Here is a 115,343-nt window from a genome sequence, read left to right on the forward strand (position 1 = left end):
GACACCTGGGGCACGGGACACGCGAGAGCCAGCGCGGCGGCCTCCGCCTCGAAGGCACGCATCAGCTCGTTGTGCACCTCGATGGCCTTGAGGAATGCCTCGCGCTCGTCGAGACCTTCGCGTTCGGCGAGCACCACGGGCAGGTTCATGTGCCGCCCCGGGGCGGCGAGTTCCTTGGTGTACGAGTACAGGTCGTTGACGATCGTGGTGGCGTTGGAGGCCAGCGCGATGACACGCTGCATGTCCGGCCGGGCGTGCAGATCGGCGGGCAGTTCGTACCCGCCGACGGTGTCGGTGATGGTGGGACACGGACGGAAGTTGTTGAACTGCCGCATCGCCAGGTACTCCCACACCTCGGGCACGTACTCCGTCTGCGCCCACGCCGCCTCCGCGAGATAGCCCAGATGCAAGCGGGCCATGTCGTGCCGGAACCGGTCGGCCCGAGAGGGGCCGGCGAGTCGCAGGAAGTAGTCCATGGCGGAGCGGTACGCCCGCCGCGGGGCGTCCCCGTGCAGCGACTGCGCCCAGGGGCCGTGATATTCCGGCGTGGTGTGCACCGGATCGAGCGCGGTGTGCGCCATGAGGAGGCGTCCGCCCAGGCCCACCGGTGAGCCGCCGTGGTCCTCGCAATAGCAGTCGTCGAGGACGTTCTCCGCGGCCATCAACCGGGTGGCGACCATCAGGTGCTCGATCGAGGGCGCATCGGGATGGCACGCGACCATGTACCTGCCCAACGAGAAACCGTCGAACTGGTCCTCCCACTCGGGCGGGAACAGCGCGACCTCGTCCACCGCCCAGTCCTTGATCCGACGACCGACCTCCGCCACCCGCACCTCGTCCGGCTCGACCACCGGGTGGTAATACAGGCCCGGAATCTCCCGGCACGGCATCGATGGTTGCGCGCGCTGCCCCAAGTGCAGACCCGCGGTCCCCAGGCCCCTCGGGCCGCGCAACGCGCGCTCCCATACGTCGCGGGCCGCGACGTCCCGGGCGCCGGCGTCGGGAGCTTCGGGCTCGGCCGCGGGGTGGTGCAGGGCCGGGCTCTCCCGGGGCGGCTCCGGCGGTCCCGGGTGCCGCGCCGCGTACAGGGCGGACGTACCCAGGCCGCTCGGGCCGCGCAGCACCCGCTCCAGGACCTCGCGAGCCGGATCCGGATCCCCCCGGACGCCGTCCTCGGGCGCGGCGCGGAGTGCGGCGGGCGCCGCCACGGCCCGTGGGCCCGGTGTCGGCACCGGATGGAGCGAGTGATCGGGCATCCGTGACTCCTTGGGTGATCGGATGGAGGGTTTGCCGAAAGTCGGGAATACACGGCCGGTGGTCCGGGAAAACGGCGGAAAGTAAATTCCGTATCCGGTCGATGGGGCCGCCCATAGCGTCGGGGCGATGTGATTGTGCGAGGCGTGTCTCGTCTGCGGCGGGTCGAAATGGACGATGGGCGGAGAGCGTCCTTTTCGCATCCGGGAACAGGTTAGGGCGACTCCCCGATTCGGCGAGGAGGAGGAGTCGATTGTCATTCGATGTAGTGAACTTCCGGTCGCATGTTTGCCGGGCGCACACCGTGGATGACCTGTGCATCACACGCCTGCGATCGGGTGGCATCCCGACCGGCGGGGCTTCGGCGGGCGCACGGGCGGACCCGGACGGCCGCCGGGGATCCGCCGGGTTCGATCCGGTGGAAAACGGGTGATGCATCGCGATCCGGAAGTGCGACGAGCGATTCCGCTTTCCTGCTTCGCACCGGAACGAAACCCGAATCCTTTCCATGAACGGTGTCGTCGTGTTTAATCGGTCGAAATCCCGTTCAATTGCCGCACGTCGGGCGCGCTATTCACTCTTTCGTGTAGTAGCAGATTCACCCTCGTTGTTGTCAGGCTGTTCCCGTCTGCTCCAAGCTCGGGAGGAAGAGGCGCTTCATGTCGGTCGACGCAAATCCGCAGCCATCCGCGGATCGGGATCGGGAACGGGAACAACAGAGTCTTGACACCGCGGCGGCGCGGAATCTGGCCACGACGACCAAGTCCGTCCCGCAGATGCAGGAGATCAGCTCCCGCTGGCTGCTGCGGATGTTGCCGTGGGTGCAGGTGCAGGGCGGTACGTACCGGGTGAACCGGCGGCTGAGCTACGCGGTGGGCGACGGGCGGGTCACCTTCGTGCAGACCGCGGGCCGGGTCGAGGTGATCCCGGCCGAACTGGGTGAGCTGCCGGCGCTGCGGAACTATCCCGACCAGGCCGTGCTGACGGAGCTGGCCCGGCGTTGCGAGCAGCGCGAATACCCGGCGGGCGCGGTGCTGGCCGAGTCCGGGGCGGACGTCGAGCGGGTGTTCCTGCTGGCGCACGGACGCGTCGACCGAGTGGGGTCGGGGCCGTACGGGGGTGTAACGGTTCTGGGTGCGCTGGCGGACGGCGCGTACTTCGGCGACGAGTGTCTGACTGCGGCGGAGCCGACCTGGCCGTGCACGTTCCGGGCGAGCACGCCGTGCACGGTGTTGGAACTGACCCGCGCCGACGTGGACAACCTCGCCGAGCGGGCCGAGTCGCTGCGCGCCCACCTCGACGACGTGGCGCGGATCCCGAAGCAGCGGACCAACAAGTACGGCGAGGCGCCGATCGATCTGATCGCCGGCCATGTCGGTGAGGCGGTCCTCCCGCACACCTTCGTGGACTACGAACTCGCGCCGCGCGAGTACGAACTCTCCGCCGCCCAGACCGTGCTCAAGGTTCACACCCGGGTCGCGGACCTCTACAACGAGCCGATGAACCAGACCGAGCAGCAGTTGCGCCTGACCGTGGAGGCGCTGCGCGAACGCCAGGAGTACGAGCTGGTCAACAACAGCGAGTTCGGGCTGCTCGCCAACTGCGACCACTCGCAGCGCATCCAGCCCCACGACGGCGTCCCCGGTCCCGACGACATGGACGAACTGCTCTCCCGCCGCCGCGGCAACAAGTTCTTCCTCGCGCACCCCAAGGCGATCGCCGCCTTCGGACGCGAGTGCAACGCGCGCGGTCTGGTCCCGGATTCGGTGGACTTCAACGGGCACCGGATTCCGGCCTGGCGCGGTGTTCCCATCTTCCCGTGCGGCAAGATCCCGCTCACCGAGCAGCGCACGACGTCGATCCTGTGCATGCGCACCGGCGAGGACAACCAGGGCGTCGTCGGCCTGCGGCAGGACGGCATCCCCGACGAGATCGAACCCAGCCTGTCGGTGCGCTTCATGGGCATCAACGAGCAGGCGATCATCTCGTACCTGGTCACCGCCTACTACTCGGCCGCGATCCTGGTCCCGGACGCGCTCGGCATCCTGGAGAACGTCGAGGTCGGTCACCGCCGCTGACCGGGGAGGGCGGCGCTATCGTGGTGGGCAAAGTGCTGCCGAGGCGCGGAGGTCCGGATGGCCGGGTTCGAATGCCTGTGTGGTCACGGACGTTCCCGGCACAGCGGGCCGCCCGAACGCCGGGGCGGATGCCGGACCTGCACGTGTGCGGAGTACGTGTACGCGGCCGAAGCCGTCGCCCAGTCACGCCTGCCGGCCGCGACGCCTCCGCAGGAGGAACGCAAGCCGCATCCGAGTTGCCCGCTGCAAGACCCCGACTGCATCGGCTTTCACCCGACGATCGGCTGGTAGCGCCCGCGTGCACGGGTGTACGGACGCGTGTCGAGAGCGGAGGTTGTGATGGGGGCTGCCGCGGACGCGCCGAACCACGCGCGGCGGATGGGCATCGTGCCGGCCATGGTGGTTCGGGAACTGGGCTGGGACGACGACACCGATGACGAAATCCGCGCCGACATCGAGGACACGATCGGCGGCGCGATGGTGGACGACGAAACCGACGAGGTCGTGGACGCCGTCCTGCTGTGGTGGCGAATCGGTGACGGCGACCTGGCCTGCGAACTCATCGATATGGCACGGGCCTTGGCCGACACGGGCGCGATCTGGGTGCTCACCCCCGCGACGGGCAAACCCGGCTGCGTCGACCCGAGCGAGATCGCCGAGGAAGCGCACGCGGCCGGCCTCGTATCCGTGGCTTCCGTCGCCCTCGGGGCATGGTCCGGCAACCACTTCGTCCGACCCGAACCACCCTCCGCATAACGCCGGTTCGTCGCGTCCGGGTGTGCGGCTCGCGCCACGGCCCGGCCGACCGCTCGGGGCGGTCGGCCGGGCCGTTTTCGGGCTTCACGTCCGATGGATCGTCAATCCTTGTGATCGTGCACCGTGTTGGTCTCCTGGATCTTCTTCCAGGACTTCGGCTCCGGTGCCACGTCCGCGGTGGCCCTCGGCGTCAGACTCGGCTTCGCCGTACTCGGCGCCGCCACTCCGGCCGACCCCGCCGCGGGCTTCGACGGCGTGAACAGCCAGGTGGTGAACAGTTCGGCCAGCGGCTTGCCGGAGATCCGCTCCGCGTACGCCTGGAAGTCCTGGACGGTGGCGTTGCCGTACCTGCGCTCGGTCGGCCAGCCCTTCAGGATTTGGAAGAACTTCTCGTCCCCGACGGCGTTGCGCAGCGCCTGCACCGCCACCGCGCCCCGGTCGTAGACCGCGCCGGCGAACTGCTGATCCGGTCCCGGGTCGCCCGGCTTGATGGTCCAGAACGCGTTGTCGGCCGGGTAGAGGTTGTAGACGTAGTCGGCCAACTCCTGGGCCGTGCCCTCGTTTTCGTGCTCGGACCACAACCACTGCGAATACCGGGCGAAGCCCTCGTTGAGCCAGATGTCGCTCCAGCGCCGCACGGACACACTGTCCCCGTACCACTGGTGGGCCAGTTCGTGCACCACAACGGAGGTGTTGGCACCGCGGGCGAACTGCGCCGGGCTGTAGAAGATCTGGCCCTGCGTCTCCAGCGCGTAGCCGGTGGGCACGTTGGGCACATAGCCGCCGACGGTGCCGAACGGGTACGGGCCGAATCGGCCGCTGAGCCAGTCGACCAGCTCGCCGGTCCGCTCGACACTGGCCTGCGCCGCGCCGGCGTTGTCGCCGAGGTCCCTGCTGTACGCGGTGATGACGGGCAGTCCGCCGGGGGTGGTGTCGGTGCGGATGTCGAACTTGCCGATCGCCACCGTGGCCAGGTAGGTGGCCTGCGGCTTGGTCTGCCGGTAGTTGTAGCGGGTCCAACCGGCCCGCGAACTCTGCGTCGAGGTGCCGTTGCTGATCACCTGGGTGCCGTCGGGCACCAGCACGGAGACGTCGAACGTGGCCTTGTCGGTCGGGTGGTCGTTGCTCGGGTACCACCAGGCCGCGCCCTCGGGCTCGTTGGCGGCGATGCCGCCGTCGGGGGTGCGCAACCAGCCCGACACGCCGCCGCGCAGGACCGTACCGGGGCGGTCGGCGTAGCGGACGACGACGGTGATCGGGCTGCCCTTGGTGATCACCCGGGCGGGGGTGATCTCCAACTCGTGTTCACCGGTGGCGGCGAACGTGGCGGGGCGGCCGTTGACCAGCACCTCGTTCACCTTCAGCACGAAGTCGAGGTTGAAGCGGGTGAGGTCCTGGCCCGCGGTGGCCAGGATGGTGGTGGTGCCCTCTAAGTCGTCGGTGGCGGGCTGGTACTTGAGCCGGATGTCGTAGTGCGAGACGTCGTAGCCGCCGTTGCCGGCGGTCGGGTAATAGGGATCGCCGATGCCCGGGGCTCCCGGGCCGGCCTGGGCGGCGGCCGAGGCGGAGGCGGGGACGGACAGGAGCAGGGCGAGCGCGCCTGCGGCGGCAGAGACGGTCAGCCTCGTGCGCACAGTGGTCCTCCACAGGGTCACTGGGAAAACGGGTCGGATCGATCCTTGTCCCGCCGGACCCCGTGCTACGCCCGAACGCTCGGATGTTCACGGGAAGAAAGCAATGCGAAATGCCGGCGCCGGGGCGCACCCGATTCCGGTGGCACGGAACCGGGCCGCCAACATCCTCGACGTTCCTCGGAACGATCACGGCCAACCGACGGGGGCACGACTGACGGATCGGCGGGAGGGTGACGCACTCGTACCGAATCGGCGTGGCACCGAGTTGGCGATGCTCGGCTTCGCGGTGCTCGTGGGCCACGATCCGGAGCGGGACGGGCCGCTCGCGGAGGAGGTCGTACGGGACACCTGGCTCGGGTTCGCGCCGGCGGACGAGGACGAGGACGGCGAATGGTGGGGCCGACTCGGGTGGTCGTCGGCTGCCTCGAAGCACGACTACGCCGCTCCCGGGTACGGGAAGCGGCGCCGCGCGTGACGTCAAAGCCGGTGAGGGGGCCGCCTCACGGCGGAAGGCACACCGTGGCTCCAGCCGAGCGGTATTCCACGGAGGCAATGGTTGGGCCCGGGGGCACACCCTCACCGACGACCATCACAACCGACACCGCCCCGGAATCATTCCCCACCACCGAGCCGGGTCGGCGGCCGTGGCTACTTACGCCAAAACAGGTGGTGCACCACGCCGCTCGGGCTGGGCACGACATCGAGGTGGAACCGGTCGAGCAGCTCGTCGGGGGATTCCCACAGGCGCAGTCCGCCGCCCAGCTTCAGCGGGGAGACCGCCACATGCATCGTGTCGACGAGGTCGGCCTCCAGGAATTCCCGAATGACGGTGACCCCGCCGCCCAGTCGCACGTCCTTGCCCTGCGCCGCCTTGCGCGCCTTGTCGAGAACCGTGGCCGGGTCGCCGTCGACGAAGTGGAACGTGGTATCGGAGAGCGTGAACGAGGGACGCTCGTGGTGGGTCATGACGAACACCGGCGTCCGGAACGGGGGCTCGTCCCCCCACCAGCCCAGCCACTCGTGGTCCCGCCAGGGCCCACGCTGGGGCCCGAACTTGTTGCGGCCCATGATCTCGGCACCGATATTGCGGTCGTAGTCCCGCGTGAAGTAGTCGTCGAGCCCCCGGCTGCCCCCGGGATCGGTACGCATCCGCCAACTGGCGGTCGCCCCCGCCCAGGCGAACAGCCTTTCGGGATGATCATATCCGAACGGGCGTTCGAGACTCTGATCCTCACCGGCACCCACGCCGTCACTCGACACGGCGAAATTCTGAACCCGCAACAGCTGAGCCACGTTTTCCTCCTGTGATGCCTTCAGGCTTGCGCCTCGGTTTCACGGATGGATCGGAGCCCACATCCCGTTCTCGACATCGAGCCACGGATTCTCCGAAAAATCTTCCGAACCCGCCTCACGATCGCATCTACGCGCCTTCGCCGCGCGGGAGGAGTCCGAAGCGCTGGGCAACAACCCGAGTGTCGTCATCGACCGTGAACCCGGGATCATCCATCGCCGCCCGCATCTCGGGGCCGTGCCAGAACTTCTCGTGGTTGGCCCGCCACTGCGCGATCGAGGTATCGCCCTCACCCTCGTCACGAACATGCGACCAGTCGACATCCGCCAGTCGCAACACGCGGACCTCGATGATCTCGATGACACCGACACCGCATCCCCCCGAATCGACGACCGTGTAGCGATCCCCGACCCGCGGAAGTTCCTCACCCGCATGCTCGTAGTCCGCGAGCACACCGGTGGTACTGGTCTTCGTCCCATCGAGCACGGCAGCAACAAGCGCATCACGCAGCGGCCCGGGAAAGGCAAACTCCATGGGCGGATACTCGAACACGTCAACCATGCCCCCACGCTACGGCAGGGGGTTCACGGACGCAGTCCCGCCGCGCGAAGCCGTTGGCACCTTCGCGCCATGCGCCGGCGAAACCAAGCGCAACGGGGTGGCCCGGCCCCGTTCGGGCGGATGTCACACCTGCTGTGCGATCATCCGGTTCGTCGGTTGGGTGGGTGCGCGTGAGGGGGCAACTCGGGTGGGGCGGTTGGCGGATCGTTGGCGGGAGCGTACCGGGGGCGAGGCCGGTGCGTTGTACCGGAGCGGGCTTGGGTTGCTGTTGGATCGCCGGGACACGGAGGCGGAGCCGTTGTTGCGCGAGGCCGTGCGCTTGACGGTCGAGCGCGACGGACCGACGGCGCACACCACGTTCGTGTGCAGATTGGACCTGGGCAGCGCGCTGTCCAAGCTCGGCCGGCACGAGGAGGCCGAGGCACTGATCCGCGAATCGTTGGCATACGCGAAGACGGCGCAACCGTCGGGGGACGAGGAGATGCGTGCCCGCGCGTATCTCGTCCATGCGCTCGTCGTCGCCGGGCGACCCAAGCCGGCGGAGGCCGAGTCCCGCACCGTGATCGGACTGCCGGTCGGGCACCCCTCCCCGTGGTGGTACGTCGCCAACTGGCACCTGCGGGCCCGGACGTTGGCCTCGCTCGGGCGTCCCGGCGAGGCCCTGGAGATCGCCGAGCGCATGATCGCCTACGCCGTTCGGCGTCCCACGGTGCGCTATTGGGAGCGAGGCGCGCGAATTCTGCGTGCGGAACAGTTGGGATACCTGGGTCGCCACTCGGACGCCGAGCGGGAGTGCCGGGCTGCCCTGGGTTCGTTGGACGGCGCCGACGAACGCACGGCGACGCAGACTTCCGTGGAGGTAGGGCACGTTCTGGTTCCGGCGTTGCTCGCCCTGGGGCGTCGGATCGAGGCCGAGGCGTGCGCTCGATCGACGGTCGATCGAGCCGCGTCGCATACCGCGACGTGGCGCGAGTTGGCCGTCGCGCACGCGAACCTGGCCGTGTGCCTGAACGCGGACGCTCGCCACGACGAGGCCTTGGCGCAGATCACCGCGGCCAGAGCGGTGTTCGCACGCACCGGACCGGCCGACCGGGACGGCAGCACGGCGCTGATCGCGAACGCCGCGGCCGGCGTGCTGATCGGCCTGGGCCGATACGCCGACGCGCAGGCCGAATCCGACGCCGCGCTGTCCCTGGGTGCCCGCGAGCTCGGGCCCTTCCACCACCGCACCCTCGAGGCGGGCACCGCCCTGGGCACGGCACTCGCGCGCGAGCCGCGTCGTCACGCCGAAGCCCGGGACCGCCTCCGGATGGCCGAGGCGGCCTGGCGGACCCATTTCGGCCCGGAGCACCCACGAACGGCCGCCACCCGCAACGTACTTGCCGAACTACGGGATATTCCGCCGCAATCCGACCCGGACTGAGCCGCCCGAAGCACCTGCCCGCAGCCGGGCTCGGAGGTTCGCACAACCGCGGCGGCTGGAGGCGGGGCGCTAACGCGTGAGCCAGGTGCGGGCGGCGGATACCAGGGTTTGTACTCCGGTGGCCAGTGTGGGGTCGAGGGTTGGGGCGAAGTGGGGGGAGTGGTTGGTGGGGATGTTTTCCGCGATCCGGCCTGCTGCTTGGGCCTCTGCGTACAGCGCCGGGTCGGTGCCTCGGACGAACCAGTACGCGGAGGGGATGCGGCCGCCGTCGGTCAGCAGGCCGAAGTCCTCGCTCGCCGGGATCAGCGGCGCCGCGATCACGCGCGCCGGGTCGAACTGCGCCCGGAACGCCGCGAGTACCGCCTTGCCGACCCGCTCGTCGTTGACCAACGCCGGGAAGCTGTACAGCAGTTCGACCTCCGGGTCCGGCGCCCCGGACGTGGCCGCCTCGCCCCGCACGATCCGCTCGATCGCCGCCAGTGCCCGGTCGCGGACTGCGGGGTCGAACGAGCGCAGGGTCAAACCCAGTTCGGCCTCGTCGGGAATGATGTTCTCCTTGGTGCCGGCGTGCATCGACCCGACGGTCAGCACCACCGGGTCGGTCGCCGCCACCTCCCGGGACACCACGGTCTGCAGGCGCATCACGGTCGCGGCGGCCAGGACCACCGGGTCCACCGTCGCCTCCGGTCGCGAGCCGTGACCCCCCTTGCCGCGCAGCCGGATCCGGATGGCATCGCCGGCGGCCATGGTGACCCCGTCGCGGTACCCGATCCGGCCGGCCGGTCCGGGACCCACGTGTTGCCCCAACGCGACCGCCGGCGTGCCGAATCGTGCGTACAGGCCGTCGTCGAGCATCGCCCGGGCCCCACGGCCGATCTCCTCCGCGGGCTGGAAGACCAGTAACACCCGGCCCGACCAGTCGGCGAATCGACCGGCCAACTCGGTCGCGGCACCGATCAGCCACGTGGTGTGCAGATCGTGGCCGCAGGCGTGGGCGACCCCGTCCCTCGTCGACGCGTACGGCAGACCGGTCTTCTCGGCGACCGGCAACGCGTCCATGTCGGCGCGAAGCAGCACGGTCGGCCCCTCCCCCCGGGCCAACACGCCCACCACGCCGGTGCCGCCGACTCCTTCGACCGTGTCGCAGCCGAGCGCGCGCAGGTGTGCGGCGACCAGGGACGCGGTGCGGTGCTCCTCGAAGGCCAACTCGGGGTGCCGGTGCAAGTCCCGGTATATCTCGGTGAGTTCGTTCAACAGGTCGGGTGATGTGGAGATCATCGTATTCCTTCCGTCGGGTCGGCGCGGCACGGTTCCGATGCTAGGGCGTGCGGCCTCGTTTGACTGAGTGAGCACTCATTCATTAGCGTCGAGCACGTGACGGACACCACAAGCAGGGCCACTCGGCGGCGGCGCGCGCCCTCCCTCGAACCCGAGGAGCGGCGGGCCGCCATCATCGCCGCCACCCTCCCCCTCCTCCTCGAACGCGGCGTATCGGTGACCACGCAGCAGATCGCCCGAGCCGCCGGCGTCGCCGAAGGCACGATCTTCAGCGTGTTCCCGGACAAACACTCACTCGTCCACGCCGCCGTGCTGAGCGGTTTCGAGCCGACACCCATCGTCGCCGCGATCGCCGCGATCGATCCGAATCCGGACCTGCGCGACCGGCTGAGCGCGGTGATCCGCGTCATCGCCGACCAACTCGTCGCCACCGAACCGCTCGTGGCCGCGTTGCGCACCCAGAGCGTGCCGGCGGAGGTCAGGGAACCGTTCCTGGCGGAGGTGGCGCGCTACCGGCAACGCCTCGTCGCGGCGGTCGCCGAGGTGGTCGAGCCCGACCGTGACACGCTGCGCCGCCCGCCGACCATGGTCGCGCAACTGGTGGTGGCGATGGTATTCGCCACCACCCGCGGCACGTTCGGCCTCGGCGACGCACTCGACACCGACGAGATCGCCACACTGCTCCTCGACGGCCTGCTCGTGCGCGAGCAAGCCCCCGAGCAAGCCCCCGGGCCGGCCCCCGCACCCACCCCGACCCTCGACCCGACGCGCCAACCACCCCGGTCGACCAAGCGGGCGCGACGCTGATGTTATTGCGCCTGTTACGCAACCACCTGCGCCCCTACCGCCGTTCCCTGACCCTGCTCCTGCTTCTACAGGTCGGTCAAGCCGTCGCCGCACTGCAACTGCCCAGCCTCAACGCCGATTTGATCGACAACGGCGTGCTCACCGGCGACAACGGATACATCCTGAGCATCGGCGGCGTGATGGCGGCCGTCGCGCTGGGCCAGATCCTCTGTTCGATCACGGCCGCCTATCTCGCCGCCCGGATCGCCACCGCCCTCGGCTACGACCTGCGAGCGGCGGTCTTCGATCGGGTGTTGTCCTTCTCCGCCCAGGAAGTGAACCGGATCGGCACCGCGTCGCTCTTCAATCGCACCACCAACGACGTGCAACAGGTGCAACTCCTGGCGCTGCTCACCGGCACCCTGCTGGTGCCCGCGCCGATCGTGTGCGTCGGCGGCGTGGTCATGGCGCTGCGCCTGGACGGGCCGCTGTCCGGCCTGTTCGCGGTCGTCATCCCGGTACTGGTCGTCATCGTGGGTGTCCTGGTCGGCCGGATGCTTCCGCTGCACCGGGTGGCCCAGCGCCGGCTCGACCGCACCAACGGCATCCTGCGCGAACAGATCACCGGCGTCCGGGTCATCCGGGCGTTCGTCCGCGACGACCGCGAGCGACGCAGGTATACCGCCGCCAACGAGGAACTCACCGAGGTGTCGCTGCGCGTCAGCCGGCTCACGGCGGTGATGTTCCCGATGCTGATGCTGGTCATCTACGTGTCCAGTGTCGCCGTGTTGTGGTTCGGCGGGCACCGGATCTCCGGCGGGTCGATGCAGATCGGCGCGCTGCCCGCCTACCTGTCGTATCTGATGCAGATCCTGATGTCGATTCTGTCGGCCACCTTCATGTTCACCATGATTCCCCGAGCCGAGGTGAGTGCCGAACGCATCCAGGGCGTCCTCGGCACCGAACCGATGTTGCGGGCGCCGGAACACCCCCTGACCGCGCTGCCCCGCGCCGGTGAAGTCGAGCTGTCCGCCGTGGAGTTCCGCTATCCCGGCGCCGATTCGGCCGTCCTGCAGGGCATCGACCTGGTGGCCCGACCGGGCACCGTCACCGCGATCGTCGGCGGTACGGGCAGCGGGAAGACGACCCTGCTGAACCTGGTGCCGAGGCTGATCGGGGCGAGCGCGGGCACGGTCCGCGTCGGCGGCGCCGACGTACGGGAGTTGGCACCGGCGCTGCTCGCGGCGCAGGTCGGATACGTACCGCAGCGGCCGTTCCTGTTCTCCGGCACCATCGCCGACAACCTCCGGCACGGCCGGCACGATGCCGGCGAGGCCGAGATGTGGCACGCCCTGGAGGTCGCGCAGGCCCGGGAGTTCGTGGAACGGCTCCCGCAGGGACTCGATGCCCCGGTCACCCAGGGCGGCTCGAACCTGTCGGGTGGGCAACGCCAACGGCTGGCCATCGCCCGGGCGCTCATCCGTCGGCCGGCGATCTACCTGTTCGACGACTCGTTCTCCGCCCTCGACCACGCCACCGAGGCGGCGCTGCGTACCGCGCTCGCCGACGAGACCGCCGAGGCGACCGTGCTCGTCGTGGCGCAGCGGGTCGGCACCATCCGCGCCGCGGACCACATCCTCGTGCTGGACGAGGGACGTGTGGTCGGCGCCGGTACGCATGCCGAACTGCTCGAACGCAACCCCACCTACCGGGAGATCGCCCTGTCCCAGACCAACGACCGGGAGGCGGCGTGAGTATCGGGAAGCCCGGCGACCCGGCGCGGCCCACCGTGCCGCGCGCGCCCCTGGCCGGTGCGGTCGGCGCCGGACGGGCGATGGGCGGCGGGATGCCGCCGGCCAAGGTGCTCGACCTGCGCGGATCGATCCGCCGCCTGGCGCGCACCCTGCGTCCGGACCGCCTGCTCATCGCCGCGACCGCCGGCTGCGCGGTGGTCGCCGTCACCCTGGCGGTGCTCGGACCGCTCATGCTCGGCAAGGCCACCGACGTCATCGTCACCGGGCACATCGGCGCCGAATTGCAGCCCGGCGTCGGCAAGGCCGACGCCGTCGCCCACCTGCGGGCGACCGGGCACGACCGGCTCGCGGACCTGGTGTCCCCGCTGCCGGTGTCGCCCGGCCACGGCATCGACTTCACCCGGCTGGGCTGGGTCCTGCTCGCGGCCCTGCTGCTGTACCTCTTCTCCGGGGTGTTCGGCATCGTGCAGGCCCGATGCACCGCCCGGTTGGTGCAGCGCATCGGCTTCCGGCTCCGTGAGGACGTCGAGGCGAAACTCTCCCGGTTGCCGCTGAGTTACTTCGACCGGCAGTCGCGTGGCGACGTGCTCAGCCGCGCGACCAACGACATGGACAATCTCACCCAGACCCTGCAGCAGACGCTGAGCCAGTTGCTCACATCGGTCCTGACCATCGCCGGGGTGGTCGCGGTGATGTTCTGGGTGTCGTGGCTGCTCGCGCTGGTCGCGCTGACCACGGTCCCGCTGTGCCTGATCGGCGCCGCCCGGATCGGCCGCCGGGCACAACCCCACTTCGTCGAGCAGTGGGCCACGACCGGCCGGCTGAACGGACACATCGAGGAGACCTATGCGGGCCACTCGGTGGTTCGGACCTTCGGGCTGCAGGAGGAGGTGCGGCAGGATTTCGACCGGCACAACCGGGAGTTGCGTCGGGTCGGCTTCCGGGCGCAGTTCGTCTCCGGGACGATCCAACCCACCATGCTGTTCCTGGCCAATGCCAACTTCGTCCTGGTCGCGGTGAGCGGCGGGCTGTTCGCCACCGCCGGCATGGTCACCCTGGGCGGCGTCCAGGCATTCGTCCAGTACTCCCGCCAGATGAGCCAGCCGATCACCCAGATGGCGACCATGAGCAATCTGCTCCAGTCCGGCATCGCCTCGGCGGAGCGCATCTTCCAACTCCTCGACGCGGAGGAGCAGTTGCCCGATCCGGCGCAACCGGTGCGACCGGGGGTGCTCCGGGGTCGCATCGTCTTCGAGGACGTCTGCTTCCGGTATACGCCGGACGAACCGCTGATCGAGCACCTGTCGTTCACCGCCGAGCCGGGGCAGACGGTGGCGATCGTGGGCCCCACGGGCGCCGGGAAGACGACCCTGGTCAACCTCCTGATGCGCTTCTACGACCTCACCTCGGGTCGGATCACCATCGACGGCGTGGACATCGCGACGATGACCCGCGAGGACGTACGGCGCAACATCGGGATGGTGTTGCAGGACACCTGGCTGTTCCGGGGAACCGTCGCCGACAACATCGGGTACGGCGCGCACTGCCCGACGGCCGAACACATCGAGGAGGCGGCGCGCGCGGCGCACGTCGACCACTTCGTGCGCGCCATGCCCGACGGCTACCGCACGATGCTGGACGAGGCGGGTACCAATCTCAGTGTCGGCGAGCGGCAACTCGTCACCATCGCACGCGCGTTCCTGGGCGGGTCGGGCATCCTGATCCTGGACGAGGCGACCAGTTCCGTGGACACCCGTACCGAGGTGCTGATCCAGCGGGCGATGAACACGTTGCGCACCGGGCGGACCAGTTTCGTCATCGCGCACCGGTTGTCCACGATCCGCGATGCGGACCTGATCCTGGTGATGGAGGGGGGTCGGCTCGTCGAGCAGGGCACGCACGAGGCCCTGTGCGCGGCCGGCGGCGCCTATGCGCGGCTGCACGCGGCGCAGTTCGCCGGGGCGGATCGGCGGCGCGACTGAGGCTGTCCGAGGCCCTGTTCGGGGACCTGCGCGGGGCCCTGCGTGGGCCCCTGCATGGGGCCCTGCTCAGGGCATCCCACCGGCAGCCGCCACGTGGACGACCTGCCCCGAGGCGATGCCGGCCCCGTCGCCGGCCAGGAACGCCACCGTGGCCGCGAGTTCGGCCGTCGGCGCAGGCCCGCCCGGCGCGGGCGGACCGGGCGCCGGCGGCAGGATCTCCCCCGCCGCCGCCCGCACGCCCCGACCCACGACGACGAGGTGGGCGGTGACGCCGAACGCGTCGGCCTCCAGCGCCAGCGTCCGGGTGAACCCCTCCAGTGCGGCCCGCACGGTGGCGTTCTCCTGCCCGTCGGCGGCGTCCGGCAGGTCGACCACGGTGACGATGCGCCCGCACCCCTCCCGAATCATCGGGTCCAGCACCGCCCGGCTGATCAGGAACGCCTCCCGCAGCGGTCCGCCCACCTGCCCGTCCCAGTCACCCGCCGCGCCCGGCGGCCCGCTCGGCAGCGCCCGGACGACGTGCAACAGCAGGGCAGGCGGCCCCAGGTGCACGTCGACGTGATCCACCGCCCCCTGCACCGAATCGGCCGCGCCCGCGCGTACCTCCACGGCCAGCGCCCGCCGACCCGACCGCCGCGCGCACTCCACGGCCCCGGCACAGGCATCCGCGGACGGACCCAATACCGCGAGATCGAATCCCGCGTCCGCCAGCCGTGCAGCGAGCGGATCGCCGGCCCGGCCCGCCCCGGAAATGATGCCAACTGCGGCCACGGCGGCCTCCCCCCAACAGTTCGGAGGCGGGAGCCTAGCAGGGCAAATGGCGCTGTCCACCGCTGAGTTCTCCGCCGACCGACCCGCCGTGCGCACCGCGACGCCTACGGGTCGCATCGGTCTGGACCCCGTCGCCGACCCTGCCTAGACTCGGCGAATTCCATCGGGATCCCGCAGCGGCACGGTTCCGCTTCCAGCGCCGATCCGACAGTCTCTGCCCTGCTCGCCGCCGCACCCCGGTCCGGCGCCGCGTGCCGGCCCGAAGCCCGGCACCGCGACGGAATACCCACGAATCCCGCAGGCCCGCCGGCGACAACGCGGCGGCGCCGCACCCTGCAGCCGTACATCGGATGGGAGTACGCCATGCCCGGCAACGACCACTACGTCCGACAGATCCTGGAGTCGTTATCCGTCGACGAGGACCGGATCAGCCTGGTCCACGAGGACATCCCGACCCGCGCCGGTGAGTTGGCCGCCGCGGTGCGCTCGGCCGCCGCCGGGTTGCGCGCGCTCGACGTCGGCGTCGGCGACGTGGTCGCGGTGATGACGGTCAACAACACCCCCGCGACGCTCGTTTTGCGCTACGCCGCCGGCCTCGTCGGCGCCCTCGTGGTGCACGTCGGCACGGTGAACGCGGTCGATCCCGGCGATGTACTGCGCGCCGGCGAGCAGTTCGAGATGGTCGCGAGCACCGGGGCGACCGTGTTCGCGATCGACGCGGACAACGCCGCCCGGGCCCGCGAGTTGCGCGCCCGGTTCGAACGACCCGTGCTCCTGGTGGCATTGGGCGACCTCGGTCACGATGTCACCGACCTGAGCCTGTCGTTGCCCGACGCCTTCGATCCGGCCGACGCCGCCCAGGGCGAACTCGCCGTCGTCACCTACACCAGCGGCTCGACGGGTCGACCGAAGGGGGTGTGCTGGTCGTTCGAGGTGCGCAACGACGTCACCGCGCGGATGGCCGCTCTGGGGCACCGGCAGACGATGTTGGTCACCGCGCCGCTGACCCATACGGCCGCGTTCACCTCGGACAACGTCCTGGTGTCCGGCGGCACGGTCGTGCTGCATCAAGGGTTCGACGCGGCGGCGGTGTTGCGCGCGGTGGGCCGGCACCGGATATCCCGGGTGATGTTGTCCGCCCCGCAGGTGTACGCCCTGGCGGACCATCCCGACGTCGGCACCACCGACCTGTCCGGCCTGCGCGACCTCGGCTACACCGGCAGCCCGGCCTCCGCCGACCGACTCGCCGAGGCGGTGAAGGTCTTCGGCCCGGTGCTCGGCCAGATCTACGGCAGCAGCGAGTGCGGCCTGATCTGCCGGCTCACCGGCGACGACCACACCCGTCCGGAGTTGCTGAGCACCGTGGGCCGGCCGGTCGCACCGGTGACGCTGAGCATCCGGGACCCGCTCGACGAGCGTGAACTGCCCATCGGCGAAGTCGGTGAAGTGTGTGTGCATACGCCGCTGGTGATGGCCGGGTATTGGCGGGACCCGGAGGCGACCGCGCGGACCCTGCGCGGCGGTCGGCTGCACACCGGCGACATCGGACACCTGGACGAGCACGGTTATCTGCACCTGCGCGGCCGGCTCGCGGACGTCGTCAAGACCAAGGGCATCAAGGTGTATCCGGCGGCCGTGGAGAAGGCCCTGTCCGGGCACCCCGCGGTGGCGCAGGCCGCGGTGTTCGGGGTCGCCGACGCCGACCGCATGGAGCGTGTGCACGCCGCCGTGGTCGTGCGCGACGGCCGGCACGTCACCGCCGAGGAACTGCGCGAGCACGTCGCCGCGATCCTGTCACCGAACCAGTCCCCCACCGTCGTGACGTTCCGCGCGGAGTTGCCGGTGCTCGGCCTCGGCAAACCCGACCGGATGCGGCTGCGCGCGGAGGCCGAGGCCGCCGGCGCAGCGCCGGCCCACAACGCATCGGAGACGAGATGACCCTGCCCACCACATACGCCGGCGACCTGGACACCCCTCCCGCCGAGCACGCCCGGGGCGGCGCGTACCCGCCCGCACCGACGGAACCGACCCTGCTGGTGCCGGCGCTCGCGGGGGCCGCCGAGACCGGTGCGCCGGCGAGCACCGAGCGGGAGCTGTCCGAGGCGACGAGCGCTCGGCTGACCGCGCATTGCGAGGCCCGGGGCCTGACCCTGGAATCGGTGGTGCGGGCCGCCTGGGGCGCGGTGTCGAGCCTGCTGACCGGCAACGAACACGTGGTCTTCGGCGGGGCGATACGTCCCGTCCACCTGCGGTACCGGCCGGCCGCCTCGCTCGCCGCGACGGCCCGGCAGGCCGAGGGCGAACCGGACCGGGACCACTCGACGGGCGCGTTGTTCGACAGCGCGGTGTACATGGCCGGCACCGACCCCGTGGGCTCGCCCGCCGGCGGGGTGCCGATCCACTGCACCGTGCATCCGGGCCGTCGGGTGCGGCTGTGCGTGCGCGCGGCGGACGGTACGGCCACCGAGTTGCCGGCGAACCTGCTCGTCCGCTTCCTCGACGCGTTCGCCGACGATCCGGATCGCCCGCTCGGCACGATCGCCCTGCTGACCGGCGACGAACACCACCGGATGTTGACCGAGTGGAACGACAACGGCGCGGACCCGCCCGCGATCTCGCTCGCGGAGGTGGTGCGGCGCCAGGCCCGTGTCAACCCGCACCGGACCGCGCTGGTCGGCGACGGGGAAACCCTCACCTACGCCCAACTCGACCGCCGCGCCGACCGCTTGGGCCGACTGATCCGGCGCCGGGTCCGCGGTACCGAGGACATCGTCGCGCTCGTGTTGCCCCGCTCGGTGGCGATGGTCGTCGCGATCGTCGCGGTCGGCCGGGCCGGCGCCGCCTACCTGCCCGTGGATCCCGAATACCCGGCCGAGCGCGTCGCGTTCATGCTCGGCGACGCGCGGCCCGCGCTGCTGGTGACAACCACGGGAGCGGCGCCGCCGTCCGGTGTCGGGCCGGAGCGGATCGTGCTGGACGAGCCCGAGACGGGCACCGCGCTCGACACACTCGACGCCGAAACCGAGACCGAAACCGCCGCCGAGACCAAGACCGAACCCGAGGCCGTGAACGGCCGACCCCCGTACCGGACGGCCGATCCGGCGTACGTCATCTACACCTCCGGAACGACCGGACGCCCCAAGGCAGTCGTGGTCACCCACGCCGGCCTGGCCTCGCTCGCGGCGGCGAAGGTGGCGCGCATGGCCGTCGCGTCGGACAGCCGTGTCCTGCAGTTCGCCTCCCCGAGCTTCGACGCGTCGGTCACCGAACTGCTGGCCGCCTTCACCGCCGGCGCCACCCTCGTCGTCCCGCCCGCCGGGCCGCTGGTCGGCGAGGAGTTGGAACGGGTGCTCGTCGACGAGCGGATCAGCCACGCGGTCCTGCCGCCGGTCGCGGTGGCCGGCCTCGCCGAACCCCGGCTGCCGGGTCTGCGCACCCTGGTGATGGCGGGCGAGGCGTGCCCGGCCGAACTGGCCGCGACCTGGTCGGGCAAGCACCGGACGATCAACGCCTACGGCCCGACCGAGGCCACCGTGTGCGCGACCATGAGCGAGCCGCTGTCGGGTTCGGGACGGCCGTCGGTGGGCGGGCCGGTCGCCGGCCGGTCGGTCTACGTGCTCGCGGACGGGCTGCGCCCGGTGCCGCCGGGTGTGGTCGGCGAGTTGTACATCGCCGGTCCCGGTCTGGCCCGGGGCTACCTGCGGCGGCCGGGCCTGACCGCGGCGCGATTCGTGGCCGACCCGTTCGCGCCCGGGGAGCGCATGTACCGAACCGGGGACCTGATGTCCTGGCGACGGGACGGAAGCCTGACCTTTTACGGTCGGGCCGACGACCAGGTCAAGGTCCGCGGGTATCGCATCGAACCGGGCGAGGTGGCCGCCGCGGTGGCCGAACACCCGGATGTCGCCCGCGCGGTCGCCGTGGTCCGCGACGACACGCCGGCCGGCCCGCGGATCGTGGCCTACGCGGTGCCGGCGGGCGAGGCCGCGCTCGATCCCGCCGCCCTGCGCGAGCACGTCGAGCGGTTCCTGCCGGCGTACATGGTGCCCGCCGCCTTCGTGGAGGTCGCCGAGTTCCCGCTCACGCCCGGCGGCAAGCTCGACCGGGCCGCGCTGCCTGCGCCGCAGGAGGCGCCCGCGACCCCGGGCCGGGCGCCGCGCAACCCGGCCGAGGCCGCCCTCGTCGCGTGCTTCGCGAAGGCGCTCAACCTGTCCGCGGTGGACATCGACGGCGACTTCTTCAAGCTCGGCGGCAACAGCATGCTCACCATCGTGCTGATCCGCGAGGCCCGCCGGGCGGGACTGTCGATCTCACCACGGGACCTGATCGACCACCCCACGATCGAGGCCCTCGCCGCGGTGGCCGAAACCAACCGGCTGAACCGCGCGAACGCGCACCAGAGGAGCCAGGCGTGAACACCCGACCCATGATCTCCCCCGACGACATCGACGACATCGACCTGGCCGACGCGCGGCTGCACGCCGAGTACGACCTGCGTGAGGTGTGGCGCCACCTGCGCGCGCACCGGCCGATCCACTGGCACACCCCGCGCGAGTCACGCCCCGGCTTTTGGGTCGTGAGCCGCTATGCCGACGCGATGACCGTCTATCGCGGCAAGGACCACTTCACCACCGAGGGCGGCAACGCGCTGGCCACGATCCTCACCGGCGGCGACTCGGCGTCGGGCACCATGCTGGCGGTGACCGACGGCAAGCGGCACGCGCAGATCCGCAACATCCTGATGCGGGCCTTCTCTCCCCGGATGTTGGAGGAGATCAAGCAGGCACTGCGGGTGACGGTGGATCAGCTGCTGGTCGAGGCGATCCGCAAGGGCACCTGCGACTTCGCCCACGACGTGTCGGGGAACGTACCGCTGGGCGCCATCTGCGACCTGCTCGCGATTCCCCGGGAGGACCGGCGGCAGTTGCTCGACCTGACCTCGCACGCGTGGAGTTCCGACTACGCCGACGCCCCTTACCAGGACAGTTGGACGGCGAAGAACGAGATCCTGCTGTATTTCTCCGACCTGGCCGAGACCCGCCGGGACAGCAGGCACGACGACGTGGTGAGCCTGCTGGCCGGCAGCCGGATCGACGGGGAACACCTGTCCGACGCCGAGCTGATGGCCAACTGCTACGGCCTGATGATCGGCGGCGACGAGACCGGCCGGCACGCCATCACCGGAGGGCTGCTCGCCCTCGTCGAGAACCCCGACCAGTGGGCGGCCCTGAAGAAGGGCGAAGTGGACATGTCCACGGCGGTGGAGGAGGTGTTGCGCTGGACCCACCCGTCGCTGCACGGCGGCCGTACGGTCACCTCCGACGTGACCGTCGACGGCCATCGTTTCGCCGCCGGCGACGCGGTCAGCGTGTGGATCTCCTCGGCCAACTTCGACGGTGAGGTCTTCGCCGATCCGGACCGCTTCGACCTCAACCGCTCCCCCAACAAACACCTGACCTTCGCGTACGGCTCGCACTTCTGCCTCGGCCACTACCTGGCGCGGCTGGAGGTCGAGGCCGTGCTCGACGGACTGCGGCGCCTGGTGGCCGACATCGAGCCGCTCGGGCCGCCGCAGCCGATCTACTCCAGCATCCTCTCCGGCATGCAGTCCCTGCCGGTACGTCTGATCCCGGAACCGCACGCAATCGCCGCGGCCTGACCCATCTCGAAACGGAGACCAGCCATGAACACAACCGATCGGGAGTCCACGGACGTGGACGTCGTCGTGGTCGGCGGTGGGCCGGGCGGCTCGACCGTCGCCTCGTTCGTCGCGATGCAGGGCGGCCGGGTACTGCTGCTGGAGAAGGAGAGCTTCCCCCGGTATCAGATCGGCGAGTCGCTGCTGCCGTCGACCACGGAGTGGATCTGCGGACTGCTCGGCGTGGCCGACGAGGTGGAGGCGGCCGGCTTCCAGACCAAGACGGGCGGCACCTTCCTGTGGGGCGCCAGTCCCGAGCCGTGGTCGTTCACCTTCGCGACCGACACCCACCGCGGTCGCCACGCGTTCCAAGTCGAGCGGATGAAGTTCGACAAGATTCTGCTGGACAACGCCCGCCGGGTCGGCGTGGACGTGCGCGAGCGGTGTTCCGTGCGCGACGTCCTCGGCGATTCGGAGCGGGTGCGCGGCGTGCGATACACCGACGCCGACGGGGTGGAGCACGAGGTCACCGCGAAGTTCGTCGTCGACGCCTCCGGCAACACCAGCCGGATCCGCCGGCATGTCGGCGGTACCCGCGAACTCGCCGAGTACTTCCGCAACATCGCCGTGTTCGGGTACTTCGAGGGCGGCAAGCGCATGGACCCGCCCCGGCGGGGGAACATCCTGTGCGCGGCGTTCGGCGGCGGCTGGTTCTGGTACATCCCGCTGACCGACGAGCTGACGAGCGTGGGTGCGGTGGTCCCGGCCGAGATGGCCGACAAGATCCAGCAGGACCGCGAGGGCGCGCTCGACCGGTTCATCGCCGAGTCGCCGATGATCAGCGACTTCCTCGGCGACGCGCGCCGGGTGACCGAGGGTCCGTACGGACAGGTGCGGGTGCGCAAGGACTACTCCTACAGCAACACCCGCTTCTGGCGGCCCGGCATGGCACTGGTCGGCGACGCCGCCTGCTTCGTGGACCCGCTGTTCTCCACCGGCGTCTACCTGGCCACCTACAGCGGCCTGCTGGCGGCCCGCTCGATCAACAGCGTGCTCGCGGGCCGGCTCGACGAGCAACGCGCGTTCGCCGAGGCTGAGTTCCGCCACCGCCGCGAATACGAGCTGTACTACGAGTTCCTCAAGGCGGTCTACGACACGCACCAGGACGAGACGTCGTACTTCTGGACCGCGAAGAAGCTGACCGGCGCCGCGGCCTCCGAGGCCGACGCGTTCAGCTACCTCACCGCGGGCCTGGGCGCCGGCGAGTACACGCCGCTGGACGGTGGGTCCGCGACCCCGGCGCCGCGCACGCGGGGGCGCGGGCCCGACGAGGACGCCGGGATGCGGGCGTTCTGGGAGGGTCGGACCCAGGAGTTCACCACCGAGAACCACCCGGATCCCAACCACCTGCGGCTGGAGGGCGACAACCACCGGCGGTTGCTCGACACCATCGCCGCCGGGTGGCGGGACCGACCCGACCGGCTGACCGTGTCGACGGACGGCATGTACTGGGAGGAGCCCGCGCCGGCGCCCGCGCTCAGCGAGCCCGCAGCCGAGGCCGGATGACCTCGGCGAACCGGGCCAGCGGCTCCGGCTGAGTCATCTCCCGGTGCTCGCACCCGATGTCGTGCACCTCGATCGGCCCGGTGACCCAGGGCCGCCAGACCTCTCGGTTCGCCGAGTCGGTCCGGCGGCCCTTCGTCGCGCGAAACAGCAGCAGGTCACCGTCGAACACCGCCGCGGGCGGTCGGCGGATCAGCCGGGCGTTGTTGAGGAAGACGTCCACGACGGCGTGCCGGCTCGCCGCGTCGAGCGCGGACAACGGGCCGCCCTCGACGCCGAGGGCCGCCACCGCCCGGGCCCGGTCCGGCGGCGCGTGCGCCGGGTCCGGAGCGCCGCCGACGAAGTCCACCAGCTCGGCGAGCAGTTCCGGCTCCGACGGCTCCGACGGCACGCGGCCGTTCGCCGGACCGACGCCCGGGAAGCTGTCGAGCACGGCCAACAGCGCGACGGCCTCGCCGCGCGCCTGCAGCATGGTCGCAAGGGTGTGTGCGACGTGCCCGCCGAAGGACCAACCCATCAGGTGGTACGGGCCGTTCGGCTGCACCTTCAGGATCTGTTCCAGGTAGTCGGCGGCCATCTCCGCCACGGTCGCCGGCAGCGCCTCGCGACCGTCCAGGCCGCGTGCCTGGAGGCCGTGCACGGGCTGGTCGTTGCCGAGGCTGTGCAACAATCCGGCGTAGCACCAGCTCAGCCCGATGCCCGGATGCACGCAGAACAGCGGTGCCCGCTCGCCCCGGGTGCGCAGCGGCAGCAGTACGCCCAGCGCGTCGCGCCGGCCGCCCTCGCCGAGCCGCCTGGCCAACGCGGCCACGGTCGGCGCCTCGTACACGTCCCGCACCGACGGCTCGGCGCCCAGGACGTCGCGCACCCGCTCGACGAGGTGCGCCGCGAGGAGCGAGTGGCCGCCGAGATCCAGGAACGAGTCGTCGATGCCCACCGACGGCAGCACCAGCGCCTCGGCGAAGAGCCGGCACAGCACCTCCTCGCGAGGTGTGCGGGGGCCACGGCCGGCCGGGTTCGGCTCGACGCGCGGGGCCGGCAGCGCCCGCCGGTCGGGTTCGCCGTCGGCGGTCCACGGCAGTTCGTCGAGTACGACCACCGCGGTCGGCACGGGCCGCTCGCGCAGGGTTCCGCCCAGATACGCGGCGCCGGCCAGGTACGCCCGCAGCGCTCCCGGATCGATCCGACGGTCCGGCGCCGGGACGGCGTAGCCGACCAGCCGGCCGTCGGTGAACGTGACGGCGGCGCGGGCCACGTCGGGATGCTCGGCCAGGATCGGCCCCAACTCCGCCAGGTCGGCGGGATCGATCGCATCGGGCGGGGTGTCCTCGGCGCCGGCCGGCTCGCCCAGGGCCAACCGGGCCGCCAGGCCGGCCACGGTGGGCGACTCGAACACATGCCGCACCGACAGTTCGACGCCGAGCACCTCACGCACCCGGCCGAGCAGTCGGGTGGCCAGCAACGAGTGGCCGCCGAGGTCGAAGAAGTCGTCGTCGACCCCGACCGCCTCGACCCCCAGCACCTCGGCGACCAGTTCGCACAGGGTCTGCTCGGTCGGCGAGCCGGGCCGCCGTCCGCCGCCCGCGCCGGTGGTCTCGGGCGCCGGCAGTGCGCCGCGGTCGAGCTTGCCGTTGCCGGTCAGCGGCAGCGCGGCGAGCACCACCACGGCCGCCGGCACCATGTGTTGCGGCAGTCGGGCGGCGAGCGAGCGGCGCAGCGCCACCGGTTCGACGGTGCGCCCGGGCTCGGGGACGACGTACGCGACGAGCCTGCGGTCACCGGGCCGGTCCTCGCGCAGGATCACCACCGCGACGCCGACCTCGGGCTGTTCCGCGACGGCCGCCTCCACCTCGGCGGGTTCGACCCGAAACCCCCGCACCTTCACCTGGTCGTCCGCGCGGCCCAGGAACCGCAGGGTGCCGTCGTCGTACCGGCGCGCTAGGTCCCCGGTGCGGTACATGCGCGAGCCGGGCGGCCCGAACGGGTTCGCCACGAACCGCGCGGCGGTCGGCCCCGGCCGGTCCCGGTAGCCGCGGGCGACTCCGGGCCCCGCGAGGTACAGCTCGCCGGGCACCGCGATCGGCGCCGAGGACAGGCCCGGCGAGAGCACATGTGCCTGCGCGCCGCGAATCGGCGTCCCGATCGGCGGTGCCTGGTCGCCGTGCAGCGCGGCGCTCGCGGTGGCGCACACGCTGTACTCGGTGGGCCCGTAGGCGTTGACGAGGGTGCGTCCCGGCGACCACTCGGCCACCAGCGTGCCGGAGACCGCCTCCCCGGCGACGACCACCGTGGTGCCCGGGGGGATCGTGTCGGTGGGGATGCTCGCGAGCACCGCCGGGGTCAACGTCACGTGGGTCACCGGTGGTCGGCCGGCCAGGGCTTCGGCGATGGCGTCGATGCGCGGGCGCCCGGGTTCGGGCAGGACGAGCGCCGCGCCCGAGGTCAGCGCCTGGCACAGTTCCCAGAACATCGCGTCGAAACCCATCGACGCCGCCTGGAGCACCCGACTGCCGGGGCCGACGCCCAACGTCTCGCGCTGCCATCGGGCCAGGCTCGGCACACCGGCGTGGGTGACGAGCACACCCTTGGGCGTGCCGGTCGAGCCCGAGGTGTGGATCAGGTAGGCGGGGTGCGCCGGGCACAGCGGCCGGCTGCGCTCGGTGTCGGCCGGCTCGTGGTCGGGCAGGGCCGCCCAGCGGCGCGCGATGTGCGCGTCGTCGAGCACGAGAGTGGATGCGGCCGAGCCGTCCAAAAGCGCGGCGTGGTGCTCGCGGTCGGTCAGCACCAGGTGCGGCACGGCGTCCGCGAGCAGGAACCGCAGGCGCTCGACCGGGTGTTCGACGTCCAGGGGCACAAAGGCGCCGCCGGCCTTGAGGATCGCGAGCAGTGCCACGATCAGCTCCACCGAGGGTGGCAGGGCCACCGCCACCAGCCGCTCCGGGCCGACCCCGCGGCGCATCAGGTGGCGGGCCAGCCGATTGGCGCGGCCGTGCAACTCCCGGTAGGTGACCGTCTCCGTACCGCAGTGCACGGCCGGGGCGTCGGCGTGCGCCCACGGCGCCAGCAACTCGGGCACCGTGGCGGTCGGGGTGTCGTCGTCCACCGGCCCGGAGGCCAGGGCCCGCAGCCGATCGCGTTCGGCGGGCGTGGTCAACTCCAGTCCCACGACCGGTAGTGCCGGCTCGGCATCGATCACTTGGCGCAACACCCGGAACAGCCGGTCGCCGTGCGCGGCCAACTCCGGGCGCCCGTACAGCGCCGGGTTGGCATCGAAGTTCAGCTCGTATCCCTCGCCGTCGCCGAGATCCTCGGCCGCCACGGCGAAGTCGCCCACGGGCCCGTTGGTCAGGCTGTGTACGCGCCAGGTCCGCCCGCCGGAACGCAGACCGCGCGGGAAGGACGTCACGTTGACCACCAGGCCGAACAACTCCCGGTCACCGGTGCCGCGTTGCAGGGCTCGGCTCAGTTCGCCGCTGCCGTGCCGCTGGTAGCGCAGCGCCTCCAGCAGGCGCTCGGCCGCCTGTGCGCGCAGCTCGGCCACCGTCGTCGCGGGGGTGACCGTCATGCGCAACGGCACCGCCTGGGCCAACATTCCGGGAATCCGCCGCAGGTGCCGACTGTCCCGCCCGCCGACGGCGAGCCCGACCACGACGTCCGACGCGCCGGTGATCCGGTGCAGGTAGGCCGCCGCGGCGGCGACCAGGTGGGCCGGCGCGCCCGACGCCGGCGGCCGGTTCGGCGCCGCGGTGCCGCGCAGCGCGGCGGGCGAGAGCAGCCGGGTCTCGCGCAGGAAGTCGGTGGGCAGCGCGGTGGGGGGTTCGCCGAGTCGGACCGGCTCAGGGGCGTCGCGCATGCGCTCCAGCCAGAAGTCCCGACACCGCCCGAACGCCGCCGAGGCGCGGAACTCCCCTTCGTCGTGGAGCAGTTCGGCGAGGGTGCCGAAGCCGCACGGCGGTATCGGGGCGCCGTCGTGCAGCGCCGGATACACCTCGGCGACACGACGCACCAGCAGCCCGACGCTGTACGCGTCGAGCAGGAGGTGGTGGTTGGCCAGATACCACAGGAACCGGTCGGGACCCTCGCGAAACAGCGCGAACGAGAACAACGGCGCCCGCTCGATCACGCGCGGCTCGCGCAGGTCGGCGCGCATCCGCTCCAGGGCCGTGGCGCGCGGATCGGGCGCGGCGCCGATGTCGAGATACGGCAGCGACCAGTCCGGCTGCGCGCCGACGATCTGGCGCGGCTCGCCGTCGACCTCGACGAACCGCAGCCGCAGCGCGTCGATCTCGTCGACCACGTGCCGCAGCGCGGATTCGAACACCTCGGGCCGGACCGGGCCGAGGATCTCGACGTAGCCGCCGATGGTGTAGACGGGGTTCGCGGGGGCCGACTGTTGTGCGAGCCAGATTTCCCGCTGCGCCGCGGTGAGGGGCAGTGTCGCGGCCGTGGCACCCGGTTCCATCTCGCTCCGTTTCCTGTTCTTTCGGTTCCCTGGGGTTGCGGTCAGATGGTGATTCCGCCGTCGATCTCGAAGACGGACGCGGTGATGTACGCGGCGCGGTCGGAGGCGAGGTAGCCGATGAGGTCCGCGACCTCCTCGGCGCGGCCGAATCGGCCCAGCGGTACCGCGTCGAGCAGCTTCTTGCGCGCGCGTTCGGGCATCGCCCGGATCATGTCGGTGTCGACGAGTCCCGGTGCCACCGTGTTCACCCGGATCCCGAACCGGCCCACCTCCTTGGCCAGCGCCTTGGAGAAGCCGATGATGCCCGCCTTGGACGCGGAGTAGTTCGTCTGCGAGGGATTGCCGTGCACCCCGGCGACCGACGACAGCGTGACCACGCTGCCCCGTCGCCGCTTCATCATCGCGAACACCGCGGCCCGGCAGACCTCGAACACGCCGGTGAGGTTGGTCTCCAGGACGCTGTGCCACTCCTGGTCGGACATCAGCACGAGCGGTTGGTCGCGGGTCACGCCGGCGCACGTGACCGCCACCTCGACCGGCCCGAGGCGCGCCTCGGTCTCGGCCAGCCAGGCCCGGACCGCGTCCCCGTCCGCCACGTCGACCGGTACGGCCAGGCAGCGCGCGCCCGCCTCCTCGACCAGCGACTCGACTTCATGCGCCGCGGCCGCGTCGGAGCGGTAGCAAAAGCTGGTGTCGAAGCCCTCCCGGGCCAGGCGCAGCACGGTGGCGCGGCCGATCCCGCGCGAGCCACCGCTGACCAGCGCCACCCGGCGATCGTCGTCCGGCATCGTCTTTCCCCTCAGGCTCGTGGCCGGCGGGCGGCCGAGTGATGCTCGCCCAGCCGCAGCAGCGCGCAGGCGACGGTGCCGTCGCGGTCGACGGAGCTGACCAGCGCCGCCCGCCCGGCGGCCGCGGGCAGCCGGTCCGATGCGCTGAGCACGGACACGAGTTGGAAGGCGGCGGAGGCCGCGCCGGTGTCGCCGAACGGCAGGCGTGGCAGCCGGTCGAGCGCGTTCGGGGCGAACAGCCGTGTCAGGGCCGCCCATTCCCGCTCGCCCGCGGGCCCCGGCGGCCGGCTCGGCGACACCGCCCAGACCTCGTCCGCGGCCACTCCCGCCGAGGCCAGCACCTCCACCGCCACCTGCCGAATCGTGTCGGCCGGATCGTCACCGCGGTGGACCCGGCTGCGTACCGACAACACTTCGGCGAGCACGGGAGCGCCGGCCGCGCCGTCGCCCAGGATCACCGCGCACCCCTCGCCGAGCGGCATCGGATCGGCGTCGTCCGCCCGGGCGTGGTGTTCCAGCCAGGAGCGGGTCACCGAATACTCCTCCGCCGCGCCGCACACCACGCGCCGCGCCCGACCGCAGGCCAGCAGTCGCCGCTGGTAGCTCAGGGCCAGCAGGCCGGCCGCGCGCCCGCCGGCGATGGTGGCGTTGGGTCCGCGCAGCCCGTAGCGGATCGCGCATTGCCCGGCGGCGCAGTTCATCACGGTGTTGGGAGTGCGTGCGGGGTCGACGTGATATGGGCGCGCGCCCTGGAACGATTCGCGGGTGAAGTCGGTCATGCTCTGCACGCTGCCGGTGGCGGTGCCGAGCACGAGTCCGGTCTGCTCCGGCGCGTCCGGTGCCGGGTCGGGGTCGGCCTTTGCCAGCAGCCGTCCGACGGCGACCGCGGCCAGCGCGGTGACCCGGTCCATGGACCGGGTCTTGCCGCGGAGCGCTTCCCGCGGCGAGAAGTCGGGCACCAGACAGGCCCGCGAGCCCGGTGCCGGCGGGGGTGTGGGGGTCGGCGCGGCGGCGGGCCGGGCACCGGACCACAGGCCCTCGGTGAAGGCGTCCCGACCCACGCCGAACGGTGATACGGCGTCCCACGCCGTGATGGCGATGCCCATGCGACGATTCCTCACTGGTATCTGCCGAGGACCACCACGGCGTTGTTGCCGCCGAAGGCCATCCCGTTGTTCTGTACGATCCGCAGGTCCGCCTCGACCGACGTGTTGGGAACGCAGTCGATCGCGCATTCGGGGTCGGTGCGTTCGTGGTTGATGGTGGGCGGGATGAAGCCGTGGGTGATCGCCAGCGCGCATCCGATGGCGCCCAGCGCGCTGGCCGCGCCCATGGAGTGCCCCAGCATCGACTTCAATGCCACGGTGCGGGGCGGGTGTTCGCCGTACACCTCGCGGATGGCCATGCTCTCGGTGACGTCATTGGGTATCGTGCCGGTGCCGTGCGCCGAGATCAGGTCGACCTGGTCGGGGGTGACGCCGGCGTCGCGCAGCGCCAGGTCGATGCAGCGGGCGACGCCCGCCTGGTTCGGCGCGACCGGGTGGAAGGCGTCGCAGCTGAGCCCGAATCCGAGGATCTCCGCGTAGATCCGGGCCCCGCGACGCAGTGCCGAGCCCAGTTCCTCCAAGACCAGCACCCCGGCGCCCTCGCCGGTGAGGATCCCCTTGCGGTCCACGTCGAACGGTTGGCACCGGTCGGGCGCGATCGTGCCCAGGCGGTAGAAGCCGGCGAACGTCTTGCGGCACATGGCGTCCGCGCCGCCGCACAGGGCCACGTCCACCTCTCCGGAGCGGATCGCGTCCAGGCCGGTTCCGATCGCGTAGTTGCCCGCAGAGCAGGCGGTGGCCACGGTGGACGCCTCCGCGCGGTTGAGGGCGAGTTCCTGGGCGACGGCGGTGGAGAGCCGGATCGCGGACACCCGCCGCACCGTGACCGGGTCGTACTTCTCGGGTCCGTCGGCGAGTTCGCTCTCCACGAGCCGGTCCAGGTCGTACGCCTCGCCGTCGGTGGTACCGATCGCGACCAGGACGGGTTCGTCCCGCAACCGGTCGAGCGGCAGGCCCGCGTCCTCGACGGCCATCCGGGCGGCCGCGACCGAGAACCCGGTCGCCTTGCCCAGCGTGTCGACGTCCAGGTTCCGGATCCATTCGGCCGGGTCGAACCCGACCACCTCGCACCCGTTGCGGTGCTCGAAGCCGTCGGTGTCGAACACGGTGATCGGTCGGACCCCGCTGCGCCCCTCCCGCAGTGCCCGGGCGAATTCGTCGGCGCCGATGCCGATGCTGGACAGCACCCCGACGCCGGTGACGACCACGCGCCGCCGCCCGGCGGGCGGGTGGTCCGCCGCTGCTCCTGTTGCCATGTGCGCCCCCTCGGCCGGCCGGTCGCTACCAGCCCGGCGTCGCGTCGAGTACCTCGTACACACCGCGCAGGTTGACCATGCGCGGTACTTCGGACTGGGCGATCACCACGTCGAATCGCTTCTCCAGTCCGGCGAGGATCTCGATCAGATTCAGCGAGTCGGCCTCGTGGTCGTCGACGAATCTGCTCGTTTCGGTGACCTCGGACCGCTCCAGCTCCAACAGTTCGCAGACGAGGTCCGCGACTTGGCCCCGGCGTTCGTCGTCCATGTGTGCCCCTCTTCCGTCCCGACCCCCGATGCGGGCGGGTTTGCCGTCATCGCGCCGTACCGGTGCCCGGTACGGCGCTCGTCGTGGGTTGCCGCCCCAGGTGTACGGGCAGGTCCACCAGGCCGTGCATGACCACGCTCGGGCGCCGGCGCAGTTCGCCGACGGGGACCGCGAGCGTGATGTCGGGGAAACGTTCGACCAGTCGGCCGAGGGCGACCTGCGCCTCCATGCGGGCCAGCGCGGCTCCCAGGCAGAAGTGCATGCCGTGCCCGAAGCTGAGGTGGCCGGTGATCCGCCGTTCGATGTCGAAGGCGTCCGGGTCCGGGATGCGCTCGTCGTGGTTGGCCGCGCCCAGCGCCAGCAGCACGAGGTCGTTCGTCGCGATCGGGGAGCCGTGGATGCTCATCGGTTCCGCCGCGTATCGCCAGGTGGTGACCGGGGCCGGCGAGTCGTAGCGCAGCGTTTCCTCCACCGCCGCGTCCACCAGTTCCGGCCGCTCGCGCAGTCGCGCGAACTGGTCCGGGTGCTCCAGGAGTGCCAGCAGCGCGCTGCCGAGCAGGTTCACCGTCGTCTCGTGGCCTGCGATCAGCAACAGGCAGGCCATCGACACCAGTTCCAGCGGGGTGAGCCGGTCGCCGGTGTCGCTGGCCTCGACCAGGTCGGAGAGCAGGTCGTCGCCCGGCGCGGAGCGTTTGGCGGCCATCGTCTGCGCGAGGTAGCCGCCCATGGCGGTGGTGGCCCGGCGCAGTTGGTCGCGCGAGGAGGAGCCCACGACGACGGTCGACCAGGCGCGGAAGGAGCGTTGGTCGGCGCGCGGAATGCCGAGCAGTTCGCAGATGACGGTGAGCGGCAGCGGGAAGGCGAAGGCGTCGATGAAGTCGACGCTCCCGTCCGCGGCCCGCACGACCATGGCGTCCAGCAGTTCGTCGGTGAGCTGCCGGACGAGCGGTCGCAAACGTTCGATGCGGCGTGCGCTGAAGCCCTGGGCCACCAGTTTGCGCAGCCTGGTGTGCTCGGGCGGGTCGCTGTTGAGCATGTCGGTGGCGACCATCTCGCCCACATGCGATCCGTCGAGCCCGGGCGGTGTGGCCCGGTCGATGATCGCCCGCAGCCGGGCCGAGTCCTTGCACAGGCGCCGGTCGGCGAGCGCGGCGGAGACCTCCGCGTGGCCCGTGACGACCCACACCAAAATGCCGCTCGGAGTATTCGCGCGATGTATCGGACCCACCCGGCGCAGCTCGGCGAATACGCGGTAGGGATCCTGCATATAACGGTCGCTGAATAGCCCGTGCTCGTGCACCGATTCGATCGTCACGACGCCCTCCTTTCCTCCGGTGCCGTCTTCGGGTTGCCGTCTTCGAGTTGCCGCCGAATTACGCGTCTCATCGCTCGGGTTCGGTTTTCCCCGGGGAGTGAAAACGGCCGGACAATGGCGTGTCCTGCGGTGATGGGGATCGACCGTACGGGACGGTATCGACATTGACAATGTCCACGGTCGGACGGATGCCGACCGGTCGCGGATCCGCTCGAAAGCCCAGGCGTCCCAGCAGCGGTCCGGTCATGAGCGTGGTCACCAGAGCCATGATCACCATGGCGGTGAACATGCGTGTGTCAAGTACGCCCAGCCCGAGACCCACGTTCAGGATGACCAGTTCGGTGAGTCCGCGGGCGTTCAGCAGCACGCCGAACGTGAGCGCCTCGTGCCCCGACGCGCCGGACAGCCGGGCGGCGACGGCCGCTCCCACGAACTTGCCCACGCACGCCACCAAAACGACGGCCACGACCATCACGAGGCCGCGCCGGCCGAGGCTGCCGAGGTCCACCGACAGGCCGGTGACGGCAAAGAAGACCGGCAGCAGGAACAGGCCGGTCTGGTCGATGCGTTCGGCAACCTCGGGAGCCCGCTCCTCGACCTCGCGGCGCGGTACGACCACGCCGAAGGCGAAGGCGCCGAAGACGGCGTGCAGCCCGATCACGTTGCCGGCCCAGGCGGACAGCAGCACGCCGGTGACCAGCACGGCGTGCAGGAGCGCGCCGCCGGCCGAACCGCGCCCGGAGGCCGTCAGCCGGCGCAGTCCGGGGCGCACGATGTAGCCGAGGACCAGCAGGAACAGCGCCGTCTCCAGTGCCATTCGGATCAGCGGCCAGGACCCGCCGGCGGTCGCGATCATGACGATCACGGCCAGCACGCACCACGCGAGGAAGTCCTGGATGGCAGCGCAGGCGAGCGACATCGCGCCGATGCGGCTGTGCTGCATACCCCGTTCCTCGATGATCCTGGCGAGCACGGGGAAGGCGGTGATGGACATCGCCGCGCCGAGGAACAGGGCCGGCGCGAGCATGCCGTCGGTATCGAGCCGGGACTTGTCGTACCAGGGGTAGAGCAACACCGCCAGCCCGGTTCCCAGCAGGAACGGCAGCGTCACGGAGGCGAGCGACACCGCGGTGACCCGGCGTCCGGTCCCGCGCAGGTGCGCGGCATCCAGCCGATGGCCGATGCCGAACATGAAGAGCACCAGGCCCAGTTGCGACAGCGCCTGGAGGAGCGGCCGGGTGTCCGCCGGGAACAGCGCGTCGGTGGGATCGCCCGGGAGCAGGCCCAACACGCTCGGCCCCAGGGCGAGCCCCGCGACGATCTCGCCGACCACCGCCGGTTGTCCGACGCGGCCGGCCAGTCGGCCGAAGACGAAGGCCGCGGCGAGGATCAGGGCGAGCCCCGCGAACATGGTCCCGGTGATCGCGTCGGCGGAACGGGCGGCAAGGAAATGGGGTTCGGACAAGGTCGGCTCTCCCCCGGTTCTGAATCCACTGAACGACAGGAACGACGATTCGCCTCCGACACGGGTTGACTGCGGCCGGGAATGTCCGGCGTGGCGAATCCCGAGGCTCGTACCTCGTACCTCATACCTCGTATCGCGCACTTCTCGACCGGCCATGCGGGAGAAACGCCGTCGATATCGGGTCGTCGAGCGCCACCGCATCAACGTAGAGCGGTCGACGGGCCCTTTCAAGGACCCGGAATTCACCGCGTGACGCGATTTCACCGTCCTGCCGACAGGACAACATCGCACTCGCCCCGACCCGGGCCCTGCGGTAATGGGCCGCGGCGGACCGGTTGACCGTCGACCCAGATCGTTGTACAACTATAATGGTTGTAGACCAGTAACGATTGATGGGGTGGTACATGTCGTCGCCCACCGGGATCGGCCGCCGCGAGAAGCTTCTCGTCCTGTCGACCTGTTGCCTGAGCCTGTTCATCGTCGGGCTCGACAACACCATCCTGAACGTGGCGCTGCCGTCGATCCGGGGCGATCTGCACGCCTCGGTGTCGCAGCTCCAATGGACCATCGACGCCTACACGTTGGTGCTGGCCGCGCTGCTCATGGTGGCCGGCTCGACGGCCGATCGCATCGGCCGGCGTCGGGTGTTCCAGACCGGACTGGTGGTGTTCGCCGTGGGCTCGGCGTTGTGCGCCGTGGCGCCGGGGCTCGGGTGGTTGATCGCGTTCCGCGTGGTGCAGGCGGTCGGCGGGTCGATGCTCAACCCGGTCGCGATGTCGATCATCACCAACACCTTCACCGAACCCCGCGAACGGGCCCGCGCAATCGGCGCGTGGAGCGCGGTGATCGGCGTCGCCATGGCGCTCGGGCCGATCGTGGGCGGTGCGCTGGTCGACTCGGCCGGCTGGCGGTCGGTGTTCTGGATGAACCTGCCGGTCGCGCTCGTCGCCATCGTGCTCACCGCGCTGTACGTGCCCGAGTCCAGGGCCGCGCGTCCTCGGCGGGCGGATCCGGTCGGTCAGGTGCTGGTGTTCGCCTTCCTGCTGTCGCTCACCTACACGATCATCGAGGGCCGCGCCCAGGGGTGGACCTCGCCGCTCATCCTCGGCCTGTTCGCCCTCGCCGCCGGCTGCCTGGCGGGTCTGGTGTACCGCTCACCGCGGCGCGTGGAACCGCTGATCGATCTGCGCTTCTTCCGCAGCGTGCCGTTCGCGGGGGCGACGGTGACGGCCGTGTGCACGTTCGCCGCGATGTCCGGATTCCTGTTCCTGAACACGCTCTACCTCCAGGACGCACGCGGCTGGTCGCCGACCGAGGCGGGTCTGCGTACGCTGCCGATGGCGGTGATGACGGTCGTGTTCGCGCCGATCTCCGGGCGGCTGGTCGCGCGGGTCGGCCCGCGCATACCGCTGGTCGGGGCCGGTGTCGCCATGGCGGCGGGCGCGGCGTTGCTGGTCGGACTGGCCGAGGACACCTCGACCCTGCGCATGGTCGCCGCGTACGCCGTCTTCGGCGTCGGCTTCGGGCTGGTCAACGCGCCGATCACCAATACCGCCGTGTCCGGAATGCCGCGTGCCCAGGCGGGCGTCGCCTCCGCGATCGCCTCGACCAGCCGCCAGTTCGGCCAGTGCCTCGGGGTCGCGGTGGTGGGCACCACGATCGCCTCCGTGCCGGGCACACCCGGCGGCGCCGACCTGGCCGCCGCGACCCACACCGGGTGGTGGATCGTGCTGGGCTGCGCGGGCGCCGTCGCCGTCCTCGGTATGCTCACCACGGGCCGCCGGGCCCTGCGCACGGCCGAGCGTACGGGCGCGGAACTCATGCCCGCGGCGCCGCCCGCCGGCACGCAGGAAACGACGGACGTGAGGCAATGAGCGTATCCCCCGCGCACGACGCGACGAGCGACGCCCCTTCGGATGCCGCCGGGCGAATCTGGCGGGGGATGCGCGTGCTCGTCGTGGAGCGGCACGACCGCCGCCGCGCGGTGACCGAGGCGACCGGGCTGAGCTTCGTCCGGGTCAAGGCGCTGCGGCGGATCGCCGCCGGTCCGATGTCGATGCGCGAACTGGCCGGCCGGCTCGCCACCGACAAGCCGTACACGACGCTGGTCGTCGACGACCTCGAACGGCGCGGCCTGATCGAACGCACCGTGCACCCCACCGACCGCAGGCAACGCATGCTGGCGGCGACCCCGGAGGGCCGACGCCTCGCCCGAATCGCGCGCGACATCCTGGACGAGCCCCCGGCGACGCTGCGCGACCTGCCCGCGGCCGACCTGGCGGTGCTGGACCGGGTGATCACGGCGCTGATCGACGCGGACGAGCCGGCGCGGTAGGGACGCCCCCGCGGCGTGTCGGCCGACTTCCCGAAGCCCAAGTCGTATGCACACACCCGGAGTACCTCCGTTTTCGGCGTGCGGGCGCGTTTCGGTATGGCGGGGCGAAGGGTGGGTAGGAACCCGGGCATTGTCGGGACCGATCGGGGAGAGCGCATGACGGCATTACCGCGCCGAATACGGCGTCCCCTGCCGCGGAGCGGCGGCATCCTCGACGGTCGATACCGCTTGGGGCAACTGCTGGGCGCGGGCGGCACCGCCGATGTCTTCCGGGCCGTCGACCTGCGGCTGCGGCGCGAGGTCGCGGTCAAGATCTTCCGGCCCGGCGTGCCCGCGGTGACGGCGGAACGGTTCTGCCAGGAGGCGGTGTTGCTGGGCCGGTTGACCCATCCGGCCCTGGTCACGGTGCACGACGTCGGTTGGCACGAGAGTTGCACGTATGTGGTGATGCGCCTGATCCGGGGCGTCACCCTGCGGCAGCACATCGTGGACGGTCCCCTGACGGCCGACCGGGTGGCGAGGATCGGCGCGCGGCTGGCCTCGGCGTTGGCGCACGTACACGCGGCCGGCATCGTGCATCGGGACGTGAAGCCGTCCAACGTGCTGATCGGCCCCGGCGACACCCCGTACCTGGCGGACTTCGGCATCTCGCGTCTCGTCGACGAGCCCACTCGCTCCTCACCCGGCACGATCGTCGGCACCGTCTCCTACCTCGCACCCGAGCAGATCCTCGGGCACGGCTCGGGCCCCGCGTGCGACGTCCATGCCCTGGGCCTGGTCCTGTTGGAGGCACTGAAGGGCGAACGCGAATATCCGGGATCCTCGCTCGACGCCGCCCTGGCCCGCTCGCGGCGATCGCCGCACATCCCGTCCCACGTGCCGAGCGAACTGGCCGCCACGATCGAGGCGATGACACGTGTCGACCCGGCCACCAGGCCCGACGCCGCCGAGTGCGCCCGCCTGCTCGACGCGGCCGCGGCATCGTGCGCGCCCGCGTCGGGTCCGCCGGTCGTCGCGACCGGCAATGCGACCCTCACCACGTCGGATACGCGGGTACTGGGCCGGAGACGACGTCACCTGCCGACCGTGGGCCTGGTCGCCGGCATCATCCTGGGCGCATCCGGTGCGACCCTGGCGGTCCTCCACCACCAAGCCGGCCCGGACGCGGACGACAGCCGCCCCGCACCGACCACCGCCCCCCTCCCACCGCTCACCCAGCCCACGACCCCACCCGTCGTACCGCCGTCCACCACGTCCGCCCCACCGCCCTCGGCACCCCCCACACGCGCGACCGCTCCCCCTCCACCGCCGGCCACGACCGTCACCGTCGCCGTTACCGTCGACGCCCAAGTCCCCTCGTCCGCCACCGACGCCCCACCCCAGGACAAGGAGCCGAAAGGCGACACCAAGCCCAAGGGAGAAAAGCGCACCAAACCCACCGACCCCCCCGGCAAACCCCACCGGTAAACCCACCCGACGACCGCCGGCGCAAGTACCATCGGCCGTTCGTGATCTCACCGATGGGAGAAACCGCGTGCGGGCAATCGTGGGCGTGACCGTAGCCACCCTGATCCTGCTGACCGCGTGCAACGACGGCGATTCCCCGAAGAAGCAGACCGCGGACCGGCCGACACCGACGGCTTCGGCACCACCGTCGACCGGCGCGCCCACCACCGGATCGTCGACGTCGCCGGCCTCGGCGACCTCGACACCGGCCGCCGTCGGGTCACAGGTCCCTTCGGCCACCACCGACGCCCGAGCGCCACAGGGTGCGTCGCCCGAGGCGGCGATCCGGCGCTTCGAGGAGTTTCTGCACGGCGTCGGGCGAGAGGACATCGCCACGCTCTGCGAGATCGCCGGGCCGGCCGCGAAGCAGGCGGAGAACGAGGGCGCCGGCCCGTGCGCCACGTCCTTCGCGGGCATGTTCCGGATGATGTCCGCCACCCAAAAGAAGGCTCTGACCACCGCCACCGTGGACCCGAAGCTGGTCTCCGTGCGCGGAACCGACCGAGTCGACATCCCGGCCCACGCGATCAAGGCCACCACCACGTTCACCAGCGGCGACCTGGGCGATTCCACCCTGCGCTTCATCGGCAACGCGTGGTACGTCGTGGACTGACCCCCGGGGCCGGCTACCGGGGAATCCCGATTGCGCGGAGGGGTCGGATGTTGGTTGGTTCGGGTGGGGGAAGATCGGGCGGGTGGATTCCTCGTTGGCGGAGGCCGTCTCCGTCGTACTGCTTCTGGGCGTGCTCGCGTGCGCCGTGGTTCGCCCGTTCGGCATGACCGAGGCGGTTGTCGCCGTGCCGGCCGCCGGGGTGGTGGTCGCCGTCGGGGCGATCTCGCCCGCCCATGCCGGTGACGAGGCGGCGCGGCTCGGGCCGGTGATCGGCTTCCTCGCCGCCGTGCTGGTCCTGGCCCGGCTGTGCGACGACGAGGGCCTGTTTCACGCCTGCGGGGCGTGGATGGCCCGAACCGCGGCAGGACGCCCGCGTCACCTGTTGGTGCAGGTGTTCGTCGCCGCCTCGGCGATCACCGCGGTGCTCAGTCTGGACACCACCGTCGTGCTGCTCACCCCCGTGGTGTTCGTCACCGCCGCCCGGCTCGGCGCCCGCCCCGAACCCCACAGCTACGCCTGCACACACCTGGCGAACACCGCCTCGCTGCTGCTGCCGGTCTCCAACCTCACCAACCTGCTCGCGTTCGCGGCCAGCGGATTGAGCTTCACCCGCTTCGCCGCCTTGATGGTCCTGCCCTGGCTGGTCGCCATCGCCGCCGAGTACCTGGTCTTCCGGCGCTTCTTCGCCGCGGACCTGGACGCCGGCGCGCAGGCGCCGCCCACCGCCGAACCCCGGGAGGTGCCGCTGTTCGCCCTGGTCACCGTGGCCTGCACGCTGGCCGGGTTCGTGCTGACCTCCGCGGTCGGCGTCGACCCCGCGTGGGCGGCCCTCGCCGGCGCCGTCGTCCTGGCCGTGCGAGCCCTGGTCCGGCGGCGCACCACGCCCACCGCGATCGTGCGCGCCGCCGCGATCCCGTTCCTGGCCTTCGTCCTGGCCCTGGGCATCGTGGTCCGCGCCGTCGTGGACAACGGTCTCGCCGACGCCCTGGGCCGGCTGATCCCGGACGGCACCGGCCTCGCAGCCCTGTTCGCCATCGCGGCACTGGCCGCGCTGCTCGCGAACATCGTCAACAACCTGCCCGCCGTACTGGTGCTGCTGCCGCTGACCGCGCCGTCCGGGCCCGGCGCCGTGCTCGCGGTGCTGCTCGGCGTCAACCTCGGACCCAACCTCACCTACGCCGGCTCCCTGGCCACCCTGCTGTGGCGGCGGATCGTGCACGAACACGACGGCGAGGTCGAACTCGGCAGATTCACCCGACTCGGCCTGTGGACCGTGCCCGCCGGCCTGCTGCTGTCGGTGCCGGCGCTGTGGCTCTCCCTCACCGTCATCGGCGTCTGATCCGCTACGGCGTGGCGATGGGTTCCGGAGCGGCCTTCGGGTCCCGGGGCTCGCCCGACCCGGCCGCCGGGCGCGGGCCGTACACCCGGCGCAGCCCGTACGCGGCGAGCACGACGGCGAGGCTGCCCAGGCTGGTGAACAGTTGGGTGCGCTGGTCGTCGATGACCGCCATCGCCACCAGCACGGCGACGAAGCCCGCCATCACGATCCAGGTGAGGTAGGGGAACAACCACATCCGCAGCGTCAGTCGCTCCGGGGCCTCACGCTCCAACCGGCGGCGCATGCGCAGTTGCGAGGCGCCGATCATGACGTACATGAAGATGGCGATCGCGCCGGAGGAGTTGACCAGGTACGTGAACACGGTGTCCGGCGACAGGTAGGCCAACACCACGGAGACCCAGCCGACGACCGTGCCCGCCAGGATCGCCCGCACGGGGACGTTGCGCCTGCTGGTCCGGACCGACCACTTGGGTGCGTCGCCGTGCGAGGCCAGCGCGAAGAGCATGCGCGAGGAGACGTACACCGACGAGTTGAGCACGCTGAGCACGGCGGTGAGGATCACGATGTCCATCACCGTTCCCGCGCCGGGCAGGCCGATGATGTCCCATGCGGCGACGTACGGGCTCGCCAGCACCTCGGCGCCGTCCCACGGGACGATCGTGACGACCAGGAAGATCGAGCCGACGTAGAACAGGATGATCCGCCAGATGATGCCGGTCGTCGCCTTGGCCACGGAGCGCTCGGGCTCCTTGCTCTCGGCGGCGGCGATCGTGACGATCTCGGCGCCGCCGAAGGCGAAGATGACCACCACGATCGCGGAGAAGATCGAGGTGAAGCCGTTCGGCGCGAAACCGCCGTGCGAGGTGAGGTTGCCGAAGTCGAACGAACTGCCCGGCCACGCGCCGAACACGTGCAGCCCCCCGACCACCAGGAACGCGATGATCGCGGCGACCTTGACCGAGGAGAACCAGAACTCGAACTCGCCGAAGGACTTCACCGACAGCAGGTTCGTCGCCGTCATCACCGCCATCAGCGCCATCGCCAGCACCCACAGCGGCAGATCGATCCAGGCGTGCAGGATGGCCGCGCCCGCGACCGCCTCCACGGCCACGATGATCACGTAGTAGTACCAGTACAGCCAGCCGATCGTGAATCCCGCCCAGGGCCCGATGGCACTGCGCGCGTAGTCCGAGAACGAACCCGACGACGGTCTCGCCACGACCATCTCGCCGAGCATGCGCATCGTGCACAACACCAGCGCGCCGGCGAGACAGTACGACACGATCGCGGCCGGCCCGGCGGTCTTGATCACACTGCCGCTGCCGACGAACAGACCGGCCCCGATCGCCCCGCCGATCGCGATCATGGCCATGTGCCGGTTGCGAAGCGAACGGCTGAGTCGTGGTTGTTCGGTCGAGGATGTGGGCTGCGGCTGCGACGGCATGGAGACTCCTGCGGGGGCGGGGAACGAGAGGGGTGAAAGGGAACAGGCGGGCGCGCGACCGGTCAGGTCCAGTCGCCCTCGCGGCCGGCGCCGATCACCCAGGTCAGGGCCCGGAACCGGCGCAGCGCCGTACGGGCGTCGGGGGCCGCCAGGCGCACGGTGCGCGGGCCGATCACGTCGACCCCGCCCATCGTGCTCGCCCGTTCGGCGAGGTAGGGGCTGTCCACGTCGACCTCGACCACGTGCGGGGCCGGCATCGCGGGGCCCGGATCCAGCGGGCTCGCCAACGCGGCGGCGGCCTCGCGGCGGATGTCGGCCGCCGTCGCGGCGGGCGTACGGCAGATCGCCGCATGCCGGGAGATGGCCGTCTTCACCGTGACCGTACGGCAGCCCGGCGCGTAGCGCGCGGCCTCGGCGCAGGTCGCGTCGTCACCGGTGACCAGCACCACCGGCACCCCGGCCTCGGCGGCGACGAGTGCGTTGAAGCTCCCCTCGTCGACCGCGCGGCCGTCCACGCGCACGCCGAGGATGCTGTGCGAGAGGTAGGTGTGGGCGAGCACTCCGGCCTCGCCCGCGCCGGTGTGGTAGCCGACGAACGCCAGCGCGTCCACGTCGGATTCGAGGCCCTGGAGCATGCCGAGGGGTTTGTTGCGGCCGACGATGAGCACCGCGCGCGGGTCGAGTTCCTCCAGGAGCACGTTGTCCATGCCGCAGTGCGCGTCGTTGACGATCACCTCGTCGGCGCCGCCGTCCAGGAATCCGGCCACCGCCGCGTTGACGTCGCCGGTGAGCAGGCGCCGAAAACGTTCGTAGCGCGGGTTGCCGGCGCGCACGTCGGCGGGCAGCACCGTGCCGGTGGCGCCCTCCATGTCGGCGGAGATCAGGACGCGGGTCATACCGCCACCTCCTCGGGGTCGGGACGGTCGTGCTCGGACGGGTACCCCGAGCAGGTCGCGGACCCCAGGTCCACGAGGGCGTGCACATGCGCCGCCCCGCTCTCCAGGACCACTTCGCGAACGGTCTGCGCCTCGCGGACGGTGGCCAGGCGCACCTCGCCGTCCACGACCCGGTAGCCGTACACGGCCGGTCGGGGCAGCGAGTTGTAGGCGAAGTGGGACGAGAAGTAGTACGCGCCGGTGTCGTAGAGCGCGACCACGTCGCCCGGTTCGAGCAGTGGTAGCGCGCGGCCGACGGCGGTCAGGTCGCCGGCGAAGCAGCACGGGCCGGCGACGTCCTGGATCTCCTCCGGCGTGTGCTTGGGGCGGCCGTGCGCGTCGAAGGCGCCCACGCGCAGCGGCCACGCCCGGGGCATGAACACGGTCCGGGTGGCGACCTGTGCGCCGGCGTGGGTGATCGCGATCCGTCGGCCGCCGGCGCTCTTGGTGTACTCCACGAGCGAGGCGATCGTGCCGTTCTTGGCGAGCAGCGAGCGGCCGAACTCGGTGACCAACTCGTAGCGGCCGTCCAAGAGTTCGGGCGCCGCTGCGCGCAGTTCGGCGACATAGTCGGCGAAGGTCGGGTCGTCCTCGTCGCCGGTGAAGTCCACGGGCAGGCCGCCACCGATGTCCAGGCCGGTGATCTGTCGGTGGCCCAGGACGGCGTTGACGTGCTCGGCAAGTTCGTAGGTGGCCCGCAGGCCGGCGGCGATCAGGGACAGCGGGCAGCCCTGGGAGCCGACGTGCGCGTGCAGTCGGTTCAGCCACGGCCGGCGGGCGAACGCCTCGACCACGGCCTCGACGGCCCCCGGGTCGCGCAGCGCGATGCCGAATTTGGACGTGGTGGTCGCGGTGCTCATCGCGCCGATCGTGCCGGCGCCGACCTGCGGGTTGACCCGGATCCCGATCGGCCCCGTCGCCGGGCGCTCGGCCACGATCGCATCGATGCGCGCCAGTTCCTGGAAGTTGTCGACGTTGACGGCGATGCCGTGCGCGAGGGCGTACCGCAGTTCCTCGACCGTTTTGGCGGGGCTGTCCAGGACGAGCCGGTCGGGGGTGAACCCGGCTGCCAGGGCCTGTTCGAGTTCGCCCGGCGAGGCGACCTCACAGCCCATGCCCGCGTCGGCGAGCAGGCGCAGCACCGGGACCAGGCCGCACGCCTTGGCGGCGAAGGTGTGCAGTACGGGGGTGTCGCCGAACGCCGCCGCCAGCGCGTGGACCGACGCCCGGATGCCGTCCACGTCGAGCAGTCCCAGCAGGGGTTGCTCCGGGCCCAGCAGCCCCTGCTCGACCACTCGGGCCAGGGCCGCCTCTCGGGCCGATCGACGCCGTCGGGCCGCTGCGGAAGTCACGTGCACCACACCTCGGAGATGTCGAGTGTTCGCGACCCGTTCGAGTCGCATGCACAGCTTGGATCCGGGCGTGGGCGGGGGTCAGCGTCACGGGCGACCAAAGGCGGAGGCATCGGTTGTCTGCCATCACAAGAAAATGATCATGAAACGCAGCCCGCCGCACCCTGGACTCACGGGCGCGCCCGGTACGCCAACCGCAGCCCGAGGTCCGCGAGCAGTCGGCCCGTCGGGTCGTCCAGGTCCACTCCGAACAGCTCCTTGGCCCGGCGCAGCCGATAGCGCAGGGTGTTCGGGTGCACGCTCAGCCCGCGCGCGGCGGCGGCGGTGTCGCCGAAGGCGCCGAGGTACGCGCCGACCGACGCGGAGTACTCCGATCCGTGCAGGCGGTCGTGCTCGACCATCTCGTGCACCGGTCCGGCCATCGGCCACAACGACGCGAGCCGGTCGAGGAGGCGCACCAGGGCCACCTCGGACACCACGTCGGCGGACAGCGCCGACGCGGACGCGGGCGCCCCGGCCGACGCCGCCGCCCGCTCGCGCAGCACCCGCACCACGATCTCGGCCTCCTCGCGCGCACCGGGCAACTCGTCCGGCCGCCCGGCGGTGGGCCCCACCCCGGCGAAGACGACCGTGCCCGGAACCGACCGCGCCGTGGCGACCAGGTCCCGCGCCGGGTCCGCGTGCGCGTCGCCCGCCGGCGTCAGAACGAACAACCGCCGCCCGGCCCGCGCGGTCACACACTCCGGGCGCAGCGCCGTCGCCTGCAACGCGAGCACATCGAGCACCCGTTGCTCGGCGTGCGTGGGCGGGTCGGCCGCGGCCTGCGTCGCGGAACGCTCGTACGCCTCGACCACGATCACGATGTACGGCCGATCCGGGCGCACCCCCACCGTCCGGGCCGCCTGTTCCGCGCCCGCGCCGCCGCCGAGGAGCGTGTGAACCGCCTCCTCCCGCCGCCGCGCCGCCTCGCGACCGCGCGTCTCGTGGTGGACCAGGTGCGGCAGGGCCGCCCGGGCGGCGGTACGCAGCGCCGCCGTCGCGTCCGGCGCGAGCGGGCGCCCGTCGGCCGCGGCCCAGATCGACCCGAGCACTTCTCCCCCGTCGCGCACCGCGATCACCAGCCGCTCCGCGTAACGCTCGTCGGCGGGCAGCCGCACCACATCGTCGGTGCCCCACAGGGTGCGGAAGAAGCCGCTCTCGCGCAGCTCCGCCACCCGCCAGCGCGGCACCTCCTGGTTCAGGATGGTCGCCCGGCGCATCGGATCCGGCTCGTGGTCCATCCGGGAGTAGGCCAGCACCCGCGACTGCGGATCCTCGATCGTGATCGCGCCGCCGACCAGGTCGGCGACCGTATTGGCCAGGCCGGACAGGTCCCCGGGGCGCAGGCTGTCGACGGCGGCGAGTTCGAAGGTGCCGCTCTGCGCGCAGGCGTTGCGCAGCAGGCCGAGCACGTGGGTCCAACCGCGTCGGGGATGCCGGGTGAGCAGGGCGGTTCCGCCGTGTTCGGCCGCCTCGACCACCGCGGGATCCACTCCGGCCGCCCCGCGCCGAAGCACCAGCGCGCTCGCCCCCGCGTCACGGGCCGCCCGCACGGCCTCCACCGCGTCGCGCCCGCGCGGGTCCACGCCCACCCCGAGCAGGATCGTCCCGGCGAGCGCCGCGCCGTCGGCGTCCTCGTCGCCCAGGTCGTACAGGATGACCCCGCGCACCGGCACGTCGGTCCCGCGCGGCGCCACCACGACGTCGATGATCCCGGGGTCGATCAGATCCAGCACCCGGGCCAACGTCGCCGCAGCGGAACGGCCGGAGGTTTCACGCTCGGTCATACACCCATGATGCCGGGCACGGTCATCGGGCTGTCGCAGTCGTGCATCAGTGCGACCAACCGGCCGCAGTAGCTGCGCTCGGCCTTCATATAGCGGCGATTTCCCGCGCCGAACGACCAGGCCACGGCATTCATCTCCGCCTCGTCGTGCGAGGGAACCCGGTCGAAGAATGTGGCCAGGCGGCCGGCGATGTGCGGGAATCGCCCGACGGGAAGCCGAAGAGCATAGATACCGACGCGCTCGATCCGTCCGGTGTCGATCCGCAGGGTCACCGAGAACGTATACCCGCCCGGCGCCGTGAAGGCGCGCATGTCCGCGAAAGTCCGCGCGTCCGGCCCGGCGCTCCCGGACAGCGCGAGCAGTCGCTTCGTCGACTTCGCGTCGATGCCTTCCGCGGTACGGAAGTACAGGTTCGCGGTGCCCTGTTGATAGTCCACCGCCACATTCCGCACCACCGTCAGGCCCAGTTCGCAAAAACGGCTCTCGTGCCGGCGGATCGAGTCCGGGATCTCGCGCGGCCCGAGGACCTCCTCCAAGGGCCGCCTCCCGTCCAGATACACCCAGGTCTTGACCAGGCCCTGCGCCGAGTCGAAGTCGCACAGCTCCCTCGACCCCGCGTACAGCGCGCTCCAGGCGCGGATCAGACCGGTGGCCGGGCTGCGGGCGGGGATGAAGCCGGCCCGCTCGGCGATGTGCACGGTGTCGACGGGCCTGCGCTCGTAGAAGCGATAGTTCAGCGCGCCGCCGGGCCGGTCGGTGGTGCGCCACAGCACCGCCCCCCGGTGGAAGCTCTCCTCGAACACATCCAGCACCCGGCGGGTCATCGGTGCGCAGTAGTCGGCGCCCAGGAGGTCGGCGGTCGTTTCGATGTCCGCGAGGAATCGGGACGGAGAAAATTCGATGGTAGACATAATCAGGATGCGCTCCCGGTTTTTGCATAGGAATTGACGAAACCGCGGAGCGGCTATTCACTCACGATCCCATAAAGCTCTGCAAGGACATGTCGGTATGTCGCGGAACACGAATCACATTCAGAGTATCGGGTGGGAAAAGGCGCCCGAATGGGCGAGTTCCGGTCGGGCCGGACGATTATCGACGTGAAATCAGATCAGCCCGAGCCGGCGCAGATCCGCCGCATACTTGTCGATCAGCCCGGCGGACAGATGGGGAATCCCCGGCTCGCCGATCCCCGTCGCCCGCACGGCCCGCGCGAACCGTCCGGCCGGGAAACGCGAGCCGGCCACGGGTTCGGCCGGTTGCCGAAAGGTGTGCAGCAGAGGCAGTACGGAGTGCCGACGCCGCGTCTTGGGCAGCGCCCGCAGCGCGGCCTCGAAGCGGGTGAACCAGACGCCGTGGTCGTCGACGCGTTCGATGTCGTGGCCGGTCGCGACGAGCCGGTCGACGAAGGTGTCCAGCGAGATGCCGTCGTCGTGGGGGTTGACGACGTTGTACGTACGAAAGCCGTCCCCGTCGCGGGCGCCGAGGGTGTCGACGGCCCGCGCGACGAAGTCGACGGGCAGACCGTCGAAGTGCGCGCGTGGCCCTTGGGCCCCGACGTCCCTCCGGTAGAAGGAGGCCGGCGCGATTTTGGTGGCGACCAGGCTCAGCATCAGCCGGGTGAACACGTCGGTCACGTTGAGCTGACCGGCGTGGTGGGGATGGGCGAGGATGATGTCCGAGCGCAGCACGGTCACCGGCAGGCCGTACCGCTCGTGGGTTTCGCGCAGCAACACCTCACCGGCCCACTTGCCGGCCGCATAGCCCGTGGCGTACGCGTCCGAGAGGCGGCGCTCGGGGCTCGCCTCGCGGATGTCGGCGCTCTCGTCGAGCCGCGCCGGTTCGACTCCGGTGGCCACGCCGACGCTGGACAGGTAGGTGAACGGCTTGATCCGCCCGGTGAGCGCCAGTTTGATCAGCTCGGCGGTGCCGGCCACGTTCGGGCCGAAGAGCTGGTCGTACGGCAGCACGTGGTTGACCAGCGCGGCCAGGTGGAACACCCGATCGACCTCCTCGGTCAGCCACCGCCACGTATCCGCGTCGAGGCCCAACCGCTCCCGGCCGATGTCCCCGGCGAGCACGTCGAGCCGCCGGGCGGCCAGGGCCCGGTAGCGGCGCGACAGTTCCCCGTCGTCACCGTCGTCGAAGGCGGCATCGAGCCGGCGGCGGGCCTCGGCATCGTCCCGGCCGCGCACGATGCACACCAGCCGACCGCCCGTGCCGGCCAGGCGCTCCAGCAGGTCGAGGCATACGAATCGGCCGAGGTAGCCGTTCGCGCCGGTCAGCAACACGGTCGCGGTCGCCGTCGGCCGTACCGGTGCCGCCGGCGAACAGGCGGCTTTCAGGGTGGCTGCGTCGATGAACCGGTCCGGTGTGAGGTCGACGGCCCGCACCACGTCGCCGCCGGCGCCGTGCACGGAGCCCGCCGAGGGTCGTGCCTCTCCGAACTCGCGTACCGCCTCGATGTGTTCCGCGATCGCCCGCATGGAGCACGCCGGGCCGAGCAGCATGTCGACCGGGACCTCGACCCCGAAGACGTCCCGGAGCAGTTCGGCGAACGCCAGCGCGGACAGCGAGTCGATCCCCAGGTCGGTGAAACGCGCGGCCGGCCCCGGATCCGCGACCGACAGCCCCAGGAATGCGCCGGCGGCCCGGCGGACGGCCGCGAGCACCGGTTGATCGGCGCCGGCCTCGCGCAGGGCGCGCAGTTCGTCCGGCCGTCCCGTCACCGTCTGCTCGTACAGCCGTTCCAGACGATCCCCGTAGCGCTCCTTCAACCGGGGTCGCACGTTCTTGCGCAGCTCCGACAGCAGGCCGTTCCCGATGTCGAAGGGCTCGGTCTCCACCAGGAAGTCCCGGGGAACCTCGTAGGGTTCCAACGCGGCCTGCCTGGCGACCCGTTGCAGCGACTCACCCAGTGCCCGCCGCAACTCGTCGCCCTCGGCCCGCGCCATCGCCTCCTCGGTGGGCACGATCACGGCGAGCAGATGGGCACGTTCGCCGTTGCCGTACACGTAGATTTGCCGCACGAGCGACGCGGTGGCGAAGATGCTCTCCAGCCGCGAGAGTGCGACGAACTCCCCCTGGGCCAGCTTCAGCACGTCGTTGCGGCGGCCCACGTACACCAGCCGGTCCGGGCCGATCCGCGCCATGATGTCGCCGGTTCGGTAGAACCCGTCCTCGTCGAGGACCTCGTCGGTCGTCCCGGGCCGTCCGTGGTAGCCGGGGGTGACGAACTCCGACTTGATCAGCAACTCGCCGCGCGGGTAAGGCAGATCGGTGGTGCGGTAGCCCGACTCCGGTACGTCGACGAGCTTGTGGTCGCGCACCGCGGGCCGCTGTACGCGGGAGTCGAACAATACGACGCCGGCCTCGGTCGATCCGTAACTGTCGTGCACGGTCCGGCCCAGGTACGACTCCATGAAGCGGGCGAGTTCCGGGGACAGCGGCGCACTGCCGCACATCACCCGCAACACCCGGCCGCCGAGGCGGGACTCGCGGCCCAACTCCTCTTTCGGCCCAAGCAGTTCGTGGCCATGCTGCCGATAGAGCGTGTCGCAGATGCGCGGCACCAGCATCAGCTGCGTCGGGCGGACGAGCCGGATGTCGTCGAAGAGGGTCGAGGCGTCGCTCTTCGCGGGGAAGTACGCCGTGCCGCCGTGGCCCAGGGTGTGGAAGAGGACGGTACGACCCGCCACATGGCTCAGCGGCAGGTACTGGACGGTGATCCAGGGTAGCCCGTCATCGGGGATGCTGCCCATCCACAGTCGCCGGAGCATACGCTCCGTGTAGATGGCGCCCTTCGGCTCCCCCGTGCTGCCGGAGGTGTAGACGAGCAGCCGCATCGTGTCCGCGTTCGTGTCCTCGTCCGCAGCGGTCGGCCGGCGCGCCGGGGCGGCGGGTGGGAGTGTGCGCCCTCGCTCGGTGACGACGGTAAGGGTGTCGATCCCGGTGAGTCCGGCCTCGGCCAGGCGCCTGCGCGCCGCCTCGAAGCGCTCGCGCTGATCGTCGACCTCGGGGTGGTGGTCGAACACCACGAGCCGGGGCCTCGACGTGCTCGCCAACACCAACTCGACCGCATTGTCCAGGACTTCGACGCCGGCCGCGAGGACCCGGGGCCCGACCTCGTCGACGATCGACCGTAACCGGGCCACGGGAGCGCTCGACGGCAACGGCACGGACACCGCCGCCGACCGCAGGCACGCCAGGTCGAGCACCGTGTAGTCGACGCCGACGAAGCCGTACACCGCCACGAAATCCCCGGCATCGACCGCACGCTCCGCGTCCCGCGTCCACTCGGCCGCGACCGCGCCGGCCCGTTCCCACAACTGGGCGTAGGTGATCGTGTCGAACCACGGCAGCGGTTCCAGTGTGGTGCGACCCGACGTCGGATCGAGCACCGTGCGTGTCGCGCGCCGACCGAGGGCGGGACGTCGGGCGTAGGCTTCCATCAGCAGCGCGACGCTTCGCACCAGGCTGTCGGCGGAGTCCCGAAACGCGGCGCCGACCGAGGGAACGGGCACGGCGGCGCGCAACTGCGCATCCTCCGCCACCACATCGGCGGGCTTCGGGAAGCCGGGGGCTACGGCGTCCCGGTCGCACGTCGCGGATGACGGGGACACGGCTCACCAACCTTCCGAACGAGGGGATCGATTCCACCGAAAGCCTCCCATCGACCCCCCTGTCGTAACGCCGATCCGCCCCCGAATGCACCCGACCTGGCGAACGGAACCACCCGAAACGGCTCCCGTCGCCGTCACCGCCGGACGAAAACGATCGACATCTACGATGTTTCGGTGGACGCATGCCAACAACCGAAAGGCGACGTCGGATGCTGAACTACGGCCTTGACGTGTCCGGTCTGGAACGCGATGTCGCCCTGTCCGACCTGGTGGCCGAGGGAGACGAACTCGACGCCCTGGTATCGGCGCACGCCGACTGGGCCGACCCCACGCCGGCGGCGGGGTGGACGATCGCCCACCAGATCGCGCATCTCGCCGCGGCCGATGCGAACGTCCTCATCGCCATCCGAACCCCGGAGGCGTTCGACGCCGTACTGAAACAAGCGGAAGCCGCGGGCGGCGGACACGCCGATCTCGAAGCCGCCGCGGGAGCCGCCAAACCACGCTCGGTACTGCTCGACGAGTGGCGCGCCGGTCGCGCCGAGGTGGCGGCGGCACTGTGCGACCTACCGACGGAGCACGGATTTCCCTGGTACGGCTCACAGTTGACCGCGACGCTCATGGCGCCGCTTCGGCTCATGGAGGTGTGGGCCCACGGGCAGGACGTCTTCGATGCGGTGGGCGCCGCACGCCGTCCCACGGATCGACTCCGGCAGATCGCCACCCTGGGCGTGATCGGACGCGAACTCTCGTTCCACGCCGCCGGGTTGCCCCTTCCGACAGATCCGTTCCGGGTCGAACTGGCCGGCCCCGACGGCCGAACCTGGACATGGGGCCCGGCGGATGCGGCGCAGCGGGTGGAGGGCGGCGTCCTCGACTTCTGTCTCCGAGTCACCCAACGCAGGTCCCCGGCCGCGACGGACCTCACGGCGGTCGGTGGGGACGCACGGGCGTGGCTGGACAACGCCCGCGTCTTCCTCTGAGCAAGCCGCCCGATCGCCGTGCACCCCGGGCGACCACCGCCCGGGGTGCACGGTCGTGATTCCTTGGATCCGTGGATCGGCGGCTCCGTGAATCAGCTGACGTACTTGACGGACACCCAACCCTTGATACCCGACGCCTGATGCTTGACGTAGTACCACTCGCTGGCCTCGGCGTCACCGTCCCGGTAGACAACGCCCCGGCAGTAGACGGTGACCTTCGCGCCCTTCTGGAGCACCCGCAGGATCGGCGTCCACGTGCCCTTGCCCTTGCGCAAGTTGACGTTGTTGCCGGTGATCTTGGCGGTGTGGTCGCGGAGATCCTGGGTACATCCGGGGTTGCTCACGGCGGACGCCGACGGTGCGAGCGCGACGCCCACACCCGCGAACAACGACACCGACGCCAGGACGGCCGCAGCGCTCCTACCCATTCTGCTCACTGGCAAATTCCCTTGGTCGACATGAGGAACAGGACGCCCCGATCCTTCCGCTACCCCACTCGCGCGGATATCCGGTTCGCGCGACACGGCCCCCTCCGACGGGCCGCCGGAGGCCCGCCGCGGCGTGATCTTGGGGTCGGTATCCTGGCCATCGCCGCAGAAGAGGGGAATCATGGAGTTGTCGGGCGCCGCCGATCCGCGGCGGGTCGGACCGTATGCCGTGCTCGGTGTGCTCGGTGCGGGCGGCATGGGAAAGGTGTTCCTGGGTCGTTCGCCCGGCGGACGTACCGTCGCGGTCAAGGTCGTCCGTCCCGAACTCGCCGACGACCCGGTGTTCCGGGCTCGTTTCGGACAGGAGGTCGCCGCCGCCCGCCGCGTCTCCGGTGCCTTTACCGCCCCCGTCGTGGACGCCGACCCCGACGCCCCGGTGCCCTGGATGGCGACGGCGTTCGTGCCCGGCGTACCCCTGTCCACCGCGGTCGCCCGGCACGGGGCGCTGCCCGCGGCGGCGCTGCGCATGCTGATCGGCGGGTTGGCGGAGGCGCTCGGCAACGTACACGCCGCCGGCCTGATCCACCGCGACCTCAAACCCTCGAACGTCCTGGTCGCGCTCGACGGACCGCACGTCATCGACTTCGGGATCTCCAGGGCGGTGGAGGGAACCTCGCACACCCGCAGCGGTGCGGTGGTCGGCTCGCCCGGGTACATGTCGCCCGAACAGGCCCTGGAGCGGCTGCTCACCCCGATCAGCGACGTGTTCTCGCTGGGCGCCACCGCGTACTTCGCCGCCACCGGGCTGCCGCCGTTCGGGACCGGCAACGCCGCGGCGCTGATGTTCCGCGTCGCCGGCACCGAGCCGGACCACGCGCCGCTGGCCGGCCTCGACGAGCCGCTGCGCGCACTGATCCTGCGCTGCCTCGCCAAGGACCCCGCCGAGCGGCCCGAACCGGCCGAGGTGGTCGAGGACATCGAACGCCAGGGTGTCGACGTCGCGGCCGGGAGCTGGCTGCCCGGGCCGCTGACCGCCGACATCATGGCGGTCCGCGCGTCGACCCTCACCGCTCCCCCGCCCGCGCCGATACCCCCGACCCTGCCGTCCCCGCGAACCCCGCCCGAGCCGCCGGCACCGCCCACCGCCCGTACGATCGGTCGCCGCGCCCTGCTCGTCGGCGTCGCCGGCACCGTCGCGGTGGCCGGCGGCGTCACCGCGGCCGTCGCGCTGTCGAACCGGGGCGGGGGCAACGTCGACAACGCCGGCCGCAAGAGCGAGTCCGCCCGTCCCCGTCCGACCGGTGCCCCACCCGCCCCGGCCGCCCTCCCGACCACGCCCCTGACCGCTCCCGACGCCGTCGTCCGCAGGATGCGCGACCTCGGCGAGCCGTGCGAGGGCCTCGTCCTGAGCGGCGACGTCCTGGTGACCTTCGGCTTGCTCGACGCGAACGCCTTGGACCTGGACGCCAAGGCCCGTTGGGGGCCGACCGGGGCGCACATCGACGCCACGTCGGCCAGGCATCGGCCGGGCATCGTGCGCAACGGCGTCCTCTACTTCTGCGGCAACGCCGGCTCCACGCGTGTCGACGGCCTGCACGCCATGGACGTCTCGACCGGAAAAATCCTGTGGTCGGTGGCGGAGCCGGGCGGCGGTCGGCTCCTGCGGGTCGTCGCCGGAATCCTGGGCGACACCGTGATCGTCTCCGGCGACATCATCGGCACTTCCCCCATGCAGGGTTTCGTGTGGGCCGTGGACACCCGAAAGCGCGGCACGCTGTGGCAGGAAACCGGCACCGACGTGGCTGCGGTGCTGGTGGTACCGCCCACGCCCGAGTCGATGATCCTCGCGGCCGGCGGCGGCGTCGGCCGCGACGGCGCGGTCGTCGTACTCGACCCGGCGACCGGCAGACGCGGCTGGCGCAACCCGGTCCCCGGCGGCTCCTTCGGCACCTACGCACAGTCGCGGGCGTGCTTCGCGGGCGGCGCCTACGTGTACGCCGGATCCTCGGTCACCGCGGTCGACCCGCTCGACGGCCGGCAGCGCTGGACGTTCCGGGCCGGCCGCAACGGCGGCGACAACTTCGGGGAACCGGTCGCGAGCCCGGACGGAAGGACGGTGTACATCACCTGCGCCGCCGGCCTGATCGCCCTCGACGCGGCGACCGGCGCGCCGAAGTGGGCCACCGCGCCGCAGGAGGGTTCGCTCCGCGAATCCGACTCGGCCGGGATCCGGATCGCGGACGGCAACGTCTACGTCGCGGACGACAGGGCGAACCTCTGGGCGGTGGACGCCGAGACGGGCAAGGGCCGATGGAAGTACAGCGACCCCACCCAGGACGCGACGAACGTCCTGCTCACCGCAGTGGGCGGCGGTCGGGTGTGGGGCGCCAACCGCACCTCGCTGGTGGTTGTCGCCGCGAGCGGAGCGTAGCCGCCGAACCGCCCACACAATCGCCACGACACGCGCGATCGGTCCGGACGATACCCGGGCGATATCCGAACTCCCGCTCCGAGTCGGGGCGTTCACCAACGAAAGGGTGACGGCAGCAGGCCATGGAACAGCTCGACGCCTCGGATCCTCGACGGGTCGGCCCGTACGTCCTGCTCCTGCCGCTCGGCTCGGGCGGCATGGGGAAGGTCTACCTCGGCCGCTCCGCCGCCGGACGCGCCGTGGCGGTGAAGGTCATCCGCGCGGACTTCGCCGCCGACGAGCACTTCCGCAACCGCTTCCGGGCCGAAGTCGCAGCCGCGCGGCGGGTGTCCGGGGCCTTCACCGCGCCGGTCGTGGACGCGGACCCCGACGGCGATCCGCCGTGGATGGCGACGGCGTTCGTGTCGGGCCTGTCGCTGTACGACGCCGTGCGGCGGCACGGGCCGCTGCCCGAGGCTTCGTTGCGGATGTTGCTGGCCGGGGTGTCCGAGGCACTGGTCGGGATCCATGCGGCGGGGGTGATCCACCGCGATCTCAAGCCGGGCAACGTGCTGTTGGCGCTGGACGGTCCCCACGTCATCGACTTCGGCATCGCCCACGCGCTGGACGGCACGTCCTTCACCCGGGAGGGCACCGTCGTGGGATCGCCGGGGTACATGTCGCCGGAGCAGTGCCTGGGGCGGTCGGTGAGCGCGGCGAGCGACGTGTTCGCGCTGGGCTCGACGATGTTGTACGCGGCGTCCGGGCAGCGGCCGTTCGGGGACGGGCCGCCCGCCGCCGTGCTCGGGCGCGTCGTCGGCGATCCGGCCGATGTCGGCGCGTTGCCGGCCTCCATCCGGGACGTGGTGGCGGCGTGTCTGCACAAGGACCCCGTACGACGTCCGACGCCGCGAGCGCTGATCGACTTCGTCAGCCGGGACGAGGGCGGGTCGGCCGGGGGAAGTTGGCTGCCGGACGCAGTGACGCGCGATGTGAGCCGCGCGGCCGACGTCCTGACGGGCCTGCCGGCGGCGCGGGACGCGGCGAGCGGGCACCAGGCCCCGCCCACGACGGGCACGGACGCCCGACCCACGCCGCCGGCGCCGGCGCGGGCGTCCGCCGGGTCCGGAACGCCCACCCGGTCCGGGGCGTCGGCGGCACCCGAGACTTCGGCATCAGCCGAGTCGTCGGCGCTGCCCGGGATCGCCGCGCCGCCCGGAGCGTGGCCACCGCCCGGGATCGCCGCGCTGCCCGAGACATCGGCACCGCTCGGGGTCTCGGCACTGCCCGGGGTCTCCGCACTGCCCGGGGTCTCGGCACTGCCCGGGGTCTCGGCACTGCCCGGGACGGGGTCGCCGCTCGGCGCGTCCACCCGCCCCGAATGCCCGGTCCCGCCGGAGCAGGCTCGGCAACAGGTCTTGCGCAGGCGGCTGTTCCTCGGCCTCGCCGCCGGTGCGGCGGTGGCCGTCTCCGGCGGCGTGGCGGCCGTCCTGCTGCCGGGGGAAGCCGATTCGGCCCGGGGCGCGGCCGCGACGCCGCCCCCCGCCGGTCCTGGATCCTCGCCGCCGGCCACCGTTCCGGTCCCGCCGCCGGTCCTCCCGCATGCGCCGCTGCCCGCGCCGACCGGCCGCAAGGGTGTCCTCGACGGCCCCGCCGCAGCGACGTCGTGGACGGCCAAGGCGAGTGGACCCGTCACCGACGTGGCCGTGTACGGCGGTTCGGTCATCGCCACCGGCAAGAACGGCCGGGACGCGTTCGACGCCGGCGCGGGCCGACCGCGCTGGACGCTGCCCCTGGCCGGGGGTTGGAACGACGCGGGCCGGGTCGCCGGGGACGACCGGGTCGCCTACCTCACCGGCACCAAGGCCGCCGTCCGGCAGAACGTGCTGAGCGCCGTCCAGCCCGGCACCGGAAGGGAGTTGTGGACGCTCCCGCTCCCACATGTCGAGTGGACCCCCACGGGCGTGGCCGGCATCGTCGACGACATCGCCTTCGTCACCGGCCGAGGGATCACCGGTGAGACGACGACGCTGTCCTCCTTCGGGTTCGTCTGGGCCGTCGACGTCCGCACCCGGACCGGCGTATGGGAGACCGTGGGCACGGACGTCGACGGGTTGTTCGTCCCCCCGCACGGCCCGAACCTGCTGTCGCACGGCGACCGCGACCGGGGCTCGGACGGCCGCCTCGTGATGCTCGACGCGACGCGCGGAGGCGCCCGCGGCTGGAGCACCGACGTACCGCCCGTGTCGACGCAGGGGTACGTCCCCGTGACCCGGCCCCCGATCCCCGTGTGTTGGACCGCCGGCGGCTTCGTCTACTGCGCGGACCGGGTCCACCTGGTCGAGCCGGACCGGGGAAAGCCGGTATGGGGCTTCCCCGCCGCCGGCGCCGGCGAGACCTTCACGGACTGCGCGTCGAACACCGACGGCGACACGGTTTTCGCCACCACGCAGACCACGCTCTACTGCCTCGACGCGAGGAAGGGCACGCTGCGTTGGCGCAGTTCGATACCCGGCGGCTCCGCCGGCCGACCGACGTTCGGGACGCAAGTCCCCATGGTCCGCTACGACTTCGGCAACGTGTACGTCGCGGACGGCACCGGAACACTGTGGGCGGTCGAGGCGACCACCGGAACGACCCGGTGGAAACACCCGTTCCCGGTGCAGCCTCCCGGTGAGCGCGCCGGCCCGATCCTGACCGCCGCGGCGGGCATCGTGGTGATCGGATACGGCTTCCAACTCACCACGATCGACGCGGCCGGGTAAGCCGGACACCGGGACCGATCGGCCACGACCGCGGCGTCGAAACGATGCCTCGGATCGGCCATATGCCGTCTGTTCACGGCCGGGTTCATGCCCATAGGCTGAGCGATCCTCACGTTCTCGGGAGGTCTCGTGAACGGTCTTCGTGCGGTCGTCGTCTGCCTTGTGATCGCGGGTACGGCGGTGGTGTCGCCCGCCGCAACCGCCGCGACGCCCGCCGCACCGGCGTCGAATTCGACAGCGACATCGACATCGGAATCCACATCGGCGAGATGGTCGGCGCTGCCCGTGCCGGCGGCGGCCCCGCCGATGAGCGTGGCCGATCTCGCCGCCCGCGGACCGGGTGACGCGTGGGCGACCGGGTCCGAGAACGCCGCCGACGGATCCCGGCCGACGTTGTACCGCCGGCACGGCACGGCGTGGAGCCGGGACACCTCCTTCCCCGGCGCCGACGAGCCGGGCGCGCTCGGCCGGGTGCAGTTCGTCGGCGACGAGATGTGGATCTTCCACTACCGCGTGGGGATCGCGGAGATCCTGCGCCGGTCGGCGGCCGGGTGGAGCGCGGTCCCGCTACCGCAAACCCTGTGGACCTACCAGGACTTCACCGCCGTACCGGGTGCCGCGTGGGTCGTCGGCGAGGACGACACCGGACTGAAGGTGTTGCGCTACGACGGTTCCGGCTGGACCACGCAGTCCACCCCGGACGGCGTGCTGTTCCTGATGGGGATCACCGCGCGCGCCGCCGACGACGTCTGGGCCTGGGCGGACACCGCCGACGGGAGCACCATCCTGCGCTGGGACGGCAGTTCGTGGCGGGACGCGAAGGTACCGCTGCCGCCGAAGAGCAACGTGCACACGATCGTCCTCGAACCGTTTGGCCGGATCACGATCGGCGGCAGCAGGTACACCGACGGTGTGGCCCGCACCTACCTGACGACCGGTAACGGGCGTGCCTGGCACACCCGTTACCCGCCGCTGGGCGACACCTCCACCGAGGCCATGGTGCGCGGCCCGGACGGCGCGCTGTGGTTGCCGGTGCGCAGCGACCGGGCGTTCCAGTCGAAGTACGCGCGAATCGACGGCCTCCGCACCACGTTCTCCTACGGCCCCGAGCGCCCGAACGCGATCGACGTGAAACCGCGCGCACTGGCGACCGTCGGATCCGCTCTGCTGTCCTTCGGCACCGTCGAGATCTACGGCTCGAAACCGAACCTGATGAGCGAGCGACTGGGAGGTCGACCATGACACGCCGACTTGTGGTCGTGGCCGTCGCCGTCGCCATGACGGGCATGACCCTCGTCCCGCCGGCCTCGACCGCGGCCTCGGCGGAACCTCCGTCCTGGCAGCACGTTCCGGTCTCGGCGGAGGTACGCCCGCAGGCCACCCTGAACGAAGCCGTGGCGTTCGGACCGGATCGTGTGTGGGCCGTGGGCGCGGACGCGGTCGGGCGTGAGGCGCCCGGTTTCCCGCTGGTGCTGCGCTGGGACGGAGCCGCGTGGCAGCGCCGCAGCCTGCCCGGGATCACCTGGCAGGGCGAGTTGTCGTCCATCGCCGCGACCTCCCCGACCGCGATGTGGGCGGTCGGCCGCGACGCGGCGGGCGGCGGCCACGTGCTCCGCTCCGACGGCTCCGCCTGGTACGAGGGCCGGTCGCCGCGCGGTGTCACGCCGACCCGAGTCGTCGCCGGCGGCGGCCGGGTCTGGCTGATCGGCACGCGCAACGACGCGCAGGCGCTGCTGCGTTGGGACGGGCGCGCCTGGCGGGACCTACCGGTACCGCCAGGATCCGTGTACGGCCTGCACATCCTGGCGGCCGACGACGTGTGGGCCGCGGGCGCCGGCGCCTCGGGCGCGACCGTGTCGCACTGGAACGGTCAGGCGTGGCAGCAGACGATCGTGGACGGTTTCCCCCGCTCGGGCGTCGGCAGCGTACTGGCGGTCTCGCCGACGGAGGTATGGGCGGGCGGCACCGCCGGATTCATCGGCGGCCCGCCCGGCCGCCCGATCCCACCCCTGCTGGTCCGCTGGGACGGTCTGACGTGGCACCGGGTCGCCGTACCCACCGACTTCGGCGCCATCACCTCATTGGCCCCCGCTCCCTCCGGCGCCCTGGCCTGGATCTCGGTGATCCGCTCCCAAAAATGGGCCCCACCGGGCAACTCCCCACCCCTGATCCCCGGTCCGGACTTCCTCGCCTGGACCGGCCGATCCTTCACCGAGTACAAAGAACCCGCCGTCCCGGGCGAAGGCCCTTCGACCACCCTCAGCCTGACCCCGGTCCCCAACACCACAACCATCTGGTCCATAGGCCGAGCCCCCGGCCCGGAATCCACCTTCGCCCCCCGCACCCAACACTTCCCCTGACCCCCGCGCGGGCGCACGGGCGCGCCGCCGCGGAGCGGAATCTCAGGAGCCAAAGGTATAGACCTATTGTCTCGGCGTGTGGGGGACGACTAGCTTGGGGGCGCCGCGGTACGAACCGTCAGTCCTCGTACGTCGTTTCCCCGGACCGGATCGTCCGGGAGAATGGGGTTGGGCTCATGCGCAAGGTTTTGACCGGTTTCGCATTCGTCCTCGCACTCGCGGCCGGCGCCGTCGCCCCCGCGGTGGCCCAGGGCGGTCCGGACTTCACGTACATCGTGGGTTACTACGCGTCCGCCGAGGACTGCCGCGCCGGAGCCGTGGCCGAATACCCGAACCACGGGGCCTACTTCTACTGCGAACAGGTCAACGACCACGCCTGGGCATTGTGGATGCACTAGTCGGCGAACGAACCGGCTCCGCCCGCGCGGGCGGGCGGAGCCGGCAATTCTTGGCGGCCGGCGTCCACCTTTGCGGACGTCGGTTCGCCATCTCCGCGCTCGTCGTCGCCGACACGGGACTCGTCTTCGGGCGCGTCGTGGTCGAACGCGCGGTTGATCACCTGGTACATCACGAAGTCCTGCCAGCGTCCGGCGATCCTGAGGTATTCGGGCGCCAGGCCGTACCGCGTGAAGCCGTTGCGTTCCAGCACCCGCTGCGACCCGACGTTGTCCGTCAGCGTCTCCGCCTGCACCCGGTGCAGCCGCAGGTCGTCGAAGGCGACCCGCACCGTCTCGCGCACCGCGGCCGTGGCGAGGCCGCGGCCGTTGGCGTGCGCGCTCACCCAATAGCCCATGGCGCACGACTGCAGCGCCCCGCGCACGATGCCGCTCAGCGTCATCCGGCCGACCACGTCCCCGGCCTCGTCCACGATCACGCGCAGGTGCACCCGGCCGGCCGACGCCTCGGCCAACGCCTCGCGGATCTGCGCCGCCTGCGTGTCCAGGGTGAAGAAGTCGTCGGCGCGCAGCGGCTCCCAGGGGGCCAGGAACTCGCGGTTCCGGACCACCAACTCGGTCAGCGCGGGTACGTCGTCCATGGTCAGCCGCCGGGTCACAAGCACGAGCCGAGCATGCCACGAACCCTGCCACCGGCCGCGACCGGGGCATCGGGCGCGGCGACGGTCAGGTCGGGTACGTGAGCGAGCCGGCGTGGAGCCGGTGTTCCCAGCCTCGGTCGGTGCGGGCGAGTTCGCGGAAACCGGCGGCGGTCAGCCGGGTGATCCACGTGGTGTCGGCGGCGGATTCGTAGTCGAGCACGCGCTCCGTGCCGGCGAGGTGCAGCCATTCGGCCGCGCGGGCGAGCAGGTGGCCGGTCAGGTAGTCCGCGTCGGTGTCGGGTGCGACGTGCAGGTTGCCGATGTCGGCCAGGCCGCCGCCTCGGGCGCGGCGTTCGGGTCGGTCGCGCATGGTGTCGACCTCGATGTAGCCGAGTTCGCGGTCGCCGTGACGGGCGGTCAGCCGGGTACCGCACTCGCCGACGGATCGACTCACGACGAAACGTTGCGCCGAGGGGTCGGCGGGCGCTCGGCGGAGATCGGCGACCTCCGCGATCAGGACGACCTCGGTGTCGCCCGTGTGGTGAAACCCGGCACGCTCGAAGACGGCCCGAACGTGCGGCCACGGTCGCGGCAGGCCGTACACGCCGGGCGCCGGCAGCGCGCCGTCCGCGTACCGCGCCCGCACGCCCCAGCGGGCGGACTGCGCCAGGCACGCGTGCATCAGCAGGTCGGCGGCCCGCTCGGCGTCGGGCCGCAAGGAGGCGGCCGGCCGGCAGACGAACCAGTCGACCACACTCGCGTCCCGGTAGTCGGCGCCGACCTCGGCATCGTCGCGATAGCGCAGCAGGTGCGCCGCGGCCACCACGCACCGGTGGTGTTCGGCCACCAACGTGACCCGTTCCGCGACCCACGGGTCGGTGACGAACTCGCCGGGCCGCCGGGTCAGGCAGTCGAGCACCGTGTTCACGGACACGGAGACACCGGGGACCACGGCGGCGACGTGGGCGTTGACGAGGTCGGTGAGTTGGTCGCGGTCGTCGCGACGAAACAGGCGCACCGTGGGAGCGGACGAAGGCATGCGGAGAACTCCGTTGAAGATCCGACAGAGAAGCCGCCATGCGATGCGGTACCCGGCCGACGATACCCCAGACTCGGACCGAACCGGCCGACCACGCCTCGTTCCACCGGGCTCAGCGCGGCTCGTCGCCCTCGATGACGATGCGGTGCATGACGCGCGGGCCCCGGTAGTCGTACACCGCGTAGTGCTGGGTGCTGCGGTTGTCCCACAGCGCGATGTCGCCCGGCCGCCACGTGAACCGCACCTGGAAGTCGGGCCGGGTCACGTGCTCGAAGAGGTGGGGCAGCAACAACTCGTTCTCGCGTTCGTCGAGTTCGACGATCCGGGTGGTGAAGATGCGGTTCACGTACAGGCATCGGCGACCGGTCACCGGATGTGTGCGCACCACGGGATGCACGACCGGCGGCAGCGCCCGCGCGTCGCCGCCGCGGTGCGAGCGCGACTTGGTGACGTCGTGCTCCGCCGTGAGGCCGTCCAGCAGCGCGCGCATCGGCGCGGAGAGGGCGGTGTACGCGCTCTCCATGTCGGCCCACAGCGTGTCGCCGCCGAGCGGCGGCAGCGACACCGCGCGCAACATCGTGCCCATCGGCGGGCGGGCCAGGAACGTCGCGTCGCTGTGCCAGATGTCGGCGTTGGAGACCTTGGGCCCGTCGCCGTCGGTGGCCAACACCATGACCTCCGGCAGGTCGGCCTCGGGCGGCTCGCCGAACGGAAAGCGCTGGAGCGCCCCGAATCCGGCCGCGAAGTCGCGCTGGCGGCGCGCGGAGATGTCCTGGTCGCGGAAGAACAGCACCTGGTGGGTGTGCAGCGCGTCGGCGAGGCCGGCGTAGGCGTCCGCGCCGAGATCGCGGTTCAGGTCGATCCCGGCAATCTCGGCGCCGATGGCGGGTGTCAGGGGGCGGACGTCGAACACGGGTACTCCAAGGTCTTGTTTGTTCGATGCGATCGCTGCGATCGAGCCTTGTGAGACAGACTGTCTTAATCAATCGACTGAGACGGAATGTCTTACACTCCTCCCGTGGATGTCAAGACCCGAACCCGCGCACGCATCCTGGACGCCGCCGAGCGCCTGTTCGCCGAGCGCGGCATTGCCGCCGTGTCGCTGCGCGAGATCGGCGCCGCGGCGGGACAGCGCAACAACTCCGCCGTGCAGTACCACTTCGGCACCCGCGAGGCACTGGTCCGCGCGCTGTACGAGGACCGCCTCGCGCCGCTCAACCTGCGCCGCCTCGACCTGCTCGCCGCCCTCCCCGACGAGCGTCGAAACGACCTCGCGGCGCTCGTCGACATCCACCTGCGACCGCTCGCGGAGGCCATGCGCGACGGTGCGCGCGAGAGCCACTACGCCCGGTTCGTGCATCGCTTCACGCTCGAAGGCGAGGTGCTGTCCCCGCCGCTGGGTTCCGACGTCGCCGGCGGCGTGCGCGCCGTCACCGCGCTGATCGAGGACACCCTCACCGCCGCCGAGCCGGACACCCCACCCGCCGTACACGCGACCCGGCTGCGGCTGATGTTGCTCCTGGTCACCGCGACCCTCGCCGACAGCGAACGCCGCCTCGATCAGGGCACCGAACTCCCCCTGCCCTTCGAGGACTTGCTGACCGAACTCGCCGACGCGGCGGTGGGCGTACTGGATCCCACGGGAGCCGTGCGCCGATGCTGATTCCGCGGGGCGGGCGGACACACCGCGCGCCGTGCCGTCGCCGAGGACACCGCCATTCCTCTCCTGTGGCCTGTGACATCCGGATCAGATCACCCAGCTGCGCGGCGGACGAGAACGACGTGATCCGCGAACCGTGGTGGCGCGACTGACAGGTGCGGCGCGCCTCGCGAACCACACCGGTACCGTCGAGCCCATGATCGTATGGCTCAACGGCACGCACGGCGCCGGCAAGACGACGACCAGTGCGCTCCTGCAACCACTGCTCCCGAATTCACGGGTGTTCGACGCCGAGAAGGTCGGCGAGACGCTCATGGACATCAAGCCCGGGCTGCCGGCAACGGACAACTTCCAGCACTGGCCGCCGTGGCGCGAGTTGGTCGTCGAGACCGCCCACCGCGTACTCGACTACACCGGCGGCACCCTGGTCGTGCCGATGACCGTCCTGGTCGAGCGGTACTGGCGCGAGATCAGCACGGGCCTGGCCCGACACGCCGTCCCGATACGGCACTTCGTCCTCCACGCCGACCAGGACACCCTGCGCCGACGCATCGAGGGCGACACCCTCTTGGGCCCCTCCCCCTTCCGTTTCAAGTACCTGGAGCCCTACGCCGAGGCGGCCCGCACCTGGCTGCACGCCGAGGCCGAGGTCGTCGACACCACCCACCTCACCCCCACCGAGGCGGCGCTACAGATCGCCGAGGCCGTCGGCCGCGGGGCCGAGGTCGCCGGTGAGGGCGGTTCGGGTGATCGGCGGGCGACCCCACAGGGCGAGGAGTTCGTCGGCCAGGGCCGCGACGGGTAGTGGGTCGTCGTCGTGGCTCGCCTTGATCGAGGCCGCCTGCAGACCGCGCGGGACGACTCCCGCGTCGAGGAGGACACGCCAGTCCCGCGGCGCGAGTTCGAGGTATTCCAGCCCGGTGAGCCCGGCGATCTCCCGTGGGTCGGCGATCGTGCCGGGGTAGGCGGTGAGGGTCCGCAGCCGCGGCAGGCCGATCAGCGGTGCGAGGCTGAGCGGCGGGTCGTTCCACACACCGATGGACACGACTTCCAGCCCGGGATCGGCGGCGGCCTCCAGGCTGCGCACGCTCGACGCGTTGACCCATGCCACCGCCGGTGACTCCCGCCCCGCTCCGCGCAGCCCGGATTCCGCCCGCCGGCGTCGGTCGAGCATCATGTCGGTGAGGGAGTCGGCAACGAGCCCGGCGCCCACGCTCTCCTCGTGGGAGAGGATGATGACCTGCCCGGTGTGGCCGCGGGGACCGGGGGTCAGATCGACGGCCAACCGGTCGCCGCCGCCGTTGTCCCCGAAAACGATCCAGCCCGGGGAACCGACCAGCCCCTGTACGGCGGCGTCGGGCCGGAGGTCGATCGCGTCCATCGCCGCGAACCGCCAGAGGAAGTAGCGGGTTGCCGCCTCGGCGACATACAGGTCCGCCAGGCCGAAGAGTTCGCAGCGGACGGCCTCGGCCTGGCGCCGCGCCGCTTCGTCGTCGTCCTGCCAATCCTCCCAATGCGACCGCGTCACCCGATAGAGCGCTTTGAGTTCGTCGGGCAGGGCGATGCCCAGGCGCGTCTCGGCGGCGGCGATCTCGGCCTCGGTGGCGCCGACCGCGTCGGGCAGTCGTTCGCGAAGTGTGCGCTCCAGCAGTTCGGGGTCCGCCGACGGCGCCGGCCGCGCCCCCGGCACCGCATCGGGCAGGCGGTGCCAGGGCTGCGGCAGCGAGCCCTCGACCAGAACAAGCGCTCCCGGATGCGGTCCGACGCCGGACTCCACGGCCGGGCCGTACTCGAGTATGTGCAGCAGCGCCCGTCCCGCCGGATCGACCTCCACGCTGAACGAAACGGTGTCGATGCCGTCCTCTGCCAGAGCATCGCGCACCCGCCCCACGGCGTCGCGCTCGTCCCGATGGGTCTGCGACACCCCTTGCTTGATCGGTACGCTCCAGCCGCCCCGTCCGATGTGGCCCGCCACGCGGGCGCCCGGGACGGCGAGGCGCTCCGCCCGGCTCGCCCGCACGAGGCGCAACATGGGCTCCCAGGTCGCGAAGTCGTCGATCGAGCGAGCCGGGTTCCGGTGATCATCCATGCCCGGACCGTACGCCGAGCCACCGACGCTCGACCACGATTGTGCCTCGGCGCGACGGTGCTCGGTCGCGGACGGCGCTCGGCTCGGCGCGGGTTCGGCTCGGTCAGCCTCGGATGTCGAACTCGCAGTAGTCGACGTCGGTGAGTTCGACCGCCTCCAGGTCTTCGGCGCGGGTGCCGCTCTCCTGGAAGTAGGCCTGGTGCAGGCCGGCGGCGACGATGCGCTCCAGGTCGCGTTCGGGGGCGCCGGCGTGGTGGGCGTCGAACAACTCCCGGGCGCGGTCGGGGGGAAGGGGTTGGGTGATGCGGCGCATGCGGGGGTCGTCGGTGGACCCGGCGGCCGAGGAGAATCCGAATCGGGCCCTGGTCTCGACGATCACGGCGCCCGCGGCGGCGGCGCGTTGTTCGGCGCGGCGGCGGACGCGGGGTTGCCACAGGCGGCGGACCTCCGCGTCGATCCGGGCGTTGACGGGTTCGGGCGGATTCTTGCGGTCGCCCTTGAGATAGCGCTCGACGGTACGTTGGCTGACGCCGAGGAGCGCGGCGACGATGCGGGTGCGGTTCTGGTTCTTGCTCATCAGGAACCGTACGCGGGCCTTGGTGGACCGGGGCGGTTTGCGGGTGAGGACGTGTTGGGCGGCCTGGTCGAGGCCGTCGCCGATCTTGCCCATGCGGGTTCCTATTCGCCTTCGGCGACGGCGTCGACGCCGTCCTTGATGTGGCGGGCGGGGTTTTGTCCCTCGACGAGCATGCGCAGGGCCCATTCGAGGGGGCGGGTGCCCTCGTGTTTGACCATGCCGGGGCTGACCCCGAGGCGGAAACCGCCCGGGATCGGCTTGCCGTCGGCCGTGCGCGGCAGGACGTCCAGGGGGGAGGGCCCCTCGGAGAGGTAGACGACGCAGTCGGAGAGCACCGCGATGGGGTACAGGTCGGCGGTGGTGGCGAGTTTGCGGATCTTGCGGTGCATGCCGACGCGGGCGTTGGCGATCACGGCGGCGCGGATGTCGGGGCGCCAGGTCGGTCGCTCCAGCGCGGGCCAGCGGTCGCCGGGGCGGTAGCGGGCGCCCTGGGGGCGTTCGCGGAGCTTGCCGATGCCGCCCTTGACGGTCGCCTTGATCGCGGCCAGGACGATCGCGCGGGCGGGGTCGGCGCGCTTGTGCTCGGCCATCGCGGCCAGGAACGCGGTGTCGTCGAGGTCGGGGGTGACGCCGAGGTCGGCCATGGTGGCCAGGTAGGCGTCCCGCAGGCGGGTGTACCAGGGGTCGAGGTAGGCGCCGTGCTGCGGACGGATCCACGCCTCGAACGGGTCGATCTCGGCGCCGAGTTCGGCGGCGTAGGCGACGGTGGGGGTGGCATACCAGCCGGGGCCGGTCGGGGGCAGGCCGGTCGGGGTGAACGGGTTGGGCAGGCGGGGGTCGAGCTCGATGCCGGAGAGGTCGACATACCAGCAGCCGGGGAGCTTGCGGTCGAAGGTGGGTGCCTCGACGTGGACCGGGGCGCCCAGGCCCACCGGCAGGCGGGAGGCGGCGGCGAGGAAGGCGGTGTTGACATCGAGGCCGACGGCGTATTCGCGATTGCCCTCGTCGTCGCCGACCAGGTGGATGGGGCGGTACCAGTCGTACGCCTCCTCCACCAGCACGTCGGCGCCGCCCCGGTTCTGCGCGACCGGGTGCTCGTCCGGGGCCTCCGGCGGCGCCGGGTCGACGGCCTCGGTCAGCGAGCCGCCGACCGGGCCGGAGCGCCAGTTGCCGGTGCTCTCGTCCTTGACGGCCTGGGTCGGCGGGCGCAGCTCGGTCATCAGGGTCAGGCCGGCGACGGCCGTGGAGCCGCGGGGGGTGACCACACGGGTGGCGTAGGTGCCCAGGAGTTCGGCCAGTCGCGGTGCGGGCAGGTCGGCGGCGCCGGCCCAGGAACGGGTGTCGAGCGCGTCCCAGCCCAGGAAGGCGAACTGCACGCACTGCCGGCGGCCACCGTCGGCGGGCGGTCGGTAGACCTTGGTCCAGGGGCCGAAGCCGCGCCGGGTCAGCCGCCAGCCGTCCTTGGTGACCTGCTTGACCAGCTTGTGGTCGTCGGGCAGGCGCAGGTTGCGGCGGTCCTCCAGGTCGGCGGGTACACCCAGCCGCTCGGCGGCGGCGGCGGTGACCACGACGAGCGGGTCGGCGTCGCGGCCGGCGCGGTGCAGGCGCTCGGCGCCGAGGCCGACGTCCAGGGCCCAGGCGACCACGGCGGGCAGCGACTTCGCGGGACCGGGCAGGACCCGACCGTCGACCAGGTACGCCACGAGCCGACCCTTGTCGGCGTCGAGGACGGCGAGGGGGCCGGCGGGGAACCGGGCTGCGGGCGGCGCGTCGGAGGGGGGCGTGTCGGCCTTGGCGGCCGTACCGGTGCGGGGCGGCGACTTGGGGGAGGCGGCCGAGGGGGGCGTGGTGGAGCGAGCCGCCACAGGCGGGGCGGAGCGCGACGGCCGCCGGGCGGCGGGCGGCGGGGCGGCGGGCGACTGGGCCTCCGGCGGCGGAGGCGCGGCGAGCGGCCCGGCGGCAGGGGGCTTGTCGACGGCGGGCAACTCCGCTGCGGGCGTCTCCGCCGCGGGCGTCGGCGGCACGGCCGCCGACGGCGGCGCGCTACGTACCCACGGCGCGGCGGCCGTCCTCGCCCCGGCGCCGCCCGGGTCGAGCGCCGCCGTGAAGGTGGTGTCCGTGGCGGCGGCCGTGTCCGCAGCGGGCCCGGCCTCGTTGGACCCGTCGTGTTCGTCGACCGGCCCGGTGGCGCCCTCCGCCGCGTCGCCCCCGCCCGGGGACGGTCGCGGCGCGGGGTAGCGCTCGGCGAGCCCCGCCAACAGGCGGGCGTACGCCTGGCGTTGCGGCGGGCGCGGATCACTGCGCCCGGCCTCCCAGGCCACAACCGTCACCCGCTGGACCCCCAGCGCGTCCGCGACCCGCTGCTGCGTGAACCCGGCGGCCTTGCGCAGCCTCGCCCGCTCGACCGGCGACGGGAGATCACCGGGTGCCTCGGCCAACAACGCATCCACGGCGTCGAACAACGCCGGTTGGGGCTCGGACATGCTCCACCTCCACCGGCGAATCTATCAACGAGCACACTCCGGACCCGACATCGACCTTACATTGCGCCCGGCCTCGCGACTCCGAGCGCAACGGGGGTTGCCGAGTCCCCCGCAAGGGTGAGTCCCGGCATGGGGCGACGCATGCCCAGGGAAGCTACCGACAGCCACTGTCTTCATTGCAAGAAGGGCCCCTTCGATGCCGTACCAGCCTCGGCGTGTCCTGCGCTCCGCCCTCGCCGCCATCACCGTGACGGCCGGCGTCCTGTGCGCGGGCGGCTGCGTCATGCGGGCGGACCCGGTCGCGCGCGCCGGTGCGGCGGCGGCCACGAGGGCGGCCCACACCGACGTGTTGTTCGTCGGCGCGCATCCCGACGACGAGTACCAATCGCTGGCGACCTTCGGGCAATGGCGGGAGCGGGACGGGCTGAGCACCGGGGTCGTCACGATCACCCGCGGCGAGGGCGGCGGGAACGCCGTCGGCCCCGAGGAGGGCGCCGAACTCGGCATGATCCGCGAGGGTGAGGAACGCGAGGCCGTCGGGCTCACCGGCATCCGCAACGTCTTCCATCTCGACAAGCCCGACTTCTGGTACACACTCAACGCACCCCTGGCCGGCAGGGTCTGGAACCGCCCGCCCCAACAACCCACCGACACGCTCGAACGACTGGTCCGCCTCATCCGCGCCACCACCCCGAAAACCGTGGTCACCATGGACCCGCGCCCATTCAACCAGCACGGCGCCCACCAGCAGGCCGCACGACTGGCCATCGAGGCGTTCCACCTGGCCGGCGAGCCACAGGCGTTCCCCGAGCAACTCACCGAGGAGAAGTACTCCACCTGGAAGCCCGATCGCCTGCTCACCCAGAGCTGGGGGTTCCGGGGACCGACCGGCGAGCAGTGCTCCACGCAGGAGGCCACGGACCCGAAGTCCGGACTGCCCGTGATCGGCGTCTGGTCCGGCGCGCGCTCCGCCGAGCACGACACGACGTGGGCCCGGGTCGAACGAGACGCCGCCCGCACCTACGTCACCCAGGGCTTCGGCTCCCTGCCCGCCACCGTCGACACCCCGCCGGACCAACTCCCCTGCGAGTGGTTCACCGTCCTGGCCGACGGCGGCACCACCAACACCGCCCCGGAACACGACCAGCCCGAACTGCTGCCGGTATATGCCGAGTTCCGCGACTGGACCCGGAAAGTCAACATGCCGTGGCTGGCCAACGACGCCCAGCCCACCCACCCCGAGTCCCCAATCACCACCATCCCCGAGGTCGACGGGGCCCCCTCGGTGGACGGCACGGCAGGCGCGGGCGAATACCCCGGCGACACCCTGAGGTTGACGCACTGGGAGGGCTCCGAGTGCGCCCCCGCGGACTGCTCGGCCGAGGCCCACCTCGCCCGCCACGGCGACGACCTGTACGTCCTCGTCCACGTCACGGACGACACGAAAGGCGCCGCCCTCGACGCGCAGGCCGACTGCAAACGCCACTGGCGCACCGATTCGATCGAGATCGACCTCGACCCGCAGGGCCGCTCCGACGACACCTCCACCACCTTCAAGGCGGCCGTTTTCCCCTTCACCGCCGCCGACTCGGGACCGTGCGCCGAACGCGACGGCGACAACCGCCAAGGCCCCGCGAACACCACCGCGCCCGGAATGACGATCGCCTCCACCGTGACCGAGCCGTATACCGGCTACACCGTCGAGGCGAAGATCCCCCTCGCCGACCTCCCCGCCGCCGTCGACCCCGAGCGCCTGACCGCCAACATCCTCGTCTACGACTCCGACACCCAGGACAACACCGGTCAATCCCGCCTCGCATGGTCCCCCTACGGCAGCGCCCAGGCCGACCCGTACGTATGGGGCACCGCCCACCTCCCCGCCTACATCCCATCCCCCGGCCAACCGGAAACGCCCGCCGAAATCCCTCTGGAAGCGACCCAGAGCGCAAACTCCCCCGCCTCCGTCGCCCAGTCCCGCCGCACCGGAATCCCCCTCGCGGGCGGCCCACGCCGATAGCCGACCGCCGCCTACGCGCCCTCGGAGGCGGCCCCCTCCACGATCGACAACACGGTCGGGGTGGGCACGACCCGGACCAACCGCAGGCCCGCCGCGTCGAACAGTCGGGCGAAGTCCGCCTCGGTGCGCTCTCGGCCGACCAGGGACGCCATCATCATCAGGTCCAGTGCCTTGCCCTGGTGGGGTTCGTTGCCCTGCGGCAGCACCGCGTCGACGACGAGGACCCGACCGCCGGAAGCCATCGCCCGGCGGCAGTTGCGCAGAATCCGCACGCACTGCTCGTCGTCCCAGTCGTGCAGGATGCGCTTGATCAGGTACACGTCTCCGGCGGGAACCGAGGCGAAGAAGTCGCCCTCCGCCGTGGCCCAGCGGCCGGCCAGTTCCGGGGCGTCCAGTCGGTGGCCGGCCAGGACGTGGGCATGGTCGTACAGGATGCCCCGCAGCCGCGGGCCGGCCCGCAACGCGGCCAGCAGGAAGCCGCCGTAGCCACCGCCCACATCCACGAGCGTGGCCGCCTCGGGGAAGGCGTAGCCGGCGGCGATCGGCACGTTCTCCGCCTCCGACATGGAGTCCATGCCCGCGTGGAAGACGGCGGCGGTCTTCTCGTCCCGGGCGAAGTGCTCGAAGAACGGCACGCCGAAGATGTCCTCGAAGGCCGAGGAGCCCGTTTCCAGGCAGCGGGTCATCTCCCCGCTCGGCAGCCACATCGTGCGATCCGTCAGCATCAGGACCGCCGCGCGTGCCGAGACGGGCGCGTCCGAACGCAACGAGTCCCCCGCCGGGGTCAGCCGGAACCGGCCCCGGTCGTCCTCCTCGAACAACCCCCGGGTGGCCAGGAGTCGCAGCAGCCGATACAGGTTCTGTTCCCGAGTGCCCGTCAGTCGTGCCAGTTCCGCCACATCGAGGGGTCCGTCGGCCAGATGGTCCGCGACCCCGACCGCCGCCGCCGCGCGCAACGCGGCCGGATACAAAAACCCCAGGGCCTCCTCGACGAGGAGGGCAGCACTGCGCCGCCCGGCCTCCGCACCCGACTCGCGGGAATCACCGTTCATGCAATCGCCTCCGAACGCCCGAACCATCCGAGTCACACATCGAGCACGACAACAACTCGCCCACTCACGGCGGGTTCCCCGCCGCCGCACTCTTCCCCTCCATCACGATACGAAGGTCCATCATGACGTTCCGTGAGGCCCGACGGGACCCCGACGCACACAACCGTTGCCGCCGCCCGAAGGCCGCCTCCGACCGGAAAGCCTTTGCCCGAGCCGGCCCGGGTTGCTACCGTCACCCCCGCGCGGGAGGCGCGCGATCAGCGGGACAGGGAGGTTGATGAATATGGCCGCCGTCGGCTCTCTTCGGCATTCCCTCGTCCGTCCCGCGTACTGACAGAGCGCGGGGCGGGTCGTTCAACGACCAGGAGTGACACGTGACTTCCTCCATTTCATCGGCCCGCATGCAGCCGACCACCGACCGCCTCGTCCTTCGGCCCTGGACCGCGGCCGAAGTCGGCGCCGTCCTCGACGGCACCGGATCGGCCCACTGGGCCGACGACTTCCCCGCCGACGGCGACCGCGTCATCGCGAGCCTCTTCGACGACAACCCCGCCTGGCTCGGCGAACACGGCCACCGCCTGATCATCGAGCGGGACAGTGGCCTTGTGGTGGGCTCGATCGGCCTGTTCTGGCCGCCCCACGAGGGGACGCTCGAAATCGGATACGGCATCGTGCCCTCCCGCCGCGGCCGTGGCTACGCCCCCGAAGCCACCTTGGCCTTGGCGGAGTTCGCCCTCGGAGCACCCAGCGTCCACACCGTGTCCGCCACCGTGGAGCTGTCGAACCCGTCCTCGGTCCGCGTGCTGGAGAAGGCCGGCTTCCGCCGCTGGACCACCGACGAGAACACGGCCCGGTTCCGACTGACCCATCCGGACGCCGGCAACCCGCGCTGACCCCCGGGCCCCGGAAGCACACACGGCTTCCGGGGCCCATCCCGCATCCCGAAACCGCGTGGTGGCCGGCGCCGGCAGGGCCGGGTGGTTGCGATATGGTTCGCGGCCAAAACAGCGGGGACATCGGCCGGGGGCGACCATGGTGGAGGACTTCGGCGGGCGGATCGAGCCGTATCGGCAGGAACTGCTCGCCCACTGCTACCGCATCCTCGGTTCGGTCCACGACGCCGAGGACCTGGTTCAGGAAACCTGCCTGCGGGCCTGGCGGGCCCGGGATCGGTACGACCCGGCCCGCGGTTCGCTGCGGACCTGGCTGTATCGGATCGCGACGCATGCCTGCCTGACGGCGTTGGAGACCCGCAGTCGCCGACCGCTGCCCTCGGGAATGGTCGCCGACAGTCGGCCGCTCGATCCGCTGGTCCACGGTGGCGAGGTCACCTGGCTGCAACCGATGCCCGACGCGCTGCTGCACCTGGGGGATCCCGCCGGTGCGGCGGTCGATCGCGACAGCCTGCGGCTGGCCTTCGTCGCCGCGTTGCAGCACCTCTCGGCGCGGCAGCGCGCCGCGCTGATCCTGCGCGAGGTGCTCGCGTTCTCCGCCGCCGAGACCGCGGACATCCTCGGTACCTCGGTCGCCTCGGTCAACAGTTCGCTGCAGCGGGCGCGGGCGCGGCTGAACCGGGCGGGTGTCCTGGAGGACCGGGTCGACGAGCCCTCGCAGGCGGAACAGCGGGCCTGCGTCGATCGCTACATGGCGGCGTTCGCGAACGCCGACGTCGAGGGGCTCAAGCGGCTCCTGACCGACGACGTGCTGATGGAGATGCCGCCGATGCTCAATTGGTTCGTCGGGCGCGACAACTACGGGCGGTTCATGGACTGGGTGTTCGACAAGGCGGGCACCACATGGCGCCTGGTCCCCGTCGCGGCGAACGGCCAGCCGGGGTTCGCCGCCTACAACCTCGGCGCCGACGGCGTGTTCGAGCTGCACACGCTCCAGGTGTTCACCGTCACCGCCTCCGGCATCGGCAGGAACACGGTGTTCCGGGACGCCGAGGTGTTCGCGTCGTTCGGCCTCGCGCCGCGGTTCGGGGTCTGACGGGCGGCGGGGCGTGTCCTCGATCCCGCCGAAAAAAGTTCGTCCGGGCGCGATGAGTTCGGATCCCGCCGCCGGTATGTATCCGCGGAGCCACACACGACTCCCCGTGCGTCGCACAGCGCGACGATCCGCGGCAGTACGACCGGAACGAGGGACACCATGACCACGACCGCCAACCGCCCGCAAACCGCGGACGAGACCGCCGTCCTCCAGGTTATCGAGGGCGTGTACGACGCCTGGGACGCGCACGACGCCGACGCGTTCGTGGCCGACTACACCGAGGACGCCTGCGCGATCCTGCCGGGCTCCTACCGCCGGTCCCGCGAGGACGTGCGCCGGAGCATGGCGGCCGGCTTCGACGGCTTCCTGAAGGGCTCGACGACCGACAACAAGGTATTGGGCATTCGCTTCCTCAACGACGACGTCGCCCTCGTGGTCAGCGAGTCGAACGTCATCTTCCCGGGCGAGACCGAGGCACCGGCCGACCGCGCCGCGATCGCGACGTGGGTCCTGACCCGCCGGGACGGCAGGTGGCTGCTCGCGTCGTACCAGAACTCCCCCACCGTCGTGACCACGGGCTGACGACGGCAGCGGCGACGCTGAACACATGACCTCGGGACGTTCCCGCCGCGTACCCCACCCGGGTACGCGGCGGGCGGGGCCTCGGCGACGGGCGGGACGGGCGGGACGGCCGCGTCGCCGGCGCGATCCCGTCGATCGACGCAGACTCGAAGGATGGAGATCCGCCAAGCGCACGGCCACGTGACGCTCCCCGACCGCGACGACGTCGAGGTCACGCTCGACCTGTACGACTGGCCGGTCGACGGTGACACCCTCCCCCACAGGTGGACCGCCGTCATCGACGGCCCACCCGTCCTGGAGGCGGGCGTGGAGGGCGTCCTGCACCTCGATACCGAGCCGACCGCCCTCGGCCACCGCTTCGTCGTCGTAGCCGGCGGCGACCACACGACCCGACTCCTCGGCCGAGACCCCCGCTGACCCACCCCACCGAACCGGCGACCCGCCCGTCGCTCGGGGTCGGGGGACAGGTGTGACGGTCGCGGACAGGGCATACGTGGGGGATCGAAAGCTCACCGTCCGACCGCGTGGAGCACGTGGAGAAGGGAGCCGAATGCCGTCCGACGTCGATCTCTCGGCGGCGCTGTCCAGGGTCAAGGAGAGCGAGACCTCGCTGGTCGCGCAGGTGCTGCGGACCACCGTGGCGGCGGTGACCTCGTACGTCGCCGCGCTGCTGTTGACCGGCCCCGATCCGCAGCCGATCCTGTCCCCGCTCACCGCGCTCCTGGTGGTCCAGGTCACCTCGTACGCGACGTTCACCACGGGTGTACAGCGAGTGGCCAGCGTGGTGGCCGGGGTGCTGATCGCGGTGGTGTTCAGCGAGGCGGTCGGGCTCAACTGGTGGAGTCTGACCCTGCTGCTGTTGGCCTCGCTCGGTCTGGGGCACCTGATCCGGCTCGGCGATTCGATCAACGAGGTGGCGATCAGCGCGATGATCGTGCTGGGCGTCAGCCAGGTCGCCGACACCGCGTGGGACCGGATCGCGGAGACCCTGATCGGGGCCGCGGTCGGCATGGTGTTCTCCCTCGTCCTGGCGCCGCCGGTACATGTCCGGCCCGCGAACGAGGCGGTGATGTCGGCGTTCGACGCCCTGACGCAACTGCTGGACACGATGGCCCGGGAGATCGGCGAGGACGTCAGCCACGCCCGGGCGCACGGCTGGCTGGAGGAGGCCCGCCGGATCGACCGGGACATCGTGCGCGTGGACGCCACGCTGTCGACGGCCGAGGAGGGCACCCGGCTCAACCCGCGCGGCAGACGGGCCACGGTGCGGGTGCTGGCGCTGCGCAGCGGCCTGGACACCGCCGAGATCAGCGCGGTGGCGCTGCGCATGGTGTGTCGGGCGCTGAGCGGGCTCTACGCGCGGGGTGAGCACGGCGAGCCGGCGTACACCGAGATCCCGTTGGCCACCGCGCAGTCCCTGCGCAGCCTGTTCCACTCGCTCGCGGCGCTGTTCGCGGCGTACGGCCATCTGGTCGTGCTGCACGGGCGGGCCCTGCCGGAGGAGGCCGCCCGGGCCGAGAACACCCTGCGCGAACGGCTGGCCGAGGCGCTGGTGGACCGCTCGCGTACCGAGGCGATCCTGCTCGCCGACTCGATCGAGAACCCGGATCGCTGGGAGCTGTACGGCACGCTGTTGACCGCCGTCGACAAGCTCGTCGACGAGACCCGCCCGGCGGGCACTCCGGGCGACCTGGCGCAGCGCATCGAGGAGCGGCGGCGCCGACTGGCCGAGGAGCGCCGGTTGCGCGCCGTGGTCGTCCGGCCCGGTCCGGTCCTGCGCGAGCGCATCCGGCGGGTGGTGGCGCCCACCGACCGCCTCCTCCGCGCCCCGCGCCGGTTGCCGCGGCCCCTGCGGCACACCCTGCGTCGCCGGACCTGACGGCCGGGGGTGCCGGGTGGGGAGCCGGCCACGCGCGTGTCGAGCCCGTGGCCGGCGCCCCACCCCCGTCACCCCGCTTGGGCGAGGCCGGTGAGGCCGGGCGGCAGGTCGCGGGTGTGCACGACGCCGAGGCGTTGCGTCGCCCGTGTCAGGGCCACGTACAGGTCCGCCAAGGCGAACGCGGCCGGCTCCACGACGATCACCGCGTCGAACTCCAGGCCCTTGGCCTGTTTGGGGTCGAGCAGCACCAACGGCCGGGTCAGGTCCGGCTCGACGCCTCGCTCGGCGTGCGGGATCGCCGTCGCCAGTGCATCGATCAGCTCGCGCGGCGCGATCACGGCGACGCGGCCGTCGACGGGAACCCGCGCGTCGGCGCCGCCGGTCGCGTCACCCGGGCCCGCTTCCGGGGCGACCCCTTCGTGCGCGACCGCCCACGCCACCGCGGCCGGCAGGTCCGCGGTGTGCCGCGACCACGGCTTCACGCCGGTCGAGCGCACCGAGTCCGGCGGCTCGAATCCGGGGTCGACGGCCCGCACGACATCGGCCGCGACCTCCATGATCTCGGTCGGCGTACGGTAGTTCACATCCAGCCGCACTCGCTCCCAGCGGCCCTCGACGAACGGCACCAGGATGCGCTCCCACGAGCCGCACCCGCCCGGCTCCGAGGTCTGCGCGGGATCGCCCACCAGGGTCATCGACCGGGTGGGGCTGCGTCGCATCAGCAACCGCCAGGCCATCGCAGACAGTTCCTGGGCCTCATCGACCACGATGTGGCCGTACGCCCAGGTGCGGTCCGCCGCCGCGCGTTCGGCGGAGGTGCGATGGTCGAGTTCCTCCTGGCGTTCGGCGAGTCGTTCGGCGTCCACGAGGTCGTGGGCGCTCAGCACCTCGGACTCCTCGTCGTCGCGATCCTCGAACTCCTGCGTGCGCGAGCCGTACGACAGGTCGAGCACACCCTGCGCGTACGCGATCCGCCGCCGGCGTTCGGCCGCCGCCAGGGCCTTCGCCAACGAGTCGTCCTCGCCCAGGAGTTCGGCGGCCTCGTCGAGCAACGGCACGTCGGCAACGGTCCATTCGACGGCGTCGCGGGTCCCGAAGACCGGGTCGTACCCGATCGGCCGGCGGATCGCCGCCGCGTCCTCGTCGGACAGGTAGACCGGTTCGGCAAGGTAGTCCGCGACCAGTTCCTGCGGCGTGAGGCGCGGCCACAGTTCGTCGATGGCCGCCTGTACGGCCGGACTCTCGGCGACCGACATCGACAACTGCGCGATCTCGCCCGAGCCGAGGAAGTTCGGTCCGCCGAACGGGTCGGCGCCGAGCCGGTCCACCAACTGCTCGGTCAGGCCGTCGATCACGCGCGACGCGAACGCCGGGCGGGCGAGGTTGTGCGGCAGCGGCGTCGCCCGCGCCTTGCTCCGGGCGGCCTCGGCGATCGCCGCGTCGAGGTACAGGTCGCCGTCGTCGTGCTCGATGAACAACGGCGTCTCGGGCACCGTCTGCCGGTCGGCCACGAAGCGGCGCAGCACCTCGGCCATCGCGGCCCGGCCCTTGACCTCGGCGGCCTCCGGGGTGTCGACGGCGGTCGCGGTCACGCCCGGGAACAGCTCGCCGGGGGTGGCGAATTGCACTCCCGTCTCGCCGAGAGAGGGCAGCACGTCCTCGATGTAGCCGAGGAAGGCGGGGTTGGGGCCGACCACGAGCACGACACGGCGGGTCAACTGCTCGCGGTTCGCGTACAGCAGGTACGCCGCGCGGTGCAGCGCGACGACGGTCTTGCCGGTGCCCGGGCCACCCTCGACCACGAGCACCCCGCCATGCGGCGCGCGGATGATCCGGTCCTGCTCGGCCTGGATCGTCTGCACGATGTCGTGCATGCGCCCGGTGCGGGCCGCATCGAGCGACGCGAGCAGCACGGCGTCGGCGTCCGAGCCCTCGAAGCCGGTACGGGTGGCGTCGGTGAGGTCCAGGATCTCGTCGTGCAGCCCGGTGATCCGGCGCCCGGACGTGGTGATGTGCCGCCGGCGCCGCAGCCCCATCGGGGTGTGCCCGGTGGCCAGATAGAACGGTCGGGCGACATCGGCACGCCAGTCGATGACCAACGGCGTGTGCTCGGCGTCGTCGCGGCGGATACCGATACGCCCGATGTGATGGTCGGCGCCGTCGCGGAACAACAATCGGCCGAAACACAGGCCGTTCGCACCGGCGTCCAACGCCGCCAACAGGCCCGACTGCTCGAAGACGGCGATGTCCCGCTCGACGCGTGCCTGCCGGGTGCCGTCGTGCTCGCGCCCGAGCGCGCTCTTGACGGCGACCTCCGTCCGGGCACGCAGGTCCGCGAGGTGCGCATACAGCACATCGACGAATTCCTGCTCGTGTCGCAATTCGGCGTTTGACAATTCGACTCCCGGACGGATATCATGTCGTCATTGAGCTTTCCGAATACCATTCGGAATCGGTATTCAGAACCACCAAATATACCTCGCGAAAAGCCCCGGACGTCAAGTCGTCCGGGGCTTTTCCGTGCGCCGCCTCGTCCGCCGTCGGGGCGGCCGGTGCGCCGCTACTCGAAGCGCGCGGTGTCGCCCGCCCCGCGGCGGACGATCTCGGCCTCGTCGCTGGAGAAGTCGATGACGGTGGTCGGCTGGGTGCCGCATTCGCCCGAGTCGACCACGGCGTCCACCACGTGGTCGAGCCGTTCCTTGATCTCCCAGCCCTGCGTCAGCGGCTCCTCCTCGCCGGGCAGGAGCAGCGTGCTGGACAGGATCGGCTCACCGAGTTCGGCGAGCAGGGCCTGGGTGACGACGTGGTCGGGAATCCGCACGCCGACCGTCTTCTTCTTCGGATGCAGCAACTGCTTCGGCACCTCCGACGTCGCACGGAGAATGAAGGTGTAGGGGCCGGGAGTCGACGCCTTGATCGCCCGGAACACGTCGTTGTCCAGGTGTACGAACCGGCCCAGCTGGGCGAAGCTCTCGCACACCAGGGTGAAGTGGTGCCGGTCGTCCAGCTCGCGGATCGCGCGAATCCGGGCGATGCCCTCACGGTTGCCCAATTGGCATCCCAGTGCGAAACACGAATCCGTCGGATACACGACGAGCGACCCGCCGCGGATCAGGTCGACCACACTGCCGATGGTGCGTTGCTGGGGGTTCTCGGGATGCACATCGAAATACTTCGCCATGCGCAGACCTTACGGCGACCGGGACCCGCCCCCGACCAAAGCCCACCACCCGACGGCGGCCGTTCCGTCGGAGGTCGAGGGACGGGGGGCTTGTCCGGCGTCACTTGTGGGGCCCGCCGCACGATCCAAGGCGTAGCAATCCGGTGACGTGGCGGGACCCAATTCGTCGAGTCTTCCGGACTAACGTCGATCTTGCACAGCGCGCCACCACCTCCCGTCCCAACGCCCGAGGCAGTGGGCAACGTGCGCGTCCTCGACACCAATTGCTCGGGAGAAAATCGCATGTCCCTCGTAACGACCCGCCGTACGAACACCGTCCGTACGCCGGCCGGCACCGTGCCGGCGGCGGCTCTGCTGATTCCCACCGCAACGGCGTGCAACTCGGACGACAAGGACAAGACCAGCGCGCCGGCCGCCACGGCCAAGGCGGGCGACAACACCCCGCCGGCCGGCACGACCAAGCCGAAGACCGGCACCCCACCGGCCACGGCGCCCAAGGGTGGCTCCTCGGGCGGTGGCAAGACCCTGGTGGACGGCAGCACCGCCCAGATCGAGAACCTCGGCGCGCAGCGCTACCGTGCCAAGATCGTCAACGGCGGCCAGGTCCTCGCCACGCTCGAAACCGATGACAAGGACGCCGGGCTCGACGCCAACGGCATGTTCGTCGTGCTCTCGATGGACGGCACGATCCACTCCTGGATGGGCGGCGAACACACCGGTCCGGGCACCTTCCAACTCCCCGGCGGCTGGACGGCCGAGGTCACCAAGGTCGGCGAACTCCGCTTCCGTGCGCGGATCCTCGGCAACGGGGGCGCGGACTACGGCACATTGGAAGCGAACCAGCACGACGCCGGCGCGGTCGCCAACGGCATATACATCGTGCTGAGCGCGGGCGGCGAGATCAGCGCCCACGAGTAGAACCCCCCCGCTGCGGCCCCGACGGTCGCCCGGCGCGATGGTGGAGCCACCCCGGCTGCTCCACCCCTGCACAGACGCAAACGTTCGATCGGCAACGCCCCCCTTGCCGAGCGGGCCCGAAATCCGCTGCGATCCGGCCTGGGAATCGGCCGCCCATGCGGTGCCATGGACATGAGTGGGCTTGCCCACCGAGGCTTCGGGTCCGGCGCCGACCGCCACCACCGGGCCCGGCCCGCGTACCGCCCCGCGGTGATCGTGTGCCTGCCTGGCGCGGTCGAGCCCTCCGAGGCGATACGGGCCACCACCTGCCCGCGGTGCGCCGCGACTTCCACCGGAACGAGACCCTCACGCACGCGGAACCGGCCGACCGTATCGGCACGTTCGGCTACGTCAACGCGCTCCCCGAAGCCGAGCACGAGGTCTTCTTCGCCCACCTGCGCACGCACCTGGCCCCGGGCCCCGGACCCCGACAGCGGCGATCACCAGGAGATACAATGGGAGTTGCAACGCAACCTGCAACGCAACCTGCAACGCGAGCCGCTACGGGGAACGGGACGAAGGCTGCGACGTGAGCTGCAACGGAAGCCGCGACCCGCGACACATCCGGACACCCAGAGTAGTCACACCGCAACAGATCGTCGCCGAAGCCACGCCCATCCTGTGGGAGTTTCACACGCCGGCTCGGAATCAGGCCATTGGACCGCCGCTCCTTGATCGATTGCGCAATGCACAGGAATGGAGCAGCGGCGTTCCGGATTCCACGACCTCGGCAGGCTTATGGTGATACGCGCCCGTTGTTAGAGTGACACGGTAAATGCAGCGAGCCGGGCGGGGATTCTCTTCGCCGAATCAGCCAGCCGACGGAGGTGCACGTGTCGTTGTCCGATGAGGATCTTCGAATCATCGCCGGAGACGTTCTGCGATCTGTTCGCTATCTCACCCTGGGGACCGCCTCTCGGGGCGGTGAATCATGGATGACCCCATTGGCGCACGCCTGGGACTTCGAGGACCACTTCTATTGGATATCGGCCGCCGACTCCCGGCACTCGCGCAACATCGACGAGAATCCGGCCGTTTCGGTGCTGGCCTACGACCTCGGCACGACCGGGACGGACCAGGCCCTGTTCGGCAGCGGAACCGCCCGGCTGCTGAGCGACGACGAGGTCGCCGAGGGCTGCGCCGTCTACTACGCGCGGCGCTACCCCGACCCGGAGGTGCGGGTGAAGCGCGAGCGCCCGGCGGACGACTTCCGCGGGGCGTCGCCCAATCGGCTCTACCGCGCCCGCATCGACGCCTACTCCCTGCTGCACCCGGACGGCCACCCCGTGCACGGTGGCCTGGTCAGTCACCGCGTGACCGTTGCGTTCAGCACCGCGCAGCTGCAAACCACCGGCTGAGCAACCGGACGAATCGGGCGCCCGGGCGGCTCGGGCGCCTTGTATCGTGACGCCCTCGGGGACGCGCGGGTGGGCCGGGACGGCCGCCCCGAGTGAGGAGTCACGGTCATGCGGACGTATGCCGGTGAGGACGTCGTGCTCGGTCTCGACCTCGGAGGCACTGCCTTCAAGTCGGCGTTGATCGGCCGCGACGGCACCCACGAATTCGTCGGCCGGCACCGCAGCGGGCGCGAACTGGGCCCCGACGCCGTGGTGGACCACGTGCTCGAGCACGCCGTCGCCTCGGTGGCCGAGGCGACCCGGCGCGGCGCCGTGGTGCGCGCCGTCGGGGTCGCCGCCTGCGGGGTGGTGGACGAGGCGGCGGGGGTGGCCGTGTTCTCCTCCGCCTTCCGGTGGCGGGACGTGCCGCTGCGCGACCGGGTGGCCGAGCGGCTGGGCCTGCCGGTGGCGCTCGGGCACGACGTGCGCGCCGGCGGTGTCGCCGAGGCCCGCCTCGGCGCCGGCGTCGGCCACGACGTCTTCCTGTTCGTGCCGATCGGTACCGGCGTGGGCGCGGCGATCATGATCGGCGGACGGCCGTTCGTCGGCGCGCACTGGCGGGCCGGCGAGATGGGCCACACGATCCTGCGGGCGAACGGCCGCGTCTGCGGATGTGGTCAGCGCGGATGTGTGAGCACCGTGGTCGGCGGGCCCGCCATCGCGCGCCGCCATCACGAACTCGCGAACCCCGGCGACGGGTCGGCCGTCGATGCCGCCGACGTCGCACGCCTGGCGGCCGAGGGCGATGCGATCGCGATCCGGGTGTGGTCCGAGATGATCGACGGCCTGGCCGACACCTTGGTGACGTCCGTGACGATGCTCGATCCCTCCGCCGTCGTGCTGGGCGGGGGGATCGGGCGCTCGGGTGACCTGCTGCTGCGCCCGTTGCGCACGGAACTCGAACGGCGATTGACCTTCCAGGTGCCGCCGCAACTGCTCGGCGCGCGCTTCGAGGACGAGTCGGGCTCGTTGGGCGCCGGCCTGCTGGCCTGGGACCTCCTGGCCGGCGATCCCCCGTCCGGCGCCTGAATACCCGCCCTCAACCGGCGAGTTCACCGTCCGCGGCGATCCGGAAGGCATTCGCGGCGATGGTCAGGCCCGGGTTCACCGCGGCCGAGGACGGGAACACCGCGCTGTCGGCCACCCACAGATTGTCCAGGTCGTGCGCCTTGCCGTAGGGGTCGACAACGCTGGTGGCCGGGTCCTCGCCCATCACCGCCGTACCGCACTGGTGGGAGTTGACCGCGACACCCATGCGTCGGGTGAAGACCATCGGGTATCCCGATCGCCGCATCGCGTCCGTGGTGCGCCGCACCAGTTCCCGATGCGGCGCCAGGTTGTTCGGCGACCAGTGCACGACCACCCGATCCGCCCCGTCGACGGTGATGCGATTGTTCGGCGTGGGCAGGTCCTCGCTGGTGAGGTACAGGTCGACGCTGTGCGCGGCCAGCGCGCCGAGGATCGGTGCCGGCACCCGATCGCCGAGCACGCGGGCCATCGGGGCCTGGAGCTTCCCGAGCGTTTGTACATTGCCCAGCGGCCCGTGCGGACCCCCGTCGCGATACCAGTCGTTCCAGCCGAGGGTCTTTTGGAAGACCGTGTCGTTGCGGCGGCGCGGGTCGACCGCGACCACGAACGTGCTGTTGTGCACCATGTAGTTGCGGCCCACCCGCCCCGAGCCGTCGGCCAGACCGCGCCCCGACCCGGCCCCGGACCGCAGGAGCAGCGCGGCGGTGTTGACCGCCCCGGCCGCCAGCACGAATCGTTCGGCCACGACGCGCAGTTCCCGGCCGTCCCGGGTGGCGACGGCCTCGGTCACGCGGGTGCCGCTCGGGTCGGTGCGCAGCCGTACCACCGTGGTGCGGGTCAGGAGTTCGACGTTGCCGGAGGCCAGCGCGGGGCGCATCGCGCACACGTCGGCATCGCTCTTGGCATCGAGCAGGCACGGGAACCCGTCGCAGGTGGCGCAGCGCACACAACCTCCCCCGGTACGCAGATCCACCCCGATCGGCATGTCGAACGGCGTCAGTCCCTGGCCGCGCAGGGAGTCGGCCAGTTCCGCGATGGCGGGTTCGTGGGCCACCGCGGGAAACGGGAAGTCGCCCGACCGCCACGGCTCGGTGGGGTCCTGCCCCGGGGTGCCGTGCACCCGGTAGACCCGCTCCGCGCGGGCGTAGTGCGGCTCGATGTCGCGATAGTCGATCGGCCAGGCCGGGGAGACGCCCTCGTGCAGGTCGACCGCGCCGAAGTCCGTTTCCCGAAATCGCGGCAGTGTGGCCCCATATACCTTGGTGTTTCCGCCCACGTAGTAGTGCACGCCCGGTCGGAAGGGCCGGCTCGTGCCGTCGTACCAGCTTTCGCTGTTGCGATAGCGGCCTTGCGTGAAAACGGCTTTCGGCGACCAGTTCTCGTATTCGCGCGGCAGGAAATCCCCCCGCTCGATCACCGTGATCCGGGCTCCGAGATCACGCAGCGCGTAGGCGAGTGTTGCGCCTCCCATGCCGGAGCCGATGATCGCGATATCGCACCGAATCTCGTCGGAACGCGGTGCCGGCAGGCCGGGCAGCTGTGCGGGAGGGGTATTCGACACGTGGGTGTTTTCCTTTCCCGGATTCCGCGTCGGGGCAGTCTGGGTAGTCGGGGCAGTCAGGGCAGTCAGGGCAGTGCCAGATACCTGGCGGTGATCTCGTGGGCGAACGCCATGATGGTCCCCTGCGGGCTCACCCCGGTCGCGCCGGGCAGCACCGACGCGTCGCACAGGTGCAGTCCGCGCAGGCCGTACGGTCGGCCGTATCCGTCGCACATGCCACCGCGTTCGGGCAGGCCCATCGGGCACGACGCCATGGCGTGCACCGAGACCAGGTCCCAGCGTCGCGGGTCGGCTCGCGGGACGAACGCCTCCGCCTCCGCGTCGGAGCGCAACACGCGCCGCTCGGGTGCGTACAGCTCGACCGCGCCCGCCGCGAACAGCACCCGCGCCGCCTGCCGCAGTCCGTACCGCAACAACTCCCGGTCGCTCGCCCGCAGATGATGCCGCAGAAGCACACCCCCGCCGGGCAACGCGGTGACGCGGACGCCGCCGGACACCCGGACCTGCACCGTGTACGTCCCGACGTGGTCGATGTCCGCTAGCAGCCGGGCCGGCACGTGCGGCGGATGCCCGGCGAGGCTCGCGGCCAGGGTGCCGGGGGTGAGGTTGGCGGGCATGACCAGGATGCCCAGGTCGGCGAACTCGTGGAGCTGGGTGGTGAAGATGGTCCCGTCCCGGGCCGCGACGGGGTCGGCGAAGCGCGCGTTCACCCGCAGGTTGACGTGGATCGCGGTGTGCCGCCCGGCCCGGCGCGCATGGATGCCGCTGCGTTGCAGCAGGGCGGGGGTGCCCAGGGCGCCGGCGGCGAGGAAGACGACGTTCGGCCGGTAGGTCGTCCGCCGTCCGTCGAGGCCGACCGCGTATACCGCCGTGACGGTGCGCCCGTCGTGCCCGATGCGGACCGCGCGGGTGCCGGCGTCGATGTGCGCGCCCCTCCGCCGGGCCTGCGGGAGATAGGTGAGCGCCATGCTCTGCTTCGCGCCGGTCGGACAACCGGTGGCGCAGCGGTTGCTGTGTCGGCATCCGCGCACCGCGCGGCGGGCATCCTGTCGGCGCCAGCCGAGGGCGTCCGCGCCGACGGCGAGCAGCCGCGAGTCCCGGTTGGCCGGCGGGCGTTGCGTGTGCGTGATCACCGACAACCGGCGGGTGATCCCGCGCAGGTGTGCGTCGAGGTGTTCGGCCCGATATCCGTCGATGCCCGAGCGCAGCGCCCAGCGGTCGAGCAGGTCGGCGGGCGGGGGCCACAGCAGGCCGCCGTTGACCACGGTCGTGCCACCGACACAGCGCCCCTCGCCGAAGGCGATCGTCGGGCGCCCGTGGATCGGGGACAGTCCCGCGTTGCGGTACAGCCGCCGCATGTTCTCGGCGGGCGACGCTCCGGCGATGTCCGCGACGAACACCTCGGGCCCCTCCTCCAGCACGATCGGTCGCCGGCCCGCGCGCGCCAGTTCGAGCGCGGCGACGGCCCCACCGGCGCCGGAGCCGATCACGAGGGCGTCGCAGTCGATCACCGCGGGTCGTTCGGCCATGCCCGCTCCGGAAGTTCGGTACCCGCGGCCCGCGCCGGCACCGCCGGCCGCACACCGTCCAGCGCCCCGTAGCAGGCGAGGGCGCCGGCGGTCCGCATCACGGTGCCCAGCACCGGCAGCCGTTCCAGCCGCGCCGCACCCACCAACAGCACGTCCGGGGACGCGAGATCGAGCCGACGCCCCGTCACGAGCCAAAAGACGGACGGCACCAGGCGCAGCAGCACGCCGAACGCGGCCCGATAGGGCGGCGCCAGCGCGGCCAGGCTGCCCGCGACGTGCACGTCGGCGAGCGCGGCGGCCTCGGGCTCGCGCAGCGGCGGATATCGGACCACCCACACGCGCGCCAGGCCGCTCGCCCGCAACGCCCGGGATGTCCGCGCGAGTGCGCGCCGGCCCGCCGCCGGGTCGGGGGCGGCGTCCCCGCCGCTCACGCGGTCACCCTGTCCTTCACGAAGGCGGTGACCAGCCGGGTGATGCCCTTGTCCAGGACCCGGTCCAAGGCGGTGAGGAAGAGGTCGATCTCCTCGTCCTCGGCGATCAGCGGCGGTGCGGCGATCAGCGGCAGTCCGTGGTTGGAGCCGTAGTAGGTGAGCACGTCGTGGTCGTGGTAGAGCGCCGAGATCACCGCTCCGGTGACCAGTTTCGCGCGCAGTTGCGGGTCCCGGGCGAAGGGCCCCGGGAGCAGCCGCGTGATGCGGTCGAGCCGGGCCGGGCCGGCGTTGAGGAACACCCCGTGCAGCGCGCCGCGTCCGGTGCTCGCGGCGACGAGGCGGTGGTGTGTCTCGGCGAGTTTGGCCAGTCCGTTGCCGAGGCGTTCGCCGATGTGCCGGGCCCGGGCGGGGTAGTCGTCCTCGACCGCGATCGCGACGGCTTCCAGGGCGGTGACGGTCTCCTCGCCGAAGCCGTGGTAGGTGGTGCTGTGCAGGGTGGCGTCGGCGAGGTTGTCGTAGGCGCGACGGAAGACGTGTTCACGGGCCACGTAGCCGGAGATGGACGCCTTGCCGCCGCCGAAGGACTTGGAGGTGACGAGCACGTCGGGGATCAGGTCGCGGTGGCGCATGAAGTGGAACAGCGAGCCGGTGCGTCCCCATCCGGTGAAGACCTCGTCGAAGACGAGCACGATGTCGAGTTCGTCGCACATCCGGCGCACTGCGCGCAGGAACTCCTCGGAGCACTCGCGCAGTCCGGAGGCGCTGAACGGTTCGAGCACCACCGCGTACACGTCGCTGCCGCCGTCGCCGGTGCGGTGTCGGTCCAGGGCGAGGGCGAAGGAGTCCACGTCGTCGTAGGCGAAGCGGTCGGTGCCGGGCAGGCTCGGGAAGGGGAAGTGGATCTCCGGCGAAGCGGTGAGGCTGCCCGCGCCGAGGAGTTTGCCATGGAAGGCGATGTCGGTGTGCAGCACCGTGCCCCGCCGGCCGCGATGGTATTTGTACGCCAGTTTCAGGGCGCCTTCCACGGCCTCCGCCCCGGAGTTGGGGAAGTAGGCGATGTTCAGGTCGCCCGGCAGGAGCATCGCGAGGTTGTGGCCGAGCGCGGCGACGTACGGGGAGAGGTAGTTCTTGTGCACCTCCATGCTCTTGCGTTCGGCGAAGCGGCGGCGTGCGGCCAGGATCCGCGGGTGGTTGTGGCCGTGGTTGAGCACACCCACCCCGCCGGTGAAGTCGAGGACGCGGCGGCCGTCGCGCAGGGTGATCCAACAGCCTTCCGCGTGATCCACGAGGTCGCGGCCGAATCCGAACGAACCGATCAGGGTGACCTGGCTGCGGCTGACGTGGCGCCGGTGGAGATCGTGCACCTCGTCGATCGACAGGCGCTCGCAGGCCTCGGCGTCGAGCAGTTCGCTCACGTCCCGTCTCCCGTTCGTAGACTGGCCAGACCGGTGCGTTCGTGGGCCCGCACCCGATCGGCGACGAGCCTGCCCGCGTTTCTGCCGTGTCGCACCGCGTAGTTGGTGCCGCGGTCCTCGGGGAAGACCTGCGCCATGCCGGCCATGTACAGGCCGGGTACCGCGCATTCCACGCCGGGCACGATCCTCGAGTAGTTCCGGGTGATCACCGGTTGTGCGTGATCCGCGCGCCAGACGTGGTAGCCGCGCACCCATTCGTCGCGAAAGCGCGGGAACATCCGGCGCAGGTGGGGCAGGCTGTACCGGAACACCTCCTCGTCGCTCATCCGGTACAGCGCCGAGTCCTCGGGGAGGTATTTGGAGAGGTAGACGATGTGTCGGCCGCCGTAGTGGCCCGGATCGTCGAAGTTGGTGTGCTCGATGACGCCGACGTAGGGGAACGTGGGGTCGGTGACGTTGAGCCAGTAGGTGTCGGAGAGCGCGTGGGTGTTCTCCAACACCAGGCAGATGTTGGCCAGGTAGGGGATGCTGCCCAACTGGCGGCGCAGCGCGGGCACGGCGAGGTGTTCGTCGTCCTGGCCGGTCAGCATGTCGGCGAGCACGCTCGGCGCGGTGGTCACCAACACCCGTCGGGCAGAGACCACTTCGTCGCCGACGCGGACCCCGGTGACACCGCCGTGGTCGACCAGGACGGCGGAGACCGGGCTGTGCAGCCGCAGTCTGATGCCCAGTTCGCACAGTCGGGGCCGCCAGGCGTCGAGCAGAGCGCCGCAACCGCCGCGCAGGTAGTGCAGCATCTCGCGCCCGGATCTGCTGCGGCTGCCGCCGCGAAGGTGCAGTTTGGTCCACATCCATGTGGCCCCGACCTGGGGGGCGTAGGTGCCGAACTTGCCTTCCAGGAGTGGTTGCCACACCAGGTCGAACACCCGGCGTCCGCCGATGCGTACGAGCCATTCCTCGGCGGTGAGTGCTTCGAGTTGGCGCCAGTGGCGTACCCGCGCGGCGCGCATCACCATCAGTCCCAGGCGCACCCGGTCGGCGGGCGGCAGCGGGGCGAAGCGCAGCACGTCGAGCGGGCTGGACAGGCGGTGGATGGTGTTGGCGTGGTAGAAGCCGGTGCGGGCCGGCCGGCGCTCCACCAGGTGGCCGCGGCCGAGTTCGGCGCACAGCCGGAACATGTCGTGATCGGACTCGAACCAGTGGTGGTAGAAACGTTCGAGTTGTCCGTCGCCGACGTCGAAGGTGCCGGCCAGGCCGCCGATGCGGTCGTCCGCCTCGACGATCAGGGTTTTCAGGCCCGCGAGTCCCAGTTCGTGCGCGGCGGCGAGGCCGGTGAATCCGGCGCCGACGACCACCACGTCGAACCGGGTGTCGTCGCGGCTCACGACGCCTGCTCCTCGGGTTCGGCGAGCGCGGTCACCGGGGTGACCGCGTGTTGCCGGTCGCGCCGGGCGACCACGTAGGACGGGCGGCCGCGCGTCTCGTGGTGGACCAGGCGCAGGTATTCGCCCAGCACGCCCAGGAGCAGCGCTTCGCCGCCGAAGGTCCACGCGGCGACCGGCATCGGCCGCCGGCGCACCGCGGAGGTGAGCGCGACGCCGCCGAGCCAGGCGACGCCGACGGCGGTCGGGAGCCGGGCGGGCGTGGCCGTGCAGGTCATCACGCCCCGGTGGGACAGGCTCGCCATCTTGCGCAGCGTGTACTTGGACCGGCCGGCCGAGCGCGGGGCCCGACCGTATTCGATGCTGGTCTCGGCGAAGCCCGCCCAGCCGACGAGTCCGCGCAGGAAGCCCGGGTCGCCGGACAGTTCGGTCAGGGTCTGCACGACCGAGCGGTCGAGCAGCCGGAAGTCGCCGGTGTCCAGGGCGACGGGATGGTCGGCGAGGGACTTGAGCAGGCGGTAGTAGACGTAGGCGGTGGCGACCTTGAACCGGGTGTCGCCGTGCCGCGCGACGCGGCGACCGGAGACGACGGGCCAGCCCTCACCCCAGCGTTCGACCATGGCCGGGATCAGTTCGGGCGGGTCCTGGAGGTCGGCGTCGAGGGTGACCACGGCGTCGCCGCGGGCCTCGCGCAGTCCGGCCATCATGCCGGGCTGGTGGCCGAAGTTGCGTGTCAGTTGTACGAGTTGCACGTGGTTGTCGGCGCGGGCCAGGGAGGTCAGGACGTCCCAGGTGTGGTCCCGGCTGCCGTCGTCGACGAAGACGATCTCGTGGTCGTATCCGTCGAGTGCCCGCATGACGGTGGAGATGCGGCGATGTGCCTCGGCGACCACCTCTCCCTCGTTGTAGCACGGCACCACCACACTGATCAGCGGCGTGTGCGGCGCGGGTCCGTCCGCCTTTCGCTGCGACACGGTGCGGACTCCTTCCGGTTCAGCCCAGGACGGCGTCGCGCGTCGCCCGGAACTTCTCGGCGGCGGCTGCGACGTCGTGCGGGCGGCTGAAGACGTCGACTCCGAAGTCGGCTCCCAGGTAGGTGTCGGTCAACCCCACCGTCAGGGCCACGGACCTGCTCAGGACGTCGTCGGTACGGGGCAGCGCGCCGGGGCGGTAGGTGTGTCCGCGGGCCGGGGGTTCCACCGGGCGGAAGGGGCAGGACGGGTGGTCGGGATCGGCCAGGGCCCGCAGTTCCGGCAGGCCCCCGTAGTGGTGTTTGGGCGAGTGCAGCAGGGTCTTGGAGCCGAGGCCGGAGGCGACCTCATCGGCGGCCTCGCGGTCGTCGAAGACGTAGACCGCGACGGTGGCGCAGTCGCCTGCGGCGTCGTGCAGGACCCGTTCGGCGACGCCGTCGCGGGTGCCGATCGCGTCGGTGAGGTCGCGTTTGAGCGCGCGTGTGCGGGCCAGGACGTCGTCCAGGCGTGCCAGTTGCGCGCGCGCCACCGCCGCGCCGAACTCGCCCATCCGCAGGTTGAGACCCAACAGCACGTCGCCGGGGCCGGTTTCGCGCGCGTAGGGGAACCAGCCGTGGTGGTGGAAGGAGTAGGCCCGCTGGAACGTGGCGGCGTCGCGAGTCAGCAGGAGACCGCCGTCGCCGCCGGTGACGACCTTGAAGACGTTGAGCGAGAAGGCCCCGGCCTCGCCGATGCCGCCGAGCGGGCGGCCTCGGTAGGTGCCGCCGCACGCCTGTGCCGCGTCCTCGATCAGGAGCAGGTCGTGCTCACGGGCGATGCGGGTCAGGGCGTCCATGTCGCAGGAGGCGCCCAGCATGTGCACGGGCATGATCGCGCGGGTGCGCGGGGTGATCCTGGCGAGCACGTCCGCCGGATCGAGGGTGAGCGATTCGTCGATCTCGGCGAGCACGGGCGTCGCGCCGCTGTAGGCCACGGCGGACAGGCAGGCGACGTACATGTATCCGGGGACGATCACCTCGTCCCCGGGTCCGATGCCGAGCGCGGCGAAGGCGGTCAGCAGCGCCGAGGTGCCGCTGTTGACCGTCAGGCAGTGCGGGGACGCGAGCCGGCTCGCCGCCTCCCGTTCGAGCCGGCGGCACTGCGAGTCCTGTGCCACGGGTTGGGAGTGCACCCCGACCGTGTTCTGCCAGGCGTCGAGGACCTCCGCGATGTTGCGTCGTTCCTCGTCACCGAAGGACGCGTACCCGGGACCGGGCATGCGACCGCCTCCTCACGTCGTGTTCGTGGCCGGTGCGGTGGGACTCAGAACACCGTCGGGCAATACGGCGCCGGGTCGTGGTGGAATGCCCGGGTCGCGGCCCGGAGCGCGCCCGACCGGTGTTCGACCACCCGCCCGGCCGCGGCCAGTTGCGTCAACGAGGTGCCGCCGAGGTACACGGCACCCAACTCGCGTACGGTCAGGGCCAGATCGGCCGGGGCCGAGGTACGCGCGCACTCGGCCTCGTGCGTGCCGGTGCGCAGTCGCCAACGGCCCTCGTTCCACGGGCAGATCGGGTCGGCGACGTCCAGCACCAGATCGACCTCGGCGCCGTATCCGCGTCCGGCGAGGGCACGTTCGACGTCCACCGGGCGGGTGTAGAGCTGATCGCGCGCGACGGGCGCGGCGCTACGCGGGTCGTCGAGCAGGGCCAGGATCGCGTCGTCGACCGGGCGGTCGGCGATCACCGTGCCGCCGAGGTCGATGTCGAGCAGGGCCCGCCACAGACTCGCGTACGCGGCCGGGTCGTTCGCGAACAACTCGCGGACGTGCACCTCGTAGCGCGGGTAGGAGTTCTCCCATCGGGCGGTCAGCGAGTAGAGGGCGTATCCCCTCGCCGGCTCGCCGTCGTCGGCCCCGGCCAGCATGCACAACAGCCGTCCCGCGCCGCCGCGCCGCTCCGGCAGGTCGAGCACCGCCCGGCGCATCCAGGTGCCGTCGCGCCGGGGCATGCCCGGCCGTCGATCGATGGCGTGCTCGTAGATTCGGGTGATGTCCGCGCCGCATCGAGCCGGGTCCAGGACGCGCACGGACAACGGCGGGTCGGCGGGCGGGGCGGTCAACTCGCTTGAGGAGCGGGGTATTTGGATCCGGACGGCGCGGGTGGCGGAGCCGAATCCGAAGCGTCCGTAGATGGCCGGCTCGGTGGTGTGCAGCGCGGCGACCGCCTCCTCACCGCGGTCGTGCAGGCCGGCCAGGGTGCGCCGGATCAGGCCGCGCATCAGGCCGCGCCGGCGGTGCGTGGGGTCCACGGTGACGTAGCCGATGCCCGCGATCGGCTGCCGACCGCCCGGGACGCTCATGTCCAGCGAGTACAGGGCGAGCGTGGCGCAGGTCTCGCCGGCGCGGTGCGCGAGCAGCGAGCGCTTCGGCTCGAATATGTCGCCGATGATTTTTCGATATTCCGGAACCGCCTCGTATCCGCCGTAGGCGAGGGCGACGACATCGGCGAATTGGTCCCATGAATCCGGCGCACGGAAATCGTACCCGTCGACACGTCGGCTCTGATCCACAGGCAAAGGCACCTCGCAGGCATGCGAAAGAGTTCGGGGTGCACGTCTCGACGACGACCCGAACGGGAGAATTGCCGAATTGCGGCGGCCCACGGCCGACCGACCACCGAGTGATCTTTATCGACCGCCGGCTGATCTTTACAGGCCATCGGCCAACAATCATGCTTCACGTCGGGCCTGCGACTGTCAAGGCTTGTCGAGGATTCGTTCGGGAAGCGACCGTGCGGGGTTCGCTACCGATCGATCGAGCGGGAATTGATCCTTCCGTTCCGGTGCTCCGAAATCGGAACAGATCATTCTGCCGAATTCCATGAAGATTGCCGGGGTGCCTTGTGATCTACGGAACCGATCGCTAACACTCGAACGCGACGCCGACGTGCGGATACGCGTCTTCGCTGCGACCGAGGAGATCACATGAGCAATCCGAGGTTTATCGCCGGCAACACCGCCATCGACGACTGGCAGCAGCACGTGGAGGAGGACAACGGCACCGGGATCTACATCGACGTGGACACCAGCGCGGGCAACTTCTCGGAAACCCCGGTGTACACGGCGAATCTGTGCGGGCGCGACTCCATGTGGACCACCACCGGTGGAAACACCATTTACACGCCGACCGCCAAGGGCTTCCGCATCTACGTGCGCTGGCAGGACGGTCGGCCACTGCCGGTGGAATACGCGGTGAGCCACGGCTGGTATATCAGCTGGGTGGCGACCGAGGTCTGATCCGGCGTTTCGAAATTACTGACGGGAAAGCCCTCGGCGACCCATCGGCGAGGGCTTTCCCATCTTTTTCGGCGTCGCGGCCGCCGCTTGTCACGAGTTGTTCGCACCCATGCGACAGGGGACTTCATCGACATGCAGAGGTTGCGCGAGACACAGGTTGCACAATTCCTGGGCCGAGCCGTCTCCCGCCCGCCCGACCGGACCGTCCTGGACCTCGTCGAGGATTGGGCATCGCGAGCCCCACACGCCCCGGCCGTGGAATGCGCCGGCCGGGTCCTCGACTACGAGCGCATGACTCGGATGGCGAGCGCGCTGGCCCGTGATCTGCACGAACACGGCGCCGGCCCCGGCGACCTGATACCGCTCGCCGCCCGCAACGGCCTCGGCCTGCCGGTGGCCATGCTGGCCGTCCTCAAGACGGGCGCGGCGTTCGTGCCCCTGGACGCGACCTGGCCGGAGCAGCGGCTGCACGGCATGATCCGCGCGTGCGACCCGAAGGTCGTGCTGTCCGTCGCCGGCCCGGACACGGAGCGGGACACCGGAGCCGGCACCGCGCGGGACACCGGAGCCGGCACGAGCCGGGACGCCCGGCCGACGTGGGGGGACGACTCCGACGCCCCCGTGACCCTCGCGGTCGACCTCGACCGGCTCGGCGCCCCGACCGCCGACCGCTTCGGCCCGCCGGCCCGCCCCGACAACCTCGCGTACGGCTTCTACACGTCCGGGTCCACCGGCGTACCCAAGTGCGCCCTCAACACGCACCGCGGCCTGCTCAATCGATTCCTCTACATGACCCGCCGGTTCGTGACCGACGACCCGGAACGGGTGCTCCAGAACAGCCGGCACACATTCGACTCGTCGCTGTGGCAACTCCTGTGGCCGCTCACCCACGGCGGAAGCGTCGTCATCCCGGAACCCCGCGGCATGCTCGACCTCGCCGCCACCGTCGACGTGATCGCGCGGCACCGGATCACGATGACCGACTTCGTCCCGACGATCTTCAACAGTCTGGTCGAACTGCTGCACTCGCAGCCGGAGTTGGTGCCACGACTCGGCTCCCTGCGACGGCTGCTGATCGGCGGCGAGGAGATCAACGCCCGCGCCGTCCGGCTGTTCCACGAGATGTTGCCCGACGTTGCGCTGATCAACACGTACGGCCCCACCGAGGCCGCGATCGGGTCGGTCTTCCACGACGTGACCCGCGACCGGCGCAGTCCGCTGCCGATCGGCCGTCCCATCGACAACACGTGGGCGATCGTCCTGGACGAGCACAACCGGCCGGTCGCGCCGGGCGAGATCGGCGAGATCCACATCGGCGGCGAGTGCCTGGGCCTCGGCTATCTGGGCGATCCGCAGCGCACCGATGCGGCGTTCGTCGCGAACCCGTTCACCGAGCTGCCCGGGTCGCGCATGTATCGCACCGGCGATCTCGGGCACCACGACGCGGACGGCGTGCTCTTCTTCGGCGGCCGACGCGACCAGCAGTTCAAGGTCGGCGGGGTGCGGGTCGAATCGGGCGAGGTCGAGCAGGCGATCGCCACGCACCCCGGCGTGCGCGAGGCGAAGGTGGTGGCGCACGAACACGGCGGCTCCACGTACCTGGCCGCCTTCGTCACCGTCGGCCGCGACACCTCGACCGACGACCTGATCCGCCACGCGCGCGCGACGCTCCCGGCCGAATTGACCCCGAAACGCTTCGTGATCCTGGAGAACATGCCGCTCAACGGCAATGGGAAGGCCGATCGCGGCGCCCTGAAACGACTGCTCGACCGCCCGGCGCAGGCCGGAGCGCCCGCCGCCCCCGTTCCGCCGGGCACCGCCGGCGGCGCGACCCGGCCCCTGTCGACCGCGGAACACGCGCGGCAGGCATTGCTCGACCTGTGGGCCGAGGTGCTCCCGGAACCCGTCGTACACGCCGACAAGGACTTCTTCGACAGCGGCGGCGACTCGCTCAGCGCCCAGCGACTCGCCCTGGCCATCGCGGCCCGCTTCCGGACCCGCTTCTCCGTACGCGACGTGGTCGCGGCCCCGACCGTGACGGACCAACTCGCGGCGCTGCGCGGCCGAACCGGGCCGAACGGCAACGGAAACGGCGGCGGCACCGGCGCCTCGACCGCCGCACGGCGGACCCGCCCGGGTCCCGCCGAGCACTTCGGCCACGATCCGGTGCTCCCGCCGGACATCCGACTCCCGTACGCGCCACCGGAACCGCGCGTCGAGCACGTGCTGCTCACCGGCGTGACCGGCTTCGTCGGCGCACAACTGCTGTACGACGTGCTTCGCCTGCCCGGGGTCGCCGCGTACTGCCTGGTCCGCGCCGACGACGCGGAATCCGCGCGCAGGCGCGTGGCGGACAACCTGCGCCACTACGGCCTCTGGCGCGACGAGCACGCCGAGCGCCTGCGCGTCGTGGTCGGCGACCTGTCCGCCCCGGGCCTGGGCCTGGACGACGCGGACGCGCGCCGCCTCGCCGAGCGCGTCGACACGATCGTGCACGCCGGCGCCCTGGTCAACCTCGTGCGCGGATACTCGGCGCACCGCCCGGCGAACGTCGAGGGCACCGTGGAGATCCTGCGGTTCGCGACGCGGTGCCGGCCCAAGGCGCTGCATTTCGTGTCCACCCTGGCCGCGCGCGGCCGGGCACCGGTCCCCGACGGCCCCGGGTCCCGGGCGCCCGAGGCGCCGTGGCCCGCCGCCGACGCCGCCACGACCGGGTACGGGCGGTCCAAGTGGGTGGCCGAACGACTCGTCCTCCAGGCGGCGGAGCGCGGCCTGCCGACGGCGGTGCACCGGCTCGGCGAGGTCATGCCCGCCACCGACACGGGTGTCCCGAACACCGGCTCCCGTACGGACCTGTTCATCCGGGCGTGTCTGCGGGTGGGCGGGTATCCCACGAACCCACTGCTCCTGGACTACACGCCCCTGGACACCGTCGGCGCGCTGCTGGCCGCCGCCGTGGCGCACCACGAACGCGGCTGGTTCCACCTCCTGCATCCCACGCCCGTGCAACTCGGGGGGCTGCTGGGGGCGTTCGGCGCGGCCTTCGGGCTGGAGCCGGTCGGATACGAGACGTTCTGGGCGGCCCTGCACGACGCCTCGCTCGCCGCGCCGGGAGACCGCACTCTGGCGGGGGCACTGGCCGTACTGCCGGCGCCCGACGGGGATCCGCAACCGCACCAAAATCGGCTGGCCGACGTGTTCCAGGACGGCACGGCGCTGTTCTCCGTCACCCGCGCCGAACGGCTGGCCCGGCGGATCGGCCTGCGACCGCCCGTCATCGACGCGAACGTCTTCGACCGCTACGTCCACTACCACCGGATGTCGACGCGCTCGTGACGCGGCCGACGACCCGACGGGGGCACCGACGCGAGCCCCACCCACCGCCCGGGACCGGTCGGTGGGGCTCGAACAGCTCAGCGGATGGCCCGCCCGGGCTTGCGCACCAGGACATGGCCGGTGCCGGCCGCCGCGTACACCGGGGGACGCGGCCGGACCCACGTGTGCGAGAACGGCATGTCGTAGGCGCCGACGGAGCCCACCAGGACCAGCTGCCCCGGGCGCAGCGACGAGGGACCGTCGACGGCTCGGGCGAAGACGTCGCCCTCGTAGCAGTTGTTGCCGTACACCGCGTACGGCTCCCGGGCGGAATCGGCGGCGGGCGCGTCCCGCGTACCGCCCGCGTCGTCGGTGTCCCAAGGCACGAACTCGATCGGGTGGTTGCGCGACTTCACCGTCCGGGCGAGGTTGGTGCCGGCGTCCAGCACCAGCAGGTCGGGGCCCTCGGCGCGGCGTTTGCGGACGGCCACCCGGGCGACGAGCACGCCGTGTTCCTCCGCCAGGCTGCGCCCCGGCTCGACGATCAGGTGCACGTCCCGGGGCCGCAGCCCGAGCAGCCCGCACTCCTCGGCCACCTCGGCCGCGAACTCCGCCCAGGGCGCCGCCGGATCGGCCGTGTCGCCGCGCGGTGGAAACCCGCCGCCGATATTCAGGACGAAGGGCTCCGGGGCGTCGTGGGCCAATTCCGGCAACGTCTCGCGCCACAGTCGTATCGCGGCGCGGTACGTCCGCGGGCCGCCGACCAGGGTTCCCACGCCCAGATGCACGCCCCGCACCCGCACTCCCGCATCGGCCAGAATGCGCCGGGCCCACGGCACCTCGTCGGGCATCAATCCGAATCGCGACCACTCCCCCGAATCGGTCCTGATGGCCAGGCGTAAACATACGCGCGGTCGTGGACCGCCCACGGGAATCGCGGCGGCGACGTGCTCGATCTCCGCCGCCGAGTCGATCTGTATGCCGACCCCGAGCGTCAGGGCCCGGGTCAATTCCGCGGCATGTTTCACCGGCCCGTCGAAGAGAATGCGATCGGGCGGGAAACCGTCGTTCACGGCGGTTTCGAGTTCCGGGCCGGAGACCACTTCGGCGGTCGCCCCCAGTGTGCACAACAGCCGCGTGAACGCGGTCAGTGGATTGCTCTTGTAGGAATACGCCAGGGTGAACCGCGGAAACCACTCGCGCCATGCCTTGTCCATCGCCGAGAAGTCCCGCTCGACCCCGCTCGGATCGACCACGTAGAAAGGTGTCGGTATTTCCCGGGCGATCCGCTCGGCCGCGGCTTTCAGCCGATTTTCGATCACGACCAACCTCCGAATTTCTCGTCGGATACGAGGGAAGGTTTTCACCGTAGGACACCGATCCTGCGCATGTCGAGCCTCGAAAAGGGGAACTCCGATCGGCGCCGGCCGCACCCGCGGGCGGCTTTTCGGCAAACCGTATCGAGGTAACGACCGGAGTGTTAATGTCCCGGAATGAATGATGCCTTGCCCATATGGGATCCCGAGCGTGACCTGATCGCCATACCCGGCGCGCCCGGCTCTTCAGGACCTTACGCACAGTTGGTGGGGGCGGCCTTCGAGAGGGTGGACGCGGGTCTGGGGGCCGAGCGGGCGTTGAAAGCGGGGGCGCTGCTGCCCGCGGTCTCGGTGTTGGAGCGCACGGCGGAGCCAATCCTGCGCCGCCGAATCCTTACGGTGGTGCAGTGCCTGGAGCGTGTGGTCGAGCGTTATCCCGACGACCCCCGACTGCGGGACTTCCTGGAGGTCCCGGCGGTGTTGCACCGGTGGATCATGCGGCACGACCATCGAAAGCGGCCTCGGGTGGACTTCTGTCGGCCGGACCTGGTCGGCGCGGATCTGGGTTCCGTACGGGTGTTGGAGTTCAACCCGAGCAGCCCGGGAGGTGTCATGGTGACGGGCACGGTCAACCGCATGTGGCGGGGATCGCCGATGGGGGACGTCCTGGCAGGGTGGGGCGTGCCCGACGCACCGATGGAACAACCGTCCTGGTTCGCGGACTGGGTACTCGCCCACGGTCGTGAACGCGGCGTTCCCAACGCACGGACCAGGCGGATCGCGCTGATCCGCGGTCGGCGCCGGTCGCGGTTCGAAGTCGACGTGATGCGGGCCCAGTTCACCGCGCGGGGCCGGGCGTTGATCCCGGTGGACGCCGACGACGACGCCGCCCTGTCGAAGTTCGCGTTGGCGTACCTCAAGTACGTCCCGGCCGACGCCGCCGAGGTCGAGCGGTGGGACGTGTTGTGCGCGCGGTTGACCGCCGGCGACCTGGTCGCGCCCAATGCGTTGGCCGAGCGCTGGGTGGCGGAGAACAAATTATGCCTGGCCGTGATGTCCGATCCCCGGTTCCGACACCTGTTCACCCCCGCGCAGCACACGGCGCTGCACGCGCTCGTGCCCTGGAGCCGCAAACTCGGCGACGGCGTCTCCGTGGCCGAGGCGATCGCCGGTCGTGTCGACCTGGTCGTCAAGGCCCCCTACGGATTCCGCGGCCAGGCCGTACACATGGGGGTCGACACGGACCCGCGCACCTGGACGGATCTGCTGCGAGATCCGGCGCGGCGGGGATGGCTCGTTCAGGAACGTGTCGCGCCCTCGTGCGTCGACACCGATGGAGGGCGATACATGCGCGACCTGAAGGTCGCGGTTCTGCGTGGGCGGGTGATCGGCTACGGGTCGCGGATGGGCCGTAACCATGTTCTCAACGGAGCCCTCGGCAGCGCGATGGCCGCCGTGTTCGCCCCACACACCCTCGACACGGCCTGAGGCCGAACGACGCCCGAAGGTAAACTCCGTCAGTCCTTGCGGCCGGTCGCCGCGACCGTCACACCCAGCCCGATCATCGCGAGCCCGCCCACGCCGCCGACCGCCGCCGGCCGTTGCGGCGAGCCGACGAACCAGCCGCGCGCGGTCGCCGCCGCCACGCCCCAGGCGTTTTCGGCGTCCCGGCCCGGTGCCACGGCTCCGGTTACGGCGGTCCCGTGCCGTGGGGGCTGTGGCGGACGCGGTACGGGGTCCACCACACGTATCGGCCCACCCGGTGCAGCAGGCCCGCGTCGTGGTAGCGCGCGGTCACCGCTTCGGTCGGGTCCGTCGTGGCCACGCCGCGCAGCAGCGGCTCGATGACCTGTGCGTAGCGGGGGTTGCGGATGACCAGGCGGCGGAACGGGTCGGCGCGGTGGTCGCGGACCTCGATGAAGCCGGGGCCGTGGCGGTAGCCGAACTTCGCGGGGCGGAAGTCGGCACGCCAGGCGGCGGCGAGGCGGTCTGTGTCGCCGTCGCCGTCGCCGTCGATCACGGTGGTCGGCGGGTGCAGGTGGCCGAGCGGGCGCCAGTCCCAGGGCCCGGCGGGCGGGCGGAGCGCCCAGTCGACGGCGATGCCGTGCGCGGTGAGTTCGCGGACGACCACGAGTCCCGCCACGGCCACCGCGCCGTCGGCCTCGACCCCGCCGTCGGACAGGTCGATCGCGGCGTGCAGCCGGGCCAGGCACGCACCGCCCGCGGCGAGCCGCGCGACCTCGTCCAGGGGGTCGCCGGCGACATCCGCCTCGCCGAGGTACATCCCCGGTATCCGCATGGCCTCCGGGTCGCGATCGCGCCACAGGGCCAGCCGTACCGGCGGGAGGTCAGTGCTCATCGGCGGCCAAGGCGGGTACGAGCGTCGGCCGGGGCGGCCGGATCGGCGCCGGGTTGCGTGCGGCCGGCGCGACCTGGACGACCTCGCCGCCTTCGCCGAAGACCACGCCGAGCGAGCGCCACCGGGCAAGCAGGTCCTCGACGGCCGCCGCGGTGACCCCGTCGTGGCGCGCGGCGGTCTTGCGCAGCAGCGCCGCCGGGCTGTGCGGGGTGTCGAGCAGCCGGAACACCGTCGTCTCGATCGGGTCGACGAGTTCGAGCAGGTGCCAGTCGAAGCCGGGTCGGGTGTCGACCAGGACGATGTGGTCCCCGAGGTCGTGGTGGGTGAGCCGACTGCGCGGATGCGCGGCGATCCAGTCGGCGATGGCCGGCCGCAACCGATCCAGGCACGCCGCCGAGATGCCGCGCCGGGGCACATCGAAGATGTAGACGAGATCGGCGAGTTCCGCCTCGGGCAGGTCGTAGATGTGCCGGTAGTGCGCGGCCGGTCGGGGTGGGCCGAAGCCCAGTTCGGGCCGGTCGAAGTACGGACTGAAACGCTCGACCTTGACCCGGGTGGCACCGGCGGGCGGCATGAGGTGGTGCAGCGCGGGCAGTTGGTCGATCACGTCGTCGTAGTCCTCGTCGGTCTCGCCGGGAAAACCGTAGAGGTGGTTCCAGCTCACCTCGGTCCCGACGGTCTGCGCGTCGCGGAGCAACCGCACGTTGCGACAGGCCGTCACGCCCTTGTCCATCAGCCGCAGCACCTTGCTGCTCAGGTTCTCGATCCCCGGTTGCACATGGCTGATCCCGGCCGCGTACAGGGTTTCGAGTTGGTCCCGGCGCAGGTTCGACTTGATCTCGTAGCCGATCCGCAGGTCGTATCCGGACTCGGCGAGGCGCGGGGCCATCGAGCCGAGGTAGGCCATGTCGATGATGTTGTCGGTGACCCACACGTCGAGGATGCGGTGTCGTTCGACCAGGGCGAGGAGTTCGGCGACGAACCGGCCCGGGTCCTTGCTGCGGAACTCCATGAACGAGCCGTTGAGTCCGCAGAACGTGCAGTGGTGCTTCGCGCCCCACCAGCAACCGCGCGAACTCTCGACGACGAGCCGGGGTTCGACCCAGGAGCCCGCGGTCGACCTCGCGTGTCGTTCGAAGTAGTCGCCGTAGTCGGGCGCGACGAGCGCACCCGGGGGCAGCGGCGCGGCCTCCATCGGGTTGACCACACACGCGCCGTCCGACGTGCGCCAGCACAGACCCGCGATGTCGGCCAGTGCCTTCTCGTCGCGGTCGCCGTCGATGGTGGCGGTGAGCAGTTGTGGGAAGGCCACCTCACCCTCGCCGCGCACGACGGCGTCGATGTACGGGAAGTTGCGGTGCAGCGCGGCACCCTGCGGGCCGTCGCAGTTCGCGCCGCCGAACACGGTGAACGTGTGCGGCGCCAGCTCCTTGACGATGCGCGCCGCGGCCAACGTCGCGGCGTTTTGCGCGAACGTGGTGGTGAAGCCGACCACGTCCGGCGCCTCGGCGACGATCCGGGCGGCGGTCTCGCGGACGAACCTCGGGGCGAGTTCGTGCAGTTCGAGCGTCCTGGCGGTCATGCCGGCGGGCACTCGACCGGTCAGGCGGGCGGTGAACTCCGGTACCTGCCAGCGCGGGCGGTCGTTCAGCGCGGCCGAGAAGATCCATTCGCTGAGCCCGGAGAAGTAGGAGTTGGCGCAGAACTCGTATTCCTCTGCGGTGAAGCCGGTGTGCGTGACCAGCCAGTCGACGTAGTCGAGGTTGGCGTGCACGACGTCGACGTGGGCGTCGGGGAAGACGTCGAGGACGCGGCGGCGCAGGATGCCCAGGGCCAACGAGGGCATGTCGATCGACGACCACGGCATGTCCACGAGCACCACGCGCATGTCGCTCACCAGCGCCCGCGCCGGCTCAGCGCGGCGCGGGCGGCGTCGCCCGCGGGGGTCGGGGTGGTCTCGAACGCCGCGGCCACCCGCGCGGAGACCGGGCCGTGCGCGAGTCCGGTGGGGGTGGCGAAGTACGCGTAGAGCGTGGTCTCTTCCGGGGGGCCGGCCACGCCTGGGCCCCAGCCCGCGATGGCCGCCCGGGTATACCGGCGCAGCGCCGCGTGGCCGTGGTCGGTACGCACGACGCCCTCGACCCCGATCAGGAACGACAGCGGCTGCTCGTGGCAGAGCGCGGTGAACAGGGAGAGCATCAGTTCGTGGTCGACGGTCTCGCGCACGGTCGTGGCGGTCGCCTCCGGCAGATCGAGCAGGAATCGTGCGAACGCCTCCTCCACCGACAGGCCGGGGCCGAGGTGGGGGACCAGCCGAAAGGCGCCGAAGTGGGTCGAGGTCAGGAACCCGTCGAGCAGGTCGGCGTCGTCGTGGCCGGCCGCGCGGAGCGTGTGCAGGCTGCGCGGGAACGAGCCGGCGAGCCCGCCGGCGCGGCCGAGCCGCCAGATTCGGGAGCGGAACCTGCGTGCGGCGGCGTCGAGTTCGTCGAGTTCGACGGTCTCCAGACACTCCAGCTCGCCCGGGTTCGTCGCCACCTCGGCGGCGCCTTCGTCGGCCAGGCGGGCGCGCAGGTCGCGGTCGAGCAGGAGACGCATGAGCAGGTCGGCGAGTTGCCCGCCGGCCAGGCCCGTACCGGTCGCCGGCGGAGCGGAGGTCGTCTCGCGCGGTGGCGCGGAGGTGCCGACGAGGCGGTCGTCGCCACGCCGCCATGCGTCGGCCAGGTCCCGCAGGCGCTCGAAGTTGGGCCGGGACCGCTCCACCAGCCGGCCGTCCTCGCGGTACATCGGGTCCTCGTAGCTGACCCCGAGCAGGTTCGGGCAGCGCGGCAACAGGTATTCGGTGAGCTGTAGTTGCTCGTCCAGGAGCACGCCGTGGTGCAGGTCGCGGAACTTGCCGCCGACGATCTGGCAGCCCGACAGGTGCAGTTCGCGACAGCGGTCGAGGGGTAGGGCCTCGATCCCGTCGAGCATGTGGCGGCCGGTGCGGCCGCGCAACCACTGGTAGCTGAGCAGATGGCCGACATCGAGGGTGACCCACACGTCGGCGTCGTCGGCCAGCCTGGCGAAGTACTCGAACGCGTCGAGGCCGCCGAGGTGGAAGGACCCGCCCTCGGTGAAGCCGGGGAACTCCACGTGCAGCGGCGCGACCAGGCGCCGGGCGGTGTCCGCCGTGTTGGCGGTGGCGATCTGCAGGCCGCGTTCGGTCAGCGGCGGCGGCAGCGGATACGGCAGCGGGCAGCCGCGCAGGCTCCAGATCCCCAGGTCTTCGACAACCCAGGACAGGTCGTGGCGGGCGATGAGTTCGTTGGTGAACTCGATGGTGGGGCCGCGATCGTAGCGCTCGGGCGAACCCATGTTCAGCTCGGTCTGGTGCAGTGCGCGGCGGGTCCCGGTGGGCAGTGCGGCGAAGAAGCGGTCGTAGGCGGGGGCGTAGTCGGCCATGCGTACGGCGGCTCGCGAACGCGGCTGGAACGAGGGGCAGGCGTAGGCGAAGTCGTGGCCGTGGCGCCGGAAGAACGCGCGCACGCGCGGCGAGATGTCGCCGCCGTCGGGCGTTTCGACGAAGCCGATGCCCCGATTGCCCAGGGTGCCTCCGCTCCACGGCATGTCCATGACCAGGCCCAGACCCAGCCTGGTCGTGGTGGCTGACGTTGGTGTCACGACGGCCTCCCGGCGTACTCGACGTCCGCCTCGATGATGGTGCCCGAATGGGGTCGGCCGGCCAGCGCGCCGACCAGGCGGCCGAGGAGCAACCGGCCGCGTGCGGTACGCGCCGCGAGCAGACCGTCGGCACGCTGCGCGACGTCGCGGCGCGGCAGCGCGTAGAAGCGTTCCCGAACCAGATCGGCGATGGCGATCCGGTCGTGGACGCCGTCGAGTTCGGTGGGGACGATGCGCACCCACGGGTGTGGCTCCACCAGTTCGGTCTCGCGCGGGCCGGTCCCCGGGGCGCTGCTCGGGGGCGAGAGCCGGCCGGCCCGGCCCGGGGTGACCGTGCGGAAGACCCGCTCCAGTCGATCCAGCGCCTCGGCGCGGGCGGGACCGCCGCCGACCGCCATCGGATAACCGACCCGGCCGCCGAGGTAGTTGAGTTCCGGATTGCCGGTGAGCGGCCCGGAGGTGTCCAGCGCCAGGCCGAAGTGCTCGGGGTGCCGGGCGAGCCGGCTGCCGGGCTCGGCGATCAGCAGCTCCAGCGCGTCGATGCCGATCCGGTCCTGGTTGTCCGTCAGGAAACGCAGGGATTCCTCGAACTCGTCCGGCGTCTCGTCGAGGACGTGCCCCATCACGGACAGTCGCATGGTGATGCCCGCGTCGGCGAGGTTGTCGACGATGCGCTGGTAGTCGGCCGCGCGCACGCCCCGGTCCAGCACGTCGAGCAGGCGCTGCGAGGTGCCCTCGTAACCGATGGCGATCTGCGCACAGCCGAGGTCGGCCAGCTCGCGGCAAAACCCCGGGTCCAGCAGGCCGGGTTCGAGGCGGGCGCGGACATCGAAGCGCACCCGGACGCCGCGGGCCCGGGCCAGCCGCATCGCCCGGGCGATCAACCGGAGGTTGGTGTTCTCGTCGGCGATCGCGACGAGTTCGGCGCCCGTGTCCCGGACCACCGACTCGACGGCGTCGGCCAGTTGCGCGGGAGTGCCCTGCTGGTAGCCGCCGCGGGCCAGGGAACGATTGCCGTAGGAGCAGAAGGCACACCGGCCCCAGTAGCAGCCCACGCAGGACACGATGGCCAGTTGGGTGGTCTCCGAGAGGTAGGCGTGGATCGGCAGGTCGGCGAAGTCGGGCGGGCCGAGATCGCGAAACCGCAGTCGTACCGGGCGCGTCGAGCACTGCGCGGCGCCGTCGGGCGAGAGCCACGTCATGCCGGGTACGTCGGCCTGTGCGGCGGTGCCGTCCAGCGCGTCGAGCCAGCGTTCCAGCGGCTCCTCGCCCGCCGTGTGGCACAGGGCGTGGACGGTGTGCCGCACGCCGACGAGCGCGGCCAAGTCCTGGTGACGGAGCATCACCTGCTGGCCGCCGAGGCAGACGTGTGCGTCGGGTCGCAGCCGCCGCACCCAGGCGGCGATCAGCAGCGCCGGTGCCAACTGGCTGAAGAACGCCACGGACAGGCCGACCACGCGGGGCCGGTATCGGGCCAGCAGGTCCACGACGTGACGGTGGAGCCGCTCGACCGCGACACCGGACGCGGCGGGCGGCGCCGCGGCGGCTACGCGCACGGCGTCGTCGAGTTGCCCGAGGTCGCGCCAGGTCCGGGTGAGGAGCGTGTCGCCGACAAAGAGCTCGACGGCGTTGCGCGCGAGCCGAAGCGCGTCGAACGCGGCCGATGTGTGGGCCGGTTGGGGCTCGTGAGGCGCGTCGGCCGGTCGCTCCATGGCCCGGGCGCGGATCTCGCCCGCGTGCTCGATCACGACGTCGGCCATGGCCTGCCGATACCAGCCGTCCAGACCGGTGCCGCCACGGGCGGCGACCGCGGCGGTCAACGTCTGCGGGTGTCGCAGCACGTCGTGCACCAGGCCGATGTTGAGATCGGCCTGGTGGACGCGCCGACCCCGACGCCGCAGGTGGCCGGTCAGGTAGGGCAGGCTCAGGTACGGGAAGAACCTGGCCTCGGTCTGCGGCGGAAAGATCAGGAGGACGTCGACCCGATCACCGCCGCCTGCCCGTTCGGACGGCACATTCCCACCTCGGCAGTCCGGGGTCTCAGATGGAGACGTCTTCCTCGTTGTTCGCCGCGATGTAGGTGTAGGAGTGGTAGGCCCCACCGACCTTCAACTCGCTGGTCTCGATCACTTCGAGGTCGTCGAGCTCGGCGAACTCTTCCTCGTCGGCGGCGGTTTCTACCGTCACCTCGGGCGGTGCAACACTCATGATCCCTCCCCTGGCGCGCGATGGTGGCTGACGCCTTCACGGTAGCGGTGTGGGGTGGTGTGTCAACAGCCGTATGACAAAAGCAAGTTGCGCTCGGAGGAATCGGCCTCGTCGAGAAAGCGCGCGACCCAGCGGCTCGTCGTCTCGTCGGCCTGGCGCGCGATACCGGGCGCGGGGATGCGCTCGGGCGCCTCGACGTCGAGAAAGGCCAGACACCCCCGCACGCCGTCCTCGTACTTCACGAGCAGGTCCTCGTAGACGACGACGTGGGGTGTGATGCGGTGGCGGTCGAAGTACCGCGCCCAGGTCGCCGCGTCGTGATCGAGCATGCGCAGGTGCCGGCGGATGCCGTCGTGGTCGTAGCGCGGGGTCGAACTCGCCCGCCCCGTCGGCAGGTAGGTCCCGTCGACGATCCACACGCCGGTCTGCTCGGCCACGGTGTACGAGATCGCCTGCCGCAGGCGGTCCCGGCGCACCATGTGGATGTAGCGCGGCACGCACAGCAGTTCGTGCGGGTCGACCTCCAGAGCGGCCAGGTGACCGGCGTGCACCTTGATGCCGAAGACGCCGTTGGGACTGGTCCGGCACCGCATCAGGGCGCGGACATGGGCGGCGGGCAGCCCGTCCGGATCGTCGGCGTCGAATCCCCAGCGCTCGAAGTAGTCGAGGACGTGGGCGTCGGCCAGGTAGTCCTCGGGGAAGCCGGCCACGCCGGTATGCCACAGCGCACGGGCAAGCATGTTGCTGCCGCAGCGCGGGCTCGACGCCAGGACGTAGCGAACCGGCGGCGGGCCGGCGAACGGCGGGAAGTCGTACTGCTCACCGTTCGTCGAGTATCGCAGCGCCACGACCACCACTCCCGCTCCTCGCCACCGTCTCGAACAGCCCTGTGACGCGCGGCTCTTGTGATGCTATCGGCAGATGTGATTACCCCCGGAGCGGAACCGTCCCCTACCTTGGGGCCGTCCGACCGGAGCTGTACGAGAACGTCCCGCTCGACGGTGGTTGGTTCGGACCCTGCGGCGGTGCCCGTCCTCCGGTTCCGCACCCCTTCCCCCCTTCCCGAGGAGACGCATGTCTCGCCGCGTCACACCACGCTTACGTCCCCGCCCCTTCCCCATCGGCCTGGTGACCACTCTGATCGCCACGCTCGTCGCCTTCCTCGCCCTGGCTCCGGCCGGGCCCGCCGGCGCGTCCGGCTCGCGGCTGTCCGGCGCCGTTCCCTCCCCCACCGCGCCCCACCGAGGGGCCGTGGCGCAGAACTCCTCCGACACGCCGACTCCCGGGCGCGACAGGGCCGTTCAGGCTTTCGTCGAGCAGCGCGCCAAGCTGCGCGCGGCCCTGACCGGGGACCCCGCGAGCGCCCCGAACGACGCCGCGACCGCCGCCTCCGGCGCGAGCCTCGCGCCGACGCACAACTTCTGGGGCATCTTCCCGCAGGCCGGCACCCACGACGGCATCACCGCGACCCACAGCGTTGATCCCTCGTACAAGGTGAGCAACTCGCAGAACTTCACCTACGCCCCGACCACCAAGGCACTGAACTCCTGCATGGAGGTCGTCACCGCCTACTGGAGCCAGGGCGCCGAGATCTGGGCATGGGACTGGTGCGGCACGAGCGGCCCCGCCAAGACCGTGAAGGTGGACGCCGCGTTCCTGGCGAAGTACACCACCACCGTCAACGGAATCACCTCCTACAGCGTGCAGTTGAGCAAGGACGCGACCTCGGGCAACGCGTGGTCGTCGTTCCTGTACAACTACAAGACCCAGGCGTGGGAGTCGCTGTTCCGCTCGTCCGGCACCGACCAGAGCGCACTGAACTACGGCTGGGACATCTTCGAGATCTACGCCACGGTCAACCCCGCCACCGGTAAGGGCTACTACTGCACCGAGGCCCGCAGTACCACGTTCGACAGCACCGACATCAAGCTCCGCCGGGGCGGCGCGTGGCAACTCGCGACCCCCACCGACTCCCCGTGGACCAGCACCAGCCCGCGAGGCAGCGACTACCTGTGCCCGTCGCTGACCTTCACCCGAGCCGCGCAGAACCACCACTGGACGGTGCACCCCTGATCGTCCGCACGACCGCACGACCGGGCGCCGGACGGGTGGGCTCGACCCCCGTCCGGCGCTTCGCCCGCGCCGCGCGCCACCGCGCCGTTCCACGATTGGACACCGAGATGCCAGAGGCCCCCCGCGGCGAGTTCCGGAAGGAACTCAGGCCGATCGAGAACTCGTTCAAGCCGGACGCCCTCCCGGAGGTCTACCTGCCGCAGGTCGCCACCGACGACGACCGTTACTACGCGCCGTTCACCGAGACGGTCGGGTCCCGCCCGCTGTGGATCAACGTCAAGGACAACTCCTGGTGCGACATCCTGCGCGCCGAGGAGGCCGGCCTGGTCAACCGGCACTACCACCCGCACGAGGTGTTCGCGTACACCATCTCCGGCAAGTGGGGCTACCTGGAGCGCCCGTGGACCGCCTCCGCCGGCGACTTCGTGTACGAGGCCCCGGGCGAGGGCCACACGCTCGTGGCCTACGAGAGCGACGAACCGATGAAGACGATGTTCATCGTCAAGGGTCCGCTCATCTGGTTGGACGAAAACGGCGACACCACCGGCTACTTCGACGTCCACGACTACATCGCCCTGTGCCGCCGGCACTACACGGAGGTGGGCCTGGGCGCCGAATACGTCGACGCGCTTTTCCGCTGAGCCCCCGGGCCACCCCCGCCGCCGCCCCGGTCGGGGAGGTGGAGGCGGAGGTAGCCGGCGCGCTCGTGGCCTGCGTACCCGAGCGCGCCGGGCGCTGTGCGCGGCGGTCAGACCAGTCGCGCCGACACGATCGTCACGGGCTCCACCGGCACGTCGCGGCTGCCGTTCCTCGACGTGGTGGGCACGCCCTCGATGGCGTCCACCACGTCCTTGCCGTCCACAACCTTGCCGAACACCGCGTAGCCCCAGCCGTCCTGACCGGGATAGTCGAGGAACTCGTTGGCGGCGGCGTTGATGAAGAACTGCGCACTGGCCGAGTGCGGATCCGACGTGCGCGCCATCGCCACCGTGTACTTGTCGTTGCGCAGACCGTTCTTGGCCTCGTTCTCCACCAGGTTCGGCGCCGGCTTCTTCTCCATGTCCGCGGTCAGGCCGCCGCCCTGGATCATGAAGCCCGGGATCACCCGGTGGAAGATGGTGCCGTCGTAGTGACCGGCCTTGACGTAGTCGACGAAATTCGCCACCGACTTCGGAGCCTTCGACTCGTCGAGCTCCAGGGTGATGTCCCCGCTCGAGGTCCGCAGCAGTACTTTGATCATCCGGCCATCGTACGCAGTGCCGAAGCCGCCGCCGTGTACCGACACCGACAGGGGCCGCCGACCAAAACCCCGGCCGACGACCCGCGCGGGCTCGAACGCCACGCCCCCGCCCCGAACGATGCGTCCGCTACCGGAACATGCGGTCGGCGCTGGTGGCCATCGGTCGGCCACGTATCCCGACAGCGGTCCGACATCACCGGGCCGGCATACGAACGCCCTTTGCCCACGCAGCAAATGTCACCAACCCGCCGCGCTGCCACGGCAGTTCCGCCACGAAGCCGCGGCCCGGGCCCCCCGGGCACCCCGGTCAACGCGGGCGCACGTCGGGAGCGGTGCCCTGATGCAGGTAGGCGGTGGTCCCATCGGCCAGTGCCGCGGCGCACGCCCGCAGGCGGCGGGCCATGTGGGGAGCCATCAGGGTGTCCCACTCGGCGGGGCGCGCCAGACGCCAATGCGCGAGTTCGTCGCCGGCCAGGCGGATACGTTCGTGCATCTCGGTCTCGGTGACCGGTCCGCCGTCGAAGAGGTGGTTCGCCAACGCCGGCCGGCCATCGGGTTGCGCCGGCATCCAATCGACGACCAGGAGACGCCCCGGACGAAGGTCGAGGCCCAGTTCCTCCCGGACCTCGCGGCGGGCGGTGTCCCAGGGGAATTCGCCGTGCTCCATGGCGCCGCCGGGGATCTCCCAGTGGCCGTCGCCGTACCGGGGCTCGACCAGGAGGATTCGGTGCTCGGAGGTGTGGAGGATCGCGCCGGCGCTGCCGATGTGGCGGGGCAGGGTGGCGTAGTACTCGGCGGGAGGGAGGGGGTGGCTCATGGCGGCAAACGTAGTGAGTCGACGTGGCCGCGAAACAGCGAAGGCAAGGAGATTCCTCTCCCTGCCTCTCTCAACTTATAGCGCACCCGGGGGCTTGCGGCAAGGCCCCCGTCGGGGCGCAGAATCGTCCGCCGTGGCCACTACCTGCGGAAATGGGAAGGACGACAACGAGGGATGAGGACGTGCCCGACAACAGGTTCGACGACGCCGGCGGCACCGGCGACGCGGCGGCACCGGATCAGGACTGTCTCGGAGGTATCGCGGTGAGCGACCGCTACGTATCGGATCTCGGCGGGATCGACACGACGATGGTCGCCCTCGTCGGCGGCAAGGCCGCACACCTGGGCGCACTGTCCGGGATCGAAGGCGTCCACGTGCCGCCCGGCTTCTGTGTGACCACAAACGCCTTCCGGCGGGTCGTCGCGCAGGCGCCGTCGCTCGACGAACTGTTGGACCGGCTGTCCCGCTCGAACCCCGACGACCGGGAGGAGATCCGCACGCTGAGCGCGGAAGTCCGCCGGACCATCGAGGAGATCGCCGTCCCGGACGACGTCGCGACGGCGATCACCGGCGCGCTCGCCCGGTTCGGCGAGCAGGCCGGCTACGCCGTACGATCCAGCGCGACGGCGGAGGACCTGCCGACGGCCTCGTTCGCCGGCCAGCAGGACACGTACCTGAACGTGGTCGGGCCGACGGCGATCCTGCGGCATGTCGGCCGGTGCTGGGCCTCGTTGTTCACCGAGCGGGCGGTGGCCTACCGCCGGCGCAACGGCATCGACGACCGTGCGGTCCACATGGCCGTGGTCGTCCAGCGGATGGTCTTCCCACATGCGGCAGGCGTCCTGTTCACCGCCGACCCCGTCACGGGCAATCGCAGGGTCGCCACCGTCGACGCCGGCCCGGGCCTGGGCGAGGCGCTGGTCTCCGGCCTGGTGAACCCGGACGTCTTCACGGTGCGCGACGGCGAGATCGTCGCCAGGACGATCGCCGCCAAGCAGCGCGCCCTGCGCGCCGTGCCGGGCGGCGGCACGCACGAGGTGACGATCGACCCGGACCGGCAGCGGCAGCCGGCGCTGACGGACGCGCGGGTGTTGGAGCTGGTGCGGCTCGGGCGGCGGATCGAGGCGCACTTCGGCCGGCCGCAGGACATCGAGTGGTGCCTGGACGACGACGGCTTCCGGGTCGTGCAGAGCCGGCCGATCACGACGTTGTTCCCCATTCCCGAGAGCGACGACCGGGACAACCATGTCTACGTCTCGGTCGGCCACGGGCAGATGATGACCGACCCCATGAAGCCCCTGGGACTGTCCGTATGGCAGCTGACGGCCATGGCCCCGATGCCCACGGCCGGCGGGAGGTTGTTCGTCGACGTCACCCGCCGCCTGGCCTCGCCCGCGAGCCGCACCGCCTTCCTGGACCTCGTCGGGCGCGGCGATCCGCTGGTCAGGGACGCGCTGGAGACCGTCCTCGACCACGACGGCTTCGTTCCCTCGCTCCCCGACGCGGGTCCGCCCGAGCCGCTGATCGTCGCCGCGGCGCCCACCCCGATCGAGACGGATCCGGCCATCGTCGCCGAGCTGATCGAGCGCGGCCGGACGTCCGTCGACACCCTGCGGCGCGAGATCCGGAGCAAGTCCGGACCGGCGCTGTTCGACTTCCTGGCGGAGGCCTTCGCGGAGCACAAGCGGGCCCTCGGGGATCCGCTGAGCCTTCGGGCGATCATGGCGGGGATGGAGGCCACGTGGTGGCTGGGCGACAAGCTGTGGGAGTGGCTGGGCGAGAAGAACGCGGCCGACACGCTCACCCTGTCCGCCCCCGGCAACGTCACCTCCGAGATGGGCCTGGCGCTGCTCGACGTCGCCGACGTGATCCGCCCGCACCCGGAGGTGGTCGCCTACCTGCGGGGTGTCGAGGACGACGACTTCCTGGACGAGTTGCCGGGGCTCGCGGGCGGGGCCGAGGCACGCGACGCCGTGGAGTCCTACCTCGACCGATACGGCATGCGCTGCGTCGGCGAGATCGACATCACCAGGCCGAGGTGGCGCGAACGCCCCACCACACTCGTCCCGGTGATCCTCGACCACGTGAAGAACTTCGAACCCGGCGCAGCCGAACGGCGGTTCGAGGAGGGCAGGCAGCGGGCACTGGCGAAGGAGCGGGACGTATTGGCGCGCCTGCGAACCCTGCCCGACGGGGACCGAAAGGCCGACGAGACCAAACGTATGATCGACCGGGTCCGCACCTTCATCGGATACCGGGAATACCCGAAGTACGCCATCATCACCCGCTACTTCGTCTACAAGCAGGCCCTACTGGCCGAGGCCGACCGCCTCGTTCGGGCCGGCGTGCTGGCCGATCGGGAGGACGCCTTCTTCCTCACGTTCCAGGAATTCCACGACGTCGTGCGTTCGCACCGGGTGGACGATCGGCTCATCCGGGAGCGCAAGGACGCCTTCCGGTCGTACCACGCGCTCACCCCGCCCCGGGTGCTCACCTCGGACGGCGAGGCCCTCAACGGGTCCTACCGCCGCGACGACGTGCCGGCCGGTGCCCTGGTCGGGCTGGCGGTCTCCGCCGGCACCGTCGAGGGTCGGGCCCGGGTCGTCCTGGACATGGCCGAGGCCGATCTCGAGGCGGGCGACATCCTGGTCACGGCCCACACCGACCCCAGCTGGTCGCCCCTGTTCGTCGGGATCACGGGCCTGGTGACGGAGGTGGGCGGCCTGATGACGCACGGCGCGGTGATCGCCCGGGAGTACGGCCTGCCGGCGGTCGTGGGCGTGGACCAGGCAACCCGGCTGATCCGCGACGGGCAGCGGATCCGCGTCCACGGCACCGACGGCTACGTCGAGATCCTGTCCTGACTCGCGACCACCGCGCCGAAGTAGGGGGACATGTCCACAAGACGGTGATGCCGTCGTCCCGGCGCGGACCGCGCACGGTCCCGGGGCTTTCCGAAAGCGTACGAACGGCCCGGTCGGCTTCGGTATCCGTCACGTGACTGCACCGCGCGGGGCGTCGGCCCGCCCGCTTGTAGCCTGGGGGCGACCAGGCAGGACGGCTCGGTCGAGCGACGGGCCCCGATCACCGGAGACCCGTGAGCACACACGCAGGCGCCCCTCGTCCGGTCACCCGATCGCACCCGGAACCCGCCGAGCCGCTCGTCGGCCGGGACCGGGAGGCGGCCCGCCTGCTCCACACGCTCGACCCCTCCGCGGCCGAACCGCTCCTGCTGCTGCTCGGCGACGTGGGCATGGGCAGGAGCGCCCTGCTGGACCGGGTCGTGCGCGCGGCCACGACCGACGCCGCCCGCGTCCTTCGCGCGGCCGGCAGCGAGTCCGAGTCGAGCCTGGCGTTCGCCGCCCTGCATCAGCTGCTGCGCCCGGTGTCGGCCGAGGTGGACGACCTGCCGGGGCGGCAACGCGCCGCGCTGTACGGTGCCTTCGGTACCGGTCCGATCCCGGCGGACGCCGACCCGATGCTGATCGGCGTCGCCGTATTGAGCCTGCTGTCCGCCCTGGCGGAGCGGGGGCGGGTGCTCGTGGTCCTGGACGACGCGCAGTGGTTCGACCGCGCGTCCCTGGACGCGTTGTCCTTCGCCGCCCGACGGCTGGCCGGCGAACCGGTCACGATGCTGGTCGCCGCTCGCACCGGAGATCACCTGCCCGGCTTCGATCACCACATCCCGACGTTGACCCTCGGGCCGCTGGACGACGCCGCGGCGGGTCACCTGCTCGACCTACAGCCGCGACGCCCGACCGGCCGAACGAGGGCCCGGATCCTGGCCCAGGCCGACGGCAACCCGCTGGCGCTCGCCGAGCTCGCGCGGACGGCGGGCGCACCCGACGCGGCCGCCGGGCCGCCCGCCGGCGGGCCGCTCCCGCTGACCGAGCACCTGGAACGCCTGTTCGCGGCTCGCCTGCGCGACCTGCCGTCCGCCACCGCGCAGGCCGTACTGCTCCTGGCCGCCATGGACACCGTCGACTCCGCGATCGCCGCCCCCGCCACCCTCCCGGGCCCCGAGGACGCCGCCGTGTGGGGGCCCGCCGAACGGGCCGGGCTGATCCGGAACACCGGTCGGGGTGTGCGGTTCGGCCACCCCCTGGCCCGCTCGGCCGTCTATCACGCCGCCCCCGTCGAGGCCCGGCGCGCCGCCCACCGCACGCTCGCCGAGGCGCTGCGGGACGAGCCCGACCGGCGCGCCTGGCACCTCGCCGCCGCGAGCACACCGCCGGACGCGGCCGTCTCGGCGGAGCTGGAGCGCACCGCCGACCGGGCCCGACGTCGCGGCGGCCACGCGGCGGCGGCCGAGGCGCTGCACCGTGCCGCCCACCTCGCACCGCGCGAGGACGGCGCCCGGCTGCTGGTCGAGGCCGCGGCAGCCGCCGCGCTCACCGGCGACCTGCCGTGGGTCGAGGAACTGACCGCCGAGGTGCGGGCGCGCACCGACGACGCCTCGCTCCTGGCCCGCGCCGCCGGCCAGCTCGGCCGGCTGGCCACGCTGACCGTGCGGCACACCGTCGTCTTCGCCCGACTGGCCGACGCCGCCGAGGAGTCGGCCCCCACGCGGCCCGGCACGGCACTCGACCTGGTGGCCTGCGCCGCCGTGGTCCGCTTCTACTGCGGCGAGGACACGCAGCGGCGACGCGTCCGCGACGTGCTGGCCGGCATCCCCGACGACGCGTCGTGGTTGCGCGTCTGGATTCGGGCGGTGTCCGACCCCTTCGACAACCGGGCCGAACTGTTGTCCCTGCTCCCGCGCCTCGCGACACAGGCGCGACGCCGCCCCGACCGGCTCACCGCGTTCGCCGTCATGGCGTGGTTGTTGGACGAGACCCCGCAGGCCGTCCGCGCCTTCGACGAGGCCTTCGACCACTGGGGCGTGCGCGGGCCGCTGCCGGAGGGGCTGGGTGGCGCGGCCGCCTGGAGCTATGTGGAAGTGGGCAGGTGGGGGCGGGCCCGGGAGGCGTGTGCCCGCAGCGGGGCACTGGGCGCGAGGGCCGGCCTCGACCACGCGGTGGCGTGCGCGGCCGCGGTGGATGCCACGATCCTCGCCTACCAGGGGGACCCGGCGGCGGCTCGCATCCGGGCCGAGGAGGCGCTCGCCCTGATCGACCCGGTGGAGAGCCGCTCGGTCGCCGTCTACGCCCGCCGTGCCCTCGGCGCGGCGGCCCTCGCGGAGGGCGCGCACGAGGAGGCGTACCACCGACTCCGCGCCGTCTTCACCGCGGACGGCGAGCCGGTGCACTACCACGCCGCCTATCCGGCGCTGGCGGATCTGGCCGCGGCGGCGGTACGCACCGGCCGGCGCGACGAGGTGGCCGGCATCGTCGAGCGCGCCGCACACACGCTCGGCGCCGACGCCTCACCCCGACTGCGTGCGCTGATCGAGCGGGCTCGCGGTCTGCTGGCCGACGCCGAGGACGCCGAGCCGTACTTCCGCGCGGCCCTGGCCGACCCGGAGTCGGCACACCGACCGTTCGAACGTGCCCAAACCCTCCTGGACTTCGCCGAGTGGCTGCGCCGGCGTCGGCGCATCGCCGAGGCGCGGGTCCCCCTCGCCGAGGCCCTGGAGACGTTCCGGCGGCTGGGCGCCCGCCCGTGGATCGAGCGGGCCCGGGCCGAGGCGCGCGCCGCCGGCCTCGACGTCACCGACGCCGCGCCCGACGCGCTCGCCGAACTCTCCCCGCAACAACAGCAGATCATCCGGCTGGCCGCCCGCGGACTGACCAACCGCGAGATCGGCGAGCGGCTGTTCCTGTCCCCGCGCACGGTCGGCTCGCACCTGTACCGCAGCTTCCCCAAGCTGGCCGTCACCACCCGCTCCCAGCTGCGCGACCTGATCGACGACGCGCACGCGACACCCGACCGTCGAGGCTGAGCCACCCACCCTGCGTCGCCGCAAGTCGCCCCGACACCAATGGACTTGACCCCGCGCCCATCGGACTTCCGCCGCCCGGAGCCGAGTTGCCTACCCAGCACCATCGATCCCGACACCCCGTCTTAAGCCGAACGTGTGAAGCCGTCGCCGTATTCGCCGATCCGCGTTGTGCCCATCCAACGTTGCGGTTAGCTTCACGATCGTGTTGACGATCGGACTGAACGGGAATTTCTCCCCCGGGGATTCGGATCTCGTCCCCGGCTTACGGGAGTACATGTACCATGACGCGGCCGCGGCCCTGGTGCGCGACGGCGTTTTGATCGCGGCCGTCGAGGAGGAGCGCCTCAACCGGATCAAGCACACGACCAAGTTCCCGAGCAACGCCCTCCGGGCCTGCCTGGAAACGGCGGGCGTGACCCCGGCCGACGTCGACGCGGTCGGCTACTACTTTCCCGAGCCCTACCTGGACTTCATGCTCAACGGGCTCTACGTCGACAACCCCGCGGTGCCCGCCCGCTATTCGCGGCAGCTCATCAAGGACCGGCTGAGCCGCGACCTGGGCTGGGAACTCACCGACGACAAACTCTTCTTCGCGTCG

86 protein-coding genes and 2 pseudogenes (1 of these 88 running past the window's edge) are annotated in these 115,343 nt (G+C 71.5%); 41 read left to right on the forward strand and 47 right to left on the reverse strand.

All coding sequences use genetic code 11. From position 1 onward, the window contains the following. On the reverse strand, positions 1-1,256 hold a 1,256-nt coding region (locus tag ACFXKZ_RS37625), incomplete at its 3' end, for a family 2 encapsulin nanocompartment cargo protein terpene cyclase (protein WP_380007464.1). Between the two features lie 657 nt (positions 1,257-1,913). Here ACFXKZ_RS37625 and ACFXKZ_RS37630 point away from each other — a divergent pair. Together ACFXKZ_RS37630 and ACFXKZ_RS37635 are read left to right on the forward strand one after the other, a co-directional pair. Next, a complete protein-coding gene (locus tag ACFXKZ_RS37630; protein ID WP_380007467.1) occupies positions 1,914-3,332 on the forward strand; it encodes a family 2B encapsulin nanocompartment shell protein in 1,419 nt (472 codons plus the stop codon). 339 nt (positions 3,333-3,671) lie between these two features. Continuing rightward, complete coding sequence (locus tag ACFXKZ_RS37635; RefSeq protein ID WP_380007470.1) at positions 3,672-4,088, forward strand: DUF3052 domain-containing protein; 417 nt, start codon at positions 3,672-3,674, stop codon at positions 4,086-4,088. Positions 4,089-4,189: 101 nt separating this feature from the next. On the opposite strand, the gene ACFXKZ_RS37640 is transcribed toward ACFXKZ_RS37635, so the two are convergent. Then, positions 4,190-5,722, reverse strand: coding sequence for a M1 family metallopeptidase (locus ACFXKZ_RS37640; protein WP_380007473.1), 1,533 nt, complete (start codon positions 5,720-5,722; stop codon positions 4,190-4,192). Between the two features lie 139 nt (positions 5,723-5,861). On the opposite strand from ACFXKZ_RS37640, the gene ACFXKZ_RS37645 reads away from it, so the two are divergent. Then, positions 5,862-6,197 carry a hypothetical protein gene (locus ACFXKZ_RS37645; RefSeq protein WP_380007476.1) on the forward strand — a complete coding sequence of 112 codons (336 nt, stop codon included), beginning with the start codon at positions 5,862-5,864 and terminating at the stop codon, positions 6,195-6,197. Between the two features lie 173 nt (positions 6,198-6,370). Here the strand turns inward: ACFXKZ_RS37645 and ACFXKZ_RS37650 are convergent, their stop codons facing one another. Both ACFXKZ_RS37650 and ACFXKZ_RS37655 read right to left on the reverse strand, forming a co-directional pair. Further along, a complete protein-coding gene (locus tag ACFXKZ_RS37650; RefSeq protein WP_380008049.1) occupies positions 6,371-6,967 on the reverse strand; it encodes a dihydrofolate reductase family protein in 597 nt (198 codons plus the stop codon). A 175-nt stretch (positions 6,968-7,142) separates the two neighbouring features. Further along, positions 7,143-7,574, reverse strand: a complete 432-nt coding sequence (locus ACFXKZ_RS37655; RefSeq protein WP_380007479.1) for an ASCH domain-containing protein — start codon at positions 7,572-7,574, stop codon at positions 7,143-7,145. On the opposite strand from ACFXKZ_RS37655, the gene ACFXKZ_RS37660 reads away from it, so the two are divergent. Continuing rightward, on the forward strand, positions 7,573-8,997 hold the full coding sequence (locus tag ACFXKZ_RS37660; protein WP_380007482.1) for a tetratricopeptide repeat protein: 1,425 nt from the start codon (positions 7,573-7,575) through the stop codon (positions 8,995-8,997). The genes ACFXKZ_RS37655 and ACFXKZ_RS37660 overlap by 2 nt on opposite strands. Positions 8,998-9,066: 69 nt before the next feature. On the opposite strand, the gene ACFXKZ_RS37665 is transcribed toward ACFXKZ_RS37660, so the two are convergent. Next, entirely contained in the window at positions 9,067-10,275 is a 1,209-nt protein-coding gene (locus ACFXKZ_RS37665; RefSeq protein ID WP_380007485.1) for an amidohydrolase, read from the reverse strand. A 96-nt stretch (positions 10,276-10,371) separates the two neighbouring features. Between ACFXKZ_RS37665 and ACFXKZ_RS37670 the strand changes: the two genes are divergently transcribed. From ACFXKZ_RS37670 to ACFXKZ_RS37680, 3 genes are all read left to right on the forward strand, one after another. Then, a complete protein-coding gene (locus ACFXKZ_RS37670) occupies positions 10,372-11,082 on the forward strand; it encodes a TetR/AcrR family transcriptional regulator (protein ID WP_380007488.1) in 711 nt (236 codons plus the stop codon). Next, entirely contained in the window at positions 11,082-12,815 is a 1,734-nt protein-coding gene (locus ACFXKZ_RS37675; protein ID WP_380007491.1) for an ABC transporter ATP-binding protein, read from the forward strand. Before ACFXKZ_RS37670 ends, ACFXKZ_RS37675 begins: the two co-directional genes overlap by 1 nt. A gap of 80 nt (positions 12,816-12,895) precedes the next feature. Next, positions 12,896-14,797: an ABC transporter ATP-binding protein gene (locus tag ACFXKZ_RS37680; RefSeq protein WP_380008052.1), complete on the forward strand. Its 1,902-nt coding sequence runs from the start codon at positions 12,896-12,898 to the stop codon at positions 14,795-14,797. Positions 14,798-14,863: 66 nt separating this feature from the next. Here the strand turns inward: ACFXKZ_RS37680 and ACFXKZ_RS37685 are convergent, their stop codons facing one another. Then, on the reverse strand, positions 14,864-15,568 hold the full coding sequence (locus ACFXKZ_RS37685) for an SDR family oxidoreductase (protein ID WP_380007494.1): 705 nt from the start codon (positions 15,566-15,568) through the stop codon (positions 14,864-14,866). Between the two features lie 363 nt (positions 15,569-15,931). Here ACFXKZ_RS37685 and ACFXKZ_RS37690 point away from each other — a divergent pair, with 363 nt between their 5' ends. The 4 genes from ACFXKZ_RS37690 to ACFXKZ_RS37705 are packed head-to-tail and all read left to right on the forward strand — an operon-like array spanning position 15,932 to position 22,772. Continuing rightward, complete coding sequence (locus tag ACFXKZ_RS37690) at positions 15,932-17,506, forward strand: AMP-binding protein (protein WP_380007497.1); 1,575 nt, start codon at positions 15,932-15,934, stop codon at positions 17,504-17,506. Next, positions 17,503-19,983 carry an amino acid adenylation domain-containing protein gene (locus ACFXKZ_RS37695; protein WP_380007500.1) on the forward strand — a complete coding sequence of 827 codons (2,481 nt, stop codon included), beginning with the start codon at positions 17,503-17,505 and terminating at the stop codon, positions 19,981-19,983. The genes ACFXKZ_RS37690 and ACFXKZ_RS37695 overlap by 4 nt, the downstream gene beginning before the upstream one ends. Next, positions 19,980-21,227, forward strand: a complete 1,248-nt coding sequence (locus tag ACFXKZ_RS37700; RefSeq protein ID WP_380007503.1) for a cytochrome P450 — start codon at positions 19,980-19,982, stop codon at positions 21,225-21,227. Before ACFXKZ_RS37695 ends, ACFXKZ_RS37700 begins: the two co-directional genes overlap by 4 nt. A 24-nt stretch (positions 21,228-21,251) precedes the next feature. After that, on the forward strand, positions 21,252-22,772 hold the full coding sequence (locus ACFXKZ_RS37705; protein WP_380007506.1) for a tryptophan 7-halogenase: 1,521 nt from the start codon (positions 21,252-21,254) through the stop codon (positions 22,770-22,772). On the opposite strand, the gene ACFXKZ_RS37710 is transcribed toward ACFXKZ_RS37705, so the two are convergent. The 7 genes from ACFXKZ_RS37710 to ACFXKZ_RS37740 all read right to left on the reverse strand — a co-directional run bounded on the left by ACFXKZ_RS37710 (position 22,744) and on the right by ACFXKZ_RS37740 (position 33,429). Further along, the gene (locus ACFXKZ_RS37710) at positions 22,744-27,231 is read right to left on the reverse strand and encodes an amino acid adenylation domain-containing protein (RefSeq protein ID WP_380007509.1); all 4,488 of its coding nucleotides are present in this window, start codon (positions 27,229-27,231) and stop codon (positions 22,744-22,746) included. The genes ACFXKZ_RS37705 and ACFXKZ_RS37710 overlap by 29 nt on opposite strands. Positions 27,232-27,272: 41 nt before the next feature. Then, positions 27,273-28,019, reverse strand: a complete 747-nt coding sequence (fabG, locus tag ACFXKZ_RS37715) for a 3-oxoacyl-ACP reductase FabG (RefSeq protein WP_380007512.1) — start codon at positions 28,017-28,019, stop codon at positions 27,273-27,275. Between the two features lie 11 nt (positions 28,020-28,030). After that, on the reverse strand, positions 28,031-29,125 hold the full coding sequence (locus ACFXKZ_RS37720; protein WP_380007515.1) for a beta-ketoacyl synthase N-terminal-like domain-containing protein: 1,095 nt from the start codon (positions 29,123-29,125) through the stop codon (positions 28,031-28,033). Positions 29,126-29,136: 11 nt separating this feature from the next. Then, entirely contained in the window at positions 29,137-30,381 is a 1,245-nt protein-coding gene (locus tag ACFXKZ_RS37725; protein ID WP_380007518.1) for a beta-ketoacyl-[acyl-carrier-protein] synthase family protein, read from the reverse strand. 25 nt (positions 30,382-30,406) lie between these two features. Beyond that, a complete protein-coding gene (locus tag ACFXKZ_RS37730) occupies positions 30,407-30,649 on the reverse strand; it encodes an acyl carrier protein (RefSeq protein WP_380007521.1) in 243 nt (80 codons plus the stop codon). A 46-nt stretch (positions 30,650-30,695) separates the two neighbouring features. After that, on the reverse strand, positions 30,696-31,964 hold the full coding sequence (locus tag ACFXKZ_RS37735; protein WP_380007524.1) for a cytochrome P450: 1,269 nt from the start codon (positions 31,962-31,964) through the stop codon (positions 30,696-30,698). A gap of 67 nt (positions 31,965-32,031) precedes the next feature. Further along, a complete protein-coding gene (locus tag ACFXKZ_RS37740; protein ID WP_380007527.1) occupies positions 32,032-33,429 on the reverse strand; it encodes a cation:proton antiporter in 1,398 nt (465 codons plus the stop codon). A gap of 404 nt (positions 33,430-33,833) precedes the next feature. Here ACFXKZ_RS37740 and ACFXKZ_RS37745 point away from each other — a divergent pair, with 404 nt between their 5' ends. The 5 genes from ACFXKZ_RS37745 to ACFXKZ_RS37765 all read left to right on the forward strand — a co-directional run bounded on the left by ACFXKZ_RS37745 (position 33,834) and on the right by ACFXKZ_RS37765 (position 39,222). Then, positions 33,834-35,303 (forward strand): MFS transporter, encoded by a 1,470-nt coding sequence (locus tag ACFXKZ_RS37745; protein ID WP_380007530.1) that lies wholly within the window; start codon positions 33,834-33,836, stop codon positions 35,301-35,303. Beyond that, positions 35,300-35,764 (forward strand): MarR family winged helix-turn-helix transcriptional regulator, encoded by a 465-nt coding sequence (locus tag ACFXKZ_RS37750; RefSeq protein WP_380007532.1) that lies wholly within the window; start codon positions 35,300-35,302, stop codon positions 35,762-35,764. The genes ACFXKZ_RS37745 and ACFXKZ_RS37750 overlap by 4 nt, the downstream gene beginning before the upstream one ends. Positions 35,765-35,920: 156 nt before the next feature. Next, positions 35,921-37,231 carry a serine/threonine-protein kinase gene (locus tag ACFXKZ_RS37755; protein ID WP_380007535.1) on the forward strand — a complete coding sequence of 437 codons (1,311 nt, stop codon included), beginning with the start codon at positions 35,921-35,923 and terminating at the stop codon, positions 37,229-37,231. Between the two features lie 85 nt (positions 37,232-37,316). Continuing rightward, complete coding sequence (locus ACFXKZ_RS37760; RefSeq protein ID WP_380007538.1) at positions 37,317-37,883, forward strand: hypothetical protein; 567 nt, start codon at positions 37,317-37,319, stop codon at positions 37,881-37,883. 82 nt (positions 37,884-37,965) lie between these two features. Then, the gene (locus ACFXKZ_RS37765; protein ID WP_380007541.1) at positions 37,966-39,222 is read left to right on the forward strand and encodes an SLC13 family permease; all 1,257 of its coding nucleotides are present in this window, start codon (positions 37,966-37,968) and stop codon (positions 39,220-39,222) included. 4 nt (positions 39,223-39,226) lie between these two features. Here the strand turns inward: ACFXKZ_RS37765 and ACFXKZ_RS37770 are convergent, their stop codons facing one another. The 6 genes from ACFXKZ_RS37770 to car all read right to left on the reverse strand — a co-directional run bounded on the left by ACFXKZ_RS37770 (position 39,227) and on the right by car (position 49,398). Beyond that, on the reverse strand, positions 39,227-40,666 hold the full coding sequence (locus ACFXKZ_RS37770) for an amino acid permease (protein ID WP_380007545.1): 1,440 nt from the start codon (positions 40,664-40,666) through the stop codon (positions 39,227-39,229). 62 nt (positions 40,667-40,728) lie between these two features. Next, positions 40,729-41,562: a M55 family metallopeptidase gene (locus ACFXKZ_RS37775; RefSeq protein ID WP_380007547.1), complete on the reverse strand. Its 834-nt coding sequence runs from the start codon at positions 41,560-41,562 to the stop codon at positions 40,729-40,731. Next, complete coding sequence (locus ACFXKZ_RS37780) at positions 41,559-42,953, reverse strand: diaminopimelate decarboxylase (protein ID WP_380007551.1); 1,395 nt, start codon at positions 42,951-42,953, stop codon at positions 41,559-41,561. The genes ACFXKZ_RS37775 and ACFXKZ_RS37780 overlap by 4 nt, the downstream gene beginning before the upstream one ends. A 170-nt stretch (positions 42,954-43,123) precedes the next feature. Then, positions 43,124-44,779 (reverse strand): PucR family transcriptional regulator, encoded by a 1,656-nt coding sequence (locus ACFXKZ_RS37785; protein WP_380007555.1) that lies wholly within the window; start codon positions 44,777-44,779, stop codon positions 43,124-43,126. Further along, positions 44,776-45,690, reverse strand: a complete 915-nt coding sequence (locus tag ACFXKZ_RS37790) for an aromatic prenyltransferase (protein ID WP_380007558.1) — start codon at positions 45,688-45,690, stop codon at positions 44,776-44,778. Before ACFXKZ_RS37790 ends, ACFXKZ_RS37785 begins: the two co-directional genes overlap by 4 nt. A 192-nt stretch (positions 45,691-45,882) precedes the next feature. Next, positions 45,883-49,398, reverse strand: a complete 3,516-nt coding sequence (gene car / locus ACFXKZ_RS37795; protein WP_380007561.1) for a carboxylic acid reductase — start codon at positions 49,396-49,398, stop codon at positions 45,883-45,885. Positions 49,399-49,607: 209 nt separating this feature from the next. Here car and ACFXKZ_RS37800 point away from each other — a divergent pair, with 209 nt between their 5' ends. Next, the gene (locus ACFXKZ_RS37800; RefSeq protein WP_380007565.1) at positions 49,608-50,381 is read left to right on the forward strand and encodes a TIGR03084 family metal-binding protein; all 774 of its coding nucleotides are present in this window, start codon (positions 49,608-49,610) and stop codon (positions 50,379-50,381) included. Positions 50,382-50,473: 92 nt separating this feature from the next. Here the strand turns inward: ACFXKZ_RS37800 and ACFXKZ_RS37805 are convergent, their stop codons facing one another. Continuing rightward, the gene (locus ACFXKZ_RS37805; protein ID WP_380008054.1) at positions 50,474-50,809 is read right to left on the reverse strand and encodes an SH3 domain-containing protein; all 336 of its coding nucleotides are present in this window, start codon (positions 50,807-50,809) and stop codon (positions 50,474-50,476) included. Positions 50,810-50,990: 181 nt separating this feature from the next. Here ACFXKZ_RS37805 and ACFXKZ_RS37810 point away from each other — a divergent pair, with 181 nt between their 5' ends. The 5 genes from ACFXKZ_RS37810 to ACFXKZ_RS37830 all read left to right on the forward strand — a co-directional run bounded on the left by ACFXKZ_RS37810 (position 50,991) and on the right by ACFXKZ_RS37830 (position 58,742). Further along, positions 50,991-53,240: a PQQ-binding-like beta-propeller repeat protein gene (locus ACFXKZ_RS37810; protein ID WP_380007568.1), complete on the forward strand. Its 2,250-nt coding sequence runs from the start codon at positions 50,991-50,993 to the stop codon at positions 53,238-53,240. 122 nt (positions 53,241-53,362) lie between these two features. Then, on the forward strand, positions 53,363-55,984 hold the full coding sequence (locus tag ACFXKZ_RS37815) for a protein kinase (protein WP_380007571.1): 2,622 nt from the start codon (positions 53,363-53,365) through the stop codon (positions 55,982-55,984). A gap of 129 nt (positions 55,985-56,113) precedes the next feature. Further along, positions 56,114-57,226, forward strand: a complete 1,113-nt coding sequence (locus ACFXKZ_RS37820; protein WP_380007573.1) for a hypothetical protein — start codon at positions 56,114-56,116, stop codon at positions 57,224-57,226. After that, the gene (locus ACFXKZ_RS37825) at positions 57,223-58,344 is read left to right on the forward strand and encodes a hypothetical protein (protein WP_380007576.1); all 1,122 of its coding nucleotides are present in this window, start codon (positions 57,223-57,225) and stop codon (positions 58,342-58,344) included. The genes ACFXKZ_RS37820 and ACFXKZ_RS37825 overlap by 4 nt, the downstream gene beginning before the upstream one ends. Before the next feature lie 176 nt (positions 58,345-58,520). Beyond that, positions 58,521-58,742, forward strand: a complete 222-nt coding sequence (locus ACFXKZ_RS37830; protein ID WP_380007579.1) for a hypothetical protein — start codon at positions 58,521-58,523, stop codon at positions 58,740-58,742. On the opposite strand, the gene ACFXKZ_RS37835 is transcribed toward ACFXKZ_RS37830, so the two are convergent. The 3 genes from ACFXKZ_RS37835 to ACFXKZ_RS37845 all read right to left on the reverse strand — a co-directional run bounded on the left by ACFXKZ_RS37835 (position 58,739) and on the right by ACFXKZ_RS37845 (position 61,332). Further along, a complete protein-coding gene (locus ACFXKZ_RS37835) occupies positions 58,739-59,404 on the reverse strand; it encodes a GNAT family N-acetyltransferase (protein WP_380007582.1) in 666 nt (221 codons plus the stop codon). The genes ACFXKZ_RS37830 and ACFXKZ_RS37835 overlap by 4 nt on opposite strands. A 61-nt stretch (positions 59,405-59,465) precedes the next feature. Then, positions 59,466-60,419: an N-acetyltransferase gene (locus ACFXKZ_RS37840; protein WP_380007585.1), complete on the reverse strand. Its 954-nt coding sequence runs from the start codon at positions 60,417-60,419 to the stop codon at positions 59,466-59,468. 112 nt (positions 60,420-60,531) lie between these two features. Then, positions 60,532-61,332, reverse strand: a complete 801-nt coding sequence (locus ACFXKZ_RS37845; RefSeq protein ID WP_380007588.1) for a TauD/TfdA dioxygenase family protein — start codon at positions 61,330-61,332, stop codon at positions 60,532-60,534. Positions 61,333-61,437: 105 nt separating this feature from the next. Here ACFXKZ_RS37845 and ACFXKZ_RS37850 point away from each other — a divergent pair, with 105 nt between their 5' ends. Both ACFXKZ_RS37850 and ACFXKZ_RS37855 read left to right on the forward strand, forming a co-directional pair. Continuing rightward, positions 61,438-62,082, forward strand: a complete 645-nt coding sequence (locus tag ACFXKZ_RS37850; protein WP_380007591.1) for a TetR/AcrR family transcriptional regulator — start codon at positions 61,438-61,440, stop codon at positions 62,080-62,082. 193 nt (positions 62,083-62,275) lie between these two features. After that, positions 62,276-62,788: pseudogene (locus ACFXKZ_RS37855) on the forward strand (AAA family ATPase); the annotation flags it as partial. On the opposite strand, the gene ACFXKZ_RS37860 reads toward ACFXKZ_RS37855, so the two are convergent. The 3 genes from ACFXKZ_RS37860 to tap all read right to left on the reverse strand — a co-directional run bounded on the left by ACFXKZ_RS37860 (position 62,768) and on the right by tap (position 67,228). After that, the gene (locus tag ACFXKZ_RS37860; RefSeq protein ID WP_380007594.1) at positions 62,768-64,168 is read right to left on the reverse strand and encodes an SMI1/KNR4 family protein; all 1,401 of its coding nucleotides are present in this window, start codon (positions 64,166-64,168) and stop codon (positions 62,768-62,770) included. The pseudogene ACFXKZ_RS37855 and the gene ACFXKZ_RS37860 overlap by 21 nt on opposite strands. A 103-nt stretch (positions 64,169-64,271) precedes the next feature. Continuing rightward, positions 64,272-64,838 carry a telomere-protecting terminal protein Tpg gene (gene tpg, locus ACFXKZ_RS37865; RefSeq protein ID WP_380007597.1) on the reverse strand — a complete coding sequence of 189 codons (567 nt, stop codon included), beginning with the start codon at positions 64,836-64,838 and terminating at the stop codon, positions 64,272-64,274. An 8-nt stretch (positions 64,839-64,846) separates the two neighbouring features. Continuing rightward, the gene (tap, locus tag ACFXKZ_RS37870; protein ID WP_380007600.1) at positions 64,847-67,228 is read right to left on the reverse strand and encodes a telomere-associated protein Tap; all 2,382 of its coding nucleotides are present in this window, start codon (positions 67,226-67,228) and stop codon (positions 64,847-64,849) included. A gap of 196 nt (positions 67,229-67,424) precedes the next feature. Here tap and ACFXKZ_RS37875 point away from each other — a divergent pair, with 196 nt between their 5' ends. Then, on the forward strand, positions 67,425-69,245 hold the full coding sequence (locus ACFXKZ_RS37875) for a sugar-binding protein (protein ID WP_380007603.1): 1,821 nt from the start codon (positions 67,425-67,427) through the stop codon (positions 69,243-69,245). Positions 69,246-69,256: 11 nt separating this feature from the next. Here the strand turns inward: ACFXKZ_RS37875 and ACFXKZ_RS37880 are convergent, their stop codons facing one another. Further along, positions 69,257-70,297, reverse strand: coding sequence for a methyltransferase (locus ACFXKZ_RS37880; protein ID WP_380007605.1), 1,041 nt, complete (start codon positions 70,295-70,297; stop codon positions 69,257-69,259). A 401-nt stretch (positions 70,298-70,698) separates the two neighbouring features. Between ACFXKZ_RS37880 and ACFXKZ_RS37885 the strand changes: the two genes are divergently transcribed. From ACFXKZ_RS37885 to ACFXKZ_RS37905, 5 genes are all read left to right on the forward strand, one after another. Further along, complete coding sequence (locus tag ACFXKZ_RS37885; protein WP_380008057.1) at positions 70,699-71,190, forward strand: GNAT family N-acetyltransferase; 492 nt, start codon at positions 70,699-70,701, stop codon at positions 71,188-71,190. An 88-nt stretch (positions 71,191-71,278) separates the two neighbouring features. Further along, the gene (locus tag ACFXKZ_RS37890) at positions 71,279-72,286 is read left to right on the forward strand and encodes a sigma-70 family RNA polymerase sigma factor (protein WP_380007608.1); all 1,008 of its coding nucleotides are present in this window, start codon (positions 71,279-71,281) and stop codon (positions 72,284-72,286) included. A gap of 159 nt (positions 72,287-72,445) precedes the next feature. Beyond that, complete coding sequence (locus tag ACFXKZ_RS37895; protein WP_380007611.1) at positions 72,446-72,868, forward strand: SgcJ/EcaC family oxidoreductase; 423 nt, start codon at positions 72,446-72,448, stop codon at positions 72,866-72,868. Positions 72,869-73,021: 153 nt separating this feature from the next. Further along, the gene (locus ACFXKZ_RS37900) at positions 73,022-73,285 is read left to right on the forward strand and encodes a hypothetical protein (protein WP_380007614.1); all 264 of its coding nucleotides are present in this window, start codon (positions 73,022-73,024) and stop codon (positions 73,283-73,285) included. Between the two features lie 133 nt (positions 73,286-73,418). Further along, a complete protein-coding gene (locus ACFXKZ_RS37905) occupies positions 73,419-74,747 on the forward strand; it encodes an aromatic acid exporter family protein (protein ID WP_380007617.1) in 1,329 nt (442 codons plus the stop codon). Between the two features lie 68 nt (positions 74,748-74,815). On the opposite strand, the gene ACFXKZ_RS37910 is transcribed toward ACFXKZ_RS37905, so the two are convergent. Both ACFXKZ_RS37910 and ACFXKZ_RS37915 read right to left on the reverse strand, forming a co-directional pair. Then, positions 74,816-77,128, reverse strand: a complete 2,313-nt coding sequence (locus ACFXKZ_RS37910; protein WP_380008060.1) for a HelD family protein — start codon at positions 77,126-77,128, stop codon at positions 74,816-74,818. A gap of 179 nt (positions 77,129-77,307) precedes the next feature. Beyond that, a complete protein-coding gene (locus ACFXKZ_RS37915; RefSeq protein ID WP_380007620.1) occupies positions 77,308-77,928 on the reverse strand; it encodes an L-threonylcarbamoyladenylate synthase in 621 nt (206 codons plus the stop codon). Between the two features lie 282 nt (positions 77,929-78,210). Here ACFXKZ_RS37915 and ACFXKZ_RS37920 point away from each other — a divergent pair, with 282 nt between their 5' ends. The 3 genes from ACFXKZ_RS37920 to ACFXKZ_RS37930 all read left to right on the forward strand — a co-directional run bounded on the left by ACFXKZ_RS37920 (position 78,211) and on the right by ACFXKZ_RS37930 (position 81,311). Further along, positions 78,211-78,846: a hypothetical protein gene (locus ACFXKZ_RS37920; RefSeq protein WP_380007623.1), complete on the forward strand. Its 636-nt coding sequence runs from the start codon at positions 78,211-78,213 to the stop codon at positions 78,844-78,846. 872 nt (positions 78,847-79,718) lie between these two features. Next, complete coding sequence (locus ACFXKZ_RS37925) at positions 79,719-80,243, forward strand: pyridoxamine 5'-phosphate oxidase family protein (RefSeq protein ID WP_380007625.1); 525 nt, start codon at positions 79,719-79,721, stop codon at positions 80,241-80,243. A gap of 108 nt (positions 80,244-80,351) precedes the next feature. Next, positions 80,352-81,311: an ROK family protein gene (locus ACFXKZ_RS37930; protein ID WP_380007628.1), complete on the forward strand. Its 960-nt coding sequence runs from the start codon at positions 80,352-80,354 to the stop codon at positions 81,309-81,311. Between the two features lie 10 nt (positions 81,312-81,321). On the opposite strand, the gene ACFXKZ_RS37935 is transcribed toward ACFXKZ_RS37930, so the two are convergent. The 8 genes from ACFXKZ_RS37935 to ACFXKZ_RS37970 form a co-directional block, all read right to left on the reverse strand. Continuing rightward, the gene (locus ACFXKZ_RS37935; RefSeq protein ID WP_380007631.1) at positions 81,322-82,872 is read right to left on the reverse strand and encodes a GMC oxidoreductase; all 1,551 of its coding nucleotides are present in this window, start codon (positions 82,870-82,872) and stop codon (positions 81,322-81,324) included. A 65-nt stretch (positions 82,873-82,937) separates the two neighbouring features. Further along, the gene (locus ACFXKZ_RS37940; RefSeq protein ID WP_380007634.1) at positions 82,938-84,401 is read right to left on the reverse strand and encodes a GMC family oxidoreductase N-terminal domain-containing protein; all 1,464 of its coding nucleotides are present in this window, start codon (positions 84,399-84,401) and stop codon (positions 82,938-82,940) included. Then, positions 84,380-84,832 (reverse strand): hypothetical protein, encoded by a 453-nt coding sequence (locus ACFXKZ_RS37945; protein ID WP_380007637.1) that lies wholly within the window; start codon positions 84,830-84,832, stop codon positions 84,380-84,382. Before ACFXKZ_RS37945 ends, ACFXKZ_RS37940 begins: the two co-directional genes overlap by 22 nt. Beyond that, complete coding sequence (locus ACFXKZ_RS37950) at positions 84,829-86,247, reverse strand: aspartate aminotransferase family protein (RefSeq protein WP_380007640.1); 1,419 nt, start codon at positions 86,245-86,247, stop codon at positions 84,829-84,831. Before ACFXKZ_RS37950 ends, ACFXKZ_RS37945 begins: the two co-directional genes overlap by 4 nt. Next, complete coding sequence (locus ACFXKZ_RS37955; RefSeq protein WP_380007643.1) at positions 86,244-87,632, reverse strand: NAD(P)/FAD-dependent oxidoreductase; 1,389 nt, start codon at positions 87,630-87,632, stop codon at positions 86,244-86,246. Before ACFXKZ_RS37955 ends, ACFXKZ_RS37950 begins: the two co-directional genes overlap by 4 nt. Continuing rightward, on the reverse strand, positions 87,629-88,603 hold the full coding sequence (locus ACFXKZ_RS37960; protein WP_380007646.1) for a glycosyltransferase family 2 protein: 975 nt from the start codon (positions 88,601-88,603) through the stop codon (positions 87,629-87,631). The genes ACFXKZ_RS37955 and ACFXKZ_RS37960 overlap by 4 nt, the downstream gene beginning before the upstream one ends. Before the next feature lie 19 nt (positions 88,604-88,622). After that, positions 88,623-89,858 (reverse strand): DegT/DnrJ/EryC1/StrS family aminotransferase, encoded by a 1,236-nt coding sequence (locus tag ACFXKZ_RS37965; protein ID WP_380007649.1) that lies wholly within the window; start codon positions 89,856-89,858, stop codon positions 88,623-88,625. A 44-nt stretch (positions 89,859-89,902) separates the two neighbouring features. After that, positions 89,903-91,150, reverse strand: a complete 1,248-nt coding sequence (locus tag ACFXKZ_RS37970) for a GNAT family N-acetyltransferase (protein ID WP_380007652.1) — start codon at positions 91,148-91,150, stop codon at positions 89,903-89,905. Positions 91,151-91,564: 414 nt separating this feature from the next. Between ACFXKZ_RS37970 and ACFXKZ_RS37975 the strand changes: the two genes are divergently transcribed. Together ACFXKZ_RS37975 and ACFXKZ_RS37980 are read left to right on the forward strand one after the other, a co-directional pair. After that, positions 91,565-91,876, forward strand: coding sequence for a hypothetical protein (locus tag ACFXKZ_RS37975; RefSeq protein ID WP_078982114.1), 312 nt, complete (start codon positions 91,565-91,567; stop codon positions 91,874-91,876). A 132-nt stretch (positions 91,877-92,008) separates the two neighbouring features. Continuing rightward, positions 92,009-95,212, forward strand: coding sequence for an amino acid adenylation domain-containing protein (locus ACFXKZ_RS37980; protein ID WP_380007655.1), 3,204 nt, complete (start codon positions 92,009-92,011; stop codon positions 95,210-95,212). Positions 95,213-95,289: 77 nt separating this feature from the next. On the opposite strand, the gene ACFXKZ_RS37985 is transcribed toward ACFXKZ_RS37980, so the two are convergent. Next, positions 95,290-96,513: a hypothetical protein gene (locus tag ACFXKZ_RS37985; protein WP_380007658.1), complete on the reverse strand. Its 1,224-nt coding sequence runs from the start codon at positions 96,511-96,513 to the stop codon at positions 95,290-95,292. 171 nt (positions 96,514-96,684) lie between these two features. On the opposite strand from ACFXKZ_RS37985, the gene ACFXKZ_RS37990 reads away from it, so the two are divergent. Continuing rightward, positions 96,685-97,995 (forward strand): hypothetical protein, encoded by a 1,311-nt coding sequence (locus ACFXKZ_RS37990; RefSeq protein ID WP_380007661.1) that lies wholly within the window; start codon positions 96,685-96,687, stop codon positions 97,993-97,995. Between the two features lie 29 nt (positions 97,996-98,024). Here the strand turns inward: ACFXKZ_RS37990 and ACFXKZ_RS37995 are convergent. The 7 genes and pseudogenes from ACFXKZ_RS37995 to ACFXKZ_RS38025 form a co-directional block, all read right to left on the reverse strand. Then, positions 98,025-98,159: pseudogene (locus ACFXKZ_RS37995) on the reverse strand (LysE family translocator); the annotation flags it as partial. Between the two features lie 38 nt (positions 98,160-98,197). Continuing rightward, positions 98,198-98,866: a DUF5825 family protein gene (locus ACFXKZ_RS38000; protein ID WP_380007664.1), complete on the reverse strand. Its 669-nt coding sequence runs from the start codon at positions 98,864-98,866 to the stop codon at positions 98,198-98,200. Then, complete coding sequence (locus tag ACFXKZ_RS38005; protein WP_380007667.1) at positions 98,856-100,754, reverse strand: RiPP maturation radical SAM C-methyltransferase; 1,899 nt, start codon at positions 100,752-100,754, stop codon at positions 98,856-98,858. The genes ACFXKZ_RS38000 and ACFXKZ_RS38005 overlap by 11 nt, the downstream gene beginning before the upstream one ends. 5 nt (positions 100,755-100,759) lie before the next feature. Further along, positions 100,760-102,526 carry a DUF692 family multinuclear iron-containing protein gene (locus ACFXKZ_RS38010; protein WP_380007670.1) on the reverse strand — a complete coding sequence of 589 codons (1,767 nt, stop codon included), beginning with the start codon at positions 102,524-102,526 and terminating at the stop codon, positions 100,760-100,762. Beyond that, entirely contained in the window at positions 102,523-104,541 is a 2,019-nt protein-coding gene (locus ACFXKZ_RS38015) for a B12-binding domain-containing radical SAM protein (RefSeq protein WP_380007673.1), read from the reverse strand. Before ACFXKZ_RS38015 ends, ACFXKZ_RS38010 begins: the two co-directional genes overlap by 4 nt. A gap of 25 nt (positions 104,542-104,566) precedes the next feature. Continuing rightward, the gene (locus ACFXKZ_RS38020) at positions 104,567-104,734 is read right to left on the reverse strand and encodes a hypothetical protein (protein WP_380007676.1); all 168 of its coding nucleotides are present in this window, start codon (positions 104,732-104,734) and stop codon (positions 104,567-104,569) included. A gap of 62 nt (positions 104,735-104,796) precedes the next feature. Then, the gene (locus ACFXKZ_RS38025; RefSeq protein ID WP_380007679.1) at positions 104,797-105,582 is read right to left on the reverse strand and encodes a Stf0 family sulfotransferase; all 786 of its coding nucleotides are present in this window, start codon (positions 105,580-105,582) and stop codon (positions 104,797-104,799) included. 280 nt (positions 105,583-105,862) lie between these two features. On the opposite strand from ACFXKZ_RS38025, the gene ACFXKZ_RS38030 reads away from it, so the two are divergent. Then, complete coding sequence (locus ACFXKZ_RS38030; RefSeq protein ID WP_380007682.1) at positions 105,863-106,807, forward strand: carbohydrate-binding protein; 945 nt, start codon at positions 105,863-105,865, stop codon at positions 106,805-106,807. A gap of 107 nt (positions 106,808-106,914) precedes the next feature. Next, complete coding sequence (locus ACFXKZ_RS38035; RefSeq protein WP_380007685.1) at positions 106,915-107,448, forward strand: 2,4'-dihydroxyacetophenone dioxygenase family protein; 534 nt, start codon at positions 106,915-106,917, stop codon at positions 107,446-107,448. 107 nt (positions 107,449-107,555) lie between these two features. On the opposite strand, the gene ACFXKZ_RS38040 is transcribed toward ACFXKZ_RS38035, so the two are convergent. Then, entirely contained in the window at positions 107,556-108,047 is a 492-nt protein-coding gene (locus ACFXKZ_RS38040) for a peptidylprolyl isomerase (protein ID WP_380007688.1), read from the reverse strand. Between the two features lie 307 nt (positions 108,048-108,354). Continuing rightward, the gene (locus ACFXKZ_RS38045; protein WP_380007691.1) at positions 108,355-108,864 is read right to left on the reverse strand and encodes an NUDIX domain-containing protein; all 510 of its coding nucleotides are present in this window, start codon (positions 108,862-108,864) and stop codon (positions 108,355-108,357) included. 263 nt (positions 108,865-109,127) lie between these two features. Here ACFXKZ_RS38045 and rph point away from each other — a divergent pair, with 263 nt between their 5' ends. The 3 genes from rph to ACFXKZ_RS38060 form a co-directional block, all read left to right on the forward strand. Next, positions 109,128-111,728 (forward strand): rifamycin-inactivating phosphotransferase, encoded by a 2,601-nt coding sequence (rph, locus tag ACFXKZ_RS38050; protein ID WP_380008063.1) that lies wholly within the window; start codon positions 109,128-109,130, stop codon positions 111,726-111,728. Positions 111,729-111,961: 233 nt separating this feature from the next. After that, positions 111,962-114,745: an ATP-binding protein gene (locus ACFXKZ_RS38055; protein ID WP_380007694.1), complete on the forward strand. Its 2,784-nt coding sequence runs from the start codon at positions 111,962-111,964 to the stop codon at positions 114,743-114,745. Positions 114,746-114,947: 202 nt separating this feature from the next. Then, positions 114,948-115,343 carry the 5' portion of a carbamoyltransferase gene (locus ACFXKZ_RS38060; protein ID WP_380007697.1) on the forward strand. Its footprint extends 1,659 nt past the window's final position, so 396 of the gene's 2,055 nt are visible here — the first part of the coding sequence; it begins with the start codon at positions 114,948-114,950; its stop codon lies off the right edge, out of view.

It is taken from the genome of Embleya sp. NPDC059237, assembly GCF_042754105.1.
Taxonomy (GTDB): Bacteria; Actinomycetota; Actinomycetes; order Streptomycetales; family Streptomycetaceae; genus Embleya.

Coding starts and splice junctions, on each gene's coding strand:
- ACFXKZ_RS37630 (WP_380007467.1), top strand. CDS start 1,914: ATGTCGGTCGACGCAAATCCGCAGCCATCCGCGGATCGGGATCGGGAA.
- ACFXKZ_RS37635 (WP_380007470.1), top strand. CDS start 3,672: ATGGGGGCTGCCGCGGACGCGCCGAACCACGCGCGGCGGATGGGCATC.
- ACFXKZ_RS37660 (WP_380007482.1), top strand. CDS start 7,573: ATGCCCCCACGCTACGGCAGGGGGTTCACGGACGCAGTCCCGCCGCGC.
- ACFXKZ_RS37655 (WP_380007479.1), bottom strand. CDS start 7,574: ATGGTTGACGTGTTCGAGTATCCGCCCATGGAGTTTGCCTTTCCCGGG.
- ACFXKZ_RS37665 (WP_380007485.1), bottom strand. CDS start 10,275: ATGATCTCCACATCACCCGACCTGTTGAACGAACTCACCGAGATATAC.
- ACFXKZ_RS37675 (WP_380007491.1), top strand. CDS start 11,082: ATGTTATTGCGCCTGTTACGCAACCACCTGCGCCCCTACCGCCGTTCC.
- ACFXKZ_RS37680 (WP_380008052.1), top strand. CDS start 12,896: ATGGGCGGCGGGATGCCGCCGGCCAAGGTGCTCGACCTGCGCGGATCG.
- ACFXKZ_RS37690 (WP_380007497.1), top strand. CDS start 15,932: ATGCCCGGCAACGACCACTACGTCCGACAGATCCTGGAGTCGTTATCC.
- ACFXKZ_RS37695 (WP_380007500.1), top strand. CDS start 17,503: ATGACCCTGCCCACCACATACGCCGGCGACCTGGACACCCCTCCCGCC.
- ACFXKZ_RS37705 (WP_380007506.1), top strand. CDS start 21,252: ATGAACACAACCGATCGGGAGTCCACGGACGTGGACGTCGTCGTGGTC.
- ACFXKZ_RS37710 (WP_380007509.1), bottom strand. CDS start 27,231: ATGGAACCGGGTGCCACGGCCGCGACACTGCCCCTCACCGCGGCGCAG.
- fabG (WP_380007512.1), bottom strand. CDS start 28,019: ATGCCGGACGACGATCGCCGGGTGGCGCTGGTCAGCGGTGGCTCGCGC.
- ACFXKZ_RS37720 (WP_380007515.1), bottom strand. CDS start 29,125: ATGGGCATCGCCATCACGGCGTGGGACGCCGTATCACCGTTCGGCGTG.
- ACFXKZ_RS37725 (WP_380007518.1), bottom strand. CDS start 30,381: ATGGCAACAGGAGCAGCGGCGGACCACCCGCCCGCCGGGCGGCGGCGC.
- ACFXKZ_RS37730 (WP_380007521.1), bottom strand. CDS start 30,649: ATGGACGACGAACGCCGGGGCCAAGTCGCGGACCTCGTCTGCGAACTG.
- ACFXKZ_RS37745 (WP_380007530.1), top strand. CDS start 33,834: ATGTCGTCGCCCACCGGGATCGGCCGCCGCGAGAAGCTTCTCGTCCTG.
- ACFXKZ_RS37750 (WP_380007532.1), top strand. CDS start 35,300: ATGAGCGTATCCCCCGCGCACGACGCGACGAGCGACGCCCCTTCGGAT.
- ACFXKZ_RS37755 (WP_380007535.1), top strand. CDS start 35,921: ATGACGGCATTACCGCGCCGAATACGGCGTCCCCTGCCGCGGAGCGGC.
- ACFXKZ_RS37770 (WP_380007545.1), bottom strand. CDS start 40,666: ATGCCGTCGCAGCCGCAGCCCACATCCTCGACCGAACAACCACGACTC.
- ACFXKZ_RS37775 (WP_380007547.1), bottom strand. CDS start 41,562: ATGACCCGCGTCCTGATCTCCGCCGACATGGAGGGCGCCACCGGCACG.
- ACFXKZ_RS37785 (WP_380007555.1), bottom strand. CDS start 44,779: ATGACCGAGCGTGAAACCTCCGGCCGTTCCGCTGCGGCGACGTTGGCC.
- ACFXKZ_RS37790 (WP_380007558.1), bottom strand. CDS start 45,690: ATGTCTACCATCGAATTTTCTCCGTCCCGATTCCTCGCGGACATCGAA.
- ACFXKZ_RS37800 (WP_380007565.1), top strand. CDS start 49,608: ATGCTGAACTACGGCCTTGACGTGTCCGGTCTGGAACGCGATGTCGCC.
- ACFXKZ_RS37805 (WP_380008054.1), bottom strand. CDS start 50,809: ATGGGTAGGAGCGCTGCGGCCGTCCTGGCGTCGGTGTCGTTGTTCGCG.
- ACFXKZ_RS37810 (WP_380007568.1), top strand. CDS start 50,991: ATGGAGTTGTCGGGCGCCGCCGATCCGCGGCGGGTCGGACCGTATGCC.
- ACFXKZ_RS37815 (WP_380007571.1), top strand. CDS start 53,363: ATGGAACAGCTCGACGCCTCGGATCCTCGACGGGTCGGCCCGTACGTC.
- ACFXKZ_RS37825 (WP_380007576.1), top strand. CDS start 57,223: ATGACACGCCGACTTGTGGTCGTGGCCGTCGCCGTCGCCATGACGGGC.
- ACFXKZ_RS37830 (WP_380007579.1), top strand. CDS start 58,521: ATGCGCAAGGTTTTGACCGGTTTCGCATTCGTCCTCGCACTCGCGGCC.
- ACFXKZ_RS37840 (WP_380007585.1), bottom strand. CDS start 60,419: ATGCCTTCGTCCGCTCCCACGGTGCGCCTGTTTCGTCGCGACGACCGC.
- ACFXKZ_RS37860 (WP_380007594.1), bottom strand. CDS start 64,168: ATGGATGATCACCGGAACCCGGCTCGCTCGATCGACGACTTCGCGACC.
- tpg (WP_380007597.1), bottom strand. CDS start 64,838: ATGGGCAAGATCGGCGACGGCCTCGACCAGGCCGCCCAACACGTCCTC.
- tap (WP_380007600.1), bottom strand. CDS start 67,228: ATGTCCGAGCCCCAACCGGCGTTGTTCGACGCCGTGGATGCGTTGTTG.
- ACFXKZ_RS37875 (WP_380007603.1), top strand. CDS start 67,425: ATGCCGTACCAGCCTCGGCGTGTCCTGCGCTCCGCCCTCGCCGCCATC.
- ACFXKZ_RS37880 (WP_380007605.1), bottom strand. CDS start 70,297: ATGAACGGTGATTCCCGCGAGTCGGGTGCGGAGGCCGGGCGGCGCAGT.
- ACFXKZ_RS37885 (WP_380008057.1), top strand. CDS start 70,699: ATGCAGCCGACCACCGACCGCCTCGTCCTTCGGCCCTGGACCGCGGCC.
- ACFXKZ_RS37895 (WP_380007611.1), top strand. CDS start 72,446: ATGACCACGACCGCCAACCGCCCGCAAACCGCGGACGAGACCGCCGTC.
- ACFXKZ_RS37900 (WP_380007614.1), top strand. CDS start 73,022: ATGGAGATCCGCCAAGCGCACGGCCACGTGACGCTCCCCGACCGCGAC.
- ACFXKZ_RS37905 (WP_380007617.1), top strand. CDS start 73,419: ATGCCGTCCGACGTCGATCTCTCGGCGGCGCTGTCCAGGGTCAAGGAG.
- ACFXKZ_RS37915 (WP_380007620.1), bottom strand. CDS start 77,928: ATGGCGAAGTATTTCGATGTGCATCCCGAGAACCCCCAGCAACGCACC.
- ACFXKZ_RS37920 (WP_380007623.1), top strand. CDS start 78,211: ATGTCCCTCGTAACGACCCGCCGTACGAACACCGTCCGTACGCCGGCC.
- ACFXKZ_RS37930 (WP_380007628.1), top strand. CDS start 80,352: ATGCGGACGTATGCCGGTGAGGACGTCGTGCTCGGTCTCGACCTCGGA.
- ACFXKZ_RS37940 (WP_380007634.1), bottom strand. CDS start 84,401: ATGGCCGAACGACCCGCGGTGATCGACTGCGACGCCCTCGTGATCGGC.
- ACFXKZ_RS37965 (WP_380007649.1), bottom strand. CDS start 89,858: ATGCCCGGTCCCGGGTACGCGTCCTTCGGTGACGAGGAACGACGCAAC.
- ACFXKZ_RS37975 (WP_078982114.1), top strand. CDS start 91,565: ATGAGCAATCCGAGGTTTATCGCCGGCAACACCGCCATCGACGACTGG.
- ACFXKZ_RS37980 (WP_380007655.1), top strand. CDS start 92,009: ATGCAGAGGTTGCGCGAGACACAGGTTGCACAATTCCTGGGCCGAGCC.
- ACFXKZ_RS37990 (WP_380007661.1), top strand. CDS start 96,685: ATGAATGATGCCTTGCCCATATGGGATCCCGAGCGTGACCTGATCGCC.
- ACFXKZ_RS38000 (WP_380007664.1), bottom strand. CDS start 98,866: ATGAGCACTGACCTCCCGCCGGTACGGCTGGCCCTGTGGCGCGATCGC.
- ACFXKZ_RS38005 (WP_380007667.1), bottom strand. CDS start 100,754: ATGCGCGTGGTGCTCGTGGACATGCCGTGGTCGTCGATCGACATGCCC.
- ACFXKZ_RS38020 (WP_380007676.1), bottom strand. CDS start 104,734: ATGAGTGTTGCACCGCCCGAGGTGACGGTAGAAACCGCCGCCGACGAG.
- ACFXKZ_RS38035 (WP_380007685.1), top strand. CDS start 106,915: ATGCCAGAGGCCCCCCGCGGCGAGTTCCGGAAGGAACTCAGGCCGATC.
- ACFXKZ_RS38040 (WP_380007688.1), bottom strand. CDS start 108,047: ATGATCAAAGTACTGCTGCGGACCTCGAGCGGGGACATCACCCTGGAG.
- ACFXKZ_RS38045 (WP_380007691.1), bottom strand. CDS start 108,864: ATGAGCCACCCCCTCCCTCCCGCCGAGTACTACGCCACCCTGCCCCGC.